The sequence below is a fragment of the Nonomuraea sp. NPDC004354 genome, assembly GCF_053602555.1.
In genome coordinates this window covers 56,870-167,705 of the sequence record NZ_JBSGDV010000010.1, presented here as the reverse complement: position 1 = coordinate 167,705, position 110,836 = coordinate 56,870, and the positions used below count along the sequence as shown (strand labels likewise).

General features: G+C 72.0%; 108 protein-coding genes and 3 tRNA genes (2 of these 111 cut by a window edge). 64 read left to right on the top strand and 47 right to left on the bottom strand.

All coding sequences use genetic code 11. The features are described 5' to 3' along the window. Both ACWENQ_RS26490 and ACWENQ_RS26485 read right to left on the bottom strand, forming a co-directional pair. On the bottom strand, positions 1 to 2,270 hold the 5' portion of the coding sequence (locus tag ACWENQ_RS26490) for a DEAD/DEAH box helicase (protein ID WP_354912421.1). It extends 235 nt beyond the left edge of the window; only the first 2,270 of its 2,505 coding nucleotides appear in the window; the start codon lies at positions 2,268 to 2,270; its stop codon lies beyond the left edge, outside the window. Positions 2,271 to 2,338: 68 nt separating this feature from the next. Continuing rightward, positions 2,339 to 3,580: an acyltransferase family protein gene (locus ACWENQ_RS26485; RefSeq protein WP_449926091.1), complete on the bottom strand. Its 1,242-nt coding sequence runs from the start codon at positions 3,578 to 3,580 to the stop codon at positions 2,339 to 2,341. A 181-nt stretch (positions 3,581 to 3,761) separates the two neighbouring features. Here ACWENQ_RS26485 and ACWENQ_RS26480 point away from each other — a divergent pair, with 181 nt between their 5' ends. Further along, positions 3,762 to 5,009 carry a sensor histidine kinase gene (locus ACWENQ_RS26480; RefSeq protein WP_449926094.1) on the top strand — a complete coding sequence of 416 codons (1,248 nt, stop codon included), beginning with the start codon at positions 3,762 to 3,764 and terminating at the stop codon, positions 5,007 to 5,009. Further along, the gene (locus ACWENQ_RS26475; RefSeq protein WP_449926097.1) at positions 5,000 to 5,647 is read left to right on the top strand and encodes a response regulator; all 648 of its coding nucleotides are present in this window, start codon (positions 5,000 to 5,002) and stop codon (positions 5,645 to 5,647) included. The genes ACWENQ_RS26480 and ACWENQ_RS26475 overlap by 10 nt, the downstream gene beginning before the upstream one ends. A gap of 40 nt (positions 5,648 to 5,687) precedes the next feature. On the opposite strand, the gene mihF is transcribed toward ACWENQ_RS26475, so the two are convergent. The 3 genes from mihF to ACWENQ_RS26460 all read right to left on the bottom strand — a co-directional run bounded on the left by mihF (position 5,688) and on the right by ACWENQ_RS26460 (position 7,748). After that, entirely contained in the window at positions 5,688 to 5,996 is a 309-nt protein-coding gene (gene mihF / locus ACWENQ_RS26470) for an integration host factor, actinobacterial type (RefSeq protein WP_354912413.1), read from the bottom strand. Positions 5,997 to 6,098: 102 nt separating this feature from the next. Next, positions 6,099 to 6,521: a GlcG/HbpS family heme-binding protein gene (locus ACWENQ_RS26465; protein WP_452416669.1), complete on the bottom strand. Its 423-nt coding sequence runs from the start codon at positions 6,519 to 6,521 to the stop codon at positions 6,099 to 6,101. A gap of 54 nt (positions 6,522 to 6,575) precedes the next feature. Then, positions 6,576 to 7,748 (bottom strand): ROK family protein, encoded by a 1,173-nt coding sequence (locus ACWENQ_RS26460; RefSeq protein WP_452416667.1) that lies wholly within the window; start codon positions 7,746 to 7,748, stop codon positions 6,576 to 6,578. Between the two features lie 23 nt (positions 7,749 to 7,771). Here ACWENQ_RS26460 and ACWENQ_RS26455 point away from each other — a divergent pair, with 23 nt between their 5' ends. Further along, positions 7,772 to 8,941, top strand: coding sequence for an MFS transporter (locus ACWENQ_RS26455; protein WP_452416666.1), 1,170 nt, complete (start codon positions 7,772 to 7,774; stop codon positions 8,939 to 8,941). A gap of 34 nt (positions 8,942 to 8,975) precedes the next feature. Next, positions 8,976 to 9,965 (top strand): phosphotransferase enzyme family protein, encoded by a 990-nt coding sequence (locus ACWENQ_RS26450; protein ID WP_354912405.1) that lies wholly within the window; start codon positions 8,976 to 8,978, stop codon positions 9,963 to 9,965. A gap of 49 nt (positions 9,966 to 10,014) precedes the next feature. On the opposite strand, the gene ACWENQ_RS26445 is transcribed toward ACWENQ_RS26450, so the two are convergent. Together ACWENQ_RS26445 and ACWENQ_RS26440 are read right to left on the bottom strand one after the other, a co-directional pair. Further along, on the bottom strand, positions 10,015 to 15,273 hold the full coding sequence (locus tag ACWENQ_RS26445; RefSeq protein WP_452416664.1) for a DNRLRE domain-containing protein: 5,259 nt from the start codon (positions 15,271 to 15,273) through the stop codon (positions 10,015 to 10,017). Between the two features lie 78 nt (positions 15,274 to 15,351). Continuing rightward, positions 15,352 to 16,311 carry a hypothetical protein gene (locus ACWENQ_RS26440; RefSeq protein ID WP_452416662.1) on the bottom strand — a complete coding sequence of 320 codons (960 nt, stop codon included), beginning with the start codon at positions 16,309 to 16,311 and terminating at the stop codon, positions 15,352 to 15,354. A gap of 284 nt (positions 16,312 to 16,595) precedes the next feature. Here ACWENQ_RS26440 and ACWENQ_RS26435 point away from each other — a divergent pair, with 284 nt between their 5' ends. From ACWENQ_RS26435 to rbsK, 9 genes are read left to right on the top strand one after another with little or no spacing between them, the layout of a single operon-like run. After that, positions 16,596 to 17,690 (top strand): LacI family DNA-binding transcriptional regulator, encoded by a 1,095-nt coding sequence (locus tag ACWENQ_RS26435; protein WP_449926113.1) that lies wholly within the window; start codon positions 16,596 to 16,598, stop codon positions 17,688 to 17,690. After that, complete coding sequence (locus ACWENQ_RS26430) at positions 17,687 to 18,598, top strand: carbohydrate ABC transporter permease (RefSeq protein WP_354912401.1); 912 nt, start codon at positions 17,687 to 17,689, stop codon at positions 18,596 to 18,598. The genes ACWENQ_RS26435 and ACWENQ_RS26430 overlap by 4 nt, the downstream gene beginning before the upstream one ends. Then, positions 18,595 to 19,413, top strand: a complete 819-nt coding sequence (locus ACWENQ_RS26425; RefSeq protein WP_354912399.1) for a carbohydrate ABC transporter permease — start codon at positions 18,595 to 18,597, stop codon at positions 19,411 to 19,413. Before ACWENQ_RS26430 ends, ACWENQ_RS26425 begins: the two co-directional genes overlap by 4 nt. 9 nt (positions 19,414 to 19,422) lie before the next feature. Continuing rightward, entirely contained in the window at positions 19,423 to 20,745 is a 1,323-nt protein-coding gene (locus ACWENQ_RS26420) for an ABC transporter substrate-binding protein (RefSeq protein ID WP_354912397.1), read from the top strand. Next, positions 20,742 to 21,713, top strand: a complete 972-nt coding sequence (locus ACWENQ_RS26415; protein WP_452416661.1) for an ADP-ribosylglycohydrolase family protein — start codon at positions 20,742 to 20,744, stop codon at positions 21,711 to 21,713. The genes ACWENQ_RS26420 and ACWENQ_RS26415 overlap by 4 nt, the downstream gene beginning before the upstream one ends. Before the next feature lie 7 nt (positions 21,714 to 21,720). Then, positions 21,721 to 22,689 carry an ADP-ribosylglycohydrolase family protein gene (locus ACWENQ_RS26410; RefSeq protein ID WP_449926121.1) on the top strand — a complete coding sequence of 323 codons (969 nt, stop codon included), beginning with the start codon at positions 21,721 to 21,723 and terminating at the stop codon, positions 22,687 to 22,689. Then, positions 22,686 to 23,825, top strand: a complete 1,140-nt coding sequence (locus ACWENQ_RS26405) for an ADP-ribosylglycohydrolase family protein (RefSeq protein ID WP_354912391.1) — start codon at positions 22,686 to 22,688, stop codon at positions 23,823 to 23,825. The genes ACWENQ_RS26410 and ACWENQ_RS26405 overlap by 4 nt, the downstream gene beginning before the upstream one ends. Further along, positions 23,822 to 25,153 carry an ADP-ribosylglycohydrolase family protein gene (locus tag ACWENQ_RS26400; protein ID WP_452416660.1) on the top strand — a complete coding sequence of 444 codons (1,332 nt, stop codon included), beginning with the start codon at positions 23,822 to 23,824 and terminating at the stop codon, positions 25,151 to 25,153. Before ACWENQ_RS26405 ends, ACWENQ_RS26400 begins: the two co-directional genes overlap by 4 nt. After that, a complete protein-coding gene (rbsK, locus tag ACWENQ_RS26395; protein ID WP_452416659.1) occupies positions 25,150 to 26,034 on the top strand; it encodes a ribokinase in 885 nt (294 codons plus the stop codon). The genes ACWENQ_RS26400 and rbsK overlap by 4 nt, the downstream gene beginning before the upstream one ends. Positions 26,035 to 26,138: 104 nt before the next feature. Here the strand turns inward: rbsK and pcp are convergent, their stop codons facing one another. Next, complete coding sequence (gene pcp / locus ACWENQ_RS26390; protein ID WP_452416658.1) at positions 26,139 to 26,756, bottom strand: pyroglutamyl-peptidase I; 618 nt, start codon at positions 26,754 to 26,756, stop codon at positions 26,139 to 26,141. Between the two features lie 138 nt (positions 26,757 to 26,894). On the opposite strand from pcp, the gene ACWENQ_RS26385 reads away from it, so the two are divergent. Continuing rightward, on the top strand, positions 26,895 to 27,164 hold the full coding sequence (locus tag ACWENQ_RS26385) for a DUF6968 family protein (protein ID WP_449926132.1): 270 nt from the start codon (positions 26,895 to 26,897) through the stop codon (positions 27,162 to 27,164). Here the strand turns inward: ACWENQ_RS26385 and ACWENQ_RS26380 are convergent. Then, complete coding sequence (locus ACWENQ_RS26380) at positions 27,157 to 27,501, bottom strand: hypothetical protein (protein WP_452416657.1); 345 nt, start codon at positions 27,499 to 27,501, stop codon at positions 27,157 to 27,159. The two genes, ACWENQ_RS26385 and ACWENQ_RS26380, sit on opposite strands and share 8 nt — an antisense overlap. A 24-nt stretch (positions 27,502 to 27,525) precedes the next feature. On the opposite strand from ACWENQ_RS26380, the gene ACWENQ_RS26375 reads away from it, so the two are divergent. From ACWENQ_RS26375 to ACWENQ_RS26355, 5 genes are all read left to right on the top strand, one after another. Beyond that, positions 27,526 to 28,326, top strand: a complete 801-nt coding sequence (locus ACWENQ_RS26375) for an alpha/beta hydrolase (RefSeq protein WP_354912378.1) — start codon at positions 27,526 to 27,528, stop codon at positions 28,324 to 28,326. 25 nt (positions 28,327 to 28,351) lie between these two features. Further along, complete coding sequence (locus tag ACWENQ_RS26370; RefSeq protein WP_452416655.1) at positions 28,352 to 29,149, top strand: HAD family hydrolase; 798 nt, start codon at positions 28,352 to 28,354, stop codon at positions 29,147 to 29,149. Between the two features lie 301 nt (positions 29,150 to 29,450). Continuing rightward, positions 29,451 to 29,828 (top strand): hypothetical protein, encoded by a 378-nt coding sequence (locus ACWENQ_RS26365; RefSeq protein WP_452416653.1) that lies wholly within the window; start codon positions 29,451 to 29,453, stop codon positions 29,826 to 29,828. A gap of 167 nt (positions 29,829 to 29,995) precedes the next feature. Continuing rightward, positions 29,996 to 31,117, top strand: coding sequence for an alpha/beta hydrolase (locus ACWENQ_RS26360; protein WP_452416652.1), 1,122 nt, complete (start codon positions 29,996 to 29,998; stop codon positions 31,115 to 31,117). 296 nt (positions 31,118 to 31,413) lie between these two features. Then, positions 31,414 to 32,703 (top strand): FAD-dependent oxidoreductase, encoded by a 1,290-nt coding sequence (locus ACWENQ_RS26355; protein ID WP_449926145.1) that lies wholly within the window; start codon positions 31,414 to 31,416, stop codon positions 32,701 to 32,703. A gap of 11 nt (positions 32,704 to 32,714) precedes the next feature. On the opposite strand, the gene ACWENQ_RS26350 is transcribed toward ACWENQ_RS26355, so the two are convergent. The 4 genes from ACWENQ_RS26350 to ACWENQ_RS26335 form a co-directional block, all read right to left on the bottom strand. Next, a complete protein-coding gene (locus ACWENQ_RS26350) occupies positions 32,715 to 33,296 on the bottom strand; it encodes a hemerythrin domain-containing protein (RefSeq protein ID WP_354912363.1) in 582 nt (193 codons plus the stop codon). Between the two features lie 80 nt (positions 33,297 to 33,376). Then, positions 33,377 to 33,712: a hypothetical protein gene (locus ACWENQ_RS26345; RefSeq protein ID WP_452416651.1), complete on the bottom strand. Its 336-nt coding sequence runs from the start codon at positions 33,710 to 33,712 to the stop codon at positions 33,377 to 33,379. Positions 33,713 to 33,830: 118 nt separating this feature from the next. Next, positions 33,831 to 35,264, bottom strand: coding sequence for a serine/threonine protein kinase (locus ACWENQ_RS26340; protein WP_452416650.1), 1,434 nt, complete (start codon positions 35,262 to 35,264; stop codon positions 33,831 to 33,833). A gap of 53 nt (positions 35,265 to 35,317) precedes the next feature. Further along, positions 35,318 to 35,863 (bottom strand): hypothetical protein, encoded by a 546-nt coding sequence (locus ACWENQ_RS26335; RefSeq protein WP_452416649.1) that lies wholly within the window; start codon positions 35,861 to 35,863, stop codon positions 35,318 to 35,320. Positions 35,864 to 36,035: 172 nt separating this feature from the next. On the opposite strand from ACWENQ_RS26335, the gene ACWENQ_RS26330 reads away from it, so the two are divergent. After that, positions 36,036 to 36,971 carry a helix-turn-helix domain-containing protein gene (locus tag ACWENQ_RS26330; protein ID WP_452416648.1) on the top strand — a complete coding sequence of 312 codons (936 nt, stop codon included), beginning with the start codon at positions 36,036 to 36,038 and terminating at the stop codon, positions 36,969 to 36,971. 58 nt (positions 36,972 to 37,029) lie between these two features. On the opposite strand, the gene ACWENQ_RS26325 is transcribed toward ACWENQ_RS26330, so the two are convergent. Next, positions 37,030 to 37,857 (bottom strand): response regulator transcription factor, encoded by an 828-nt coding sequence (locus ACWENQ_RS26325; RefSeq protein WP_452416646.1) that lies wholly within the window; start codon positions 37,855 to 37,857, stop codon positions 37,030 to 37,032. A gap of 84 nt (positions 37,858 to 37,941) precedes the next feature. On the opposite strand from ACWENQ_RS26325, the gene ACWENQ_RS26320 reads away from it, so the two are divergent. The 3 genes from ACWENQ_RS26320 (at position 37,942) to ACWENQ_RS26310 (ending at position 41,673) form a co-directional block, all read left to right on the top strand. Next, positions 37,942 to 39,525, top strand: a complete 1,584-nt coding sequence (locus tag ACWENQ_RS26320; RefSeq protein WP_449926164.1) for an AMP-binding protein — start codon at positions 37,942 to 37,944, stop codon at positions 39,523 to 39,525. Positions 39,526 to 39,601: 76 nt separating this feature from the next. After that, positions 39,602 to 40,909 carry an ABC1 kinase family protein gene (locus tag ACWENQ_RS26315; protein WP_452416644.1) on the top strand — a complete coding sequence of 436 codons (1,308 nt, stop codon included), beginning with the start codon at positions 39,602 to 39,604 and terminating at the stop codon, positions 40,907 to 40,909. Between the two features lie 32 nt (positions 40,910 to 40,941). Further along, the gene (locus tag ACWENQ_RS26310) at positions 40,942 to 41,673 is read left to right on the top strand and encodes a sulfite exporter TauE/SafE family protein (protein WP_354912340.1); all 732 of its coding nucleotides are present in this window, start codon (positions 40,942 to 40,944) and stop codon (positions 41,671 to 41,673) included. Here ACWENQ_RS26310 and ACWENQ_RS26305 read toward each other — a convergent pair. The 6 genes from ACWENQ_RS26305 to ACWENQ_RS26280 form a co-directional block, all read right to left on the bottom strand. Continuing rightward, complete coding sequence (locus ACWENQ_RS26305; protein WP_354912338.1) at positions 41,670 to 42,545, bottom strand: SGNH/GDSL hydrolase family protein; 876 nt, start codon at positions 42,543 to 42,545, stop codon at positions 41,670 to 41,672. The two genes, ACWENQ_RS26310 and ACWENQ_RS26305, sit on opposite strands and share 4 nt — an antisense overlap. Positions 42,546 to 42,642: 97 nt before the next feature. Further along, entirely contained in the window at positions 42,643 to 44,130 is a 1,488-nt protein-coding gene (locus tag ACWENQ_RS26300; protein WP_452416642.1) for a M1 family metallopeptidase, read from the bottom strand. 65 nt (positions 44,131 to 44,195) lie between these two features. Beyond that, positions 44,196 to 44,882 carry a type 1 glutamine amidotransferase gene (locus ACWENQ_RS26295; RefSeq protein WP_452416640.1) on the bottom strand — a complete coding sequence of 229 codons (687 nt, stop codon included), beginning with the start codon at positions 44,880 to 44,882 and terminating at the stop codon, positions 44,196 to 44,198. Between the two features lie 137 nt (positions 44,883 to 45,019). After that, positions 45,020 to 45,553 carry a hypothetical protein gene (locus ACWENQ_RS26290; protein ID WP_452416638.1) on the bottom strand — a complete coding sequence of 178 codons (534 nt, stop codon included), beginning with the start codon at positions 45,551 to 45,553 and terminating at the stop codon, positions 45,020 to 45,022. A 17-nt stretch (positions 45,554 to 45,570) separates the two neighbouring features. After that, positions 45,571 to 46,572, bottom strand: coding sequence for a LacI family DNA-binding transcriptional regulator (locus ACWENQ_RS26285; RefSeq protein ID WP_449926184.1), 1,002 nt, complete (start codon positions 46,570 to 46,572; stop codon positions 45,571 to 45,573). Continuing rightward, a complete protein-coding gene (locus ACWENQ_RS26280) occupies positions 46,565 to 47,905 on the bottom strand; it encodes a rhamnulokinase (RefSeq protein WP_452416636.1) in 1,341 nt (446 codons plus the stop codon). The genes ACWENQ_RS26285 and ACWENQ_RS26280 overlap by 8 nt, the downstream gene beginning before the upstream one ends. A 98-nt stretch (positions 47,906 to 48,003) precedes the next feature. Here ACWENQ_RS26280 and rhaI point away from each other — a divergent pair, with 98 nt between their 5' ends. The 4 genes from rhaI to ACWENQ_RS26260 all read left to right on the top strand — a co-directional run bounded on the left by rhaI (position 48,004) and on the right by ACWENQ_RS26260 (position 52,431). After that, on the top strand, positions 48,004 to 49,149 hold the full coding sequence (gene rhaI, locus ACWENQ_RS26275; RefSeq protein ID WP_452416634.1) for an L-rhamnose isomerase: 1,146 nt from the start codon (positions 48,004 to 48,006) through the stop codon (positions 49,147 to 49,149). 85 nt (positions 49,150 to 49,234) lie between these two features. Further along, a complete protein-coding gene (locus tag ACWENQ_RS26270) occupies positions 49,235 to 51,334 on the top strand; it encodes a bifunctional aldolase/short-chain dehydrogenase (protein WP_452416632.1) in 2,100 nt (699 codons plus the stop codon). A 98-nt stretch (positions 51,335 to 51,432) separates the two neighbouring features. Further along, positions 51,433 to 51,909, top strand: coding sequence for a nucleoside deaminase (locus ACWENQ_RS26265; protein WP_452416630.1), 477 nt, complete (start codon positions 51,433 to 51,435; stop codon positions 51,907 to 51,909). Between the two features lie 12 nt (positions 51,910 to 51,921). After that, a complete protein-coding gene (locus tag ACWENQ_RS26260) occupies positions 51,922 to 52,431 on the top strand; it encodes a pyridoxamine 5'-phosphate oxidase family protein (protein ID WP_452416629.1) in 510 nt (169 codons plus the stop codon). 94 nt (positions 52,432 to 52,525) lie between these two features. Here ACWENQ_RS26260 and ACWENQ_RS26255 read toward each other — a convergent pair whose 3' ends face one another. Continuing rightward, complete coding sequence (locus tag ACWENQ_RS26255; protein ID WP_452416628.1) at positions 52,526 to 53,419, bottom strand: NAD-dependent epimerase/dehydratase family protein; 894 nt, start codon at positions 53,417 to 53,419, stop codon at positions 52,526 to 52,528. A gap of 204 nt (positions 53,420 to 53,623) precedes the next feature. Between ACWENQ_RS26255 and ACWENQ_RS26250 the strand changes: the two genes are divergently transcribed. Next, positions 53,624 to 53,782 (top strand): hypothetical protein, encoded by a 159-nt coding sequence (locus ACWENQ_RS26250; protein WP_449926202.1) that lies wholly within the window; start codon positions 53,624 to 53,626, stop codon positions 53,780 to 53,782. A gap of 104 nt (positions 53,783 to 53,886) precedes the next feature. Here ACWENQ_RS26250 and ACWENQ_RS26245 read toward each other — a convergent pair. The 3 genes from ACWENQ_RS26245 to ACWENQ_RS26235 form a co-directional block, all read right to left on the bottom strand. Then, positions 53,887 to 53,961, bottom strand: a tRNA-Val gene (locus ACWENQ_RS26245). A 12-nt stretch (positions 53,962 to 53,973) separates the two neighbouring features. Further along, positions 53,974 to 54,045: transfer RNA gene (locus ACWENQ_RS26240), tRNA-Gly, on the bottom strand. A gap of 150 nt (positions 54,046 to 54,195) precedes the next feature. Continuing rightward, positions 54,196 to 54,732, bottom strand: a complete 537-nt coding sequence (locus ACWENQ_RS26235) for a CGNR zinc finger domain-containing protein (RefSeq protein ID WP_452416626.1) — start codon at positions 54,730 to 54,732, stop codon at positions 54,196 to 54,198. A gap of 102 nt (positions 54,733 to 54,834) precedes the next feature. Here ACWENQ_RS26235 and ACWENQ_RS26230 point away from each other — a divergent pair, with 102 nt between their 5' ends. Next, on the top strand, positions 54,835 to 55,593 hold the full coding sequence (locus ACWENQ_RS26230; protein ID WP_449926208.1) for a class I SAM-dependent methyltransferase: 759 nt from the start codon (positions 54,835 to 54,837) through the stop codon (positions 55,591 to 55,593). Between the two features lie 215 nt (positions 55,594 to 55,808). Beyond that, complete coding sequence (gene hutH, locus ACWENQ_RS26225; RefSeq protein ID WP_452416624.1) at positions 55,809 to 57,359, top strand: histidine ammonia-lyase; 1,551 nt, start codon at positions 55,809 to 55,811, stop codon at positions 57,357 to 57,359. Between the two features lie 94 nt (positions 57,360 to 57,453). Here hutH and ACWENQ_RS26220 read toward each other — a convergent pair whose 3' ends face one another. Then, complete coding sequence (locus ACWENQ_RS26220) at positions 57,454 to 58,611, bottom strand: Rid family hydrolase (RefSeq protein WP_452416623.1); 1,158 nt, start codon at positions 58,609 to 58,611, stop codon at positions 57,454 to 57,456. 57 nt (positions 58,612 to 58,668) lie between these two features. On the opposite strand from ACWENQ_RS26220, the gene ACWENQ_RS26215 reads away from it, so the two are divergent. Genes ACWENQ_RS26215 through ACWENQ_RS26205 form a run of 3 tightly spaced genes read left to right on the top strand, consistent with a single transcriptional unit; the run spans position 58,669 to position 61,374 of the window. Then, on the top strand, positions 58,669 to 59,538 hold the full coding sequence (locus tag ACWENQ_RS26215) for a LysR family transcriptional regulator (protein WP_449926216.1): 870 nt from the start codon (positions 58,669 to 58,671) through the stop codon (positions 59,536 to 59,538). Positions 59,539 to 59,542: 4 nt separating this feature from the next. Beyond that, a complete protein-coding gene (locus tag ACWENQ_RS26210) occupies positions 59,543 to 60,544 on the top strand; it encodes a chorismate-binding protein (protein ID WP_449926219.1) in 1,002 nt (333 codons plus the stop codon). Further along, a complete protein-coding gene (locus ACWENQ_RS26205) occupies positions 60,541 to 61,374 on the top strand; it encodes an aminotransferase class IV (protein WP_452416621.1) in 834 nt (277 codons plus the stop codon). Before ACWENQ_RS26210 ends, ACWENQ_RS26205 begins: the two co-directional genes overlap by 4 nt. Positions 61,375 to 61,464: 90 nt before the next feature. On the opposite strand, the gene ACWENQ_RS26200 is transcribed toward ACWENQ_RS26205, so the two are convergent. After that, positions 61,465 to 62,880 (bottom strand): LVIVD repeat-containing protein, encoded by a 1,416-nt coding sequence (locus ACWENQ_RS26200; RefSeq protein WP_452416620.1) that lies wholly within the window; start codon positions 62,878 to 62,880, stop codon positions 61,465 to 61,467. A 155-nt stretch (positions 62,881 to 63,035) separates the two neighbouring features. On the opposite strand from ACWENQ_RS26200, the gene ACWENQ_RS26195 reads away from it, so the two are divergent. Then, on the top strand, positions 63,036 to 63,566 hold the full coding sequence (locus tag ACWENQ_RS26195; RefSeq protein ID WP_449926228.1) for a DUF305 domain-containing protein: 531 nt from the start codon (positions 63,036 to 63,038) through the stop codon (positions 63,564 to 63,566). 104 nt (positions 63,567 to 63,670) lie between these two features. Here ACWENQ_RS26195 and ACWENQ_RS26190 read toward each other — a convergent pair whose 3' ends face one another. Beyond that, positions 63,671 to 64,087 carry an SsgA family sporulation/cell division regulator gene (locus tag ACWENQ_RS26190; RefSeq protein WP_354912278.1) on the bottom strand — a complete coding sequence of 139 codons (417 nt, stop codon included), beginning with the start codon at positions 64,085 to 64,087 and terminating at the stop codon, positions 63,671 to 63,673. A gap of 416 nt (positions 64,088 to 64,503) precedes the next feature. On the opposite strand from ACWENQ_RS26190, the gene ACWENQ_RS26185 reads away from it, so the two are divergent. Further along, positions 64,504 to 64,578: transfer RNA gene (locus tag ACWENQ_RS26185), tRNA-Val, on the top strand. Between the two features lie 65 nt (positions 64,579 to 64,643). Here the strand turns inward: ACWENQ_RS26185 and ACWENQ_RS26180 are convergent. From ACWENQ_RS26180 to ACWENQ_RS26170, 3 genes are all read right to left on the bottom strand, one after another. Further along, a complete protein-coding gene (locus ACWENQ_RS26180; protein ID WP_452416619.1) occupies positions 64,644 to 64,943 on the bottom strand; it encodes a hypothetical protein in 300 nt (99 codons plus the stop codon). Positions 64,944 to 65,111: 168 nt separating this feature from the next. Continuing rightward, positions 65,112 to 66,122: an FkbO/Hyg5 family chorismatase gene (locus tag ACWENQ_RS26175; RefSeq protein ID WP_452416617.1), complete on the bottom strand. Its 1,011-nt coding sequence runs from the start codon at positions 66,120 to 66,122 to the stop codon at positions 65,112 to 65,114. 19 nt (positions 66,123 to 66,141) lie between these two features. Further along, positions 66,142 to 67,623: a class I adenylate-forming enzyme family protein gene (locus ACWENQ_RS26170; RefSeq protein WP_452416616.1), complete on the bottom strand. Its 1,482-nt coding sequence runs from the start codon at positions 67,621 to 67,623 to the stop codon at positions 66,142 to 66,144. A gap of 319 nt (positions 67,624 to 67,942) precedes the next feature. Here ACWENQ_RS26170 and ACWENQ_RS26165 point away from each other — a divergent pair, with 319 nt between their 5' ends. Continuing rightward, the gene (locus ACWENQ_RS26165) at positions 67,943 to 68,329 is read left to right on the top strand and encodes a RidA family protein (protein ID WP_449926240.1); all 387 of its coding nucleotides are present in this window, start codon (positions 67,943 to 67,945) and stop codon (positions 68,327 to 68,329) included. Positions 68,330 to 68,543: 214 nt separating this feature from the next. Here the strand turns inward: ACWENQ_RS26165 and ACWENQ_RS26160 are convergent, their stop codons facing one another. From ACWENQ_RS26160 to ACWENQ_RS26145, 4 genes are all read right to left on the bottom strand, one after another. Next, positions 68,544 to 68,939, bottom strand: coding sequence for a hypothetical protein (locus ACWENQ_RS26160; protein WP_452416614.1), 396 nt, complete (start codon positions 68,937 to 68,939; stop codon positions 68,544 to 68,546). Positions 68,940 to 69,203: 264 nt separating this feature from the next. Continuing rightward, positions 69,204 to 69,359, bottom strand: a complete 156-nt coding sequence (locus ACWENQ_RS26155) for a hypothetical protein (RefSeq protein WP_354912260.1) — start codon at positions 69,357 to 69,359, stop codon at positions 69,204 to 69,206. A 117-nt stretch (positions 69,360 to 69,476) separates the two neighbouring features. Further along, complete coding sequence (locus ACWENQ_RS26150; RefSeq protein WP_449926246.1) at positions 69,477 to 69,707, bottom strand: hypothetical protein; 231 nt, start codon at positions 69,705 to 69,707, stop codon at positions 69,477 to 69,479. A gap of 9 nt (positions 69,708 to 69,716) precedes the next feature. Then, entirely contained in the window at positions 69,717 to 70,403 is a 687-nt protein-coding gene (locus ACWENQ_RS26145; protein WP_452416612.1) for an HAD family hydrolase, read from the bottom strand. Positions 70,404 to 70,455: 52 nt separating this feature from the next. Here ACWENQ_RS26145 and ACWENQ_RS26140 point away from each other — a divergent pair, with 52 nt between their 5' ends. Beyond that, positions 70,456 to 70,623 carry a hypothetical protein gene (locus tag ACWENQ_RS26140; protein ID WP_452416610.1) on the top strand — a complete coding sequence of 56 codons (168 nt, stop codon included), beginning with the start codon at positions 70,456 to 70,458 and terminating at the stop codon, positions 70,621 to 70,623. A 151-nt stretch (positions 70,624 to 70,774) separates the two neighbouring features. On the opposite strand, the gene ACWENQ_RS26135 is transcribed toward ACWENQ_RS26140, so the two are convergent. Both ACWENQ_RS26135 and ACWENQ_RS26130 read right to left on the bottom strand, forming a co-directional pair. Next, positions 70,775 to 71,950 (bottom strand): cytochrome P450, encoded by a 1,176-nt coding sequence (locus ACWENQ_RS26135; RefSeq protein ID WP_449926255.1) that lies wholly within the window; start codon positions 71,948 to 71,950, stop codon positions 70,775 to 70,777. Positions 71,951 to 72,009: 59 nt separating this feature from the next. Continuing rightward, on the bottom strand, positions 72,010 to 72,168 hold the full coding sequence (locus tag ACWENQ_RS26130) for a hypothetical protein (RefSeq protein ID WP_449926258.1): 159 nt from the start codon (positions 72,166 to 72,168) through the stop codon (positions 72,010 to 72,012). Positions 72,169 to 72,327: 159 nt separating this feature from the next. On the opposite strand from ACWENQ_RS26130, the gene ACWENQ_RS26125 reads away from it, so the two are divergent. Together ACWENQ_RS26125 and ACWENQ_RS26120 are read left to right on the top strand one after the other, a co-directional pair. Beyond that, positions 72,328 to 73,563 carry a hypothetical protein gene (locus ACWENQ_RS26125; RefSeq protein ID WP_354912244.1) on the top strand — a complete coding sequence of 412 codons (1,236 nt, stop codon included), beginning with the start codon at positions 72,328 to 72,330 and terminating at the stop codon, positions 73,561 to 73,563. Continuing rightward, complete coding sequence (locus ACWENQ_RS26120) at positions 73,560 to 74,264, top strand: DUF2786 domain-containing protein (protein ID WP_452416608.1); 705 nt, start codon at positions 73,560 to 73,562, stop codon at positions 74,262 to 74,264. Before ACWENQ_RS26125 ends, ACWENQ_RS26120 begins: the two co-directional genes overlap by 4 nt. A 112-nt stretch (positions 74,265 to 74,376) precedes the next feature. Here the strand turns inward: ACWENQ_RS26120 and pgm are convergent, their stop codons facing one another. Beyond that, positions 74,377 to 75,984: a phosphoglucomutase (alpha-D-glucose-1,6-bisphosphate-dependent) gene (pgm, locus tag ACWENQ_RS26115; protein WP_449926265.1), complete on the bottom strand. Its 1,608-nt coding sequence runs from the start codon at positions 75,982 to 75,984 to the stop codon at positions 74,377 to 74,379. 59 nt (positions 75,985 to 76,043) lie between these two features. Between pgm and ACWENQ_RS26110 the strand changes: the two genes are divergently transcribed. Genes ACWENQ_RS26110 through ACWENQ_RS26075 form a run of 8 tightly spaced genes read left to right on the top strand, consistent with a single transcriptional unit; the run spans position 76,044 to position 83,254 of the window. After that, complete coding sequence (locus tag ACWENQ_RS26110; RefSeq protein WP_452416605.1) at positions 76,044 to 77,033, top strand: ABC transporter substrate-binding protein; 990 nt, start codon at positions 76,044 to 76,046, stop codon at positions 77,031 to 77,033. Continuing rightward, a complete protein-coding gene (locus tag ACWENQ_RS26105) occupies positions 77,030 to 77,854 on the top strand; it encodes an ABC transporter permease (protein WP_449926271.1) in 825 nt (274 codons plus the stop codon). Before ACWENQ_RS26110 ends, ACWENQ_RS26105 begins: the two co-directional genes overlap by 4 nt. After that, on the top strand, positions 77,842 to 78,531 hold the full coding sequence (locus ACWENQ_RS26100) for an ABC transporter ATP-binding protein (protein WP_452416604.1): 690 nt from the start codon (positions 77,842 to 77,844) through the stop codon (positions 78,529 to 78,531). Before ACWENQ_RS26105 ends, ACWENQ_RS26100 begins: the two co-directional genes overlap by 13 nt. Further along, a complete protein-coding gene (locus ACWENQ_RS26095; protein WP_452416602.1) occupies positions 78,528 to 79,517 on the top strand; it encodes an ABC transporter substrate-binding protein in 990 nt (329 codons plus the stop codon). Before ACWENQ_RS26100 ends, ACWENQ_RS26095 begins: the two co-directional genes overlap by 4 nt. Next, positions 79,517 to 80,347, top strand: a complete 831-nt coding sequence (locus ACWENQ_RS26090) for an LLM class flavin-dependent oxidoreductase (RefSeq protein WP_449926278.1) — start codon at positions 79,517 to 79,519, stop codon at positions 80,345 to 80,347. The genes ACWENQ_RS26095 and ACWENQ_RS26090 overlap by 1 nt, the downstream gene beginning before the upstream one ends. Continuing rightward, complete coding sequence (locus ACWENQ_RS26085; protein ID WP_452416601.1) at positions 80,337 to 81,437, top strand: LLM class flavin-dependent oxidoreductase; 1,101 nt, start codon at positions 80,337 to 80,339, stop codon at positions 81,435 to 81,437. The genes ACWENQ_RS26090 and ACWENQ_RS26085 overlap by 11 nt, the downstream gene beginning before the upstream one ends. Beyond that, positions 81,437 to 82,315: an ABC transporter substrate-binding protein gene (locus ACWENQ_RS26080; protein WP_452416599.1), complete on the top strand. Its 879-nt coding sequence runs from the start codon at positions 81,437 to 81,439 to the stop codon at positions 82,313 to 82,315. Before ACWENQ_RS26085 ends, ACWENQ_RS26080 begins: the two co-directional genes overlap by 1 nt. Before the next feature lie 45 nt (positions 82,316 to 82,360). Further along, on the top strand, positions 82,361 to 83,254 hold the full coding sequence (locus tag ACWENQ_RS26075; protein ID WP_452416598.1) for a TIGR03564 family F420-dependent LLM class oxidoreductase: 894 nt from the start codon (positions 82,361 to 82,363) through the stop codon (positions 83,252 to 83,254). 105 nt (positions 83,255 to 83,359) lie between these two features. On the opposite strand, the gene ACWENQ_RS26070 is transcribed toward ACWENQ_RS26075, so the two are convergent. The 6 genes from ACWENQ_RS26070 to ACWENQ_RS26045 form a co-directional block, all read right to left on the bottom strand. Continuing rightward, positions 83,360 to 83,767 carry a VOC family protein gene (locus ACWENQ_RS26070; RefSeq protein WP_354912213.1) on the bottom strand — a complete coding sequence of 136 codons (408 nt, stop codon included), beginning with the start codon at positions 83,765 to 83,767 and terminating at the stop codon, positions 83,360 to 83,362. Then, positions 83,764 to 84,237, bottom strand: a complete 474-nt coding sequence (locus ACWENQ_RS26065) for a helix-turn-helix transcriptional regulator (protein ID WP_452416596.1) — start codon at positions 84,235 to 84,237, stop codon at positions 83,764 to 83,766. The genes ACWENQ_RS26070 and ACWENQ_RS26065 overlap by 4 nt, the downstream gene beginning before the upstream one ends. Further along, complete coding sequence (locus ACWENQ_RS26060) at positions 84,224 to 85,384, bottom strand: 4-hydroxybenzoate 3-monooxygenase (protein WP_452416594.1); 1,161 nt, start codon at positions 85,382 to 85,384, stop codon at positions 84,224 to 84,226. Before ACWENQ_RS26060 ends, ACWENQ_RS26065 begins: the two co-directional genes overlap by 14 nt. 79 nt (positions 85,385 to 85,463) lie before the next feature. After that, complete coding sequence (locus ACWENQ_RS26055; RefSeq protein WP_354912204.1) at positions 85,464 to 86,204, bottom strand: IclR family transcriptional regulator; 741 nt, start codon at positions 86,202 to 86,204, stop codon at positions 85,464 to 85,466. 9 nt (positions 86,205 to 86,213) lie between these two features. Next, on the bottom strand, positions 86,214 to 86,849 hold the full coding sequence (locus ACWENQ_RS26050) for a 3-oxoacid CoA-transferase subunit B (RefSeq protein ID WP_452416593.1): 636 nt from the start codon (positions 86,847 to 86,849) through the stop codon (positions 86,214 to 86,216). Continuing rightward, on the bottom strand, positions 86,849 to 87,601 hold the full coding sequence (locus tag ACWENQ_RS26045; protein ID WP_449926298.1) for a CoA transferase subunit A: 753 nt from the start codon (positions 87,599 to 87,601) through the stop codon (positions 86,849 to 86,851). The genes ACWENQ_RS26050 and ACWENQ_RS26045 overlap by 1 nt, the downstream gene beginning before the upstream one ends. A 267-nt stretch (positions 87,602 to 87,868) precedes the next feature. On the opposite strand from ACWENQ_RS26045, the gene ACWENQ_RS26040 reads away from it, so the two are divergent. The 3 genes from ACWENQ_RS26040 to ACWENQ_RS26030 all read left to right on the top strand — a co-directional run bounded on the left by ACWENQ_RS26040 (position 87,869) and on the right by ACWENQ_RS26030 (position 90,960). Further along, on the top strand, positions 87,869 to 88,465 hold the full coding sequence (locus tag ACWENQ_RS26040; protein ID WP_449926300.1) for a glycoside hydrolase family 25 protein: 597 nt from the start codon (positions 87,869 to 87,871) through the stop codon (positions 88,463 to 88,465). A 43-nt stretch (positions 88,466 to 88,508) separates the two neighbouring features. Further along, positions 88,509 to 90,479 carry a threonine--tRNA ligase gene (thrS, locus tag ACWENQ_RS26035; protein WP_449926302.1) on the top strand — a complete coding sequence of 657 codons (1,971 nt, stop codon included), beginning with the start codon at positions 88,509 to 88,511 and terminating at the stop codon, positions 90,477 to 90,479. A 91-nt stretch (positions 90,480 to 90,570) separates the two neighbouring features. After that, positions 90,571 to 90,960, top strand: a complete 390-nt coding sequence (locus ACWENQ_RS26030; protein ID WP_354912189.1) for a peptidase inhibitor family I36 protein — start codon at positions 90,571 to 90,573, stop codon at positions 90,958 to 90,960. Positions 90,961 to 91,020: 60 nt separating this feature from the next. Here the strand turns inward: ACWENQ_RS26030 and ACWENQ_RS26025 are convergent, their stop codons facing one another. Next, the gene (locus tag ACWENQ_RS26025; protein WP_452416591.1) at positions 91,021 to 91,743 is read right to left on the bottom strand and encodes a PIG-L deacetylase family protein; all 723 of its coding nucleotides are present in this window, start codon (positions 91,741 to 91,743) and stop codon (positions 91,021 to 91,023) included. 121 nt (positions 91,744 to 91,864) lie between these two features. On the opposite strand from ACWENQ_RS26025, the gene ACWENQ_RS26020 reads away from it, so the two are divergent. Continuing rightward, on the top strand, positions 91,865 to 92,419 hold the full coding sequence (locus tag ACWENQ_RS26020; RefSeq protein WP_449926306.1) for an HIT family protein: 555 nt from the start codon (positions 91,865 to 91,867) through the stop codon (positions 92,417 to 92,419). A 51-nt stretch (positions 92,420 to 92,470) separates the two neighbouring features. Here ACWENQ_RS26020 and ACWENQ_RS26015 read toward each other — a convergent pair whose 3' ends face one another. The 3 genes from ACWENQ_RS26015 to ACWENQ_RS26005 all read right to left on the bottom strand — a co-directional run bounded on the left by ACWENQ_RS26015 (position 92,471) and on the right by ACWENQ_RS26005 (position 98,593). After that, positions 92,471 to 94,537: a hypothetical protein gene (locus ACWENQ_RS26015; RefSeq protein ID WP_354912181.1), complete on the bottom strand. Its 2,067-nt coding sequence runs from the start codon at positions 94,535 to 94,537 to the stop codon at positions 92,471 to 92,473. 252 nt (positions 94,538 to 94,789) lie between these two features. Then, entirely contained in the window at positions 94,790 to 96,343 is a 1,554-nt protein-coding gene (locus ACWENQ_RS26010) for a glycoside hydrolase family 10 protein (RefSeq protein WP_449926309.1), read from the bottom strand. Between the two features lie 111 nt (positions 96,344 to 96,454). Then, on the bottom strand, positions 96,455 to 98,593 hold the full coding sequence (locus ACWENQ_RS26005; protein WP_449926311.1) for an elongation factor G-like protein EF-G2: 2,139 nt from the start codon (positions 98,591 to 98,593) through the stop codon (positions 96,455 to 96,457). Between the two features lie 176 nt (positions 98,594 to 98,769). On the opposite strand from ACWENQ_RS26005, the gene pgsA reads away from it, so the two are divergent. The 13 genes from pgsA to ruvB all read left to right on the top strand — a co-directional run. After that, positions 98,770 to 99,393, top strand: coding sequence for a phosphatidylinositol phosphate synthase (pgsA, locus tag ACWENQ_RS26000; protein ID WP_449926314.1), 624 nt, complete (start codon positions 98,770 to 98,772; stop codon positions 99,391 to 99,393). Next, complete coding sequence (locus tag ACWENQ_RS25995) at positions 99,390 to 100,286, top strand: phosphatidylinositol mannoside acyltransferase (protein ID WP_449926317.1); 897 nt, start codon at positions 99,390 to 99,392, stop codon at positions 100,284 to 100,286. The genes pgsA and ACWENQ_RS25995 overlap by 4 nt, the downstream gene beginning before the upstream one ends. Beyond that, positions 100,283 to 101,389, top strand: a complete 1,107-nt coding sequence (locus tag ACWENQ_RS25990) for a glycosyltransferase family 4 protein (protein ID WP_452416589.1) — start codon at positions 100,283 to 100,285, stop codon at positions 101,387 to 101,389. The genes ACWENQ_RS25995 and ACWENQ_RS25990 overlap by 4 nt, the downstream gene beginning before the upstream one ends. Next, entirely contained in the window at positions 101,386 to 101,928 is a 543-nt protein-coding gene (locus ACWENQ_RS25985; protein ID WP_354912168.1) for a hypothetical protein, read from the top strand. The genes ACWENQ_RS25990 and ACWENQ_RS25985 overlap by 4 nt, the downstream gene beginning before the upstream one ends. Before the next feature lie 64 nt (positions 101,929 to 101,992). After that, positions 101,993 to 103,000 carry a DUF3048 domain-containing protein gene (locus ACWENQ_RS25980; RefSeq protein ID WP_449926324.1) on the top strand — a complete coding sequence of 336 codons (1,008 nt, stop codon included), beginning with the start codon at positions 101,993 to 101,995 and terminating at the stop codon, positions 102,998 to 103,000. A 66-nt stretch (positions 103,001 to 103,066) separates the two neighbouring features. Then, positions 103,067 to 104,002 carry a pyridoxal 5'-phosphate synthase lyase subunit PdxS gene (gene pdxS, locus ACWENQ_RS25975; RefSeq protein ID WP_449926327.1) on the top strand — a complete coding sequence of 312 codons (936 nt, stop codon included), beginning with the start codon at positions 103,067 to 103,069 and terminating at the stop codon, positions 104,000 to 104,002. Between the two features lie 1,015 nt (positions 104,003 to 105,017). Further along, a complete protein-coding gene (locus tag ACWENQ_RS25970) occupies positions 105,018 to 106,724 on the top strand; it encodes an alkaline phosphatase D family protein (RefSeq protein WP_452416587.1) in 1,707 nt (568 codons plus the stop codon). 258 nt (positions 106,725 to 106,982) lie between these two features. Beyond that, positions 106,983 to 107,507: a pyridoxal 5'-phosphate synthase glutaminase subunit PdxT gene (gene pdxT / locus ACWENQ_RS25965; protein WP_452416774.1), complete on the top strand. Its 525-nt coding sequence runs from the start codon at positions 106,983 to 106,985 to the stop codon at positions 107,505 to 107,507. Positions 107,508 to 107,510: 3 nt separating this feature from the next. After that, entirely contained in the window at positions 107,511 to 108,263 is a 753-nt protein-coding gene (locus ACWENQ_RS25960) for a YebC/PmpR family DNA-binding transcriptional regulator (protein ID WP_354912154.1), read from the top strand. 45 nt (positions 108,264 to 108,308) lie between these two features. After that, complete coding sequence (locus tag ACWENQ_RS25955; RefSeq protein WP_452416585.1) at positions 108,309 to 109,457, top strand: GNAT family N-acetyltransferase; 1,149 nt, start codon at positions 108,309 to 108,311, stop codon at positions 109,455 to 109,457. A 128-nt stretch (positions 109,458 to 109,585) separates the two neighbouring features. Beyond that, positions 109,586 to 110,113 (top strand): crossover junction endodeoxyribonuclease RuvC, encoded by a 528-nt coding sequence (gene ruvC, locus ACWENQ_RS25950; RefSeq protein WP_449926336.1) that lies wholly within the window; start codon positions 109,586 to 109,588, stop codon positions 110,111 to 110,113. Then, a complete protein-coding gene (gene ruvA / locus ACWENQ_RS25945) occupies positions 110,110 to 110,730 on the top strand; it encodes a Holliday junction branch migration protein RuvA (protein ID WP_354912145.1) in 621 nt (206 codons plus the stop codon). Before ruvC ends, ruvA begins: the two co-directional genes overlap by 4 nt. A 46-nt stretch (positions 110,731 to 110,776) precedes the next feature. Beyond that, positions 110,777 to 110,836 carry the 5' end (the start) of a Holliday junction branch migration DNA helicase RuvB gene (ruvB, locus tag ACWENQ_RS25940; protein WP_354912142.1) on the top strand. It continues 957 nt past the right edge of the window, so only the first 60 of its 1,017 coding nucleotides appear in the window; it begins with the start codon at positions 110,777 to 110,779; the stop codon falls past the right edge of the window.

The window sequence follows — 110,836 nt, the reverse complement described above, 5'->3', positions numbered from 1 at the left end:
CAGTCGACGTCGGGAGCCAGCTCCTCGAGCTCGTGCTCCTTCTCCAGCGAGCACAGCTCGACCAGCCGGAACATCGCGTTCCTGACCAGGACCCGGAACGCGCGCGGGTTGCCGGTGACGGGCCTGACCGTGCGCTCCAGCTCCTGTTCCTGCTCCAGCGCCGCCTCGGGGTTGCTGAGCTTCTCCCACTCGTCGATCAGCGAGGAGTCGACCTGGCGAACCAGCTCGCCGAGCCATTCGATGAGGTCGACGAGGTCGTCGGTCTTGAGATGCTCGGGGATCGTACGGCTCAGCGTCCGGTAGGCGTCGGCGAGGTAGCGCAGCACCGCGCCTTCCGACCGGGACAGCTCGTAGAACTGGATGTACTCGGTGAAGGTCATCGCGCGCTCGTACATGTCGCGCACGACGGCCTTGGGGCTGACGGTGTAGTCGGCGACCCAGGGGTGGCCGCGCCGGTAGGTCTCGTAGGCGCCGAGCAGCAGCGTCTCCAGCGGCATCGGATACATGATCTCCTGCAGCTGTTCCATGCGCTCTTCGTACTCGACGCCGTCGGCCTTCATCTGCGCCACGGCCTCGCCGCGGGCCTTCTTCAGCTGCGCCGACAGCACCTGGCGCGGGTCGTCGAGGATGGACTCGACGATCGAGACCATGTCGAGCGCGTAGCTGGGCGACTCGAGGTCGAGCAGGTCGAAGGCGGCCAGCGCGAAGGTGGACAGCGCCTGGTTGAGCGCGAAGTCCTCCTGCAGGTCGATGGTGAGGCGCGCCATCCTGCCCTGCTCGTCGGGCTCGCGCAGCTTCTCCACCACGCCGCCGGCCAGCAGCGAGCGGTAGATCGCGATGGCCTGGCTGATGTGCCGCCGCTGCCACTTGCGGTCCTCGTGGTTGTCGGTCAGCAGGTGCTTCATGGCCGCGAAGCAGTCGCCTGGCCGGTTGATGACGGCGAGCAGCATGGCGTTGCTGACCTTGAAGCGGGAGGCCAGCGGCTCGGGCTCGGCCGTCTGCAGCTTCTCGAACGTCTCCTCGCTCCAGCCGACGAACCCCTCCGGCGGCTTCTTGCGGGCGTAGCCGCGGCGCCGCTTGGGGTCGTCGCCGATCTTGGCCAGTGCCTTGGCGTTCTCGATGTCGTGCTCGGGGGCCTGGCAGGCGACGTAGCCGATCGTGTCGAAGCCGGCGCGGCCCGCGCGCCCGGCGATCTGGTGGAACTCGCGGGCGCGCAGCCGGCGCACCTTGTTGCCGTCGTACTTCGACAGGGCGGTGAACAGCACGGTCCTGATGGGGACGTTGACGCCGACGCCGAGCGTGTCGGTGCCGCAGATGACCTTCAGCAGGCCGGCCTGGGCCAGCCGCTCCACCAGGCGCCGGTACTTGGGGAGCATGCCGGCGTGGTGGACGCCGATGCCGTGCCGTACCAGGCGGGACAGGGCCCGCCCGAACCGGGTGGTGAACCGGAAGTTGCCGATCAGGGCGGCGATGGCCTCCTTCTCGGCCTTCGTCGCCATGTTGATGGACATCAGGGACTGGGCGCGCTCCATCGCGGCGGCCTGGGTGAAGTGGACCACGTAGACGGGCGCCTGGCCCGTGCTGAGCATCTCCTCGAGAGTCTCGTGCAGCGGGGTCATCCGGTAGGAGTAGACCAGCGGGACGGGCCGCTCGGCGTGCTTGACGACCGAGGTCTCCCTGCCGGTGCGCCGGGTGAGGTCCTCCATGAACATGCTGACGTCGCCGAGCGTGGCCGACATCAGTACGAACTGCACGTGCGGCAGCTCCAGCAACGGCACCTGCCACGCCCAGCCGCGGTCGGGCTCGGCGTAGAAGTGGAACTCGTCCATGACGACCTGGCCGATGTCGGCGGCGGCGCCGTCGCGCAGGGCCACGTTGGCCAGGATCTCGGCGGTGCAGCAGATGATCGGCGCGCCGGGGTTGACGCTGGCGTCGCCGGTCATCATGCCGACGTTCTCGGTGCCGAACAACGCCACCAGGTCGAAGAACTTCTCCGAGACCAGCGCCTTGATCGGCGCGGTGTAGAACGTGCGCTGGTCGCGGGTCAGGGCGGCGAAGTGGGCTCCCGCCGCGACCAGGCTCTTGCCGGACCCGGTCGGGGTGGCGAGGATCAGGTTGTTTCCCGAGACGACCTCGATCAGCGCCTCTTCCTGCGCCGGATAGAGGGTGAGCCCCCGTTCGGAGTTCCACGTGACGAACGCGTCGAAGATGGCATCGGGATCGGCGTCGATCTCTTCGGGGAGGCGGTCAATGAGGCTCACCCTCTCCATCTTGCCAAGGACAGGGCCGAACTGGTTAACGAGCGGCCGTCAGGACCGCGTACGGAGGCGGTGAGGAGTCACAGGCGAGCGCGGGGAGCGGTCAGGAGCAGGCCGCCCGCGATGGCGAGCGTCGAGACCACGGGGACCGCGCCCGGCGCGAACCCGAAGGCGGTCAGCCCCAGCAGCCCGCCGCCGACCAGCGCCGCGGCGGCCAGCGAGCTGCGCCACGTGGCGATCCCGTACGGCAGCGCCGGCGGCTCCTCGAACCTGGCGAACATCCGCAGCAGCGGCCAGATGACCAGGCAGAGCGCGCCGAACCACACCGGCCACCCCGCCAGCCAGCCGAGTCCGCCGGGCGCGGGGGTGCCGACGCCGAGCCCGACCACCACCACGCCGCTCACCGCGAACAGCGCGGGCATGTGCCACAGGTAGACGGTCATCATCCTGGGCCCCGCCCAGGCCACCAGCCGCTCGGTGCGCAGCCGCGTGATCCACGGCCGCAGCAGCGTGGCCAGGCCGATCTGCCCGACGCCGACGGCCAGGACGGCCAGCGTGGGCGGCGCCATGTTCGACATCCCGGCGCCGGGCAGCCCGATCATGCTGCCGGGGTAGGGGCCGAAGCCCACCAGCAGCGCCGCGGCGCCGTACCCCGCCACGGCCAGCACGCCGGGACGGCCCAGCCTGCCGTCGGTGTAGCAGAAGCCGAGCTGGTGGACGGCCAGCCACACGAAGCCGATGTTGAGGTAGCCGACCAGGTCGACACCGGAGGTGAACCTGACCAGGTCGGTGGCCACCGCGCCGGCGACCAGGACGGCCGGCACCCGCCAGCCGTACCGGTCGTGCAGCCTGAGCATCAGCGGCGTCGCGGCGACCGCGATCAGGTAGACGACCAGGAACCACAGCAGCTGCCCGGTCAGCCGCGAGCCCACCTCCAGCGGCTGCGCGGGCACCCCGAACGTGGCCAGCACGTGCGGGAGCGGGATCCAGACCGCCGCCAGCGGCAGCACCGGCCAGGCCAGCCGGCGCAGCCGTACGGCCAGCCACGCGGGCGCGGTGCCGGGTGCGCGGCGGAAGCTGATGGCGTTGGCCGCGCCGCCCGCGAAGAACACCAGCGGCATGACCTGGCTGATCCAGGTGACCACCCACACGCCGGGGGCCGACAGCGCGTTCCCCGTGGTCAGGCGGACACCGTCGTAGCCCAGGACGGGGATCGTCCAGTGCTGGAGCACCACCAGGGCCATGCCCGCCAGCCGCAGCACGTCGATGAAGGAGTCCCTGGCAGGGGCGCGTACGGCGGGGCGTTCGAGCAGGACGGTCATGGGGAGGCCTCGATTCGGAAGGTGGTGGTTCAAGGCTTCCGTCCGGGGCCGCCGAGCACAGTCCCGCAGCCCGCCGTCTTGTGGTCAAGATCTCACCACCGCGGGTGGTAGGGCTGGCCCTACCTCCGGACGCCTGCCCGCAGGGGCGAGAACGGGTCCGCCGGGCTCGTAGCGTGGTGTCATGCGCTCCCTGATGAGACGTGTCCTGCTGGACACGCGCTACCTGCTGGTCGGCTTCCCCACGGCGATCATCGCCTTCCTCCTGCTCGTCTCCGGATTCGCGCTGGGCCTCGGTACCGTGGTGGTGTGGGTCGGGGTGCCCGTCCTGTGCGGCACCCTGATGGTGGCCAGGGGGTTCGCCGACGTGGAGCGCGGCTGGCTGTCCGACGTGCTCCACCGTCCCGCCATCAGGCCCCGCTACCGGCAGCCGCCGGAGGGCGCGGGCCGTTTCCGCCGCCTGGTGAACCCGCTGACCGCGGGCCAGTCATGGCTGGACCTGCTGCACGGCATCGTCAACTTCCCGATCGCGATCGCCACGTTCGTGGTGACGGTGGTGTTCTGGGCGGTCCCGATCCTGGGGCTGTCCTATCCGGTCTACGGCTGGATCACCTCCCGCATCCCCGGGAACATGGAGCTTCCCGAACTGCTCGGCCTGGGCGACGGCTACCTGGTCAACACGGCCTTCTACGTCGCGATCGGCCTGGCGGGCGCCCTGGTCCTGCCGTTCGTGGTCAGGGGCGCGGCGCTGCTGCGCGCGGGGCTCGGCAGGGCGCTGCTGACGAGTGTCGCCGAGCTGCAGGAGCGCATCGACGACCTGGCGGAGGGCCGGGCCGCGGCGGTCTCGGCCGAGGCCGACGCGCTGCGCCGGCTGGAGCGCGACATCCACGACGGCCCGCAGCAGCGCCTGGTGTCGCTGGCGATGGACCTGTCCAGGGCGCAGCGCCAGCTGAAGAAAGACCCGCAGGCCGCCCACGCGACGCTCGACGGGGCCATCACCGCCACCCGCGAGACGCTGGACGAGCTGCGCGCCCTCTCGCGCGGCATCGCGCCGCCGATCCTGGCCGACCGGGGCCTGGCGCCCGCGCTGGCCGCCCTGGCGGGCAGGTGCACGGTGCCCGTCGACCTGGACGTGCAGGTCGCCGAGCGCTACGTCGCGGCGGTGGAGAACACGGTCTACTACGTCGTCGCCGAGTCGCTGACGAACATCGCCAAGCACAGCCGCGCCACCACCTGTTCGGTGCAGCTCAGCAGGGTGGGGAACACGCTGATGCTGACGATCGGCGATGATGGGGTGGGCGGCGCACACGTCGCCAAGGGACACGGTCTGGCCGGGCTGGCCGACCGGCTGCGCGCGGTCGACGGCGAGCTGGTCGTGAGCTCGCCCGTGGGCGGGCCGACAGTGATCATCGCGGAGGTGCCGTGCGGGTAGTCGTGGCCGATGACGCGGTCCTGATCAGGGAGGGCCTGATCAGGCTGCTGGAGGAGTTCGGCTGCGAGGTGGTGGCGGCGGTCGGCGACGGAGACGCGCTGGTCGAGGCCGTGGCCACCCACAAGCCGGACGTGTCGGTGGTCGACGTGCGGATGCCGCCGTCGTTCACCGACGAGGGGCTGCGCGCGGCGGTGCGGGCCCGCGGACGGGTGCCGGGGGCGCCCGTGCTGATCCTGTCGCAGTACGTCGAGGTCTCCTATGCCGACGACCTGCTGGCCGACGCCCGCGGCGCGGTCGGCTACCTGCTGAAGGACAGGGTCGTCGACGTCGACGAGTTCATGGAGGGGCTGCGGCGCGTGGCCTCGGGCGGCACGGTCTTCGACCCCCAGGTGGTGGCCCAGCTGATGGTGCGCAGGCGCAGGGACGATCCGCTGGCCCAGCTGACACCGCGGGAGCGGGAGGTGCTGGCCCTGATGGCGGAGGGCAGGTCCAACCCGGCCATCGGCAGGCACCTGGTGATCAGTGACGGGGCGGTGGAGAAGCACATCAGGAGCATCTTCGCCAAGCTCGGGCTCTACGCCGACGACGGCGACCAGCATCGCAGGGTGCTGGCCGTGCTGGCGTACCTGCGCGGCTGAGGCGCGCGGCCGGTCCCGTCAGGACCGGCCGCGAGGGGACTCAGGCCCCGAGCGCGTCCACCAGCTTCTTGCGCTGCTGGGCGCCCAGGCCACCGAGACGGCGCTTCTCGTCGACGCCGGCCTCCTCCATGAGCGCGTTGGCCTTGGCCGGCCCGACGCCCTTGACGGCGCGCAGCGCCTGCGAGACCTTGATCTTCTTGGCGATGTCGTCGTCACGCTCCAGCAGGTCGGCGAAGGTCAGCTCACCGGCCTTGACCTTCGCGAGCAGAGCGGTGCGAGCGGCACGGGCCTCAGCGGCCTTCTCCAGCGCCGCCTTGCGCTGCTCGGGGGTAAGAGTGGGAAGTGCCATCTCGATCTCTCCTCGGGGAGTAATGCTTCGGGATTGTGTTACCCGTGGTGTCGCGGCTAATCATGGCGGATGCCAGCGGTTCGTGTTGCGGAAAGCCGCCGCTCAGCCGGTGCGCCAGACCGAAGCGGCCGCCTCGGCGCACGCCACGTCCTGCGCGACGGTGCCCCCGCTGACCCCCACGCCGCCGACCACGCGCTCTCCTTCACCGTAGTCCGCCCACAAGGGGATGCCACCTCCGAAACAGACGAAACGGTCGCCCGCGAGGCCGTACAGCTCGCCTCCCGGGACGGTGAGCGGGGCCAGGTCGGCGGTCGCCATCCGGTTGGCCACCGAGGTGTAGGCCTTACCGGGAGCCAGGACGGGACCGGCGATCTCGGCGCCTTCCATGCGCTGGAAGCTCACCAGATGTGCGCCCGCGTCGACCACCGCGACGGAGACGAGCGCGCCCTCGCGGCGGGCTTGCCTGATCGCCGCCTCGCACATCCGTAACGCGATCTCCAACCCCACTGTGTCCCGAAATTTCATGGACTCATGGGTATCGTCCGCCGTGTCACGATTGCAAGATCATCGTGGTTTCTGTCACATTTCCCGTTTCGGGCGTGTCGCGTGCCAGATTTCGAGGCCATCGGGGGTCAGGAAGGCGTCGAAAACCGACTCCATCGCCCCGACGAGCGGGCCCGTGTCGGCCAGAGCGGAGGGCAGGATCGCCGGCGGCCGGCGGCGGCGCAGTTCCATGAGCGCCTCGTCACAGGAGCGCCGCAACCGCTCGCCGACCAGCGCGACGCCGATGCCCGACACCGTGACCGTCCCGGGGTCGAGGGCGTTGACGAGCGCGCCGATGCCCCTGCCGAGCGCCGCGGCGTTCGCCTCGATCGCCGCCACCGCCGCGGGATCGCCGGCCGCGGCGGCTGCGACGATGCCTTCGGCCTGGTCCCTGCCCCTGCCGCGACCCGCCTCCAGGCCGAGGTGCCGGAGCAGCGCGTTGCGGCCCACCGCGAGGCTGAGGCAGCCCCGGGCGCCGCACGGGCACGGCTCGTCGCCGCCGGCCAGCGGCATGTGGCCGAACTCGCCGGCCGTACCGCCCGCTCCGGTCAGGGGGCGGCCCTCGACGAGCAGGGCGCCGCCGGGGTCGAAGTCGACGTGGATGTGCAGGCCCACGTCCACGCCCCGCAGGTGGCCGCGGCGGGCCTCGGCCAGGCCCGCCAGCCTGGCGTCGTTGCCCACCAGCAGGGGCACGTCGCCGAGCGCGAGCGCCTGGGCCACGTCGACGTCGACCCAGCCGAGGTGGGAGATGTCCAGCATCCCGTCCGCGCGCACGGGGCCCGCCGCCGACAGGCCGACGCCCACCACCCGGGGCCCTAGCCGCCCGAGCCGTTCGCGCAATGCCGCCCCGAGGGACGGCAGGGCGTCGCAGGGCGTGCCGTCGTGGCCGCGCGTGGCCAGCACGCGCGAGCCGCCGCCGAGCTCGCCCGCCGCGATCGTCCAGGTGTCCTCCCGCAGGTCGGCGGCCAGGGCGAGCGGCCCGTCGGGGTGCGGGCCCGGCACCTGGGTCGGCCGCCCCCTCGCGTGCTCGCGCGGCGGCGCCTCCTGGAGCAGCTCGTCCTCGACCAGCCCGGCCACCAGCACCGACGCGGTGCCGCGCGCCAGGGCCAGGTCGCGGGTGAGCTGGGACCTCGTACGGCCGGCCGCGCAGTCGTGCACCGCGCGCAGCAGCCGCAGGCGATTGTGCACGCGCAGGTCTCCCACATCCATGGAAGTCAGTTTATGCTCTAGCCGTGAACAAAAGAGCGCGGATCGGTGTTTTCGGCTTCTTCTTCCTCTGCGGGCTCGTCATGGGCATGTGGGCGGCCGGCCTGCCGGCCCTGAACCAGCGGCTGGCCCTCGGGCCCGAGCGGATCGGCTACACGCTGCTGCTCGTGTCGCTCGGCGCCCTGGTGTCGATGCTGCTGGCCGGCCGGATCGTGGACCGGTGGACCAGCAGGACGGTGTGCTGGATCGCCGGTCCGGTGTCGGCCGCGGTGCTGCTCGGCCCCGCGCTGGCGCCCTCTTACGCGGTGCTGACCGTCACGGCCGTCATCTTCGGCCTGGGCCTCGGCGCGATCGAGGTGGCGATGAACGTCCACTCCGTCGAGGTCGAGCAGGCCTACGGCCGGCCGATCATCTCGGCCTTCCACGGCACGTGGAGCCTGGGTGGTGCGACCGGCGGCGCGCTCACCGCGCTCGGGCTCAAGCTGGGCGTGGACGGCCAGGCGCTGCTGGTCGGCGCCGCCGTCGTCGTGCCGTTCCTGTACCTGCCCGCCGCCCGCCTCCTGCTGCCAGGACGGCCGGCGGCCTCGTCGGCGCAGCCGGGCGGCGGCATGGGAGCCATGCGGTGGGGCCTGGTCGCCCTGCTCGGCCTGGTCGCCTTCGCCGGGCACCTCAGCGAGGGTGCGGCCATCGACTGGGCGGCCCTGCACGCGGTGTGGGTGCTGGGCACCGACCCCGCCGCCGCGCCGCTGGCGTACACGGTGTTCTCCGTGGCGATGACGTCGGTGCGGCTGCTCGGCGACCCGATCAGGGCCAGGCTGGGACCGGTCCGCACGATCCAGCTCGCGGGCGCCTTCGCCACGGCCGGATACCTGCTGGTCCTGTTCGTGCCCACCGTCGCCGGCGCGTGGGCCGGGTGGGCGCTGGCGGGCATCGGCCTGGCCACCGTGGTGCCCGTCGTCTTCAGCGCCGTGGGCGCGGCCGGCGGGGCGGTCGGCCGGGCGCTGTCGCTGGTGACGGCGTTCGGGTACTCGGGGCTGCTGGTCGGGCCCGCCGTCCTCGGATTCGTGACGGAACACTCGTCGCTGCCCGTCGCGCTGGTCATCCCGGCCGTGCTGGCCGCGGTGGTCGGCCTGGCCGGCACCCCCGCGATCCGGGCGATCACCACGGTTCCCGAGCCGGTCCCCGCGGGCCGCTGATCGCCCGCTCCCGCCCTGCCGGGACAATGCTCGGGTGGAGCTACATGATCTGTCCGCCGGAGACGGCGTCCTCGACCGCGTCGGCGAGGTGGCGCGGGCGGCGCTGACCCGCTACCGGGTCTCGCCCGCCAGCACGGTGACGCTGATCAACGTCTCGGAGAACGCCACGTTCCGCGTGGACGACCCCGACACAGGAGCGCGGTCGATCCTGCGGGTGCACCGGCTCGGCTACCACTCGGCGCAGGCGATCGGCTCCGAGCTGGCCTGGCTGGAGGCGCTCAGGCGGGAGGAGGGCGTGCGCACGCCGGGCGTGATCGAGTCGGCCGACGGCGCGCGGGTGGTCCAGGTGGGCGGCAGGAACGCCGTGATGTTCGCATTCCTGCCGGGCACCGAGCCGCGGCAGGAACGCCTGGTCGACGGGTTCAAGCAGCTCGGCGCGGTGACCGCGCGCATGCATCGGCACGCCGTACGGTGGCGGCGGCCCGACGGCTTCACCAGGTTCGCGTGGGACTGGGAGGCCGCCTTCGGCGCCCACGCCAGGTGGGGACGATGGCAGGACGGCGTCGGCGTCGACGGCGAGGCCCGCGCCCTGCTGCGGCGGCTGGAGCATCGGCTGCGCGAGCGTGTCGGCCGCTACGGGCAGCCGCCCGAGCGGTTCGGGCTGATCCACGCCGACATGCGCCTGGCCAACCTGCTCGACGACGGCGGCCCCGAACCCAGCGTGATCGACTTCGACGACTGCGGGTTCGGCTGGCACGTCTACGACCTGGCCGCCGCCCTCAGCTTCATCGAGCACGAGCCGGTGGTGCCCGAGCTGATCGACTCGTGGCTGGACGGCTACCGCGGCGAGGAGCCGTTCGACGCGGCGGACGAGCGGGAGATCTGGACGTTCATCCTGTTCAGAAGGCTCCTGCTGGTGGCGTGGATCGGGTCGCACCAGGGCGTGGACCTCGCCCGAGAGCTCGGCGCCGGCTACACGCGCGGGACCTGCGAGCTGGCCGAGCGCTACCTGACCTCGTCCTGAGCGCCCGCGGGCCCCGCGCGCCGCTGCCGGCGCGCGGGGCCCAGGCGGCTCACCCCACGTAGGGCGACTGCAGGAAGCGGCCGAGCGCCGGGTCGTACAGGCGGGTGCCGACCAGCAGCAGGCCGCCAGGAACGCCGGAGACGAACCGGCCGCCGAGCCAGCCGTACCTGCGCGGCCGGGTGGCCACGCCGAACTCGTCGAAGCCCAGCACCGTCGCCGCCCCCGAATCGAGGTCGAGCTCGGTGCCGACGTCACCGTGCAGCGTGGTCAGCTGCACGCGGACCGCGCCGGTCGCCGAGGTCAGCGCCGCCAGTTCGCCGCCGATCCCGGCGACGGTCCGCACCATCGCCCCGCCCTCGGTCAGCCAGCGCGGCGACTCGCCGTCGGAGCCGTAGTGGTGCACGGTCACCGCGCCCGTCTCCGCCGTCTCCGACCTGACCCTGCCCATGGGGTCGCGCGCCCAGGCGAGGGCCTGGTCGCCGGCCGTCACCTTCGACGGGGCGCCGTCGTCGGCGTAGTCCACGGTCCTGCCGCCGGGCAGCGCCGTCGTCCGGCCGAGCCCGTCGTAGCCGTAACCGTCGCCGGTCAGCCGGCCGTCGGCGTAGGTGTAGCCGGTGATCGTGGCGGCCGCGTCGTCGGCCTGCGGGCACTCCTCCTCGGAACTCTGCACCGCCATCCGGGTGCGGTTGCCCTGCCCGTCGTAGGCGTAGCGGCGCAGCGAGCACACCGGGAAGGCGATCTCCTGCACCGAGGTCGACCGGCCCGCCCTGTCGTAGCCGAGCGTGCGGTCGGTCATCGTGTCGGTGCGCAGCTGGAGCACCGGCTGCCCGTGCACGGACAGGCCGGCCTGGTCGATCAGCACGGGGCCGTCCACACCGTCACGGGTGTAGACCCGGGCGAACGGCTGGCCGATCTCGTCGTACACCGCCGCCAGCCGCAGGCCACCGGGCAGCTCGCCGGCCACCACGCGGCCGTCGTCGTCGTAGCGGGCGGTGAAGACGCCGGCCACCGAGTCGGTGACCGAGGTGAGCAGACCGCGCGGCTCGACGGCGTGGTCGTAGGCGTAGACGGTGGTCGACGGCGCCGAGTCGCTGACCTTGGCCGGGCGGCCGAGATCGTCGTACTCGGTGCGGGTGACGGCCCCGTCGGCGTCGGTGTGCGAGATGAGGCGCCCGAGCCGGTCGTAGGCGGAGACGACCTTCGCGCCCGCCTGCCTGCGCTCGACCACCCTGCCGGTGGCCGGGTCGTAGCCGAGCTCTCGCGATCCGATCGTGACGGGCCGTCCGGCGTCGTCGCGCCCGATGACGGTGACGGCGCCGCCCTCGGTGATCGTGTCGACCTCGCCCATCGCGGTGTAGGTGACGATCTTGTCGCCGTCCTTGCAGGCCAGCCCCGCCCATTCGGGACGGCCGCCGCACACGCCGGTGCCGCCCGCGGTGTAGGGCACGGGCCGGTCGACGGTCCTGGTGACGGCCAGGCCGCCGGGGTCGAGGACGGTCCGCACCGGCAGCGCGGTGGTCCAGTCGTAGCCGGTGGCGGTGGTGCGCACGTCGGCGTCCGGCATGGACTCCCTGCCGACGATCCTGGCTCCCTTCCTGACCGTGGTGGGCAGATCCCTGGCGGCTGCGTCGGCGGGCCGCTGCTCGTCGTAGGTGAACACGGCGTGCGTCCTGGCCCCGATGGCGAAGCCGGCGGGCAGGTCCTCGCTGATCTCGGCCTCGAGGTTGACGATGTGGACCGGGTCGAGCTCCTCCAGCTTCCTGCGCCCGGTCTGGTCGTAGCCGACGCGGGTGGACAGCAGCTCGGCGCGCTCGGCGGGGGTGTAGCCGGAGATGCCCAGCTCGCCGAGGCGATAGTCGGTGTCGGGCCGCTGCGACAGCTCCCTGTTGCCAGGGGTGAGGGCGCGGACCAGATGCCCGAGGCGGTCGTACTCGGCCGCGCCGAGGCGCCCGCCCGGCGCCAGGGTGTTGACGGCGCGGCCCGCCTCATCCAGGTAGGTGACCGTGGCCCTGGTCCACGAGCCGGGCGGCTGGTCGGGCGGGAGCAGCGCGGTGGCGGTGGTGGGCGCCTTCTTCTGGCCCCAGGCGGTGACCTGCTTGGCCGTCACGTCGGCGGGGCCGCCCGCGGCCCGATCGAGCGGCACGCCGTACACGACGGTGGTGGTGGCCTGCCCGGCCACCTGGTCGGCGGTGCCGGGCCTGAGCGTGGCGCGGGTGACAGACAGCAGGCGGCCGTCGGCGTCGTACCGCGGCGTCCAGGGCAGCTCACCGGGCGGGGTGATCGAGGTCAGGCGGCCGGCGGCGTCGTAGCCGTACAGGGTCTTGAGGGGAGGGCTGATGCGCGGGTCCCACACCTCGGCCAGCCGGCCCGCGGCGTCGTAGGCGTACCGGGCGATGACCACGCCGTTGAAGCTGAGCGTGGCGGCCCGACCGTCGGTGCCGTAGGCCAGGTCGAGCCGGCGTCCCGCCTGGGCGATCGAGGTCGGCCTGACCTGGTCGCCCACCGTCTCGTAGCCGTGCTCGGCCGGCAGGAACAGCGTGCCGTGCCTGGCGAAGACGGTCGTGCGGCCCCGGGAGTCGGTGAGGGTGTAGGAGCCGGTGAGCGTGAGGTCCTCGGCGCCGAGCTCGGGCCGCCAGACGTCGCCCGCCCTGGTGAACTGGACCGGCCGGCCCTCCTCTGTGATCACTTCGACCGAGGTGGGTGAGGTCTCCCGCAGGGAGGCGATGGCCAGCGGCCATTCCTTGCCGAAGGGGGCGAGCGGGCCGCCCCCGCCTCGCGAGCCGTACGACCTGGCGACGGTCAGACCGAACGGGCCGCCCTCGGCGGCGCGCAGCCGGTAGGCGCCGGTCAGCAGGTTGACCTCGCCGGGACCGACCTGCGCGCGGGCGGCCGTCGAGGCGGACCGGTCGGAGACGACGGTGACCGGCTCGCTGGCCGCGGCGTTGCCGAAGACCACCGCGCGGACCTGGACGGCGGCGTCGCCGAGCTGCGTTCCCACGTCCCAGACCAGGCCGGACAGGCGGCCGGGGGCGGCCACCGGCCAGGCGGTCAGCGGCTTGCCGTCGGCGCCGACGACGTGGGCGACGGGGATGTCGGACCAGGTGTCCGCCTCGGCTCTGCGGTACTGGAAGGTGGCCTGGGTGAAGCCGGTGCCCGAGACCGCCAGCGCCAGCCTGCCCGTCGTCCGGCCGCCGTCCTCCGGAGAGGTGAGCACCGCCACGGCGGTGCCGGCGCCCACGTTGAAGGTGTAGGCGGTCGTGGGGGAGGCGTTGCCCGCCTTGTCCACGGTGTAGACGCTGAGCGTGTGCGCCCCGGTGGACGGCGGCGTCACCTTCACGCTGACGGCCGCGCCCGTGGTCGGCACCGAGGTCACGGCGCCGCCGTCGAGCCGGTAGGCGAGCTGGGCGGAGTCGGCGTCGGCGGGCGTCAGGGTGAAGGTGCCCGGCTTGCCGGCGTCGCCGTGCCACCCGCCGTCGGCGGGGTAGTCCGCCGAGGTCACCCGGGGAGCGGGCGGCTTGACGGTGTCGACGGTGAACGTGGCGCTCTGGTACGCCTTGGACGACAGGGCGCCGTCGTTGGCCCAGGAGCGGATCGTGTAGGACCTGCCGTGGACCAGCTTTCCGGCGGGCACGCCGGCGGCGGAGAAGCCGTTGCTGGCCACGTAGCCGCCCCAGAGGTTGTCGACGACCAGGGTGGCGCCGTCATAGACGTCGAACAGGCCGCGCACGTTGCCCTGGTCGGGGTCGCGCACGTGGTTGCGCAGCTGCGGCGTCAGGGTGTTGGTCCATCGCGTGCCCGCGTTGTCGGTGTAGGGCGAGACCCACGTCGACAGGGGCGTGTCGGGGTAGGAGTTGTAGGTCACCGAGATGTACGGCACGCCCGAGGAGGCGTTGCCCGAGTTGAAGCGCTTCCAGGCGTACTCGTCGGCCTCGTCGGCGGCCCGCAGGCCCATCCCCGACTCCGTCCACGCCTTGTCCGCCCACATCTGCACCAGGGAGGTGACGTTGGCGCTCACCCAGCCGTCGGCGCAGCCGCTGCCCCAGCCCTTGGTCTCGGTCGAGGTGGCGTAGCGGGCGACCATGGTGGGCCCCGGCCAGCGGGAGGAGGTGGCGGCGCGGTTGGCCGACCAGACCTCCCACGTCCTGGCGTTACAGGACCAGGAGTGGTGGTTCCACAGCTTCAGCGACGCCGAGAGGATCTTCTTGCCCGCGATGCCGGGCGTCTTCCAGGTGATGAACGACCTGGCCACCTGGCCGCCGCCGTTGTCGCCGATCTTGAGTTCGGTCGCGCCGGACTGGTCGGTGCCGTAGCCCTCCTGGACGAAGGTGTCGAAGACCTGGCCCAGGTTGAGCGAGGGGTCGACGGTGACCGGGTACCGCGTGGCCGGGTCGTCGAGGAAGGCGGGGTCGGGGGTCAGGACGAGGTCCTGGCCCGACAGGGTCATGGCCACCGGCGCCCGGTTCAGGTGGTCGCCGGAGACCGGGTGCACCCGCGCGTCCCACATGACCGGGGCGGGGACGGTGACGGCGACCTCGCCCTTGCGGTCCACCAGCTCGACGCCGCCGTCGCCCGCCCGGCGGGCCGTCATGCCGGGCGCCCCGAGCCGCAGCGTGTACCGCAGCGGGGTGGTGGGCCGCCGCTTGAGCAGCAGGAACTGCTCGGCGCCCGTCCTGGTGGCGCTGACGACCAGGTCGGCGCCGGGCAGCACCTCCGGATACGTGGCGCTCTCGCCGTGCAGCCGGGGCGTGGGCAGCGCGCCCTTCCACCGCATGGAGACTCTGGACTCTCCCTCGCCCACGGTGATGAGGTCGCCGCCGCCGACGCCCAGCGTGAGCCCGCGCCGGTGGCCGCGGGCCGCGATGCGGCCGGTGGCGTCGGCGGCGAGCCTGATGTCGACGGGCGCCCAGGCTCCGTCGCGGCGGAACCTGATCGGTCCGGCGAAGCTGTCGACGGTCATCGAGCCGTCGGGGTTGGCGTAGGTGGTGGTGGTCTCCGTGCGGGCGGACTCGATCTCCACCCGCCGGCCGGTCAGGCGCGCGGTGAGCCGGGCGGAGGCCTCGTCGGGCGCCGTCCCGGCCGCTGTCCCGGTCGCTGTCCCGGTCGTTGTCCCGGTCGTGGTGGCGGCCGGGGCGGGGGATGCGGGGGACGACGCGGGGGATGCGGGGGACGACGCCGGGGACGCGTGGGGCGGGGTGGTCACGGGCGCGGGCGGTTCGGCCGCCGCGGCGGCGGAGGGAGCGGAAGGGACCAGGGGGAGGACGATCATCGCGAGACCGCAGGCGACCGCCCGCGGCGTGATGGCAGGCATGGATGCTCCGGAAGCGGACGTAGGGCGACGCCCCCGTCGCGGTGACGGGGGCGTCGGTGGAGAGCGGAGGAGAGAGGGCTACCTGGTCGAGCAGCTCTGCTTGCGTACCTCACCCCAGAGGATCGGCCCCGGCCATTGCGCCCGGATGGCGAAGCACTGGTTCTTCTGGGCCGCTTCGCGGATCTTGTAGATGAACGAGGCGATGCCGGTCACGACCGCCACCTTGCAGATCAGCTTGGCCCGCGCCTCCTTGATCTTGTCGCAGGCGTACTTGAGGACCTCGGCGGCGGCGGCCGCGCCGCCGTACAGCCAGGCGTTGTGGATCTTCTTGGTGAGCGTGCGCGAGAAGATGACCCGGCACATCGCCTTCCACCAGGTGCACTGCAGCTTCAGGGCGGGGTCGGCGACCACGGGGTAGGCGGCGCCCGCGTGGTGGACGGTCTGGACCAGCGTCATGCCCTCGACCCGGTAGGTCGTCGGGACCGGGTTGCCGTTGGCGTCCTTGGCCCAGGGGGCGTCGATCTCACCGAGGTAGACCTCCTCGTTGTAGATCAGTACCGTCTGGCCGTCCTCGTCGAGTTCCAGCGTGCTGTTCTCCGGCGCGCTGATCGGGAAGCGGTACTCGGTCGGCGCCGAGGAGTCCTTGATCACGGTCAGCACGCGGGCCACCTGGCCGGTGCGGTTGTGGGCGAAGGCGACGCCGGGCTGCTTGGCGGCGTAGGTGACCAGGCCGGGCAGCGGCTGGTTGCCGGTGCCCTGCGCGTCGGGGGTGCCGATGCCGATGTCGGAGTCGCTCACGGTCGCCGTCAGCGCGGTGTCGGTGGCGGTGGAGGCCGCGAAGGGCCGCTGGGTGTTGCCCTCGGGGATCTCCGTGGGCGGCGTGGTCCTGGCCTCCTCGACGATCTCTGGGACGACCTGGGTGAGGGCGGCGAGGGCGGGGTCGTCCGCCGCGAACGCCGGGACTCCGGACAGCCCGGCCGAGGTGATGGCCAGACATGCCGTCACGATGACGGCGAGTGCACGAGTGCCGATCCGCATGAATGTCCTTCCGCATGCGATGAGGGGGGATGTGCACAAACGCCGCAAACGTAAGGATCATGGTTGTCCAGACGAGTGATCGCGGATGGCTGGTTGGTAAACGTTTCCCGACCAGAACGATCTTTCGCCCATTGGACCGGTCCGCCCCGCGAGACCGCGCTGACCTGGCGTTATGTGATCGTGACTTGACCCTCGACGTTACCGGCATGTTTCATGAGCCCAGCTCCGTAAACGTTTACAGTAAACGTACTGTAAACGTTTTCAGTTCCCAGGGAGGTCAAGCGTTGGGCGAAGGACCCACGATCACCACGATCGCCGAGCGCGCCGGGGTGTCGATCGCCTCCGTCTCCCGTGTGCTCAACGGCCTGCCCACCCGTGAGGAGACCGTCCGCAGGGTGCTGACCGCCGCCGAAGAGCTCGGCTACGTGCGCAACGCCGTGGCCCGGAGCCTCAAGTCGCGCCGCACCCACCAGATCGCCTTCGCCATGGCCGACATCGGCAACCCCGTCTACCTGGCGATGGTGCGCCAGATCCAGCCGGTGCTGAAGGCGGCGGGCTACCGGCTGGTCCTGCACTCCACCGACGCCATCGTGGCCGACGAGATCGACGTGCTGCACAGCCTCGGCGAGCGCTACGTCGACGGGCTGATCATGAGCCCGCTGCGCGTCACCGACGAGCACCTGAAGATGATCGCGGCCGCCCGGGCACCCGTCGTCATCATCGGCTCGGTGCCGGACGGCACGCGCGTCGACAACGTCAGGGCCGACTCGCGCACCGGCGTCAGGCTCGCCATCGACCATCTTCACGCGCTCGGCCGGCGCCGGATCGGCTTCCTCAACGGCCCGCTCGACACCGTGCCGGGCGCGGCGCGCGCCGCGGCCTACCGGGAGGCGCTGAAGGAGCGCGGCCTGCCGTACGACGAGGGGATCGTCGAGGTGGGCGACTTCTACCGGGCGGCGGGAGCGCGCGCGGCACGCGCGCTGCTCGAGCGCGCGGCCGGCGTGGACGCGCTGATGTGCGCCAACGACCTGATCGCGCTGGGCGCGCTCGACGTGCTGCGGGCGGGGGGCCTGCGGGTGCCGGAGGACGTGGCGGTGGTCGGCATGGACGACACCGACCTGGCCGCGGCCTCGTGGCCGTCGCTCACGAGCGTCTCGCTCGGATCGGCCGAGCGCGGCAAGGCGGCCGCCGAGCTGATGCTCGACCGCCTCAAGGACACCGGCAGGGAGCCGCGGCTGGTCACGGTGCCGCCCGTGCTCGCCGTCCGGGCCTCCACCGTCGGACAGGGCGCGGCGGGAGGACCGGTCCCGCCGGTCCGGGCGCTCCCCGCCACGCGGCCCGCCGACGCCGCATCGGACCCGCAGGGAGGCACACCATGACGGCGGTCGCGACCAGACCCCCGCACACCTCGCCGCGCCCGCGCCGCAAGGTCCGCTCGCGGCAGGGCCGCGAGACGCTGCTGCTGATGCTCCCCGCGCTGGTGCCGGTGCTGCTGTTCAGCCTCGGGCCCCTGCTCTACGGCATCAGCCTCGCCTTCACCGACGCGCGGGCCGGCAGGAACAGGGACATCGAGTTCACCGGCCTGGAGAACCTCGGCCAGCTGCTGACCGACGAGAAGTTCTGGTCCTCGTTCCGGATCGGCATGATCTGGGCCGTCTCGGTGACCGTGCTGCAGTTCCTGGCCGCGCTGGGCCTGGCGCTGCTGCTCAACCAGAACCTGCGCTTCAGGGGCGTGGCCAGGGTGCTGGCCGTGGTGCCGTGGGCGATGCCGCCCGTGGTCATCGGCCTGATGTGGAAGCTGGTCTACCACCCCGACGCCGGCATCCTGAACGCGATGCTCGGCACGCACATCGACTGGCTGGCCGACTTCTCGCTCGCGCTGCCGGCCATCATCGTGGTCGGCGTCTGGACGGGCATGCCGCAGACCACCGTCGTGCTGCTGGCCGGCCTGCAGAGCATCCCCAAGGAGCTGTACGAGGCGGTCGAGGTGGACGGCGCGGGCCGCTGGCGGCGGTTCTGGAACATCACGCTGCCGCAGCTCAGGCCGGTCATCGTGGCCATCACCTCGCTCGACTTCGTGTGGAACATCAACCAGTTCGGCCTGGTCTACGTGCTCACCGCCGGCGGGCCGGGCGGCCAGACGCGGCTGCCGATGCTCTTCGCCTACGAGGAGGCCTTCCGGTACCGCTTCTTCGGCTACGCCTCCATGCTCGGCGTCGCGATGGTGATCGTCGTGCTGGCGGTGCTGGGGCTGTACCTGTGGCGCCAGATGAGGGAGACGAAGTGAAGCAGGCCCCGAAATATCTGGCGCTCCTGGCCTACATCCTCTTCCTGGCCTTCCCCCTGGTCTGGCTGCTGTCCACGGCGCTCAAGACGCCGCAGGAGATGGCCGGCCTCGACCCCACCTGGATCCCCCGCGACCCGACCCTGGCCAATTTCTCCGACGCCTTCGGCGAGCAGGACCTGCTCGGCGCCGCCGGCAGGAGCCTGGTCGTGGCGGTCTTCACCAGCGTGATCACCGTGCTGATCTCGCTGCCGGCCGCCTACGCGATGGCCCGCCACCGGAGCCTGGTCAACCGGATCGCGCTCGGCTGGGTGCTGGTCAGCCAGGTCTTCCCGTTCATCCTGATCATCATCCCGCTCTTCATGGTGCTGCGGGAGCTGCAGCTGGTGAACACGCTGCCCGGCCTGGTGATCGTGCACGTCACGTTCACGCTGCCGTTCGCGCTGTGGATGCTGCAGGGCTACGTGCGTGCCGTACCGCCCGAGCTGGAGGAGGCCGCCTCCGTCGACGGCGCGGGACGCATGCGCACCATCGCCACCGTGGTGGCGCCGCTGCTGGCCCCCGGGGTCGTGGCGACGCTGCTGTTCTCGTTCATCTCCTCATGGAACGAGTTCCTCTTCGCGCTCGTGATCCTCCAGGACCCCGACGTGATGACCCTGCCGCTCACCCTGGTCCGGTTCACCGGACCCGAGGGAGTGGCCAGGCTCGGCCCGCTCGCCGCGGCGTCGCTCATGGCGACGATCCCGAGCCTGATCTTCTTCGCAATCATCCAGCGACGGCTGAGGTCCGGCCTCATGGCCGGAGCGGTCAAGGGCTAGGAGGCTCTTATGCGTATCAAGTCCGCTTTGGCGGCTGCGGCCATCGTGACCATGGCGGCCGCGTGCGGTGGCGGCGGCGGGGGTGGCGGCGGCGCCGCCGAGTCCGCCAAGCCCGGCGGCGAGCCCGTGAAGATCAACTTCCTCAGCCTGGCCTGGCAGAAGGAGTCGCTCGCGGCGAACAAGGAGCTCGTCGAGGAGTGGAACAAGGCCAACCCCGACATCCAGGTCACCTACGTGCAGGGCAGCTGGGACAACGTCAACGACCAGCTGGTCACGCAGTTCTCCGGCGGCACCGCCCCTGACGTGATCCACGACGACTCTCCCGCGCTGTCCGGCTTCGCCGCCGACGGCTACCTGCTGGACCTGAAGGACAAGCTGCCCGCCGAGCTGAAGAGCGACATCCCGCAGAAGGCGTGGGACACCGTGACCTTCAAGGACGGCAAGGGCACCGAAGGTGTGTACGGCGTGCCGTTCCTGCAGGAGTCACAGGTCATCATCGCCAACAAGAAGCTGCTCGACGCGGCCAAGGTCCGCATCCCCACGCCCGACAACCCCTGGACGTGGGACGAGTTCGCCGAGGTCAGCAAGAAGCTGACCAAGGACGGCGGCTTCGGTGTGGCCTGGCCGATGAAGTCCCCGGTCAACAAGACGCTGAACCTGGCGCTCAACTACGGCGGCACCTTCTTCCAGACCGGCGCCGACGGCAAGACCACCGTCAAGGTCGGCCCGGAGGAGAAGGAGGTGCTGCAGCGCATCCACGACCAGCTCTGGAAGGACAAGTCGGCCGACCCCGCCGCGCTCGGCCAGGGCAGCGCCGACCCGCTGCCCGCCTTCTACGCCGGCAAGTTCGCGCTGCTGCCCGCCGGCGTCTACCTGCGCCAGCAGGTCGCCGAGCAGGCTCCCAAGGACTTCGAGTGGGTCACGCTGCCCCCGCTGAAGGGCACCACCTCCGAGCAGGGCGCGGTCTCCCAGACCTTGTCCGTCTCGGCCGACAGCAAGCACTCCGACCAGGCGCTGAAGTTCATCTCCTTCTTCCTGAACGGCACCAACCAGGCCAAGCTCGCCAAGGGCGACTGGCTGCTGCCCACCTCGCAGCAGGCCGCCGCCGACCCGTCGATGACCACCCAGGAGAACGGCTGGGACGTGGCCACCGCCTCGGCCAAGAACCTGGTCGTCGCGCCGTTCCTGAAGGTCAACGGCTTCGACGAGTGGAAGAGCAAGGTGGCCACCCCCACCCTGCAGCAGTACTACGCCAACAAGATCTCCCTCGACGAGGCGGCGGCCAAGCTGGTCGAGGAGGGCAACGAGGTGCTGGAGCGGTACTCCTCGTGACCTTGACGCAGGATCGCGCCCGGGGGTGCCTGCTCGGCCTGGCGGCCGGCGACGCCCTCGGCGCGCCCGCCGAGAACATGGAACCGGCCGAGATCGCCGCCAGGTGGGGCAGACTCACCGAGATCGAGGGCGGCGGCACCGACGACACCGAGTACGCCATCTTCGCCGCGTCGCTGCTCGTACGGCACGGCCACGAGCTGACCAGCGCCGATGTCGCCGCCGCCTACCGCAGGGAGATCATTCCCTCGGTGCTCGGCCCGATGAGGGGCGCGGGCTTCTCCGAGCTCGGCACCGTCCAGGCGCTGCGGCGCGGTCTCGAACCGCCGCTGACCGGCAAGGTCCACGCGCACGGCTGGTCGGACGGCCTGGCGATGCGGGCGGCGCCGTACGGTGTCTTCTGCCCGGGTGATCCGGCGGAGGCGGCCCGGCTGGTCGAGCAGGACGGCCTGGTCAGCGCCGACGGGGAGGGCATCAACGGCGGCATGGCGGTCGCCGCGGCCGTGGCCGTCGCGATGACGGGGGCCACGGCGGAGGAGGCGGTCGAGGCCGGGCTGGCCGCGATCCCCGCCGACTCGTGGACCGCCCGTGCCGTCACCAGGGCCCGCCCGCTCAGGGACTCGCCCGAGCGGCTGCACGAGGCCGTGGTCATGAGGCACTACCCGTGGACCGACCTGGCGCCCGAGGCCGTGGCGCTGGCGTTCGCCGCCTACCTGCACGGTGACGGCGAGGTGGAGGAGTCGGTGACCTACGCGGTCAGCCTGGGCCGCGACGCCGACACCATCGGCGCCATCGCCGGCGCGCTGGCGGGCGCTGGGCGCGGCGAGGGCGGGGTGCCGGGCAGATGGGCCGAGCGCGTCGGCCCCGCCACCGGCAAGTGCCTGCCGGTCGTGGCGGGCAGGCACGTGCTCGACGTCGCGGACGAGCTGGCGAGAGGACCGGCCGAGGACGAGTGGGCGAGAGGACAGTAGAGACCACATGTCGGGGGACAGGATCACAGGCGCGTTCGTCGGCCTGGCCGTGGGCGACGCGGCGGGCTGGCCGGCGGCCCGGCATCGCGCCGCGCTGCACGCGCCGTGGAGCAGGCGGCTGCATCGCGAGCTCGACGCCTTCGCCGAGGAGCGCGGGGTCACCACGCTGCCGGTGCCGTTCGCGCTCAACCAGCCGACCGCGCCGCTGGCCGTCGGGCCGTCCGACGACGCCGAGTGGCTGGCGTGGACCGCGCTGACCATCGCGCAGGACCGGGCCGGGGCCTTCCTCGACCTGGCCGGGCGCGACGACCTGCGGGCCCGCGTCTCGGTGGCGAGCGCGCTGGACAACCTGCGGCGCGGCCTCGAGCCGCCCGCCAGCGGGCACGACAACCCGCACTTCTTCGATGACGCGGCCGCCGTGCGGGCCGTCGCGTTCGGGGTCACGGGGCGTGATCCCACGGCCGACGCGCACGTCACCAACGCCGGCGACGGCGTGCTCGGGGCCAGGGCGATGGCCGCGGCGGTGGCGGCCGCCGTCACCGGCGCACCGGCCGCCACGGCGGTCGAGGCGGCGCTGGCCGAACTGCCCGAAGACACCGCGATCGGCCACAACGCCAGGACGGCGCTGCGGGTGGCCCGCGAGGCGGGAGGCGCCTTCGCCGCGGTGCCCGCGCTCGACGCCGCGCTCGTCGACCACGTCTACAGCTACGCCGTCGCGGCCGCGGTGACCGTGCCGATAGCGCTGGCGTTGGCCGAGGTGGCGGGCGGGTCGCTCGCCGAGGCCGTGCCGGCCGCGGCGTGCCTGGCCGCGGTGGCCGACTCGGCGCCCGCGCTGACCGGGGCGCTCACCGGCGCCTGCGGCGGTCTTTCGGCGGTGCCGCAGGCATGGGCCGCCTCGGCGCGCAGGCTGGCCGGATGCTGCCTGCCCGAACTGGCGGGCAGGGATCTCGTTGATATCTCGGAGGGAATCGCATGACGCCGCTGGAGGACAAGGCCACTGGGTGCGTGGCGGGAGCGGCGGTCGGTGACGCCCTCGGCGGCGCCACCGAAGGCTGGACGCCCGAGCAGATCACCCAGCGTTACGGGGGAACGGTCGAGGGTGTCGTCCCGCCGTTCAACACCGACTGGCGCAACGCCCGGCCGATCGCGCCCTACCACAAGGGCGACGGCCACATCACCGACGACACCCTGATGACCCACGCGCTGATCCGCGTCTACGAGAAGACCGCCGGGCACCTCGACGCCTACGCGATGGCCGAGCACATGGTGCCGGAGATGATGGCCGAGAAGCGGTGGATCCCCGAGCTGGAGGCCGAGGCGCTGCCGCTGCAGCGGGTCTTCCTGGCCGAGAAGTGGATCGTGGCGCGGCTGCACTACGGTCACGTCGACCCGCGCGAGGCCGGCACCGGCAACATCGTCAACTGCGGCGCCGCGATGTACGTCGCGCCGGTCGGCGTGGTCAACGCCGGCGACCCCGACGCGGCCTACGCCGAGGCGATCGACCTGACCGGGGCGCACCAGTCCTCCTACGGGCGCGAGGCCGCCGGGGTCATGGCGGCGGCGGTCGCCGAGGCCATGCGGCCGGGCGCGACGGCCGACTCGGTGGTGGCCGTGGCGTCCCGGCTGGCCAAGGACGGCACCAGGGCCGCCATCGAGGCCGTGTGCTCGCGGGCGCGCGACTTCGGGCACTGGGAGGGCTCCTTCGAGGGGCTGCGCGCGGCCATGCGTCCCTACGACACGGTCGCCGACACCTACCGCGACCAGGGGCTCGGCGCCCGGCGGCCGTCCCGGGTGCACAGCATCGAGGAACTGCCCCTGGCGCTGGCGTTCCTGCTGATCGCCAAGGGTGACTACCGCGACACCGTGCTCGGCGGCGTCAACTACGGGCGCGACGCCGACTCCATCGCCTCCATGGGCGGGGCGCTGGCGGGGGCGCTCGGCGGGCTGTCCTGCGTGCCGTCCGCGTGGGTCGACCAGGTCGGTACGGCCAGCCGTACCGACCTGGTGGCACCCGGACTGGCGCTGGCCGGGGTGACGCGGCGGATCCACCGCGACGACCTGGAGCGGCGCCGCGCCCACGAGGCCGCCTTCGCCGAGCTGGCCGGCCAGTGATCAGGCTCACCTGGGTGCAGCCCGAGGACCTGGTGGGGCACGAGCTCCGCCAGGCCGCCGAGGACGGCCGCGACGTGGCCGACGTCGCGGCGCGCTGGCACGCGGCGGGCGGCCACGACGCGCCGCCCCGCGCGGGCGCCTCCTCGCCCGACGCGCTGGCGCTGCGCGGGCTGGCCGAGGAGCTGCTGGACGAGCTGGCCGCGCGGGAGTCGCCGCTGGACGAGCCCACCGACCTGGCCGAGATCGTCGCCCGGTGCCCCGGCTGGCCCGCCGCCCGCGCGGCGGCGGCGTCGCCCGTGCCCGGCAGGATGCTCGGGGCGTGGCTCGGCAGGGCCGCCGGGTGCGTGCTCGGCAAACCGGTGGAGAAGATCCCGCGCGAGGGTGTCAGGGCCATCGCCGAGGCGACGGGCAACTGGCCGATCCGCGGCTGGTTCACCGCCGCCGGGCTGCCCGCCGAGATCAACCGGCGCTGGCCGTGGAACCGGCGCAGCGCGGTCAACTCGCTGGCCGAGAACGTCGACGGCGTCCCCGAGGACGACGACCTCAACTATCCGCTGCTGGCCCTGGCGGTGCTGGAACGGCACGGCCGCGGCTTCACCACCGACGACGTGGCCACGCTGTGGCTGGACGAGCTGCCCGCCGGGCGGACGTTCACCGCCGAGCGCGTCGCCTACCGCAACCTGCTGGCGGGCATGGAACCGCCGACCACCGCGACCTACCGCAACCCGTTCCGGGAATGGATCGGCGCGCTGATCAGGACCGACCTGTACGGCTGGGTCAACCCGGGCGACCCCGCCATGGCGGCCGAGTACGCCTGGCGCGACGCCAGGCTCACCCACACCGCCAACGGCGTCTACGGCGCGATGTTCGTGGCCGCCATGTGCGCCCAGTCGATGGTGGCCGGCTCGGTCGAGGAGGTCGTCGAGGCGGGCCTGTCCGTGGTCCCGCCCCGCTCCAGGCTGGCCGAGGCCGTACGGCAGGCCGTCGCGGACGCCACCCGCCTGGACGACTTCGAGCAGGTCGTCGACCGCCTGTACGAGCGGCACGGGCACCTGCACTGGGTGCACACGATCAACAACGCCGCCCTGGTCGCGGCCACGCTCGTGCACGCCGACGGCGACTTCACCGCCACGATCGCGGGGGCCGTGGCGGGCGGCTGGGACACCGACTCGGCCGGCGCCACGGCCGGCTCGATCGCCGGCGCGCTCAACGGGGGCGTGCCGGACCGGTGGCGGCTGCGCGACAGCCTGGCCAGCAGCCTGACCGGCTTCGACGGCATCGCCCTGAGCGAGCTGGCGCGGCGCACGGAGAGGATGATGGTGTCATGATCTCGGTTTTCGGCAGCGTGAACATGGACCTGGTCGCCTACGTGCCCACGGCGCCCAGACTCGGAGAAACGGTCACCGGGCGCTCCTTCCGCACCATCCCCGGCGGGAAGGGCGCCAACCAGGCGATCGCCGCCTCCCGCGCGGGCGCGGACGTCGCCTTCCTCGGTGCGGTCGGCGACGACCCCTTCGGCGTGGTGCTGCGCTCGACGCTCGTCGAGTCGGGCGTCGACGTCAGCGTGCTCCGGCACGTGTCGGGGCCGAGCGGCATCGCGCACATCGTGGTGGAGGACTCCGGCGGCAACTCGATCATCGTGGTGCCCGGCGCCAACGGCACCGTGACCGGGCCGTCCGACGACGACCTGGAGCTCATCGCGGGCTCGACCGCGGTGCTGCTGCAGCTCGAGCTGCCGATGGCGGCCGTCGTCGCCGCGGCGAAGGCGGCGCGGGCCGCCGACGCGCCGGTGATCCTCACCCCCGCGCCCGCCCAGCCGCTGCCTGACGAGCTGCTGGCGGCGGTGACGCTGATCGTGCCGAACGAGCACGAGGCGGCGGCGATCACCGGGGTCGAGGACCCAGGCAAGGCGCTGGACGCGCTGCTCGACCGCGTGCCGGAGGCGGTGATCACCCTGGGCGCCGAGGGCGCGCTGTACGGCTCGCGCGACGGCGCGCGGCTGCGGGTCCCCGCCGAGCCGGTGAAGGCGGTCGACACCACGGCGGCCGGCGACACCTTCGTCGGCGCGCTGGCGGTGGCCAGGTCCGAGGGACGGACGCCGGAGGAGGCGCTCCGCTTCGCCTCGGTGGCGGCCTCGCTCTCGGTCCAGCGCGAGGGTGCCAGCACCTCGATGCCGACCCGCGCGGAGATCGACGCCGCCCTGGGCTGACCTGGATGGACTTGGGCCGGCCTGGGCCGGTGGGTCCCGCGCGAACGCCGGGGCGCCGCGACGCGGTCGCCGAGGGCCTCGGCGACCGCGCGGCGCCCCCGGCGCTACTGGACGGCGCCTTCGGGCAGGTCGTCCTCGACGCCGTCGGACGCCTTGACCAGCACGCCCAGCGCCCGCGCCACCGTGGAGGTGTCCATGCTGGGCCCGTCGGCGCCGGTGACCTGGTGCGGCGCGTACGGCACGTGCACGAACCCGCCGCGCAGGCCGGGCCGCTCGGTCGCGATCAGGTGCGCGAGCTCGTAGGCCACCTGGTTGCACACGAACGTGCCCGCCGTGTAGGAGACGGCGGCCGGGATCCCCTCCGCCCTGACCGCCCGCACCATGGCCTTGACCGGCAGCCTGGACAGGTAGGCGTCGGGGCCGCCCGGCACCACCGGCACGCCGCTCGGCCGGGCGCCCGCGTTGTCGGGGATGCGTGCCTCGATGAGGTTGATCGCCACCTTCTCCATCGTGATCCCGGCCCGGCCGCCGGCCTGTCCCGTGCACAGGACCACGTCGGGGTCGTACCGTTCGATCGCCTCCCGCAGCGCCGCCGGCGCGTCGGCGAACACGCACGGCAGCTCGACCGCGGTCGCCCCTGGAACCAGCACGGCGGCGTCGTAGGAGGGGTTGGTCGTCTCCCCGCCGAACGGCTCGAACCCTGTCACCAGCACACGCGACATCTCATTCAGTCCTTCGATACGGCCCGTAGCGTCAAGGCAAGAGTCTCGACCATGAGGGCCGGCGCGTGGACAGGAGCATGGTCGTGAAGACCCGTGTGATCACTTTCGCGGTACGCGCGACTGGGTAGATCGCTTGGTATGTACGAGATCGCCCAGCGTGTCCTCACGCTGCTGACCGAGCCGCCCGGCGAGGTCACGGTGACGATCGGCCTGCCGTACGAGGAGCCGACGGGGGAGTGGTCCTGCCCCTACCGGATCGACGGCCTCGGCGGCTGGGAGCGGGAGCGGAAGGTCACGGGCGCCGACTCGATGCAGGCGCTGGAGATCGTGCTGACCGTGGTGCGCAGCGCCCTCGAGGAGTCGGCGGAGGCGCGGGAGGGCCTGCTGGTGTGGGACGAGTTCAGCTGAGCAGGCGGCGCCAGCGCGGCAGCTCGGTCACCACGGTCGCGGCGGCCAGCACCGTCACGACCACCGCCACCGGGCGCGCCCATGTCGCCCACGCCGCGGTCACGGCGGCGACCAGCTGCAGGATCACCAGCAGGATCGTCACGATCCCCGGAACCGCGACGATCACCTGGCGCTTGTCGCCGGGGGTGGCGAAGACCGTCGGCAGCCCGATGAGCGCGATGACCGACAGTACGGCCAGCGTCACGGAGTGCGATGCCAGTGCCCATGGCGTCGCGATCCAGGCGACCAACTCGGTGGTGAATCGCAGCACGGAGCTGATTCCGGCTTTTTCAGGCATCCGGAAACCCTACTATGTGCCGTTATGTCTGACATAAGACTGGTGGAGCTCAGGACGCGCGCCCCGCAGCGCCCTCCCGGGCCCGATATTGCCCGGGTCGTCGACCTGACCAGTCCGTCGGGGCTGCGCCTGCGCCGCTACCATCCGGCCGACCGGCCGCGGCCGCTGATGGTGTACCTGCACGGCGGCGGCTGGGTCTTCGGCGACCTGGAAACCCACGACAGGACCTGCCGGAGGATCGCCCGCGAGTGCGACGTCGAGGTGCTGGCCGTCGACTACCGGCTCGCCCCCGAGCACCCCTGCCCCGCCGCGCTCGACGACGCGGTCGAGGTGCTGCGCTGGACCAGGCCGGTGGCGGTCGCCGGCGACAGCTCGGGCGGCTACCTGGCCACGATGGCGTGCATGCGGCTGCGCGACGAGGGCTGCGCGATGCCGGCGCTGCAGGTGCTGCTGTGCCCGAACACCGACCTCACGCTCTCCTCGCCGAGCATCGTCTCCAAGGGCTCCGGCTACGGGCTGGACGCCGACACTCTGGCCTGGTTCGTCGCCCAGTGGGTGCCCGACCCCGCGCAGCGCCCCGGCGCCAGCCCCCTGCTGTCCCCCAACCTGTACGGCCTGCCGACCACGCTGCTGGTGACCGCGGAGAACGACGCCCTGCGCGACGAGGGCGACGCCTACGCCGCCAAGCTCGCCGAGGCCGGCGTGAAGGTCGTGCACCGGCAGGAGCCCGGCCTGGCGCACGGGTTCATCCAGGACTCGGGCGACGCGGTCGGGCCCGCCTGCGAGCGGGTCTTCTCCGACATCAAGGCCCTGATCCCGCGCTGAGGCGGGGTGCCGGATAATCCCCGGCATGAGCCTCCCCCGCCTGATCGCCACCGACCTCGACGGCACGCTCCTCGACCCCGCCGGTGCCGTCACCCCCCGCACCCGCCGCGCCCTCGAGGCGGCCAGGACGGCGGGCGCGGAGGTGGTCTTCGTCACCGCGAGACCGCCGCGCTCCATCGCCCGCATCGCCGCGGAGACCGGCGTCGACGGCACGGCGATCTGCAGCAACGGCGCGATCGTCTACGACGTCGCCGCGGGCCGCGCCCTCACCACCCGGACGCTCGACCGGGACGAGGCCCGCGCGGTCACGCGGTCCCTCGCCGAAGCGTTGCCGGGCCTCACCTTCGCGATCGAGACGGGCACCGGTGTGCTGTTCGAGCCCGGGTACGGCAAGCACGTCCCCCATGACGCCGCCTACCGCCGGGAGGTGGCGTCGGTGTGGGCCGACCCCGCGCCGGTCGTCAAGCTGCTGGCCTGGTCGCCGGCCCACCACGCGGACGAGATGTTCACCGCGGCGACCGCCGCCGTGGACGGCCGGGCCGAGGTCACCTATTCGGGCAGCGGCGGGCTGCTGGAGATCAGCGCGGCCGGGGTGACCAAGGCGGGCGCGCTGGCCGAGCTCTGCCGGGAGCGCGGCATCGACCCCGCCGGCGTGGTGGCCTTCGGCGACATGCCCAACGACCTGGCCGTACTCGCCTACGCGGGCACCGGCTACGCGATGGCCAACTCGCACCACACCGTGCTGGCCGCCGTCGAGCGCCACACGCTGTCGAACGCCGAGGACGGCGTGGCCGTGGTGCTGGAGCGCTACTTCAGCCCGTGAGCGCAGGGGCCTTCCGGCGGTGAGCGGCGTGGGCCTTCAGGCCGTGAACGGAGGGGCCTTCTGGCGGTGAACGGCGTGGCCCTTCTGGCCGTGAGCGCAGGGGCCTTCTGGCGGTGAACGGCGCGGGCCCGCAGGTCGCGGGACGAGGGCCGCGTGCCGTTGGGCGAGGGCCGCGTGCCGTTCGGCGAGGGCCGCGTGCCGTACGACGAGGGCGGGCCGGGCCGAGTACACCCGTCGGCGTAGTCGCGATGACGACGCGTGGCGGATGCCGTCGCCGGCCGTGGGCGTGACCCTTGCTCACATGGTCAGATTCCTCACCCCCTTCAAGATCCTCGCCCTGCTCAACGTCGCCGCCGTGCTCGCCCAGGCCGTCACGGCGGGGCAACTGCTCAGCGGCGGCGGCAGCGCGCTCCACGGCATGGGCGCCGGTGCCGTGCATACCGTGGGGCTGCTCCTGCTGATCGTCGGCGTCCTGGTGTGGCGTCCAGGACGCGGCCCGGGCCGGCCGGCGCTGGCCGGCCTGGCGATCCTGCTGCTGGGCTTCGTCCAGTCGGCCACGGGAGGCTCGGGCGTGACGTCGCTGCACGTGCCGCTCGGCATGACGATCATGGGTCTCAGCGTGTGGCTGGCCGTCTGGGCGTTCACACCCGCGCGTTCGGCACGCAGTGCTTCGTCCTGAGACCGGTGACGTCGCGCGGGCCGTTCTCGCCGAGTTGTGACAGCCGCCCGGTGTCCTCCTCCGCCCCTCCCTCGTGGTGGCCGGTCTTTGGCTCCTTATCCCGAAGAAAGGTCGATAAAAGTCCATATGGGCTTTGACTCCTGCGGGACGATCAGCATGCTTGCCTCATGACGGACGTACGGGTGATCGTCGGGCCGGGGCTGGCTGCCGACTGGGCGTTGCTGGGGGAGGTGGCCGAGCGGGAGTTCTCGGCGCTCGGAGTGAGCGGGGCGCTGCGGCACGCCCGTGACGCCGGTGAGGCGCGTGCCCTCCTTGCGGGTACGGCGGGCGGCCCCGTCGTGGCGATCCCCGGGCCCTCGCCGGAACTGCGCGAACTCATGGGGACGGCGGACGGCGTCGTCTGGTGCGACTTCAGCCGGGTGCGCCAGCTCGAGGGAACCGCGCACATCCAGGGCAGGGGGATCGACGGGCTGGTGTGGGCCATCAGGCACGCCGTCCACCGGCACCGGCACCGGCCGCGGCGCTTCACCTACGGCACGCACCCCGAGCAGTGGGGCGACCTGTACCTGCCCGCCAGGGCCACCGCCGACCTGCCCCTACCGGTCGTGGCCCTCGTGCACGGCGGCTACTGGCGCTCGGTGTGGGCGGCCGACCTGATGGACGCGCTCTGCGCCGACCTGGCGGCGCGCGGGCTCGCGGCGTGGAACCTGGAATACCGCCGCCCCGACCTGCACGGCTGGGAGGCCACGACCGCCGACGTCGCCGCCGGGCTCGACGCCCTGCCCACCGTGGCGGCCGCGCTGACCGGCACGCGGCTCGACCTGGACAGGGTCGCGGTCGTCGGCCACTCTGCGGGCGCCCAGCTCGCCCTGCGGGCGGCGGCCGACAACGCCAAGGTGGCGCTGGCGGTGTCGCTCGCGGGCGTGCTCGACCTGGTGGAAGGCGACCGGCGGCACCTCAGCTCCGGCGCGGTGGCGGCGGCGCTGGGCGGGCACGCGCGTTTCGACAGCGGCTCGCCGCAGGCGACGTACGCGGCGTCGAGCCCGCTGCTGCGGCTGCCGCTCGGGGTGCCGCAGCTCATCGTCCAGGGGTCGGGCGACGACCTCGACCTGATCGACTTCAGCCGCAGGTACGCCAGGGCGGCCGAGGCGGTCGGGGACGAGGTGACCTACATGGAGATGTCGGGCGACCACTTCGCGGTGATCTCGCCGCGCGCCCCCATCTGGCGCACCACCGCCCTCGCCATCGCCGAACGCCTGGCCAAGGCCACGCCGCCGAAGCCCGCCTGACCGGCCCGCCCGCTTCCCGCCCTCTCCCGGAGGTGCTCGCCTCTCCAGGAGAGGCGCTCGCCTTACCCGGAGGGGTGCCCGCCCTCTGGGAGGGGTGCCCGCCCTCCGGGAGGGGTGCCCCTCCTCCGGGAGGGGTGCCCGCCCTCCCGGAGGAGCGCACGCGGGGCCGGGCCCGGCTTCGGGGTTCCGCCGAGGGAAAGGCGTGCCGGCCGGAGTGCGTGGTGCCGTGTCGTGGAACCGGTCCTGGTGTTTCGCGCCGCCGCGCCGTACCAAGGAGGGGAGGGAAGGGAGCGACCGTGGAGGTCTCGATCGTCGGAGCCGGCCTGGTGGGCTGCTTGCTGGCTTGTTTTCTCGCCAGGAGAGGCCACGAGGTGACGCTGTACGAGCGTCGCCCCGACCCCAGGCTGACGGGCGCAGAGCGCGGCAGGTCGATCAACCTGGCGATCTCCGAGCGCGGCATCGACGCGCTGCGCAGGCTCGGCCTGGCGGAGGAGGCGCTGGCGGAGGCCATCCCGATGCCGGGCCGGATGATGCACGCCGTCGACGGCTCCCTCACCTTCCAGCCCTACAGCTCCGACCAGCGGCACGCGATCAACTCCATCAGCCGGGGCGCGCTCAACGGCAAGCTGCTCGACGCGGCGGAGGCGCACAAGGGCGTGCGGGTCAGGTTCGGGCACCGGCTGACCGGCATCGGGGACGGCACGCTGGAGTTCGAGGGCGGCATCGTCGAGAAGGGCCAGCAGGTCGTCATCGGCGCCGACGGCGCCTACAGCGCGGTCAGGGCCAGGCTTCAGCAGCTGCCGGGCACCGACTTCAGCCAGCAGTACCTCGACTACGGCTACAAGGAGCTGACGATTCCCCCCAAACTGGGGGAGTTCGCCTTCGACCCGGGGGCGTTGCACATCTGGCCGCGCGGCCGGTCGATGATGATCGCCCTGCCGAACCCCGACAAGTCCTTCACATGCACGCTGTTCTGGCCGCACGAGGCGCTGGCGGCGCTCGACACGCCGGAGAAGGTACGCGCCTTCTTCGGCAAGGAGTATCCCGACGCCGCCGAGGTGATGCCGCACCTGGCCTCCGACTACGCCCGCAACCCGGTCGGGCACCTGGTCACGATGCGCTGCGACCCCTGGCACGGGACTGTCAACGGCACCCTGGTCGGGCTGATCGGCGACGCGGCCCACGCCATCGTCCCCTTCTACGGCCAGGGCGCCAACTGCGGCTTCCAGGACTGCGTCGAGCTCGACCGGTGCCTCGACGAGACGGGCGACGACTTCGCCAGGGCGCTGGAGCTGTTCCAGCGCCGCAAGGCCGACACCGACGTCATCGCCCGCCTCGCGCTGGACAACTTCGTCGAGATGCGCGACAAGGTCGGCTCCCGGGTCTTCCTCGCCCAGAAGCGTGTCGAGCACGCCCTGGAGCGGGCGCTGCCGGGCCGCTACGTGTCCCGCTACGAGCTGGTCTCCTTCTCGACCACCCCGTACGCCGAGGTGGAGCGGCGCGTGGCCCGCCAGCGCCGGTGGGCCGCGGCCGGGGCGGCCGGGCTGCTGATCGCCGGGGCCGTCGCGTGGAGAAGGTCCCGCTAGGCCGGGACCGGTCAGGCCTGCTTGCCCATCGCCTTCCTGATGGCGTCGACCGTCCTGTCCTTGACCGCCGCCAGCGGACCCATCAGCAGGTTCTCGGTGGCCGTCTCGACGCCGGGGTGCGGGTGCGTGGGCGCCAGCGCCTCGGCCGCCTTCACTCCCACGGCCATCGTCCTGCGCTCGGCCTCGCTGGTCTCGGCGCGCAGCTGGGGGAACTCCTCGCGTTCCTCGGCCGCGGCGTGTTCCAGCACCGACGCGCGCAGCGTGGCGAGGTTGGCCGTGAACTGCGGGTCGTCGACGCCCGCCTTCTCCATCTCGGCGAGCATGTCCTTGGCCGCGTTCTCCTCGGCCAGCCGCTCGTCCACGACCGCCTCCCCGCCCGGGAGCTTGCGCCGGGCGTAGGGGTGGACGATCTGCTCCTCGGCCGTCTCGTGGACGGCGAGCAGCCGTACCAGTCGCTGGAACGGCTCGCCGCGGGCGTCGGGCGGCGCGCCCTCCACCTCCGCGAACAGCTCCTTGATCAGGTCGTGCTGGTGGAGCAACAGGTCGACGACGTCGTTCTCGTTCATCCGCTCGGGTACCGTCTGATCCGCCATGGGAGCCTCCTTCCTGGTCACCCCTGCGCCTACCCTCAGGGGAGCGGGAACACCTCCGTCGGCTGGTGGGCGTGGATGTCCTAGTCGACGCGGGAGAGGACGAGCGGATCCTCCTCACCGGAGACGGCGGTGAGCGTCTCCTCGTCATCGGACAGGGTGAGGGTCCCGCTGCTCTTGCTGAAGCCGCAGTCCAGGAAGAACTTGTAGCCGTCGTCGGCGGGTTTGACGGTGCCCTCGCAGGCGCCACCGTCCGCGCTGGTGGTGATCGCGCCGTCCTCGGTGATCTCGACCGTCACCTGAGAGTCGTCGGTTTCCCCCTCCCATGCGCCCTCCAGCGCGCCCAGCCCGCTTCCGCAGGCGGTGAGCAGGAGTGCGGCGCAGAGCAGGCCGGCCATCGCGCTCAGTTTGGAGAACATGTATCTGACTCCTTCGTTCGAAGATTGCTGATGTCTTGCGCCCGGTGACGAGATCGGGGCTGGTGACCGGAATCCGCGCGGGTAGTGGTGGCGGCCGGCCGTATCGGCGACCGGCCCGTCAGGGGCCGGCCGGCGGGGTGGTCTTGGGGTGCACCACGATGGGCGCGCTGGACTTGACGACGCCCGAGCCCTTGATGGCATGGCCGTCGTGCGCCTTCCAGATGTCGAGCTGGTAGGTGCCCGGCGGGACGTCGGTCCACTTGTGGTACTGCCAGGCGTTGCAGGCGAACTGCACGGCCTCGCGGCTGGGCCGGACGGCCACCCAGTAGACGGTCGTCCCCTGGGGACAGCTCTCGTACGACCAGAACTCGACATCCCCGTCGGCCGTCTGCGTCCACCACGGAGAGAAGATCCGGAACGCCATCCGGTCGATCCGGACCGGGAACCCATACCCCTTGACCACCTGCGGCGCCCCGGACACCGGCACGGCCGCCGGGCCCGTCCCACGGGGTGAAGAGGTGCCGGCCGGAGCCGCGGGCCCGTTCCCGCCGGCGTCCCCCGGGGAGAACGCCGGCGGGTACACCAGGAGCAGCGCGGAGATCACGACGGCGACGGGGATCACGGAGAGGGGTGTCTTCCACCACGGACGGGCGGTGCCGGGCGGGCGGGTGACCGAGGCCCGGACGGCCGGGTCCGGGGGAGCGGCAGTGCCTTGTGGCGCTCCGAGGCCGTCCAGGACAGGACCGCGCGAGAGGCGGACGTCGGCGGTCGACAGGCCGGGGTTGTCGTGGAGGAGCCGGGACAGCAGGGCGGCGGCCGTGGGACGGGCGGCGGGGTCCTTGGCGAGGCAGTCGCGAAGCAGGGGGAGCAGCCCGGAGGGGACGCCGGTCAGGTCGGGTTCGGTGGTCAGGACGGCGTGCATGAGCGCCGGCACGGTGTCACCGGAGAACGCCTGCCGTCCCGTGCTCGCGAAGATCATGGTGAGGGCCCAGCTGAACAGGTCGGTGGCCGGGGTCGGCTCGCGCTGCTCGAACTGCTCGGGGGACATATACGCCGGAGTGCCCATGGCGTTGCGGGTGAGCAGGTGGCCGGTGGCGCTGGCGATCCCGAAGTCGATCACGACGGGGCCCTCGGGGCCCATGATGACGTTGGACGGCTTGAGGTCGCGATGGACGACCCCGGCGCGGTGGATGGCCACGAGAGCCGCCAGGGTCGCGACGGCCAGGCGGTCGAGGCCGCTGCCGGTGCGCGGGCCGTCCGTCCTGACCAGCGAGTGCAGGGAGGGGCCGGGGACGTACTCGCTGACGAGGTAGGGCCGGCCGCCGTCCACCCCGGTGTGCAGCACCCTGGCCGTGCAGAACGGCGCCACCCGGCGCGCGGCGGCGGCTTCGCGTTCGAAGCGCCGCAGCGCGTCGGGGTCCCCGGCCATCGAGTCGAGCAGCACCTTGATGGCCACCCGCCCGCCGTCCGCTCCCACGCCCAGGTGGACGACGGCCTGGCCGCCCGAGCCGAGCGTGCCGGCCACCACGTACTCGCCGTACTTCTCCGTCACTGTCCTTGTCCTTACGTGGCCGCGCGGCGGGGGGTGGGGGGCTGGGCTCGGCCTCAGCAGTAGATCGCGCTGTTCGCGTTCCCGGCGAACTGCCTGCGGCTCGAGTCGGTGAACACCACGCGCCCCCAGGCCCGGATGCACTGGCTGCCGGCGATGAGGGTGGCGCCGTCGGTCCGGACGAAGCCCCGCTTCACGTGGCTCTCGGCGTTGGCCCGGTAGTGGTAGCCGCCGGTGTCGAGGTGGTCCTGGTAGTCACGGCACTCGGCGACGGAGCGCCCGCACACCCAGATCGAGACCGACATGAACTTGGCGTAGTCCTCGGCCGCGAGGCTGGTGTTGGTGAAGGCGCACACGCGGCTGCCGTTGCGGTGGACGTGCAGGAACGCGCCCTTCATCCGCGCGCTCCCGTTCGTGGCGGTGATCTCGGTGCGGCCGATGCGCTCACCGGCGCAGGGCAGACCCTGCGTGGCGGCCTGGGTCGTGCCCTGGGTCGTGGCCTGGGTCGTGGCCTGGGCGGTGGGGGCGTGGACGACAGACCCGGTCAGAGCGAGCCCGGAGGTCAGAGCCACCGTCGCGGCAAGGCGTGCAGAAGCAGACATCGTGGACATGAGGGTCCTTCCTGAGGGGGAGCGGATGAGATGATGGCGATCATGGATGGTGATCGTCCCGGACCGATGCTGCCCTAGGCGGTAGGCCTTCGACACCCCCTGCAAGCTGCGGAAACAAAGCAGCAACAACCGCAACAACTGCACAGCGACAGCGGAGGAGAGCATGGCGCGAGGTGGACGCAAGGATCACCCGATCGATCGGGAAGAGGGTCCGGTCGCGGAGTTCGTCGACGATCTGCGGCGGTTACGTGGCACGCTGACTCTGGAGGAGTTGGGGCGCCGGATGCGGTACCACCCCAGCACGCTCTCGCGGCGGCTCACGCCGAAGGAGTTGCCCCCGCAGGAGTTCGTGGACGCCTACGTGCGGGCCTGCGGGCACGACCCGCAGCCGTGGCTCGAACGCCGGCGGGAACTCGGCGAACAGCCCGCCGAGACCCAGCCGGACAACCCCGCCGATATCCAGCCGGACAATCCCGCCGATATCCAGCCGGACAATCCCGCCGCGACTCAGCCGGACGACTCCGCCGTGGCGCCGCCGGACGCGCCCGCCGTGGCGCCGCCGGACGCGCCCGCCGTGGCGTCGCCGCCGCCGGTCGCCCCCTGGTGGAGGCGGCCCCGTTACCTGGCTCCCGCCGCTGCCGTGATCGCCGCTCTGTTGCTCGGCTACTCGCTGTTGACGCCGTCGGAGAGCGGGACCGGCCCGGCGGCCGCGCTGCTGGCCGTGCCGGTGTCCGGGGCGCCGCAGGTGGTCAAGGGGTACGGGTTCCCGACCCGGATCGACCGGATGGCGTTCCGGATCTTCTCTCCGTGGTGGACGCAGACCGCCAAGGGGGATGTCGAGTTCTGGTCGTACGAGAGCTGCCCCCAGGGGACCACCGTCTACTGGGTGGCCGTACGGCCCAGCCGCGAGGCCGTGCAGTTCGCCTGCAACACCTGGCAGTACCACAAGTGGACCGACGTCCCGCCGGGCACCTACCAACTCGAGACCTGGAAGCTGCACGACGGCCAGGCGATCAAGGGCTCGGGCGTCGTCAGGTCCAGCGTGCCCATCGTGGTGCACCCCAAGGAGACGCCGAGCCCCACCCCCAGCACGACGTGACGGGACCGGCCGCCGCCGTCCGGCGATGGCCGCCGACCCCCCTCGGATGTGACCGGGCCTACGGCATCAGCCCCAGCCGCCGGGCGGCCACCACCGTCTCGTGCCGGTTGTGCGTGCCGAGCTTGCGCATCGCCCCGCGCAGGTAGCTCTTGACGGTCTCCGGCAGCAACCCCAGGCGCCTGGCGATCTCGGCGTTGCCGCAGCCGAGCCCGACCCAGGCCAGCACGTCGAGCTCGCGCGGCGACAGCCGTACCGGGGGCGCGGGGTCGCGCCGGACCTCACCGGACAGCCGCGCGCAGACCGTCAGCAGCCGCTCGCGCAGCTCGGGCGCGTCGACCTCCTGCGCGATGGCACGCAGTTCGGCGTTGGCCTCGCGCAGATCCTCCTGTCCGGGTGCGCGGCCCGGCGTCGCGCCCGCGCGTTCGGCCAGCGCGAGCCGCCGGGACACCTCGTCGCGGACGGCCAGCTCGGTGGCCAGCTCGCCGCTCACCCGCATGGCGGCCAGCAGCACCCGGTCGCCGAAGGCCAGCGGCTCCCTGATCGCGCCGTAGATCACCGCCCGCACCACGGAGTCGACGACGACCGGCACGGCCAGCACCGAGCGCAGCGACTCGGCGAGCACGGGGCGGTCGTACTCGTGGGTGATGTCGGTGGCCGTGGCGTAGTCGCCCACCGCCGCGGGCCGCGCCAGCGCGAGCACCTTGCCGCCGAGGCCTGCCCCCGCGGTCACGGCGATCCCGTGCAGCGCGTTCGTGCGGGTGCCGCGCAGCTGCGACATCCTGATGTGGCGCCGCTCGCCGACCATCCCGCCGAAGGCCACGTGCACGCCCGCCGTGCGCTGCAGCCTGCTGAGCGCCTGCTGGAGCGCGTCCACCTGCTCGAGCATGCCCTGATCCAACCACTGGCGGCCGGGCGGCACCACCCCTGTTCGGGGGTGGTACGGCGCGCGGCCCGGTCGCAGACTGTGAGCATGCAGTCCTACTCCAGCATCGCCGCGCACGCGCCGCTGCTCGGCGAGACGATCGGGCAGAACCTCGAGCGCACGGTCAGCCGCTTCGGCGGCAGGGAGGCCCTCGTGGAGGTGCCCACGGGCCGGCGGTGGACCTACGCCGAACTCAACGCCGAGGTGGACGGCCTGGCCAGGTCCCTGCTCGCCCGGGGGATCGGCAAGGGCGACCGGGTCGGCATCTGGGCGCCCAACTGCGCCGAATGGGTCTTCGTCCAGTACGCCACGGCGAAGATCGGCGCCATCCTCGTCAACGTCAACCCCGCCTACCGCGGCCACGAGCTGGAGTACGTGGTCCGGCAGTCGGGCATGCGGCTGCTGATCAGCGCCGTGTCGCACAAGGGCAGCGACTACCGGAAGATGATCGAGGAGATCGGTTTCGCCGACGTCGTCTATCTCGGCGAGGACAGCTGGGAGCGGCTGCTGGCCGCGCGGGTGCCCGCCGAGCGGCTGGCGGCGATCGAGCTGTCGCCCGACGAGCCCATCAACATCCAGTACACCTCCGGCACGACGGGCTTCCCCAAGGGCGCGACGCTGTCGCACCACAACATCCTCAACAACGGCTACTTCGTCGGCGAGCTGATCCACTACACCGAGCGCGACAGGGTCTGCCTTCCGGTGCCCTTCTACCACTGCTTCGGCATGGTGATGGGCAACCTCGGCGCCGTCTCCCACGGCGCGTGCGTGGTCATCCCAGCCGCCGGCTTCGACCCCGAGGCCACGCTGCGCGCGGTCGAGCAGGAGCGCTGCACCAGCCTGTACGGCGTGCCGACGATGTTCATCGCCGAGCTGGCCCTGGCCGGCGGGTTCGACCTGTCCAGCCTGCGTACCGGGATCATGGCGGGCTCGCCCTGCCCGGTCGAGGTGATGAAGCGGGTCGTCATCGAGATGCACATGACCGAGGTCGCCATCTGCTACGGCATGACCGAGACCTCCCCGGTCTCCACCATGACCAGGACCGACGACACCCTGGAGCGCCGCACCGAGACGGTCGGCCGGGTGATGCCGCACGTCGAGGTCAAGATCGTGCACCCGGAGACCGGGCTGACGGTGCCGAGGGGCGAGCCGGGCGAGCTGTGCACCCGCGGCTACTCGGTGATGCTCGGCTACTGGGACGAGCCCGGCAAGACGGCCGAGGCCATCGACGCCGCCCGGTGGATGCACACCGGCGACCTGGCGGTCATGGACGCCGACGGCTACGTCAGCGTGGTCGGCCGCATCAAGGACATGGTGATCAGGGGCGGGGAGAACGTCTACCCGCGCGAGATCGAGGAGTACCTCCACCGCCACCCCGACATCGCCGACGTCCAGGTCATCGGCGTCCCCGACGAGAAGTACGGCGAGGAGCTGATGGCCTGGGTCGTCATGCGCGAGGGCGCGCCGCCGCTGACGGCCGAGGCGGTCAGGGAGTTCTGCGCGGGGGAGATCGCCCACTACAAGATCCCGCGCTACGTCCACGTGGTCGAGGGCTTCCCGATGACGGTCACCGGCAAGATCAGGAAGGTGGAGATGCGCGAGCGCGCGATCGACGTGCTCGGTCTGCGGTGAACGGAACCCGGCGCCCTGGGGAGGGTGTGGTCACCATCACGTTGCCTTATTAGAAAACTGTCCAAAAAATGAGGGCATGGCCCACCTTCCCCGTCTGGCGGTGACGCGCACCGCCAAGCTCGCCACGCTTCCCCTCGGCTACGCCGGCCGTACCGCGCTGGGGCTCGGCAAGCGCGCGTTCGGCAGACCCGCCGAGCTGATCGCGGCCGAGGTGCAGGCGCGCACCGCCGAGCAGATCTTCACGGTGCTGGGCGAGCTCAAGGGCGGCGCCATGAAGCTGGGCCAGCTGCTGTCGGTGCTGGAGTCGGCGCTGCCGCCCGCGATCGTCGAGCCGTACCGGGGGGCGCTGACCCGGCTGCAGGACTCGGCGCCGGCCATGCCCTCCGCCACGGTGCACCGGGTGCTGGCGCAGGACTTCGGGGACGGCTGGCGCGAGCACTTCGCCGCCTTCGACGACACCCCCGCCGCCTCGGCCTCCATCGGACAGGTGCACCGGGCGGTGTGGGCCGACGGCAGGCCGGTCGCGGTCAAGGTGCAGTACCCGGGCGCGGCCAGGGCGCTGCGCACCGATCTGCGCCAGGTCGGCAGGGTCGCCAAGCTGTTCGGCGTGCTGCTGCCCGGCCTCGATGTGAAGGCGTTCGTCCAGGAGCTGCAGGAGCGGGTCGAGGAGGAGCTCGACTACGGCCTCGAGGCCGAGGCGTGGCACGCCTTCGCCGAGGCGTACGAGGGCGATCCCGACTTCGCGATCCCGCCTGTCGTGGCCGCCTCCGAGCATGTGATCGTCACCGAGTGGCTGGACGGCGTGCCGCTGTCCAGGGTGATCGAGGAGGGCACCCAGGAGGAGCGTGACAGGGCCGCGCTGCAGCTGGTGCGCTTCTCCTTCTCCGCGCCCACCCGCTGCGGCCTGCTGCACGGCGACCCGCATCCGGGCAACTTCAAGATCACCCAGGACGGGCGGCTGGGCGTGCTCGACTTCGGCGCCGTCAAGCGGCTGCCCGGCGGGCACCCGGCCGCGATCGGGCCGCTGCTGCGCCACGGAGCCGCCGGCGACATCGAGGGCGTGGCCGAGGTGTTCCGGCGGGAAGGCGTGATCCGTGAGGGCGTGGAGGTCGATCTTGCCGCCCTTGCCTCGTTCGTCGGGCCGTACGCCGAGCCGATCGCCGTGCCGGAGTTCGCCTTCACCCGCGACTGGATGCGCGAGCGCGGCCTGTACATGTTCAGCGACGGGTCGAGCATCTTCCGCATGCTCAACGTGCCGCCCGACTACGTCGTGAGCTTCCGCGTGCTCACGGCGGGCTACGGCATCCTGTCGCAGCTGGCGGCGAAGGCGCCCTTCCGGGCCGAGGCCGAGCGCTGGATTCCCGGGTTCGCCGACCAGGATTAACTGACATTTCGGGCAGGCCGTAGCATGTCGTGGTGCTCGAAGTGCTCGGCCTGCTCGCGGTCGGTGTCGTGGCCGGAGTGGTCAGCACCGTGGTCAGCCTGGCCTCGATCGTCTCCTACCCGGCGCTGCTGGCCTTCGGACTGCAACCGCTGGCCGCCAACGTCACCAACACCGTCGCCCTGGTCTTCACCGCCGTCGGGGCGGCGGCGGGTTCCCGGCCCGAGCTCCACGGGCAGGGCTCCCTCGTGCTGCGGCTGGGCTGGATCACCGCGCTGGGCGGCGCCACCGGCGCGGCGCTGTTGCTGCTCACGCCCTCGCGGACGTTCGAGATGATCGCGCCCTTCCTCATCGCGCTCGCCTCCGTGCTGCTGGTCCGCCCGCCGGGGACGCGGCCGGACGGCGACCACGGCCTGCTCACCCGGGTCGCGCTGTTCGCGGTCGCCGGATACATCGGCTACTTCGGGGCCGCGGGCGGGATCCTCATGTTCGCCGTGCTCACCGCCATCATGGATCAGGCGCCCGCCAGGGTGAACGCGGTCAAGAACGTCGTCTCGGGGCTGGCCAACTGCGTGGCCGCCGTCGGGTTCGCGCTGTTCGGCCCGGTGGAGTGGTGGGCGGTGGCGCCGCTGGCCGCCGGGTTCCTCGTCGGCGGCTGGCTCGGCCCCGCCATCGCCCGCCGCCTGCCCGGCAGGTCGCTGCGCTACCTGGCGGCGGCCTGCGGGCTGGCGGTGGCCGTCAAGCTGGGGATCGACGCGTTCGCCTAGCGTGCGGGCTGCAGCGTGTCGAGCACCCTGAGGGCCTGGTGGTCGGCGCCGCGCCGGTTCGGGTGCAGGGGGATGGCCGGTCCGAGCGGGTCGGTCGACAGCGGCAGGTAGCCCTCGACCCACTTGACGCCGGGACGCCGGCACACGTCGTGCCCGACGCTGGTGCTGTAGGTGTCGACGAACTCGATCCCCTTGGCGGCCGCCACCCGCGCCAGCATGGCGTTCAGCTCCTCCAACTTGTCGCCCAGCCATTCGAGGTCGTCGTCGGCGGCCTGGACGTAGGGGTAGCAGCCGCCCTCCTGCGGCAGCCCCGCCAGGTAGTCGACGAGCAGGATCCGGGCGCGTGGCGAACGCTGCCTGATCCCGTCGACGACCGCCGCCACCTTGGGCTCGGCCGCGACGATGGCCCGCGACATACGGTCGACGCCGCCCCGCACCCACGCCGGCTTGCACGGCCGGCCGAACGGGGCGGGCAGCAGGTTGAGGCACCCGGCCGCCGCCGTGGCCAGCTTGGCGTCGTTGCCGCCGATGCCCAGCGTCACCAGGTCAGTCGTCGGAGTCAGCCGGTCGAACTGCGGCGGGTTCACCCCGTCGAACAGGTGCCTGACGTGGTTGACGTCCTGCTCGGCCGTCATGTGGCGGGTCGTCGCGCCGCCGCAGGTCGCGTCGCGGAAGACCGGGACCCCCAGCGCCGCGGCGACCTGCTTGGGATAGTTGTAGGTGCTCTGCGCGCAGCCGCGGGGCGCGTGCGCACCCGTGACGTGCAGGACGGAGACGTCGGCGCTCCACGAGTCGCCGAGCGCGACGTACTCCTGGTAGGCCTGGACGGGCGCGGTCAGCAGCCCGGCGAAGAGGATCAAGGAAGCCAGCACGCCGACATTGTGGAGAGCGTCACGCGGCGTGCGCAGCCGATTTCACCAAGTCATGGGAGCCGGTACGGCATGCGCATGCCGTACCGGCTCCGCGGGGTCACGGCTTGCGGTGCTTCAGCAGCTCGTGCACCTTCTCGATCTTGGCGATGGACGCCGGCGCGACCGCGGCCGACTTGGCGGCGGCCGTGGGCGTGGCGCCGGTCGGCGAGGTGGCCGGCTTGCCGGGCGTGAACAGCCAGGTGTCGAACAGCGCGTCCAGCTGCTTGCCCGAGATCCGCTCGGCCAGCGCGATGAACTCGGCGGTCTCGGCATTGCCGTGCGCCTTGGCGCGCGCCCACGTCCTGATGATCGACCAGAAGGCCGCGTCGCCGACCTCGGTGCGCAGCGCCTGCAACGTCATGCCGCCGCGGTAGTAGGTGGCGTTGTGGAACAGGTCGGCCGCGCCCGGGTCGCCCGGCTTGACCTGCCAGAACGGGTCACCGGCCGGGTACTGGTCGTAGAAGAAGTCGGCGACCTCGGCGGCCGTGCCCTCACCCAGCTTCTCCGACCAGATCCACTCGGCGTAGGTGGCGAAGCCCTCGTTGAGCCAGATGTGCTTCCAGTCCTTCACCGCGACGCTGTCGCCGAACCACTGGTGGGCGTTCTCGTGCACGACCACGTAGGTGTCGGGGCCGCCGGAGAAGAAGCGCGGGTCGTAGACCGGCTGCGTCTGCGTCTCCAGCGCGAAGCCCGGCAGCGCGCTGGTGACCGAGCCGCCCATCGAGTGGAACGGGTAGCGGCCGAACCGGTCCGCCAGCCAGTCGACGATCTCCGGCGTCCGCTCCACCGACTCCTTGGCCGCCGCCTCGTAGCGGCCCAGGTTCTTGCTGTAGGCGGTGGTGACGGGCAGCCCGCCCGACGAGCGTCCCTGCCGCACGTCGAGCTGCCCGACGAACAGCGTGGCCAGGTAGGTGGCCATCGGCTTGTCCATCCGCCAGGTGGAGGTCGTCCGATCGCCTCGCGTGCGTTCCCCGACCTTGACACCGTTGCTGATGGCCTGCGTGCCCTTGGGCACGGTGATCGTGATGTCGTAGGTGGCCTTGTCGAGCGGGTGGTCGTTGCTCGGGAACCACCACCAGGCCACCTGCGGCTGGCCCAGCGCGAGCGCGCCGTCGGCGGTGGCGATCCACGGCGTGAAGCCGCCCGTCTCGTCGGGCACCGGCACCTTCGACGGGGTGTCGGCGTAGGTCACCTCGACGATGAACGGCGTGCCCCTGACCAGCGTGCGCGGCGGCGTGATCTCCAGCTCGTGCAGGCCGGACCTGGCGAACGTGGCGGTCCTGCCGTTGACCTTGACGCTGTCGACCTTGAGCAGGAAGTCGAGGTTGAAGCGGGTCAGGTGCTGGGTCGCCGTGGCCACGATCGTGGTCTTCCCGCGCAGCAGGTCGGTGCCGGGCTGGTAGTCCAGGGTCAGGCTGTAGTGCCTGGCGTCGTAGCCGCCGTTGCCGTGTTCGGGAAAGTAGGAGTCTCCGATGCCCGGTGCGCCCGGGCCCTTGTCGGTGGCGGCCGCCGGTGTGGCGAGGAAGAGCCCCGCGGCCGCGCTCATGGCGATAAGGGTGCGTGATCGGATTGATCGCATCACCGCAACGTAACCGAGGGCCGTCGCCTCGTCTACGACATCCGCGCCACCCCGGCGAAGCGCCTGGTCACCTCCCGCCAGACGGCGACGGCGGCGGGCTCGTCGAGCAGCGCCCTGCGATGCAGGTCGGCCAGGTCGAAGCCGCGGTCGTCCCACTCCAGGATCCGTTCGGGCGCCACCTCGGGGTGGAACTGCACGCCCCACGCCGCCGAGCCGACCCTGAACGCCTGGTAGGGACAGGCCTCCGTGCGCGCCAGCCACACGGCTCCCTCCGGCAGCTCGACGACCGCGTCCTTGTGGTGCTCGATCGCGGTGACGACCCCGGGCAGGTCGTGGAAGAGCGGGTCGGCGGCGGCCTCCGGGCGCAGCGTGATCGGCGTGCTGCCGTTCTCCGGCTCGCCCGCGTCGGCCTTCACCAGCCCGCCGGCCACCTCGGCGAGCATCTGCCCGCCCAGGCAGATCCCCAGGTACGGCCTGCCGTCGTCGATCGCCTCCCGGACCAGCTCCCTGGTGGCCGGCAGCCACGGCGCCCTGGCGTCGTCGGAGGGCAGGTAGCCGCCGCCCAGCACCACCAGCGCCCGCCCGCCCAGCCGCGCCGGCAGCTCGTCGCCGTCGAAGGGCCGCACGACCTCCAGGTCGAGACCGTCCTCGGCCAGCCAGTCGCCGACCCTTCTCGGGCCGCCGCTGGCGGCGTTCTGCACGATCAGGACTTCACGCATCGTGGGCCTTTCTGAGCCGGGTGGAGGATCGGCTCGGCGGGGTGGTCGAGCTCGGAGCGGGCATCGTCGAACGCCGCCCGGCAGGGACGGCGCGCCGGGAGGTCAGTGGACGGTCTCGGCGATCGGGGGTCTCCCGGTCAGCGCGGCAGCGGCCTGGTCTGGTCGTCGTCGCCGCGGTCGGGCCGCTGGAAGGGGGTGAAGGCGGAGGGGTAGGCCGGCTGCTGGGGCGGCGGGCCGTACGGGGCGGGCGGCGGGGGAAGCTCGGGCCTGGCCGAGCGCCAGCGCGAGGGGAAGGCGGAGACGGTCACCAGCATCACGCCGAGGGCGAGCAGCATGCCGGTCGGGCCGAGCACGTCGAAGCCGTACTTGAGCGTGTCAGGCAGCAGGAGCAGCAGGTCCGACGGATACAGCCAGGGCATGACCAGCACCACGCCCATCAGGGTGTAGGTGAGGCCGGCCAGCAGCGAGGCCACGGGGGACAGCCGCGAGCCGGCGACGAATCCGAGCACGATCGCGGTTCCGGCGAGCGCGAGTGCTCCCCACCACGGCCCGGTGTAGGTCCTGAACGCGAACAGGATCTGGCCCGCGCCGAAGGCGAGGCCGACGGCCAGCAGGGGAGTCAGGAGCAGCCCAGCGACCACTCCGAGGACATGGCGGACAGCGTTGGACATGCTGGGAAGTCTAGACGTCACCGCGTCGATTCCCTGATCACCAGTTCGGGTTGGAACATGATCTGCTGGTGGGCGTGTGTGTTGGGATTGTCACACTCGTCCAGCAGCAACTCGGTGGCCACCCTGCCGAGCTGGTAGGTCGGCTGCCTGACCGAGCTGAGCGAGACCGCCGACGCGGCGGCGAAGTCGATGTCGTCGTAGCCGATCAGCGACACCTGCTCGGGCACCCGCACGCCCGCCTGCAGCAGGCCGCGCAGCAGGCCGAGCGCCAGCAGGTCGTTGGCGCAGAAGACGGCGTCCGGCAGGTCGGCCACGAGCATCTCCGCGGCCTGCTGGCCCGCCTTGGCGGTCATCGACGGCATCTCCAGCACGCGCAGCTCGGCGGGGTCGCGGCCGGCCGCGGCCAGCGCCCGCTCGGCCCCCTCGCGCCGCTCGCCGCACTGCCGCATCGAGGCGGGTCCGGCGACGTAGACGAGCCGCTCGGCCCCGCCCGCCAGCAGGTGGGAGACCGCCATCGTGCCGCCCATCACGTCGTTGACCGACACCGCGCACTGGTCGGGCCGCTCGGCGGGATGGTCGACGAGCACCACGCTGATGCCGCGCGAGCGCAGCCGCTCCAGGCGACGCGAGTCGTCGTCGGACGGGGTGATCAGCACGCCGCGCACCCGCTGCTCGGCGAAGACCAGCAGGTTGCGCTCCTCCTTGGCCCTGCTGCCTGAGCTGTTGCCGAGGATCACCGCGTAGCCGCGGTCGCTGGCCAGATCCTCCACGCCGGCGGCGACGTCGGTGAAGAACGGGTTGCCGATGTCGATCACCGACAGGCCGATCGTCCGGCTGTGGCCCGCCCGCAGCGTCGAGGCCGACCCGTGGCGGACGAAGCCCAGCTCGCGGATCGCCTGCTCGACCCGGCTGCGCGTGGAGCCGGCGACCTTCTCGGGGCGGTTGAGGACGTTCGACACCGTGCCGGGCGACACGCCCGCCCTGGCCGCGACCTCCTTGATGCTGACCGGTTCAGCCACGCCCGCCCCCCGGATGGTAGGTGCGCAGCGGCTGGCTGCGCCGTACCAGCTCGCGCGGGTCGGCCACCAGCCCCAGGGCACGCGCCTGCACCAGCACGTTGCCCAGCGCCGCCGCCTCCACCGGCCCCGCGACCACGGGCAGGCCCGTGGCGTCGGCCGTCAGCTGGCACAGCAGCGCGTTGCGAGCGCCGCCTCCGACGATGTGCACGACCTCGACCTCCCGTCCGCTCAGCCGCGCGGCGTCGCTGACGGCTCTCCGATAGGCGAGGGCGAGGCTTTCCAGGATGCATCGTACGGCCTGCGGCCTGCTCGACGGTGCGGGCTGCCCGGTGCGCGCGCAGTAGGCCGCGATGCGGGCCGGCATGTCGCCCGGCGGCAGGAAGCTCGGATCGTCAGGATCGATCACCGCCGTGGACCGTTCGTCCGCGGCCGCCCGCAGCAGGCCCTCCAGGTCGCTCTCGCCCCATGCCCGCATGCACTCCTGCAAAATCCACAGGCCCATGACGTTGCGCAGGTAGCGGATGGTGCCGTCGGCGCCCGCCTCGTTGGTGAAGTTGGCGGCCACGCTGCCGTCGGTCAGCACCGGTTCGTCGAGCTCGACGCCGACCAGCGACCAGGTGCCGCAGGAGACGTAGGCGAAGCGCGGTGTCCGCGCGGGCACGGCGACCACGGCGGAGGCGGTGTCGTGGGAGGCGACCCGCGTGACGACCGCGCGGTGCCCGACGTCGGCCGTCAGCGGGCCCACCACGCTCCCCGGAGGGGAGATCCGCGGGAAGATGCGCGCCGGCAGGCCGAGGTCGGCGATCATCGGCCGTGCCCAGTCCCTTCCCCTGACGTCGAACAGGCCGGTGGTGGAGGCGTTGGTGAGCTCGGCCCCCTTGACGCCGGTCAGCCAGTAGGTGAGCAGGTCGGGGATGAGGAGCAGCGTCTCGGCGTGGTCGAGCCGGCTCTCCAGCAGCTGGTAGAGCGTGTTGAACGGCAGGAACTGCAGGCCGTTGACCTGGTAGCGGTCGAGGTCGAGCCGCTCGGTGTAGCGGGCGGTGCGCGCGTCCCGGTAGTGGACCGGGTTGCCGATGAGCGCGCCCTCGCCGTCCAGCAGGCCGTAGTCGACCGCCCACGAGTCGACGCCGATCGAGTCGGTCTCGCCGGCCCTCCGCAGGCCGTCGAGGGTGTCCTGGTAGAGGGCCAGGATGTCCCAGTGGAGGGTGCCCGCGACGGTGACGGGACGGTTGGGGAAGCGGTGCACCTCGACGAGGTCGACCCGGTCGGCCGTGACCTCGGCGCGCATGACCCGGCCGCTGGACGCGCCGAGGTCGACAGCTGTGATTCGCATGCGCTGATTAAAACGTATTTCCCAGCTTGGCATTGACCTTCAGCGGAGGTGAGTCTAGTTTTCGTTAAAACGTTTCAGGCACCCAGGCGGGGAGTCGCATGATCAAGGACCTGCTCAGGCGGCAGCACATCGAGACGCCCTCCTGGGCGTACGGCAACTCGGGCACGAGGTTCAAGGTGTTCGCCCAGCCGGGCGTGCCCCGCGACCCCTACGAGAAGCTGGCCGACGCCGCCCAGGTGCACGCCTTCACCGGCATCGCGCCCACTGTGGCGCTGCACATCCCGTGGGACCGGGTCGACTCCTACGAGGACCTCGCCGGCCACGCCGCCTCGCTCGGCCTCGGCATCGGCGCGATCAACTCCAACGTCTTCCAGGACGACGACTACAAGCTCGGCAGCGTCACCCACCCCGACCCAGCGATCCGCCGCAAGGCCCTCGACCACCTGCTCGCCTGCGTCGACATCATGGACGCCACCGGCTCGGCCACCCTCAAGCTGTGGTTCTCCGACGGCACCAACTACCCCGGCCAGGACGACATCAGGGCGCGCCAGGACCGGCTGGCCTCCGCGCTGGAGCAGGTCCACGAGCGGCTGGGGGAGGGGCAGCGGCTCCTGCTGGAGTACAAGCTGTTCGAGCCCGCCTTCTACGTCACCGACGTGCCCGACTGGGGGACCGCCTACGCCCACTGCCGCGCCCTCGGCGACAAGGCGCAGGTCGTCGTCGACACCGGCCACCACGCGCCCGGCACCAACATCGAGTTCATCGTGGCGTTCCTGCTGCGCGAGGGGAAGCTGGGCGGGTTCGACTTCAACTCCCGCTTCTACGCCGACGACGACCTCATGGTCGGCGCGGCCGACCCGTTCCAGCTGTTCCGGATCATGTTCGAGGTGATCGGCGGGGGCGGGTACGGCCCGCACGTGTCCTTCATGCTCGACCAGTGCCACAACATCGAGCCGAAGATCCCCGGGCAGATCAGGTCGGTCATGAACGTCCAGGAAGCCACGGCCAAGGCGCTGCTCGTCGACCGTGAGGCGCTGGCCGCGGCGCAGGCCGAGGGTGACGTGCTGGGGGCCAACGCCGTGCTGATGGACGCCTACAACACCGACGTGCGGGCCATGCTGGGGGAGTTGCGGGCCGAGATGGGCCTGGACCCCGACCCGATGGCGGCGTACGCGAGGTCCGGGTACTTCGAGAAGATCGCGGCCGAGCGGGTGGGCGGCTCCCAGGCGGGATGGGGCGCATGAACCGGCAGGTCCTGCCCCGCGACCCACCGGCGCGGTCTGACGATCCAGCTCCATCACCGACACCACACGCAAAGGGAGACACCTGATGACGGTTACCGAGCTGCTCGACCGGGCCCATGCCCTCGGCTCGGACCCGCGCAACACCAACTTCGCGGGCGGCAACGCCTCGGCCAAGGGCGTCCGGCGCGACCCCGTGACCGGCGGCGACGTCGAGCTCATGTGGGTCAAGGGCTCCGGCGGCGACCTCGGAACCCTCACCGAGGACGGCCTGGCCGTCCTGCGCCTGGACCGGCTGCGCGCCCTCGCCGGCGTCTACCCGGGGGTCGAGCGCGAGGACGAGATGGTCGCCGCCTTCGACTTCTGCCTGCACGGCAAGGGCGGCGCCGCGCCGTCCATCGACACCGCCATGCACGGCCTGCTCGACGCGCCCCACGTCGACCATCTCCACCCCGACTCCGGCATCGCCCTGGCCACCGCCGCCGACGGGCCCGAGCTGACCGCCCGCATCTTCGGCGACCGGGTGCTGTGGGTGCCGTGGCGGCGGCCCGGCTTCCAGCTCGGTCTCGACATCGCCGCGCTGCAGGCCGCCAACCCGCAGGCCATCGGCTGCGTCCTCGGCGGCCACGGCATCACCGCGTGGGGCGCGACGAGCCAGGAGTGCCAGGCGAACTCCCTCGAGATCATCCGCACCGCCCAGCGCTACATCGACGAGCACGGCAAGCCGGAACCCTTCGGCCCGGTGATCCACCCCTCGCCACCGGCCGCCGAGCGGAGGGCGCGCGCCGCCGCGCTCTTCCCGCTGGTCCGCGGCCTGTGCTCCACCGACGCTCGCCAGGTCGGCCACTACACCGACAGCCCGGAGGTCCTCGACTTCCTCGCCCGTGCCGAGCACCCGCGCCTGGCCGCCCTGGGCACCTCCTGCCCCGACCACTTCCTGCGGACGAAGGTGGCTCCCCTCGTCCTCGACCTTCCCCCCACCGCCTCGCTGGACGAGGCGATGGCGCGGCTGCGCGTCCTGCATGCCGAATACCGTGACCGGTACGCGGCGTACTACCGGCGGCATGCCGTACCGGACTCGCCCGCGATGCGCGGCGCCGACCCGGCGATCGTGCTGGTTCCCGGCGTCGGCATGTTCTCCTTCGGCAAGGACAAGCAGACCGCGCGGGTCGCCGGCGAGTTCTACGTCAACGCCGTCAACGTGATGCGCGGCGCCGAGGCCGTCTCCACCTACGCGCCGATCCCCGAGTCGGAGAAGTTCCGCATCGAGTACTGGGAGCTCGAGGAGGCCAAGCTGCGCCGCCTCCCCAAGGCCAAGCCGCTGGCCGGACGGGTGGCGCTGGTCACCGGCGGCGGCTCGGGAATCGGCGCCGCCACCGCCCGCCGCCTGGCCGCCGAGGGCGCCTGCGTCGTCGTGGCCGACCGCGACCTCGCCGCCGCCGAGAAGGTCGCCGCCGAACTCAACGGCCACCCCCACCTGCCGCCCGCCGCCGGCGTTCCCGGCGCGGCCGGACCGAGCGCCGTGGAACCCGCCGGCAGGCGGGGGGCGGACACGGCCGTCGCCGTCGCGGTGGACGTCACGTCCGAGGAGCAGGTCGTCGCGTGCGTACGGCAGGCCGTCCTCGCCTTCGGCGGCGTCGACCTGATCGTGAACAACGCCGGCCTGTCCCTGTCGCGGTCGCTCCTCGACACCACCCTCGACGACTGGAACCTCCAGCACGACGTCATGGCCAGGGGCTCCTTCCTCGTCTCGCGGGAGACCGCCCGAGTGCTCCTCCTCCAGGACATCGGCGGCGACATCGTCTACATCTCCTCCAAGAACGCCGTCTTCGCCGGGCCGAACAACCTCGCCTACGGAGCCGCCAAGGCGGACCAGGCCCACCAGGTACGCCTGCTGGCCGCCGAGCTGGGCGCCCACGGCATCCGGGTCAACGGCGTCAACCCCGACGGCGTGGTGAGAGGGTCGGGCATCTTCGCGTCAGGGTGGGGGGCGAACCGGGCAGCCGTCTACGGAGTGGAGGAGGAGAAGCTGGGCGAGTTCTACGCCCAGCGGACGCTGCTGAAGCGCGAGGTCCTGCCCGAGCACATCGCGGCGGCGGTGTTCGCGCTGACCGGCGGCGACCTGTCGCTCACCACGGGGCTGCACATCCCCGTCGACGCGGGGGTCGCCGCGGCCTTCCTCCGCTGAGCCGGAACGGTCGCCGGCGAGCCGTCCTTGTCGACACGCCGGTGCTCGGCGGCGGTCGTGCGCGGCCGGGGTTCACCGGCCGCGCCTAGCATGGGCCGGTGAACGAGATCGATCTGCGGCATCTGCGCCGCTGCCTGGAACTGGCCGCCGAGGCGCTGGAGTCGGGCGACGACCCGTTCGGCTCGGTGCTGATGGCCGCCGACGGCACCGTCCTGGCCGAGGACCGCAACCGCGAGACCTCCGAGTCGGACCCCACCCGCCACCCCGAGATCGACCTGGCCAGGTGGGCGGCCGCGAACCTGCCGGTGGAGGAGCGGGCCGGCACGACCCTCTACACCTCCGGCGAGCACTGCCCGATGTGTTCGGCCGCGCACGGCTGGGTGGGGCTCGGCCGGATCGTCTACGCCGCCTCCGCCGCCCAGTTCGTCGCCTGGCGGGCCGAGCTCGGCCTGCCCGCCTCGCCCGTCAACGCGCTGCCGATCCAGCAGGTGGTGCCCGGCGTCACGGTGGAGGGCCCCGTCGCGGACCTGGCCGAGGAGGTGCGCGCCCTCGTGCGTCGCTCGGCCGGGGGATGATATGCCGGAGGTATGGCGGACAAGGATCCCGAGACGACGCTCGACCGCCGCTTCAGCAGCGACAACGCCACCCCCACCAGCTGGGCGGAGGCGCGCGACATCCTGTCGGTGGCGGAGATCTACTGGCTGTCCACCGTACGGCCGGACGGCGGCCCGCACGTCACCCCGCTGATCGCCGTCTGGCACGACGGCGCGCTGTACTTCTGCACGGGGGCGACCGAGCGCAAGGCCAAGAACCTGGAGAGCAACACGCGCTGCGTGCTCACCACCGGCTCCAGCTCCATGAGCGGCGGCCCGGACGTGGTGGTCGAGGGACGCGCGGAGCCGGTGACCGACGAGGCCGAGCTGCGCCGGCTGGCCGAGGCGTACACGACCAAGTACGGCCCCGACTGGCGCTTCGACGTCGCCGACGGGGCGTTCGTCGGACGGGGTGGCCGGGTGCCGGTGTTCAGGGTCACGCCCGAGCGGGCCTTCGGCTTCGCGAGGGACGGCGAGTACGGCCAGACCCGCTGGCTGTTCTGACCGCCCCGCGACAGGCCACGCACCGCGCCACACGAGGCGGGACGCGCCCCGCGACGGCCCGGCGCCGCGCGTGGCGACCCGGGATCTGACGCGGTCAGGCTGTGGCGGTGAGGGCGGGGAAGCCGGTTCGCCAGGAGGGCCAGGCGGGGGTCCAGCCGAGGGCACGGGCCTTCGCGTTGGAGGCGCCGCGCTCCCAGCCCTCCCGTCCCGCCGTGCTCTGCCCTGTGCTGTCGGGCGTGCTCTCCGGCACTGGCTCCTGCACTGGCTCCGGAGCGGGCTCGCCGAGGGCGGCCGCCAGCACCGGCACCCACTCCCGGGCCGGAGCCGGCTCGTCGTCGACGACGTTGACGACGCCGTCGGGCCAGTCGAGTGCCAGGAGCGCCGCCAGCGCGGCGTCCGCCACGTGCACGAACGAGCTGACCGCGGCGCCCGCCGCCAGCTGTCCTTCGCGGAGCTGGTCCGCGACCCACTCGCCTGGGGAGTACCAGGTGCCGGGGCCGTACAGCAGGCCGTACCTGAGCACGACATGCCGTTCCACCTCGGCCGCGGCCGACTCCAGCGCGATCACCGGGCCGACCATGCCCTCGCGCGCCGGATCCAGCGGCTCCTCCTCCGTGGCGGGGGCGTCACCGGCGGCGTAGACCCACGAGATCGACTGGGCGACGATGCGGCCCGCGCCCGCCTTCAGTGCCCCGTCCACCAGGTTGCGGGTGCCCTCGCGGCGGATCCGGGCGTTCTGGTCGAAGCGCCGCTCGCCCAGCGCGGTCAACTGGTGGATCACCGCGTCGGGCCGGGCGGCGGCGAGCGTGGCGAGCGTGGATTCGCGGTCGAGGACGTCCAGCCGTACGGCGTCGGCGCCGGCGGCCCTGATCGCGGCGACCCCCGCGTCGGACCGCGAGGTGCCGACCACCTCGTGTCCCGCCTCGAGCAGCAGCGGCACCAGCTGACGGCCGACGGCCCCGTTGGCCCCCGCCAGGACGATCTTCATTCGGGTCGGACCTCCTTCGCCGGAACACCGTGGCGGTGACGGCGTCAGAGATCGTAGCCAGGGGCGCGCGGTCGGGTCCGGGGCGGGGCCGGCCTGACCGCGACCGGGTCCCCGGGAAGTACGGAGATCATCTTTTCGCAGGTCGCGGCCACGATCATTACCTTCAGTAACATCTGGACCGCGCTGGCGACAGTGGATACGTTTTTGACCCTCTTCCGACTGAAGGCGATGATGAACGACGAATCCCCTGGCCGGCTGCCGATGCGTGAGGACGCCGAACGCTGTCCCAGCACCGACCGCGGCCGCCGCTGCGTCCTGCCGCCCGGCCACCGTGGCGACCACGTCTACCCGCCGCTCACCTGACCCGCTCTCACCTGGCGCAGCCGCGAGGAGTGCCCGCCCCCACGGGCGGGCGCGGGTCTGCGTAAACACGAAACCCCAGGCCGGGACGGCCTGGGGTGTCGATGTGGTGGACGATACTGGGATTGAACCAGTGACCTCTTCCGTGTCAGGGAAGCGCTCTCCCGCTGAGCTAATCGTCCTCGGTACTTCCGAGCGGAAGACGGGATTCGAACCCGCGACCCTCACCTTGGCAAGGTGATGCTCTACCACTGAGCCACTTCCGCGTTGCCGCTCGTTCGCGACGACGAAGAGAACTGTACCGAATCCTTGCCGAGTCCCCAAACCGAAAGCGGCGCGCACGGAGTGATCCCGGCCGCCGCGGCGGAGCCCGGCGGGCCGGACAGCGTCGCGGGCCCCGTCCGACGCGGTGGCGGTCAGGTCTTGGCGCGGGCGCGGAACGCGGCGGTCTTCACCCGGTTCTGGCAGGCCGTGGAGCAGAAGCGGCGGGTGCCGTTGCGGGAGACGTCCACGTAGACCCGGTCGCAGTGCGGCGCCGTGCAGACGCCGAGCCGGTCGTGGAACTCGCTGCCCAGCACGATCGCCAGCGACGTCGCGCAGCTGGCCGCCCAGTCGCCCGCCATCGTGCCGCCGGGGCCGTGGAAGTGCAGGTGCCAGGGTTCCCCGTCGTGCCGGTCGAGGCGAGGCCGCGCGTTGGTCTCCTCGAGCAACCGGTTGATCTGCCCGGCCGCCGCGTCGATGTCGCCCGAGGAGACGGCCTCGAAGACGGCGCGCAGCCGCCGCGCGACGGCGGCCAGCTCCGTCGCCTCCGTCGGGCTCGCCTCCTGGTGGCGCGGGTAGCCGGCGCGCAGCCCGTCGGTTGCCGCCGGCGCCAGGTCGGCGGGGAGGGCGTAGGGACGGCCCCGCCGCTCGCCCGGGGTCAGGGAGTTGATCAGTCCTACGGCGACCCGCACGACGCCATCATTGTGACTGTTGAATTCCACTTGACCAGTTACTCCCTCGCGCTCTACGTTGTGACTGCCGAAATTGTAAACGACGGTCACAAGGAGATCTTCGTGCTCACCAACGCTGCCGCCAAGGAGTGGATCGCACGCTGGGACCGCCAGCAGGAGGGCTACCTGCCCGACCGTGAGGAGCGTTTCACCGCGTTGATCGACGCTGTGGAGGCTCTGGGTCGCCCCGACCCGCTCGTGATCGACCTCGGATGTGGCCCCGGCTCGCTGTCGGCCAGGCTGGTCGAGCGCCTGCCCGAGGCCACCGTGATCTCCGTCGACGCCGACCCGCTGCTGCTCGGGCTCGGTCGCGCCGCCTATCCGCACCTCCGTTTCCTCTCGCTCGACCTGCGCACTCCCGGATGGACCCGGCAGCTCGGCCTTGACCGGCAGGCGGACGCGGCGGTGAGCACCACCGCGCTGCACTGGATCGCCGGTCCCGACCTGGCCACCCTGTACGGCGAGCTGGCGGCGGTCCTGCGGCCCGGCGGGCTGCTGCTCAACGGCGACCACCTCGACTCCGACGACGCCACGCCGTCCCTCGCCAGGCTGGAGCGTGCCGTACACGAGAGGGAGACCGAGCGCTACTTCGGCGGCGACCTGCCCGAGGGCTGGAAGCAGTGGTGGGAGGCGGTGGCGGCCGACCCCGACCTGGCGGCGCTCAACACCGCCCGCACCACGGCGGGCAGCAGCCACAGCGGCGCGGAGTCCAACCTGCTCTCCACGCACGTCGACGCCCTTCGCGGCGCCGGCTTCGCCGAGATCGGCACGCTGTGGCAGCGCGGCAACAACCGCTTGCTGTGCGCGGTGGCGGGTGCCTAGGCCGGCCCCGTGGGTGTCGGTCGAGGCGTGGCCGCGCAAGCCGTCGCTTGTGCGGCCCGTCCCGCACCGCTCTCCGCGCTCCACGCCGACCAGGCCGAGCCCGACGGCCCCCCGTGGTGATTCCTCCCATGCCGGGGCAGGAGAGACGGTGCGGTCGGTTGCCCTGTAAGGAGCTAACATCACATACGCCGGTTACCTGAGCGAGAGAGTGCAACATGCGCGACAACGAAGTCGTGAACGTCGGTCCTGAGCCGCTGACCTTCGACGACGTCATCCGAGTGGCCCGCCACGGCGCCCCCGTCCACCTCACGGACGACGCGATCGCCGCCATCTCCGCCGCCCGCCAGCGGGTGGACGAACTGGCCGAGAGCCCGACCCCCGCCTACGGCGTCTCCACCGGGTTCGGCGCGCTGGCCACCAGGCACATCGACCCCTCGCTGCGCGCCCAGCTGCAGCGTTCGCTGGTGCGCTCCCATGCGGCCGGCAGCGGGCCCGAGGTCGAGACCGAGGTGGTGCGCGCGCTGATGCTGCTGCGCCTGCACACCCTCGCCACGGGTCACACCGGCATCCGCCCGACGACCGCCAAGACCATGGCGGCTCTCCTCAACGCGCACATCACCCCGGTCGTCCACGAGTACGGCAGCCTGGGTTGCTCGGGAGACCTCGCCCCCCTCGCCCATGTCGCCCTCACCTTGATGGGCGAAGGCGTCGTGAGGGACAAGTCCGGAAAGGTCGGGCCGAGTGCCGAGGCGCTCAAGCAGGCAGGCATCGAGCCCGTCGAGCTGGCCGCCAAGGAGGGCCTGGCTCTCATCAACGGCACCGACGGCATGCTCGGCATGCTCATCCTCGCCATCCACGACCTCACCAGGCTGCTCAAGACCGCCGACATCAGCGCCGCCATGAGCGTGGAGGCGCTGCTCGGCACCGACCGCGTGTTCGCGCCCGAGCTGCAGGCGCTGCGCCCGCAGCCGGGCCAGGCGCTGGCGGCGGCGAACATGGTCCGCGTCCTGAAGGACTCCGGGATCATGGAGAGCCACCGCGACCCCAACGCCTGCACCCGCGTCCAGGACGCCTACTCCCTGCGCTGCGCCCCGCAGGTGGCCGGCGCCGCCCGTGACACCGTCGCCCACGCCGCCAACGTCGCCACCTGGGAGCTGGCCTCGGCCGTCGACAACCCCGCCGTCCTGGCCGACGGCCGGGTGGAGTCCAACGGCAACTTCCACGGCGCGCCCGTCGCCTACGTCCTCGACTTCCTGGCCATCGTCGCCGCCGACGTCGCCTCCATGTCCGAGCGCAGGACCGACCGGTTCCTCGACGTGGCCCGCAACCACGGCCTGCCCGCTTTCCTGGCCGACGACCCGGGCGTCGACTCCGGCCACATGATCGCTCAGTACACCCAGGCGGCCATCGTGTCGGAGATGAAGCGCCTGGCCGCTCCCGCGAGCGTCGACTCGATCCCGAGCTCGGCCATGCAGGAGGACCACGTCTCCATGGGCTGGTCGGCGGCGCGCAAGCTGCGCCGTTCGGTCGACGGGCTGACGCGGGTGCTGGCCGTGGAGGTGCTCACCGCCGCGCGGGCCATCGACCTGCGCGCTCCGCTCCAGCCCGCCCCCGCCACCGGGGTCGTGGTCGGGGCGCTGCGCGACAGCGTGCCGGGGCCCGGCACCGACAGGTTCCTGGCGCCCGAGATCGAGTCCGTCGTCCGCCTGGTCGCCGACGGCACGGTCGTGTCCGCCGTCGAGTCCGTCACCGGCCCGCTGGCCTAGCCGCTCGCCCCGAGATGGGCCGCCGCCCACCGGCGGCCCATCTCGCACGGCCCGCCTCGCGCGGCGCGGACGGCGGCCCGCCGCCTTCGTGCCTCTACGGCAGGGCGACGATCAGGTCGATCTCCAGCAGCAGCCCCGGCATGAACAGCTTGGACACCTCCACGGTCGTGCTCGCCGGCGGCGTTCCCGTGATGTACTTCCGGCGCACCTGCCCGTAGGCGAACCTCTGCTCCATGTCCGTCAGGTAGGTCCTGATGAACGCGATGTCCTCGAACCCGGCCCCCTGGTCGGCGAGGATCTTGCCGATGTTCTGGAAGACGGCCTCGGCCTGCGCCGCCATGTCGCCCTCGCCGACCACCTGGCCGCGCTCGTCGAAGGCGGCCTGGCCGGAGACGTAGAGCATGCCGCCCACGCGGACCGCGTGCGAGTAGAACCCGTTGGTGGCCGGCACGCTGCCCGGGGTGACGGGCACCGCGCGCGACGGCGCAGCGACTCCGGCCGCGACGTGCGTGGCGATCGCGGTCACGTCCCGCTCGCCGTGGCCGGCGGCCTCCGCCGCCTCCAGCCGGGCCTGCGCCGCGCGTGCCATCGTCGTTCCCTCCCACGCCCCCAGCCGCACGTCCTTGGCCGCCAGCCCCAGCGCGTACCTGGTCTCCTGCGCCGGAGCCGCGACCCGCGCCGCCAGCGCGCCCAGCGGCGTGCCCGACAGCACCTGGGCCAGCGCCTCACGGGAGACCCCGTGCGCCTCGCCGTACGCGAAGGTCTCCGCCAGCAGGACCTGCGCCGGCACCAGCGCGCCCATCACGGCCACCTTCATCGCCGCGCCCGCGCCGAGCGGGCCGAGTTCGAGCACGGTCCCGAACTCCGCCAGCACCGTCCTGCAGGCCGACACGTCACCGCCGGCCAGCACCGTCAGCGTGCCGTCCGCGGCGGGGCCGACGCTGCCCAGGACGGGCGCGTCCACGAGCGCCACCGACGGGGGCAGCAGGTCGCGCAGCCGCCGCACCGCATCGGGGCCGATCGTGGACATCTCCACCACCGTCGTCCCCGGCCGCAGCCCTTCGAGGGCGCCGGTCAGCACCTCCTCGACGGCGGGGCCGTCGCGCAGCATGGTGATGACCAGGTCGGCGCCCTCCACTGCCGCCGTCACCGGGCCGAGCCCGCGCTTCCACACCGTCACCTGGTGCCCGGCCGCCTGCAGCCGCCGGGCCATGGGGACGCCCATGCGTCCCTGTCCGAGAAAGGCAATCACGTCCGCATTCAATAGTGATACGAGCCATTCCACCACCGACTAGGCTGCATGCCAGCCATGCTTGAAACGAATGACTTGCGGCTGTTCACCGAGGTCGCCCGCGAGGGCTCCTTCACCGGCGCGGCCGAGTTGCTCGGCTACACCCAGTCGGCGGTCTCGCGCCGCATCGCCGCGCTGGAGCGCGCGGCGGGCGGCCCGCTGTTCGTCCGCCTGGCCAGGGGCGTCCGGCTCACCCCGGCGGGCGTCGCGCTGCAGCGGCACGCCGTGGCCGTCCTCGACCGTCTGGAACGGGCCGGGGAGGAACTGGCCGCGATCCACCGGGGCGAGGGCGGCACGCTGCGCGTCGGCGCCTTCGCCACCGCGAACGTGTGGCTGGTCCCGCAGGCGCTCAAGACCTTCGGCGAGCGCTTCCCCGGCGTCGAGGTGCGCCTGACCGAGGGGCTGACCGGGCTGCTGCTCGACCAGCTCAACGGCGGCGCCCTCGACGTGGCCGTGGTCAGCGACTACCCGGCCGGCCTGCCCGCGGCCGCCGAGACCGTGCTGCTGCTGGAGGAGCGGCTGCTCGTGGCGCTGCCCGCGCATCACCGGCTGGCCGATCGTGAGGTGGTCGACCTGCGCGACCTGGCCGAGGAGACCTGGATCGAGGCGGCGCCGCCGGGCCGGCCGACGATCCTGACCGCGGCCTGCGCCCGGGCGGGTTTCACGCCGCGGGGCGGGCTGCGGGTGGCCGAATGGACGGGCAAGTTCGGCTACGTCGCGGCGGGCCTCGGCGTCACGCTGGTGCCGGAGCTGGCGGCGCGGGCCGTACCCGACGATCTGGTGGTGCGGCCGATCTCCGAGGAGGGGCCGCGCAGGAAGGTTTACGCGGCGCTGCCGGACGTGCCGCTGCCGTCCGCGCTGGCGCTCGTCGGAATACTGGGACAATAGGGGCGTGCAAGACAGTTTCGCCCATGTCGGCGGCCTCCTGGCGACCAGGCTCAGGGACCTCACCACCGACCTGGCCGCGCTCGACAGCGCGGGCTGGTGGGCGGTCGTGGTCGACTACGAGGGCAAGGTCACCTGCGCTGGCTTCGACGACGTACGGCCGGCCCCGCTGCCCGCCGCCGGAGCATGGCGCGGCCCCGCGCCCGAGGAATGGCGCAGCTCGCTCGACCAGGCCGCCTACGAACGCGGTGTGCAGCGCATCCGCGACTACATCGAGCAGGGCGAGGTCTACCAGGCCAACCTGTGCCGCGTCCTGTCCGCGCCGCTCGACCCCGCGGCCGACCCCCTCGCGCTCGCCGCCCGCCTCCAGGAGGGCAACCCCGCGCCCTACGCCGCCGTGGTCAGCGTGCCGGGGCTGAGCGTGGTGTCGGCCTCGCCCGAGCTGTACCTCTCCCGCGCCGGCTCCACCATCGAGTCCAGGCCCATCAAGGGCACCGGCGTCACCGCCGCCGACCTGCTCGACAAGGACTACGCCGAGAACGTCATGATCGTCGACCTGGTCCGCAACGACCTCGGCAGGGTGGCCGAGGTCGGCTCGGTGAGCGTGCCGGCGCTGTGCGCGGTCGAGGAGCACCCCGGACTGGTCCACCTGGTGTCGACCGTGCGCGCCACGCTGGCCGAGGGCGCCGGATGGGCCGAGCTGTTCGCCGCCACCTTCCCGCCCGGCTCGGTCACCGGAGCGCCGAAATCTTCGGCCCTGCGCATCATCAATGAGCTCGAAACCGAGCCTCGCGGGCCGTACTGTGGGGCGGTGGGCTGGGTCGACGCCGACCGGCGCACGGCCGCGCTGGCCGTCGGCATCCGCACGTTCTGGATCACCGAAGGGGAGATCCGCTTCGGCACGGGGGCAGGCATCACCTGGGGGAGCGACCCCCGCGGGGAATGGCGCGAGACCGAGCTCAAGGCGTCGAGGCTCATCCAACTGGCGTCCTCAGGAGGAAATCGATGAACGTTCCCGTCTGGGTCAACGGGGAACTACTGGATCCGGCGCAGGCCACCGTCTCGGTGTTCGACCACGGGCTGATGGTGGGCGACGGCGTGTTCGAGACCGTCAAGTGCGTCAACGGGGAGTCGTTCGCGCTCACCAGGCACCTCGACCGGCTGAAGCTGTCGGCCCAGCGCATGGACCTGCCCGAGCCGGACCTCGAGGCGATCGCCGACGGCGTACGGCGCTGCCTGGCCGAGGCGCCCGCCTGGCCGCTCGGCCGCATCCGCATCACCTACACCAGCGGGCCTGGCCCCCTCGGCTCCGACCGCGGCGACCAGGGCACGACCGCGATCGTCATCGTGGGCGAGCAGGCCGCCTTCCCGCTCACCGCCGACGTGACCGTGGTCCCGTGGCCGCGCAACGAGCGCGGCGCCCTGGCCGGGGTGAAGTCGACCTCCTACGGCGACAACGCCAAGGCGCTGGCCTACGCCAAGGCCCGCGGCGGCGGCGAGGCCATCTTCGGCAACCTGGTCGGCAACCTGTGCGAGGGCACCGGATCCAACATCTTCCTCGTCCAGGACGGCCGCCTCATCACTCCCACGCTCGCCTCCGGCTGCCTGGCGGGTGTCACCCGCGCGCTGACCCTGGAGTGGTGCGGCGGGGAGGAGGCCGACGTGCCGCTCTCGGCGCTCTACGAGGCGGAGGAGGCGTTCCTGACCTCGACGACGCGCGACATCCAGCCGATCAGGCTGGTCGACGGCACCGTCCTGCCGTCCGCGCCGGGCCCGGTCACGGCCAAGGCCCAGGAGGTCTTCGCGGTCCGCTCGGCGGCCGACACCGACCCGCGCTGACCTCTCGGGCTCCGGTCCCCGCCATGTCACCCGGCGGTCGCGTGACTGTACGCGGCGGGGGCCCGGCTCGCCCCCGCCGCCGGCCAGGACTCAGTAGGTCTTCTGGGTCTGCACGTTGAAGTCGGCCATCTTCACCGACTTGGCGGGATCGGTCAGCGGGTCGTCGATCGCGATGACGTCCAGGCCGCGCAGTATGTCGCTGGAGTAGATGTAGCCGTTGTAGTAGTACGCCGACCACGATCCCGCGATCATCTGCGAGTGCTCGGCCGGCCGGTCGAAGAAACCGATCTCCTTCGGCGCGTTCGAGTCGGTGAAGTCCCAGATGGACACCCCGCCCTGGTACCAGCCCTGGACCATGATGTCCTTGCCCTTGACCGGGATCAGCGACCCGTTGTGCGCGACGCAGTTCTCCTTGGGGGCCTGCTCGCGCGGCATCTTGAAGTAGCCGCGCCGCTCCAGCTTGCCGTTCACGATGTCGTAGATCGCGTTCGCGCCCTTGGTCCTGGGCGTCCTGGAGTCGCAGGTCGCCATCCCGCCGCCGCCGAGCTCGTCGCCGAAGACCACCTTCGTGGCGTCGTTGTTGAAGGTCGCCGAGTGCCAGATCTGGAAGTTCTCCTTGTCCTTGATCTGCTGCAGCACCTTCGGCTTCACCCGGTCGGTGATGTCGAGGAGCACCCCGTCGCCGAAGCAGGCGGCGGCGGCCAGGTTCTTCTCAGGATAGGCGGTGATGTCGTGGCAGCCCGCCATGAACGAGTCGCTGCCCTGCCCCTCGGGGAAGATGTTGGGCGAGGCGACCACCTTGGCCTGCTTCGGGTCCTTCACCGGCACCTCGACGATCTGGATCAGCTCGTGCGGCGCGGGGCAGGTCTTGGAGCTGGGCTCGGGCCCCGGCGAGGAGACGTAGATGTAGAGGGTGTCGGGGTCCTTGCCGGGCACCATGGTGTGCGTGTGCGAGCCGCAGTCGGTCGCCACCGAGCTCACGTACTTGGGCGCCGTCTTGTCGGTGATGTCGAAGATCCGGATGCCCTCCCACGGCGTGCCGCCGTCCGAGGAGCCCAGGCCGGCCGGCTTCGAGGCGCACGTCGGGTCGGAGCGGACCTCGTCCACCGACAGGAACAGCAGGTTCCCGTGGACGGACACGTCGTTCTGCTGCGACTCGCAGGCGACCTTGCTGACCGTCTTCGGCTTGGTGGGGTCGCTGATGTCGTAGATCGTGAAGCCGCCGAAGTTGCCGACGAAGGCGTAGTCGCCCTGGAAGGCCAGGTCGGAGTTCCAGTTCGTGCTGCCGTTGAGCGGGGCCTCGCGCGGCACGTTGGCGACCAGCCTGACGTTGGCGCTCGTCGTCACCTCGTCGCCGCCGGAGCCCTGGGTGGAGGCCGCCGGGGCGGAGGCCGGAGCCGACGACGAGGAGGCGGCGCGTGGGGGTTGCACGGGCGGTGGCGCCGACGCGCACGCCGACACCACCAGCATCATCGTCACCACAGCACCCAGCCTGGTCACCTTCACACGCGCCCCCTTCGGAATCGTGGCCCAGTATGGAAGCTATGCCAGCCAGGTTCCGAACGTGCGGACTTATCGTCACGGTATTGGTGACATCGGCGCTGACGGGTTGCGCCGCGGCGGAGCACGACGGGCCCTCGGCGGTCGGTTCAGGCGCTCCGGTGATCGTGCCTGACACGCCGGGCGGGGCCGGCCGTACGGCCGCGCCGGGAGAGTTGCTCCCCTCCCGCGACTGGTCGGCCGTGGCGGCGGACGTGCGGTTCGCCGAAGGCATGATCCCGCACCACCGGCAGGCGCTCGAGATGGCCGACCTGGCCGGGTCGCGCACGACGACCACGGGTGTGCTCGGCATGGCGCGGCAGATCGCGCTCACCCAGCAGCCGGAGATCGACGTCATGCGCGACTGGCTGCGCGCGCTCGGCAGGGCCGTACCCGATCACGGCTCGCACGCCGCCGGCGCCTACGGGATGGCGTCGCTGGAGGAGATGAACAGGCTGCGAGCCGCGCGCGGCCCGGCCTTCGACCGGCTGTTCCTCGAGCTGATGATCAGGCATCACGAGGGCGCGATGCGGATGGCAGGCGAGGAGCTGTCCGGCGGCCAGGACCAGCGCATGCGGCTGATGGCCAAGGACGTCTACTCGGGCCAGGGCATCGAGGTGGCACGGATGAAGGAGGCCCTCGCCAGGCTCTGAGACGCGAAACGGCCCGCACCAGGAACGGTGCGGGCCGAGCGCCGCGGGAGGCGCGCCGACGGGTCGTCCGACGACGAGGTGGCCGGCGGGGGAGGAGGGACAGGTCAGGACGGCCAGAGCATGTTGGTCAGCTCGGAGTCCAGGTCCATGAAATCGGTCTCCCTGCCCGCGGGTACGAGCTCGTACGTGCGGTGCAGGAACTCGGTCAGGGGTGCCAGGGGGACTTCGAAGAGCGCCTGTCCGAACGGCGACGTCAGGCTGATGTGAAGCGTGCGCTCGCCGTCGGCGCGTGCGGGCCACACCTGCACGTCGCCGTCGCCGACACGTCTCACGATGCCTACAGTCAGCAGTTCACGGGCGAAGATCCACTCGACCGGTTCGTCGTTCCCTACGTGGAAGGCCATGCGGATGGCGTACGGGTCGTCGGCTGTATAGCTCAGCCCGGCGAGCAGGGGGACGGTGGTACGGTCGGGGACCACAAGCCGAAGGCCAAGCTCGGCGGAGACGGTGGTGCTGTTCATCGTCAGCCAAACCTTTTCGTCGTACGGTCCCCTCTTCGGGGCTTTCACTGCTCTGACGGACTTCGTCCTGAGCTATGACGCCGAACGAAGAAACCTGTAGGAAAGATTCCGCCTCCAGGCCCTTCTGTAACGCAACTCACAGCTGGACATTTGGGCATCTACCTGGCTAAACATCATTAACTTGGATGATGTTTGCGAGGGTTTTGCGGTTGCCGGCGTCGATCCGGCGCGCCCCGCGCGACCTTTCGGGCGATCGGGGCCTTCCGGAACAGCTCGATGGTATGCCACAGAGCCACCATGCTGATGGGCAACCGCCGCGTTTGGCCCGAATCCCCTGCCGATCGGCGCCGCTTCGCGCGTGGTCGGGAAGTGCGGTATGGTTTTCCACGTCGGCGCCGCGAGGGGCCGGACAGGGCGGGCGATTAGCTCAGCGGGAGAGCGCTTCGTTCACACCGAAGAGGTCACTGGTTCGATCCCAGTATCGCCCACCAGCTCAAAGGCCGCTTCCCAGACAGGGAGGCGGCCTTTTTGATCTTCTGAGTGACCAGCTGAGTGACTATGCCTCAGAGGGGAAGATCCGGTCCATCGCCTGCGCTCCCTCCAGCATCACCGGTCTGAGCTGCTTGCGGTAGACGGTCTCCGTGACGGTCGTGTTGAAGTGGCCGACCAGGCGGGAGATGCTCTCCAGCGGCACCCCCTCGTCGGAGAGCAGCCGCTGAGCCGATGGGCTCCGGCGCCCGGCGTCCGGTGGCTTCCCCTGACCGGCGCCGAGCCCTACGAGCTGGCCGTCGTGTGGACGCCGCGGGCACCGGAACCCCCCCGTGGCCAGACTGGTCGCCGAGATCAGAAAGATCATCGCCTGAGCGACGGCGACGCCGCGCTGTCGTGCGCGGTGCGGTGGCGCAGATCCACCAGGTCGAGCAGACCCGGGCCGAGACCGGCGCCCTGACCGGACGACCGCGCGACCCCGGACAAGCGGGCCGAGCACTGGCGGGTCACCCGTAGCCCGGGCGCCGGAGGCGTGTCAGGGGCGCGGGGCGATGCCTTCGATCTCCACCAGCAGGTCCGACCGGCAGATGTCGACGGTGAAGTAGGCGATCTCCGCCCTGTCGGAGAAGGCCTGCTCGCACTTGGCGGCGACGAGCGGGACGTCCTCCTCGTGACGGACGTAGACCTTGACGAAGCGGAGGTCCTTCAGGGTCCGGCCGTCATCGATCCCGTGGGCCAGCAGGTTCTCCCGGCCGATGACCGTCGCGATGTTGCCGAGGGTCACGTCGCACTGCTTCTCGACGTCGCCCGCGTGAACCGTCCGGTGGCCGAGGATGCCGGCCGTACCGGCGACGAAGAGGTCACCGGCGCCCCCGAGGCCGCTCGGAGTGAAGCAGGTGGCGCGGGCGAACTTCGGCGGGCGAGGACCGTACCGGTGCGGATAGGACGGGGCGGGCACCTGCAGCGGGTTTTCGATGTTGCGCGCCCGCCCGCTCCGCGACGCCAACAGGTACCAGCTGATGCCGCCGCCCAGCGCGCCGACCCCGGTCGCGGCCGGCATGTCGTCGGCTCGCCCGAGAAGGCGATCCACCGCCTCTGCCCGGCCGAGGCAGAAGTCCCGGTAGACCTCCAGGCCGTCCGGGTTGGCGCGGTTGATGTCGGTGATGAACTGCCAGATCCGCATGACGGCGGGGTAGTCGAGTTTGGCGAGCAGATCGAAGGCCGTCCGGTAGGCGTCGCGGACCGGCTCCCGGTACGACCTGGTGGCCGGGACCTGGCCGGCGCAGAAGAGGTACTCGCCGTCGTGGGCGTAGACCAGGTCCTGGTACATGCCTGACGTGACGGGAGCATCCGTCTCCCACACCTCGGTGACGCGGCTGTTCCCGTCCTTGGCCAGGTGGACACCCATGTCGGCCACGCCTGCGCGGATCGCGGGAGCACGGTGGTGGTCCATGAACGCGATCCGGCCGAGGACGTGACGTCCGGAGGGCGCCGGTTCGCCGGAAGGGAGTAATCGGCAGTGGAGTCCGTTCGGGTGTGTCGTCATGTGTGCCGCCTCCCGCCGGTCAGCGTGCCGCCTGAGCCCGTAGTCGCCGCCGGCTGAGCTTGCCCGTGGAGGTTCGCGGCAGCTCGGTCACGAAGACGATCTCCGATGGGACCTTGTACCAGGACAGCCGCTCCTTGGCCGAGTCGGACAAGTCGCTGCGTATCGCGGCGTGATCGCTCTCGTCGCCCTTGGCGATGACGTAGGCCAGCAGCCTCGACGTGCCGTCCTCGGCCCGTGTCGAGCAGACCGCCGCCTCGATCACCAGCGGATGCTGCGCCAGGACGTCCTCGATCTCCGCGGGGTGCACGTTCTGCCCGCCGACGATCTCGATGTCGTCGGCTCTGCCGTGGATCCGGATGTAGCCGTCGTCGTCCATGGTCGCCGTGTCACCCGTGGGCCACCACGTGCCCTCGCCGTGCCGGGGCACGTCCGACGGGGAGCCGATGCCGGGAGCGATGGTGGGCCCGGCGACCTCCAGGTTGCCTTCCGCCCCGGCGGGCACGGGTTCGCCCGCGTCGTCGACCAGCCGTACCCGGAACGGGGGCAGGCAGCGGCCGACCGTGCCTTCCCTGGCCTCCGCGAGGCTGTTCGCGGCGAACACCTGCCCCACCTCCGTGGTGCCGAGGACATTGAGCAGCCGTCCCCCCAGCACCTCCCGCAGGCCGGCCGCCAGGCCCGGGGCGAGCACCTCGCCGGCGGTGACGGCCAGCCGGAGGCCGGCCAGTGGCGACAGGTCCGGCTCGGCGAGCAGCCTGGCGTAGAAGCTCGGCTGGGCGTAGAACACGGTGACGCCGAGGTCGCGCATCGCGGCGAGCGCGGCGGCGGGCGCAGGCCGTTCCGCCGCGAGTACGGCGGCGCTCCCGCTGAGCAGCGGGTAGAGGAGCGTGTTTCCGAGCCCGTACGAGAAGTACATGCGGGACACGGACAGGCTCACGTCGTCGGGCCGCAGGTCCAGGACCCGGCCGAACGCGGAGGCGAAGACGTGGGGGTCGCCGTGCGTGTGGAAGCACAGACGGGGGCGTCCGGTGGTCGTTCCCGAGGTGAGGAGGGCGATGCCGGGGGTGTCCGGGCCGCATGCGGCCGCGGCGGGCGCCGGAACCTGTCCGGGCTCGGCCGGGATCAGGGCCGGTGTGACCGTGGCGCCGTCGAAGACGTCGGCGATGCGCGGGTCGGCGATGGTGAGCTTCGGCCGCGCGAGCTCGGCCGTCTGCCGCAGCTCGTCGGGGTGGAGGTCGGCGTTGACCAGCGCGACGATCGCGCCGATACGGAGCGTGCCGAGAATGGTCCAGATCAGGTCGATGCCGTCGGGCAGCGACGCCAGCACCCGGTCTCCCCTGCGGACGCCGGAGGCGGACAGGAACCCGGCCACCCGCTCGGCCCCGGCGAAGACGTCGGCGTACCGGTGGACGGTGCTTGCGGTGAGATATGCCGGGCGGTCGAGCCATCCCTGATCATGAGCGGTTCGCGCGAGATGTTCGGTGAGATTGCGGTCGTCCGTCATCAGACATCTCCTGTGATCGTCAGAACACGTTCGCTGTCCCACCCCTGTTTGTGATCTTCGCGAGCTTTCTACATCGCCTGACTCGGCAGCGTCAAGGGTGTGGAGTCGACGGTAACGGGACGGCGACGGCACGTGCCGGCCGGGGACGCCCCGGGTGGGACGATCGGTGCCGGGCAGGACGAATATGGCGAGCCCCCGTCAGGGTGGGACGAGTGCCGGGCAGGGCGAAAATGGCGAGCCCCCGTCAGGGTGGGACGAGTGCCGGGCAGGGCGAAAACGGCGAGCCCCCGCCAGGACGCGTCGGATACATTGCGGCGCTATGGACATCACCCCGCGCAACCCGACCGAAGGCGTCTACCCCGCCACCGCCGACTACGTGCACGCCATCGAGGTCAGCGGGGCCCAACGGCTGCTGTTCGTCGCGGGCACGATGGGCCTTGACCCTCAGGGCGTCCCCGGCGCCACCCTGGAGGACCAGCTGGAGCTCATCTGGTCCAACATCCGCGCCATCCTCGCCTCCGCCGGGATGACCGTCGACAACATCGTGCGGCTCACCAGCTACCTGCGCGACCCCTCCTATGCCGAGGCCAACGCCAAGGCGAGGGTAGCGGCGCTCGGCGGCCGTCCCGTGCCGACGACCGCGATCGTGGCGCAGACCCTCGTCACCGAGTGGCTGGTCGAGATCGAGATCATCGCCGCCGCCTGAGCGGGGGGAGCGGGTACCGCGGCCTGAGCGGAGGAGCGGGAAGCAGCCGGTACGGCAGGCCGGGGTAAGGGGAAGCGACGGGTACGGCAGGCCCGGGTACGGCAGGCCAGCCCCGGATACGGCAGGCTCGGGTACGGCAGGCCCGGGAAGGGCAGGGCCCGGGAAGGGCCAGCCCCGGGTACGGCAGGCCGGAAGTGGGGGAGTCGGTGGGCCCTCAGCGGTCGAACCAGGCCCTTCCCGACGGCGGGCCCAGCAGGAGGCCGACCACCACGACGGGCACGACCAGCTGCGGGTTGACAAGCGTGAACACCTCGACGCCGGACTCCGCGAGCGTCTTGGCCAGCCCCGCGGCGAAGACCGCGGCCTCCAGCGCCACGACCGCGAGAAGGACACGCCGCCTGCGGGAGGAGACCCGGTCGGCCAGGATCCAGCCGCAGACCCCGGCCGCGAGCGCCGCGGACACCAGCGTCCAGGCGATCCACGGCGCGTCGGACGTCCCCACGAGCAGCCCACCCATGAACACCGCGCCTACGGCGGCCAGCGCCGACTGGATCGTCAGAAGCAGGCAGGCGATGTCCACGGGTCTCGGCATCCGCTGTTTCCGGTCCACGGGCAGATCATCCGCGCCGCGGCCGCGTGAGGGCAACATCCCCGCGACCGTCCTGTGACGGCGGAGAGCAAGAGGCCCTCGCGGATGGGGCCGGCAGGATCCATCGGCGCCCTCGGTCGCGAGCCCACCCATCCGAGCCGCAGGCGCGCGCCCACCCCCAGCGCGCCCCACCCCAGCCGTAAGCGCACGCGAGGGGGCGCTGATCGAGGGGGCGGTGCGACTCTGCCGGCGGGCGTCGAACCGCAGGAGAAGGCCGCCTGACCCCTACTGCCCGCCCGCGGCGGCCCGCCTCTCGGCCATCGCCTCGCGGCGCTCCTGCGCCCTGGCCGCCTTTTCGTGCTTGAGCAGGGCGCGGACGCCGAGCAGGAAGGCGGTGGCCACGATCGCGGGCGGCGCGAGGGCCGAGAAGACCTCGAACATACAGATCACCGTTTGGGGTCGGCGGACAAGGGTTCATCCAGGATATGACGCCTGCCCGTCGGTGCCTCCCCCCGCCCGGTCCGTAACGCGGCTTCCGGACGGCCGGAGCCGCCGCCGCTAGCGCGCGGCGTCCGGCTCGCCCGCCGTGAGCTCGCCGAAGAGCTCCAGGGCGGCCCGCCGGACGTCGACGGGATCGAGGCCGTCGAGCACGTTCCTGGCGTGCTCGGCGTCCCTGGTGGTCGCCAGCGTGATGGCGACGGAGTGGGCGGCGGTACGGCTGAGCGACCCGGCGGGCGCGCGGTCGGCGAGCTCCTGGGCGCGCGCGGCGAGGTCGAGGTTGTCCGTCATAACCGCACGTTATAGAGGAACACGGCCGGTGACGTCCAGCTCCGCGAGATCCGTGATGACCACGTGGGCGCCAAGTTCCTTGAAGGCCAGCCCGGCCCGGTCGATCGCCACGACCTGCCCGAAACCGGCGCGGGCCGCCGCCTCGATCCCCGGCAGCGTGTCGCCGACCACGGCGGCCCGCTCCGGCGGGACGTCCAGCAGCCTGGCGGCCTCCTCGAAGGAGGCGGGGCCCGGCTGGTCGTGCCGGCCGTCGATGACGACGTCGAATAGGTGCATGAGCCCCGCCGCGGTGATCACCTTGCGGCAGTGCGCGCTCGCCGAGACGCCGGCCGTACGGCAGCCGCGGTGGCGCAGCTCGTGCAGCAGGCCGACGGCCGACGGGAAGGCCGCCACGCCGTACCGCTCGATCTGTTCGACGAAGATCCGGTCCTTGGCGCTCCCGAGCGCGGCCACCTCCTCCTCGCCGGGCCTGATCCCGCGCGAGGCGAGGAAGGTGCGGACCCCGTCGAGACGGGTGCGCCCGTCGACGTGACAGAGGTAGTCCTCGCGCACGTCGAACGGCGTAGACGAGAGGGCGCGCAGGTAGGGGTCGAAGACGCTCTTCCACGCCGCGGCGTGCACCCGGGCCGTGTCGGTGACCACCCCGTCGGTGTCGAACACCACGGCCCTGATACCGCTCAGATCGATCGCTGCCACATCTGTGACGCTACGCCTTGACACGCTCCCAGGGGAGAGCCATCTCTGGTAGGTGCGCGTGCTGCTGATCACGGTCGTGGTGATGACGCTCGGCGTGCTCGCCGCTGCCGTCTCGCTCCTGATCCTCTTCCGGCCACCCGACTTCCGGCCACCCGACTTCCGGCCACCCGACTTCCGGCCACCCGACTTCCGGCCTCCCGGAGGAGGAGCCGGCCGGTGAGCCGCCCGGAGGAGGAACCGACCCATGAGTCGCCGGGACGAGGAGCGGGCTCGTGAGCCGCCAGGACGAGGAGCCCGCGGAGGAGCCCCTGACGAGGAACCGGCCGGTGCGGTCGGGCGCGGCGACCACACCGGCCGGAGACCGGCCGCGCTCAGAAGGCGACGGGCAGCCGCTTCAGCCCGTAGACGATGGCCATCTCCCTGAAGGGCACCTCGTCGTACGGCACCGCGAGCCGCAGCTCAGGGAAGCGACGCAGCAGTGCCGGGTAGGCGATGCGCATCTCCATCTGCGCCAGCGGGGCGCCGATGCAGCGGTGGATGCCGTGCCCGAAGGCCAGGTGGGAGGGCGCCTCCCGCATCGGCTTGACGGTGTCGATGTCGGCGCCGAGCGCCGGGTCGCGGTTGGCCGCGGCCAGCGAGCACAGCACCATCTCGCCCTTGGCGATCGGCTGCCCGGCCAGCTCCAGGTCCTCGCGGGCGAAGCGGGGGAAGGCGACCTGGACCACGCTCATGTACCGCAGCAGTTCCTCCACCACCCTGGTGACGTGCTCGCCGCCCTCGCGCACCCTGGCCAGCTCGTCGGGGTTCTGCAGCAGCCACAGCGTGCCCAGCGCGAGCATGCTGGTGCTGGTGTCGTGCCCGCCGGTCAGCAGGCCGTCGGCGAACCCCGCCAGCTCCTTGTCGGAGATCTCGTCGCCGTGGTCGCGCACCAGCTGCCCGAGCAGCCCGTCGCCGGGGTTCTTGCGCTCCCTCTTGGCCAGCTCGGTGAGGAAGGCCATCGACTCGTTGACCGCCGCGAGCGAGGCCTCCGGGCCCGCGGAGAAGTCGAACCGGTCCGTGCTCAGGCGCAGGAAGTCGGACCGCTCCTCGTACGGCACGCCGAGCAGCTCGCACACCACCAGCGACGGGATCGGCAGCGCGAACTCCTCCACCAGGTCCACGGGCGAGCCCTTGCGCTCCATGGTGTCGAGGCAGCCGGTCACGATCTCCTCGATCCGCGGCTCCAGGCGGCGCAGGCGGCGCATCGTGAACTCGGGGGTCAGGTAGCGGCGCAGCCTGGTGTGCTCGGGCGGGTCGCGGAAGCCGAGACCGCCGGGATCCTCCTGGGTGGCCCCCATGCCGATCACGTTGCCGAAGTCGTTGCTGAACTTTCCCGCGTCGCCCAGGACGGCTTTCACGTCCTCGTAGCGGGTGACCAGCCACACGGTCTGCCCGCCGGGGATCCGCATGGGGTAGGCGGCTTGCTCCGTGCGGATGCGGGCCAGCTCGGCGACCGGATCGAAACCTTCGCGCATGAACTGCACGAGCGGGAACTCATTATCAGACACGTGTGACAGCGTAGGGGGGCAGGTCGTCGGTTATGTGATCCCCTGGTAGGAATTGCGGCTCATCCCGGGGGCGGAAGATCGGTCGGCCGCTCGTAACCCTCGTCCCCGCCGTACACCTCCTGGTCCGGGTCCTGCTCCGGCTGGTTGGCCGGGTCGCTGGGCGAGGGGCTGTGCTCGTCGGCGAAGTCCGGCTCGTCTTCTGGTGCGAGGTTCGACATGCCCGCTTCCTACCCCCGGGCGAGGGCGGAAGTCCCGATGTGGTGGCGAAACCGCCGGCCGCACACCCCCAACACCTCGGTTTCGCATACAAGAAGCCGACATTCTGCGATGATCTCGTCGATATACAGTCGGACATCGAGACTGACGGAAAGTGACTGATGCCTCTCATCGAGCAAGCCGCCACTTTCGCGTCGGAGCACCCGGTCAGCGCGGCGCTGGTCTGCCTGCTGGCCCTGATCGCCCTGGCGCTCGCCTTCCTGGCCCTTCGCGTCGTCCTCCGGGTGGGGGCGCGCTTCTACCTTCAGGTGATAGCTCCCCGCCCGATCGAGGACATCCTCACCGTCGTCGCCGCCTCCATCGCCACGGGCGTGTCCGCCCAGGGCATGTGGCGCTTCTCCGGCGACGTGCTCGGCCTCGACGGGCCGCTCAGGCTGCTGCTGTTCGCCTTCATCGAGGTGGCGATCGTCACCTCGGCCGTGCGCGCCCGGCGCAACATGAGGGAGAACTTCTCGGCGGGCATCGACGGCATCGCCGTGTGGGCGCTGACCTGCCTGACCGCGGTGCTGTCCAGCATGGACGCGCGCAGCCTGGCCGAGGCGGTCTTCCGCCTGGCCGCGCCGCTGGTGGCCGCGTGGCTGTGGGAGCGCGGCATGGCCATCGAACGGCACCGCATCCGCGGCACCGGCCGCATCAACTGGCGCTTCACGCCGGAGCGGGTGCTGGTGCGCATGGGGCTGGCCGAGGTGTCCGACCGTACGGCCAGCGAGGTCGACGCCCACCGCAGGCTCACCCGCGTCGCGCTGGCCGCCAAGAAGGCCCGCAGCCTGCGCGAGCAGGGCGCCTCCGAGCGCAAGCTGCGCGTGGCGATGGCCCGCCTCGACCGGGCGATGGACCAGGCGGTCGAGCACACCGGGCTGGCTGTCGACCCGGCCCGCCAGGAGGCGCTGCTGCAGCAGATCGCCGCCCTCTACAACACCGCCAAGCTCATCGACGCCGACCCCCGCGTGCCGTGGGCCGCCGAGACCGACCACCAGCCGGTGCCCGCCAGGCCCGCGCTGCCCCCGGCGCTGGCCCGCCTGGTCGAGGACGAGGACGAGGACGTCGCGGTCCTCGACACCACCCCGCAGGTCATGGACACCGCCCAGCGCGCCGCCCTGATGCGGGCCGCCCGCGAGTACTGGGACCGGCAGATCGCCAAGCGGATCGTGCCGCGCACGGTCGACATCGCCCAGGAGATCGGCATCTCGCTGGCGACCGCCAGGGAGTACCGGGCGCTGTGGAAGCTCGAACCGCAGGCGCACGCGCTGATCGAGGCCCTCTACCACGAGCACGGCATCGTGGACACCGGCACCTTCCCCGTCATCGCGCAGGAGGACCGTATCCTCGCCGGGTGAGCGATCCCGCGATGAGCCGCACCCTCGACCGGGTGCGGAAGCTGCTGGCCAAGGCCGAGGGCACCGACAACGAGCACGAGCGCGAGACGTTCATGGCCGCGGCGACGGCGTTGATGGCCAAGTACGGCATCGAGCGGGCGGCGCCGTCGGCGCCCTCGTCGGCCCGCGGCGTGCCCGCCGGCCGGGTCGTCACGCTCGGCGATCCGTGGGCGCGGGAGAAGGCCAGGCTGGTGTACCTGGTGTCGGAGGCGGTGCGCTGCCGTCCGGTGCTGATCGGCAAGGGGGACGGCGGGCAGCGGGTGCACGTGTTCGGGTTCGCGTCGGACCTGGAGCGGGCCGACCTGCTGGCCACCTCGTTGCTGCTGCAGATGGCCTCGGGGCTGGCCAGGGTGCCGGTGCCGGCCGACCGGGTGCGGGCCTACCGGCGCTCGTGGATGCTGGGGTTCACCGACGAGGTGTACCGGCTGCTGGTGGCGGCCGAGTCGCGGGCGGCCGCGTCCGGCGCGCCGGGCACCGAGCTGGTGCTGGCCGATCGAAGGGCCGAGGTGGAGCGGGCGGTGGCGGAGGTGTACCCGCGCATCAGGCGCAGCGTGCCGCGGATGAGCGGCACCGGCTACCGCGACGGGGTGGCCGCGGGGCGCCGCGCCGACCTGGCCCGCACTGCCGTACGGCCGGAGCCGGCGGTCCCGCTGGACCGGTGACCGGTGACCGGTGATGGGAGTCGGCGCGACGCGGTGGACCGGTGACCGGTGACCGGAGCCGGCGTGAGGCGCCGGGCGGGTGGGCCGTCCGGCGCGCCGACGCGGCCGGCGGTCAGCCGAGCGCGGCCGAGACGACCGCGCGGGCCTCCTCCTGCACCCGGGCCAGGTGCTCGGGCCCCTTGAACGACTCCGCGTAGATCTTGTAGACGTCCTCGGTGCCCGAGGGCCTGGCCGCGAACCAGGCGTTCTCGGTGGTCACCTTCACCCCGCCCAGCGGTGCCCCGTTGCCCGGCGCGTTGGTCAGCACCCCGGTGATCGGCTCGCCGGCCAGCGTGCCGGCGGTGATCTGCGACGCCGACAGCTTGGCCAGCACCGCCTTCTCCTCGCGGGTCGCCGGGGCGTCCACCCGCGCGTAGGCGGGCGAGCCGAACCGCGACGTCAGCGAGGAGTAGTGCTCGCTCGGCGACGACCCGGTCACCGCGAGGATCTCCGAGGCCAGCAGCGCCAGGATGATCCCGTCCTTGTCGGTGCTCCACGGCGACCCGTCGCGTCGCAGGAACGAGGCCCCGGCGCTCTCCTCGCCGCCGAACCCGAGCGAGCCGTCCAGCAGCCCGGCGACGAACCACTTGAACCCGACGGGCACCTCGTACAGCTTGCGCCCGACGGACGCCGCCACCCTGTCGATCATGCTGCTGCTGACGAGGGTCTTGCCGACGCCCGCGTCGCCCGGCCACGAGGGACGGTGACCGTACAGGTAGGAGATGGCCACGGCCAGGTAGTGGTTGGGGTTGAGCAGGCCGGCGTCGGGGGTGACGACGCCGTGCCGGTCGGCGTCGGCGTCGTTGCCCGTGGCGATGTCGTAGGTGGAGCGGTTGGCGATCAGCGACGCCATGGCGTGAGGGGAGGAGCAGTCCATGCGGATCTTGCCGTCCCAGTCGAGCGTCATGAACCGCCACGTCGGGTCGGTGAGCGGGTTGACGACCGTGAGGTCGAGGCCGTGCCTGGCGGCGATCTCGCCCCAGTAGGCCACGCTCGCCCCGCCGAGCGGGTCGGCACCGATGCGCACGCCGGCCGACCTGATCGCGTCGATGTCGATCACGCTGGGCAGGTCGTCGACGTAGGCGCCGAGGAAGTCGTAGCGCTCGCCGAGCGCGGGGGAGTACGGCACCCGCCGTACCTCCTTCAGGCCGCCCGCGATGAGCGCGTTGGCGCGGTCCTGGATCCAGGAGGTGGCGTCGGTGTCGGCCGGCCCGCCGTTCGGCGGGTTGTACTTGAACCCGCCGTCGCGCGGCGGGTTGTGCGACGGGGTGACCACGACGCCGTCGGAGCCTGGATGGGTCAGGATCGCGTGGGAGACGGCGGGGGTGGGCGTGTAGCCGTCGCGGCTGTCGACGAGCACGGTCACGTCGTTGGCGGCGAACACCTCCAGCGCCGAGACCTTGGCCGGCTCCGACAGCGCGTGGGTGTCGGCGCCGAGGAACAGCGGCCCGGTGATGCCCTGCGCGGCACGGTACTCCACGATCGCCTGGCTGGTCGCCAGGATGTGGTCCTCGTTGAAGGCGGTGTCCAGGGACGAGCCCCGGTGACCCGAGGTGCCGAACGCCACGCGCTGCGACACCTCGGCGGGGTCGGGGTGCAGCGTGTAGTACGCGGTCACCAGGCGGGCCACGTCGACCAGGTCGGATGGCCGGGCGGGCTGTCCGGCGCGCTCATGCGTCATGAGATCCACCCTACAGACCAGGCTTGACGCAGACTAAACCTACCTGAATTATAGGGAATATGAGTCCTCGTCTGGCGAGCCTCGCGGTCGCGACGCTCCTCGCCGTGTCCGCCTGTGCCTCCCCCGCCGCGAAAGCGCAGGAGGGAGCCGTGCTCAAGCTGAAGGACCCGGGCAACGCCGGCCCGCTGGCCTACGCCAAGAAGCACGGGATCCTGGAGAAGCGCCTGGCCGCCGTCGGCGCCAGGGTCGAGTGGGGCGGCACCTACGCCTCCTTCACCGCCACCGTCGACGCCGTCCGCTCCGGCTCGGTCAACGTCCTGGAAGGCGCGATCTCACCCGCCCTCGGCTACCTCGCCAACGGCAAGGACATCAAGATCTTCTCGATCACCGACCGGGTCACCGACCCCGCCGCGCCGAAGACGGACGGCCTCGTGGTGCCCGCCGGCAGCCCGGTCAAGGACGTCAAGGAGCTCGCCGGCAGGAAGGTCGCGGTCAACAAGGGCGGGCGGGGGGAGTACCTGCTGCTGCTCGCGCTGGAGCGGGCGGGCCTGCGCCCCGAGCAGGTGACCCGCGTCTACCTCAACCCCGACCAGGCCGCCTCCGCCTTCGCCACCGGCAAGGTCGACGCCTGGTGGGCGATCGTGCGCGCCTACCCGGAGGTCGTGGCCAAGGGCGCCAAGGTGCTGGTGCACAGCGATGACCTGCCCGACCGGGACCTGTCCATCCAGGCCGCGCGGGTGGAGCTGCTCCAGCGGCACCCCGAGGCGGTGCGGGTCTATCTCGACGTGCTGCGCGAGCTGACCACACAGGCCCAGACGGAGCCGGAGAGGTTCCAGAACGTCTTCCTCACCCAGGGCCCCACCGCCCTGTCCGGCGCGCGCCTCCAGGAGGAGCTGGCCAAGGCCAGGTACGCACTCCCTCCGCGCCCGGCCACCGCCGCCGACGGCGCCTACGTCAAGGACGTGGCGGCCGTCTTCCACAAGTACGGCGTGCTGCCCGCCGCGCCGAACCCGGCCGACGTCATCTTCGAGCGGAAGGCGAGCCGATGACGACGACGCTGACCGGCGCCGAACCGGTCACGGCGCTGGAGGAGCCGCGCTTCCTCGGCACGAGGCGGCGCCCGCCTGCCCTCAGCGCGGCCGTCAGGGGGTCGGTGCCGCTGCTCCTGCTGGCCGCCTGGTGGTACGGCTCGGCCGGCGGCGCCATCCCCTCCGACGTGCTGGCGGCTCCCGAGCAGGTCGCCGGCGCGCTCGGCGAGCTGGCGGGAACCGGCCAGCTGGGCGACTACCTGCTCGCCTCGGCCCACCGAGCAGGTCTCGGGGTCCTGCTCGGCGGCGGGCTCGGCCTGCTCCTCGGCGTGGTCGCGGGACTGTCCGCGCTCGGCGAGGAGCTGGTCGACCCCACCATGCAGATGAAGCGCGCCGTGCCCTTCCTCGCGCTGGTGCCGCTGTTCATCTCCTGGTTCGGGGTGGAGGAGACGTTCAAGGTCGTCCTCATCGCCGTGGCGGCGGCCGGCCCCATGTACGCCTACACCTACCTCGGCGTGCGCGGCGTCGACCGCAAGCTGGTCGAGGCGGCCAGGGGCTTCGGCCTGAAGGGGCCGGCGCTGGCCCTCGGCGTGGTCGTCCCGACCGCCCTGCCGAACATCCTCATGGCCCTGCGCGTGTCGCTGTCGGTCGCGCTCACCGGCCTCATCGCGGCCGAGCAGATCGGCGCCACCGAGGGCATCGGCTACCTCGTCACGCTCTCCCAGCAGTACTACCGCAACGACTACATGATCCTCTGCGTGGTGATTTACGCGGTGCTCGGGCTGGCCATCGACCTGGCCGTCCGCGGCGTCGAGAGGGTGAGCATGCCGTGGCGGCGGTGATCGTCAAGGAGCTAGGCAAGTCCTTCGGCGGCAGGACCGTCCTGAAGGACGTCAGCCTGGAGCTCGCGCGCGGGGAGTTCTTCGCCCTGCTCGGCCCGAGCGGCACGGGCAAGACGACGCTCCTGCGCGTCCTGGCGGGGCTGGAGCGGCCCGACGCGGGCACGGTGCTGGCGCCGCGCCGCCGTACGACGGTCTACCAGGAGCCCAGGCTGGTGCAGGCGCGCAGGGCGCTGGCCAACGTCACGCTGGGGCTGCCGCGCTCGGCCCGCGAGGCGGGACTGGCGGCGCTGGCGGAGGTGGGCCTGTCCGGGCACGCCGACGCGTGGCCCGCCACCCTGTCCGGTGGGGAGGCCCAGCGGGTCGCCCTGGCCAGAGCCCTGGTCAGGGAGCCGGAGCTGCTCCTGCTCGACGAGCCGTTCGCCGCCCTCGACGCGCTCACCCGGCTGCAGATGCAGGACCTCGTCGCCGAGCTGTGCGCCCGCCACCGGCCCGCCGTCGTGCTGGTCACCCACGACGTGGACGAGGCGGTACGGCTGGCCGACCGCGTCGCCGTCCTGCGCGACGGCGAGCTGGCCGTCGACCGCCGCATCGACCTGCCCCACCCGCGAGAGCGCGACGACCCCCGCTTCCTCGCCCATCGCGGCCTGTTCCTCTCCCACCTTGGAGTGCACGCATGAACATCTGGTACACCCGCTGCCCGGTGCCGACGGCCTCCGGCCTGGCGCACAACCTGGGCTGGCTGGAGCAGGAGCTCGGCGAGATCGGCATCCTGCAGGACGCCCCGCCCGAGATCGCCAGGCACCACTTCGACCACGACCTGCTCGGCCTGTTCCGCGAGGGCGGGAACGTTCCCGCGCTGGCCGCCCGCGCGGAGGGCGCCCGCACCCGGCTGATCGGCCTGACCTGGATCGAGGAGTGGCAGTCGATCCTGGTCCGGCCCGGGTCGGGGATCGAGGACGCGGCCGGCCTGCGCGGCGCCCGCTTCGCGCTGCCCGCGTGGGCCGCCACCAGGGCCGAGAGCTTTCCCCGCGCGATGGCGCTGCACGGCGCCAAGGGCGCACTGTCGCAGGCGGGTCTGACGCTCGACGACGTGACGTTCGTGGACGTGGAGATCGCCGGGCCCGGCGTCGGGCGCGGGGCGGGGGCCGGCCCGTGGTCATGGCCGGGCATCGAGGAGCTGGCCAGGGGCGAGGTGGACGCGGTGTACGTCAAGGGCGCCCGCGCCGCCGAGCAGGCCGCCGGGATCGGCGCGGTCGTGGCCGTGGACCTGGACGCCCACCCCGATCCGCGCACCCGCGTCAACAACGGCACGCCCAGGCCCATCACCGTGCACGAGGACCTGCTGGCCGAGCGCCCCGAGGTCGTCACCGGGTTCCTGGTGCAGACGCTGCGCGCCGCCGAGTGGGCGGCCACCAGCCTGGAGGAGGTGCGCGCCATCCTCGGCAGGGAGACCCGGTCGGGCCCGCGCGGCGTGACCACCGCCTACCGCGACGACTTCCACACCACGCTGCACCCCGACCTGTCGCCGGAGCGCCTGGACCTGCTGGGCGTGCAGAAGGACTTCCTGCGCCTGCACGGGTTCCTGGCCGCCGACGTCGACATCGACGCCTGGGCCGCCCACGAGCCGCTGGCCGCGGCGCGCGAGATCCTGGGGGGTGCGTGATGGCCGAGTTCTTCATCACGCTGCCCAGCAAGGGCCAGCGGCGCGGCGGCGACCACCTGCTGCAGGTGGGCAGGGCGGCCGAGCTGGCCGGCTACACCGGCGCCTACGCGCCCTTCGACCCCGAGGGGGAGGAGTCGCTGGTCATCGCCGCGGGGCTGCTCAGGCAGACCAGGTACCTGCGGCTGCTGGCCGGCTTCCATCCCGGCATCGCCACCCCCGTCTACGCCGCCAAGGTCGCCGCCTCCCTGCAGCGATTCTCCGGTGACAGGCTCGACTGGCGCATCGACGTCGACCTCGACCCGGCCGTGGCCAGGGCGCACGGCGACTTCACCGAGGGCGCCGACCGCTACGCCCGCGCCGAGGAGTTCCTGACCATCGCCAAGGGCGTCTGGCACCAGCGCGACTACACCCACGAGGGCCGCTACTACCAGGTGCTGTCCGGCGGCTTCGCGGCGCCGCTGTCGGGGCGGGCCTTCCCGCGCGTCCACCTGTCGGGCACCTCGCCCGACGCACTGGCCCTGTCGCTGCGGCACGCCGACGTCCACGTCTTCGACCACGGCGACGACCTGTCCCTCACCGCCGAGCTGCCGGGCCTCGCCTACGGCCTGCGCCTGGCCGTCCACGCGAGGGAGACCGAGAGGGAGGCCGCGCTGGACGGCTTCGACGGCCTCGCCGGCTCCTATGAGAGCATCGCCCGCCGGCTGCGGGACTACATCGACCAGGGCGTCGAGGTCTTCTACCTGGAGGCCACGCCGTACCTGGAGGAGACCTACCGTCTGGGCGAGCACCTGCTGCCGCTGCTGGCCAGGGAGGACGTCCATGCCGGTTGACATCTACTGGCGCATCGGCACCCACGGCGACCAGCCCTCGCTGCGCCGCCGCACGCCCTCCAGGGGAGACTGGGCGCCGCTCGCGCCCGGCAACCTCGCGCCCGGGGTGCGTGACGACTACAGCTACCTCGAGCACATGGCCGACGTGGCGCGGGCCGGCGAGGGGGCGGGCTTCGCAGGCGGGCTGCTGCCGTCCTTCCCCAACACCGACGATCCGTGGGCGACGGCCGCGAGCCTGGGCCGCGAGACCTCCACCTACCGGTTCATGATCGCTTTTCAGCCGGGGTTCCTGCACCCGGTGCAGGCGGCGCGGATGACCGCGACGCTGCAGCGGGCCACCGGCGGCCGGGTCGTCTACAACGTGATCTCCGGTGGCGGCGGGCCCGACCAGCTGTGGTGGGGCGACAAGGTCGGTCACGACGACCGCTACGCGCGCACCTCGGAGTTCCTCGACGTCCTGCGCGGCGTGTGGGGCGGCGCCCCGTACTCCTTCGACGGGCGGTTCTACCGCGTCGAAGGTGCGCGGCTGCCCGAACCGCTGCGGGGCCAGCCGTTCCCCGAGATCTACTTCTCCGGCTCCTCGCCGGCGGCCATCGAGGCCGCGGGACGGCACGCCGACTACTGCCTGTCGTGGCTGGAGCCGTTCCACGCCCTGGAGGAGAAGTTCGCCCGGGTGCGCGAGCGCAGCCCCACCCCGCCGAAGTTCGCCGTGCGGATCGACGTGCTGGCCCGCGAGAGCGAGCGGGAGGCGTGGGCGGAGATCGAGCAGGGCTGGGACAACATCGACCCCTCGGTGCTGCGCGGCGCCACCGGCGACTCGATCGGCTGGCAGCGCAGCCAGTCGTTCGTCACCGGCCCGGTCACCGGCCACCGGGACCTGGAGGTCACGCCCAACGTGTGGGGCGGCTTCCACCTGCTGCGCGGCGGGCCCGCCTTCGGCCTGGTCGGCAGCTACGCGCAGGTCGCCGCGCGGCTCGACGAGCTGATCGCGCTCGGCGTCGGCGCCTTCATCCTGGCCAGCGTGCCTCACCTGGAAGAGGCCTACCGCGTCGGCGAGAACGTGCTCCCCCTCGTGAAAGGAATCTCCTGATGACCGTCCGTGTCGGCTACTTCCCTTCCAACAACTCCCTCTGGGTGCTGCGTCACCGCGGCGTCCTGGAGCGGACCCTGCCCGAGGTCGAGTGGGTGGACCTGCGCGACCAGCCCGCCGGGGAGCGCCCCTCGCCGGCCGAGGGGCTGCCCTCCCTGCACGGCGACCACCTCTTCGACGGCGGCTACGACTTCATCGGCACCGGCTCGACGCCGCCGGTCACCGCCCAGGCCAAGGGGCACGACATCGTCTACGTGGGCATCTCGGGCTCGCGGCACGAGAACGGCCGCCTGGTGACCAGGGCCGACTCCGGCATCGCCTCAGTCGCCGACCTCAAGGGCAGGAAGGTGGCGCTCGGGCACGGCTCGTGGCAGACGACGCTGCTGCTGTTCGCCCTGGACGAGGCCGGCCTGGCCTGGAGCGACATCGTCCCCGTCGACGCGGGCGTCGACGCCGCCCGGCTGCTGCTCGACGGCGAGGTGGACGCCTGGGTCGGCTCCTACCCGGCGCTCAGCCGGGTCGAGGACCGGACCAGGACGCTCGTGCGGACCGACGGCCTGTTCAGCCACCGCTCGCTCTGGTTCACCCGCCGTGACTTCGCCACCGAGCGCCCGGACGCGGTGAAGGCCATCGTCGCCGCGCTCCAGGAGTCCGACGACTGGATCACCCGCAACCACCGCGCCGCCGCCGAACTGTTCGCGGCCGACGACGGCGGCAGCGTCGACGACTGGGAGAACGCGCTGCGCAGGCGGCCGTTCGGGGTGGAGAAGGTCACGCCCGAGTTCGTCGCCGAGCAGCAGCGTGCCGCCGACCTGTTCCACGCCGCGGGCCTCATCGACAGGCGGATCCGCGTGGCCGACGCGGTGATCGACATCTAGCGGGTTAGACTCGCCGCATCCAGAACAGAATGGAGTTCGGTTGCGATGCGAGTCGGACTGTTCCTCAACGAGCCCCAGGGCCAGGACCCCATCGCCGAGCTGCGGGAGTCGATGGCCCGAGCCGCGGACGACGGGTTCGCCTCCGCCTGGATGTCCAACATCTTCGGGCTCGACGCGATCACCGCGCTGGCCGTGGCGGGCAGCCAGGTGCCCGGCATCGAGCTCGGCACCGCGGTCGTGCCGACCTACCCGCGCCACCCGGCGGCGCTGGCCCAGCAGGCGCTGACGGCCAACGCCGCCCTCGGCGGCAGGCTCGCGCTCGGCATCGGCCTGTCGCACAGGATCGTCATCGAGGACATGTTCGGCTACAGCTACGAGCGGCCCGCCCGGCACATGAAGGAGTACCTGGACATCCTGCTGCCGCTGACGCGCGGCGAGAAGGCCCAGGTCAACGGCGAGACGCTGCGGGCGAACATCCGGCTCGGCGCCGCCGGCACCGGCCTGCCGGTGCTGATCGCCGCGCTCGCGCCCCGCATGCTGGAGCTGGCCGGCTCCATGACCGACGGCACCGCGCTCTGGATGACCGGCCCCAGGACGGTCGAGGAGCACGTCGTGCCCGCCATCACGCGGGCCGCCGAGCGCGCCGGCAGGCCCGCGCCCCGCGTGGTGTGCGCGCTGCCGGTCTGCGTCACCGACGACCCCGCCACGGCCAGGACCCGTGCCGCCGAGGTCTTCTCGGTGTACGGCCGGCTGCCCTCCTACCGGGCGACGCTCGACAGGGAGGGCGCGGCGGGACCCGGCGACGTGGCGATCGTCGGGGACGAGGCCGAGGTGCGCGCCCAGATCGAGGCGCTCGGCCGGATCGGGGTCACCGACTTCGTGGCCGCCGAGTTCTCCGCGCGCGAGCGCACCAGGGAACTCCTCAAGAGCCTCCGCTGACCGGCCGGTCTGGCGGGCACGGCCCGGCGACCAGGGCCCGCTTCGGCCGCCACGACACGGCCGGGACCCCGGCTCGGCGCCCTCGCCGGGGAGGCGGGCCTGGGGTCAGCGCCTGCGCTGGGTCAGGCTGAACCAGTTGCCCGAGTTGTCGCGGAAGAGAGCCTCGATCCCGTAGGGCCGGTCGGCCGGCTCCTGAACGAACTCGACCCCCTTGGCCGACAACTCCTCGAAGGTCTTGTGGCAGTCGTCGGTGGTCAAGACGCCCGGCCCCATCGCCCCCTTGGCGATCACGGACCGCAGCTGGGCCGCTGTCTCCTCGTCGAAGTGCGGCGCGCCGATCGCCGACAGGACGATCGTGATGTCCTGCCGGTCCTTCGGCCCCACCGTCAGCCAGCGGTAGTCGCCGAGCGTGATGTCCTCGCGGACCACCAGCCCCAGCTTCTCGGTGTAGAAGGCCTTCGCCTCGTCCTGGTCGAGCACGTAGACACAGGTGTGGGAGAGCCCGTTGATCATGATGTTCCTCCTCCTAGGCGGTCTCGTCCGACGCTAGGGGAGGTCCCGCCGGGGCCGCTTCTCCCAGATTGCTCGAACGGCGGGCGGGTGCACATCAGCACGAAGCAGCCGGGGATCGGGGGAGGGCCGCCCTGCCGTACGGACTCCTCCCTGAAGGCGCTCGGCGAGCGGCCGACCATGGCGGTGAACCGGGAGCTGAACGAGCCGAGGCTGGAGAAGCCGACCAGGACGCAGATCTCGGTGACGTCGAGGTTGGTGGCGCGCAGCAGGTCCTTGGCCCGTTCGATGCGCCGCGAGGTCAGGTAGCGTGCCGGCGTCTCGCCGTAGGCCTGCTTGAAGGAGCGGGCGAAGTGGAAGCGGGAGCAGCCCGCGGCGCCGGCCAGCGCGTCGAGGTCGAGCGGCTCGGCGTAGCGTCGGTCGGCCAGATCACGCGCGCGCCGCAGATGCGGCAGCAGGTCAGGGGCCGTCATGGGGGAAGCCTACGTAGTTCTCCGCCAGCGTGGTGGCCGCCGCCCTGGAGGAGACCACGTACTCCAGGTGCGACAGCTGCAGCCGCCGGGCGAAGGCGTCGGCCGAGTGGTCGGTGTGCAGGAGCGTGGTCATCCAGTACGAGAAGTGCTCGGCCCGCCACACGCCCCTGAGCCTGGAGGCGGAGTAGCCGTCGAGCAGCGCGGTGGAGCCCTCCTCGTAGCGGGCGGCGATCGCCGCGGCCAGCGCCGTCACGTCGGACACCGCCAGGTTGAGCCCCTTGGCGCCGGTCGGCGGCACGATGTGCGCGGCGTCACCGGCCAGGAAGAGCTTGTCGTGCCGCATCGGCTCGGTGACGAAGCTGCGCATCGGCGTGATCGCCTTCTCCCTGATCGGGCCGTCCTTGAGCGTCCAGCCGTCACGGGTGGCGAACCTGGTGCGCAGCTCGCTCCAGACGCGCTCGTCCGGCCAGGCGGCAACCTGCTCGTCGGGGGGGACCTGGAGGTAGAGGCGGCTGACCTGGGGCGAGCGCAGGCTGTGCAGGGCGAAGCCGCGCTCGTGGTGGCAGTAGATGAGCTCCTCGGTCGAGGGCGCGACGTCGGCCAGCACGCCCAGCCAGGCGAACGGGTAGTCACGCTCGAACACCCGCGCGTCAGGCACGGCGGCGCGCGAGACCCCGTGGAAGCCGTCGCACCCGGCGATCAGGTCGCAATCGAGGGTCCTGAGCACGCCGTTCTCGCGGTAGGTGACGCGCGGCGCGGCCGGATCGACCGCCACGACCTCCGCCTCGAACCTGATCCGGCCCTCGGGCGACAGCGCGATGAGATCCTTCACGATCTCGGTCTGCGCGTAGATCGTGACCGCCTTGCCCCCGGTCAGCTCGCTCAGCGGGATCCGGTGGCCGGCCCCGTCGAAGCGCAGCTCCAGCCCGTGGTGGGTGAGCCCCTCGCGATCCAGCCGGGCACCCGCCCCCGAGGCCTGCAGCACGTCGACCGTGCCCTGCTCCAGCATCCCGGCCCGCTGCCGGTGCTCGCAGTAGGCGCGGTCGCGGCTCTCGAGCACCACCGCGTCGATGCCGCGCCGTTCGAGCAGGCGGGACAGCACCAGTCCCGCCGGCCCCGCTCCGATGATCGCTACCTGGGTACGCATGCCCTGATCCTCATGGTCGGCCCCCTGTGCTCGTCCGCCGCTCTTCCGGTCAGCGGAACCTCCCTCGCCGGCGCCCGTGTCAGTAGTGGCCGCTGACGTCGCGCGACAGCGCCTTGGCGCTGGTGACCAGCGTGGGCACGACCGCGCGCAGGTCGGCGCGCGGCCGGGTGACGATCGACAGGGCCGCGACCACCTCACCGTCCGCCCCGCGCACCGGAGCAGCCACCGAGCAGGTGCCCAGGGTCATCTCCTCGCGCGTCACCGCCACGCCGATCCTGCGCACCTCGGCCAGGGCGGCGCGCAGCCGGTCGGGATCGGTCACCGTGTGCCTGGTCAGCGCGGGCAGGCCGGCGGCGACGACCGCCTCGGTCACCTGGTCGGGCGCGAACGCCAGCAGCACCCTGCCCACCCCCGTGGCGTGCAGCGGCAGCTCGCCGCCGACCCTGCTGACGGTCGGGACCGAGGCGGGGCCGCGCAGCCGTTCGAGATACAGCGCCTTCAGCCCGCGCCGCACGGCCAGCTGCACGTTGGCGTGCGTGATCTCGTACAGGTCCTCCATGTACGGCAGCGCCAGCTCCCGCAGGTCGGCCGCGGCCGCCGCCTGGGCGCCGATCCGCCACAGCCTGATGCCCACCCGGTAGGCGCCGTCGGGCAGCCGCTCGACGAAGCCGCCCCTGGCCAGCTCGCCCACCAGCCGGTGCCCGGTGGTCAGCGGCAGGCCCGCCCTCCGGCAGATCTCGGTCAGCGTCAGCCGTACGTCGCCGTGGGCGAAGGCGTCGAGGATCGCCATCACTTTTCCGGCGACGCTAACGGGCGGCATGACCGGATATTAACGCTCCGTCACAACCTCGGGCTCGGTGGCCGCCCGCACCTGCTCGACGCTCACCCCCGGCGCGGTCTCGACCAGCCTGAGCCCCTCGGGCGTCACGTCGAGCACGGCCAGGTCGGTGATGATCCGGTCGACGCACCCCGCCCCCGTGAGCGGCAGCGAGCACTCCTTGACGATCTTCGGGACGCCGTCGCGGGTCAGGTGCTCCATGACCACGATCACCCTGCGCGCGCCGTGGACCAGGTCCATCGCGCCGCCCATCCCCTTGATCATCTTGCCCGGCACCGACCAGTTGGCCAGGTCGCCCCGGGCCGACACCTGCATGGCGCCGAGCACCGCCACGTCGATGTGACCGCCGCGGATCATCCCGAACGACAGGGCGGAGTCGAAGAACGCCGCCCCCGGCAGCACGGTGACCGTCTCCTTGCCGGCGTTGATCAGGTCGGGGTCCACCTCGTCCTCGAGCGGGTAGGGCCCCACGCCCAGCACGCCGTTCTCCGAGTGGACCACGACGTCCACGCCGGGCGGGATGAAGGCGGGGATCATCGTCGGCAGCCCGATGCCGAGGTTGACGTAGGTGCCGTCGGCGAGCTCGGCCGCCGCTCTGGCCGCGATCTGCTCCCTTGACCAGGCCATCAGCCGCGCACCGTCCTCTTCTCCACGTGCTTGACCGCCGCCTGCTCGGGCGTCAGCACGACCACCTTCTGCACGAACACCCCCGGCAGGTGCACCTCGTCGGGGTCGAGCTCGCACAGCTCCTCCACCTCCGCGATCGTCACCCGGCCCGCCATCGCCGCCAGCGGGTTGAAGTTGCGCGCGCTCTTGTCGAAGACCAGATTGCCGTGGGCGTCCCCCTTCGCCGCCCTGACCAGCGCGAAATCCGTCCTGATCGACTCCTCCAGCACGTACGGCACGCCGCCGAACTCCCGCACCTCCTTGGCCGGCGAGGCCACGGCCACGCTCCCGTCGGCGGCGTAGCGCCACGGCAGCCCGCCCTCGGCCACCAGCGTGCCGACCCCCGCGGGCGTGTAGAAGGCGGGTATCCCGCTGCCGCCCGCCCTGAGCCGCTCGGCCAGCGTGCCCTGCGGCACCAGCTCCACCTCGATCTCGCCGCCCAGATAGCGCCTGGCCAGCTCCCTGTTCTCGCCGATGTAGGAGCCCGTCGCCCGCGCGATCCGGCCCGCCGCCAGCAGCACCCCGAGCCCGCGCCCGTCGAGGCCGCAGTTGTTCGACACCACGTGCAGCCCGCTCGCGCCCTGCTCGTGCAGCGCCGCGATCAGCACCGCCGGCACGCCGCACAGCCCGAACCCGCCCACGGCCAGCGACGCGCCGTCACCGATGCCGGCGACCGCCTCGGCCGCCGACCCGACCACCTTCCCGACACTCATAGCGCTCACCGTTCCAGCCGGCACCGACAACACCACAGTGTCCTTCCGCAGAGCGGAAGCGGAACTCCCCGGCTTCGCCGGTTGACGTCCGTTCACATGGAACGGTCACGCGCAGTGAGCGAAACCCGGAGGGGCGTGACGGACCGTGCGGGCCCGTTCGACCGAAGCGGTTGCCCCCATGGGGCTGGAACTGTTCAATGACCTGCAGGCGGCGCGGTGGGAAGCCGGCCCCGGCCCGCCTTCGTAGACTCCGGCAGGGTGAAGCGCGTGCTGCACGGCATAGACGTGTCCGACTGGCAGGAAACGGTCGACTGGGCCGCTCACGCCGGCAGCGGCGTCGCCTTCGCCTTCGCCAGGGCGAGCGAGGGCGCCACCGGGCTCGACACGTCGTTCGACCGCAACTGGCGGCTCATGCGCGAGCACCGGCTGGTGTGCGGCGCCTACCACGTGGCCAGGCCCCAGGACGACCCGGTCGAGCAGGCCGGCCACTTCCTGCGCACCGTCGAGCGGGCAGGCGGGCTGCACGAGGGCGACCTGCTGGCGCTCGACCTGGAGTCGGCCGACGGGCTGCCGCCCGAGCGGGTGGCCAGGTTCGCCCGGCGCTGGTGCCGGCAGATCGACAAGCAGGTGGGCCTGCGGCCCCTCATCCACACCTTCCAGTGGTTCGCCGACGAGGGCAACTGCGCCGGCCTGGGCGACCATCCCCTCTGGATCGCCGCGCCGGGGAAGGCGATGGGGGAGCCCGTCGTGCCCCGGCCGTGGCGTGAGTGGGCCATCCACCAGTACGCCAACGTCCCCGTGGACCGCGACGTCTTCCACGGCAGCCGCCAGGACCTGACCAGGCTGGGGTATCACCCGCGATAGCATCGGTGTTCACCGTCGAAACCGTGCTATTCAAGGAGTCACCGTGTCAGCCGAGCTGCATATCACCCTCGCCGGAGCCGAGCGTGTGGTCGCGGCCGGCACGACGTACGGCGAGGCGCTCGAGGCCGACGGCCGCACCGTCATCGCCGCCCGCGTCGGCGGCGAGCTTCGCGACCTGGCCGCACCCGTCCGTGACGGCGACGTGATCGAGCCGGTCCAGATCGGCAGCGACGACGGCCGCGCCATCCTGCGCCACTCCACCGCCCACGTCATGGCGCAGGCGGTGCAGGAGCTGTTCCCCGAGGCCAGGCTGGGCATCGGCCCGCCGGTCGAGAACGGCTTCTACTACGACTTCGACGTCGAGCAGGCCTTCCACCCCGACGACCTCAAGCGCATCGAGAAGCGGATGCGCGAGATCGTCAAGCAGGGGCAGCTGTTCGCGCGGCGCGAGGTGTCCGACGACGCCGCGCGCGCCGAGCTGGCGGCCGAGCCGTACAAGCTGGAGCTGATCGGGCTCAAGGGCGGCGCCGCGGCCGCCGAGGACGGCGCCGGCGTCGAGGTCGGCGAGGGCCAGCTGAGCATCTACGACAACCTCGACCCGAAGACCGGCGAGCTGTGCTGGAAGGACCTGTGCAGGGGTCCCCACCTGCCCTCGACCAGGGTCATCCCGGCCTTCAAGCTGATGCGCTCGGGCGGCGCCTACTGGCGGGGCAGCGAGAAGAACCCGCAGCTGCAGCGCATCTACGGCACCGCGTGGGAGAGCCGCGAGAAGCAGGAGGAGTACCTCCACCTGCTGGAGGAGGCCGAGAAGCGCGACCACCGCAAGCTGGGCGCCGAGCTCGACCTGTTCTCCTTCCCCGAAGAGCTCGGCTCGGGCCTGCCGGTCTTCCACCCCAAGGGCGGCATCATCCGCAGGGAGATGGAGACCTACTCCAGGCGCAGGCACGAGGAGGCTGGCTACTCCTTCGTCAACTCCCCGCACATCACCAAGGGCCACCTGTACGAGGTCTCCGGTCACCTCGACTGGTACCGCGACGGCATGTTCCCGCCCATGGAGGTCGAGGGCGCCGACTACTACCTCAAGCCGATGAACTGCCCCATGCACAACCTGATCTTCGGGGCGCGCGGCAGGTCCTACCGCGAGCTGCCGCTGCGGCTGTTCGAGTTCGGCACCGTCTACCGCTACGAGAAGTCGGGCGTGGTCCACGGCCTGACCAGGGTGCGCGGCCTCACCCAGGACGACGCCCACATCTACTGCACCCGCGAGCAGATGAAGGACGAGCTGGCCTCGGCGCTGCGCTTCACGCTGAGCCTGCTGCGCGACTACGGCCTCGAGGACTTCTACCTCGAGCTGTCGACCAAGGACCCGGACAAGTTCGTCGGCTCCGACGAGGTCTGGGAGGAGGCGACCCGCACGCTGCGCGAGGTCGCCGAGGGCGAGAAGCTCGAGCTGGTGCTCGACCCCGGCGGCGCCGCCTTCTACGGCCCGAAGATCTCCGTGCAGGCCCGCGACGCGATCGGCCGCTCGTGGCAGATGTCGACCATCCAGCTCGACTTCAACCTGCCCGAGCGCTTCCAGCTGGAGTACCAGGCGGCCGACGGCAGCCGCCAGCGGCCCGTCATGATCCACCGGGCGCTGTTCGGCTCCATCGAGCGCTTCTTCGGCGTGCTGGTCGAGCACTACGCCGGCGCCTTCCCGCCCTGGCTGGCCCCGGTGCAGGTGGTCGGCATCCCGATCGCCGACGCCCACGCCCCCTACCTGCTCGACGTCGCCAAGAGGCTGCGCGAGCGGGGGATCAGGGTGGAGGTCGACACCGCCGACGACCGCATGCAGAAGAAGATCCGCAACGCGCAGAAGGCGAAGGTGCCCTTCATGCTGCTGGCCGGCGACGACGACATCGCCAACGGCGCGGTGTCCTTCCGCTACCGCAACGGCGAGCAGAAGAACGGCGTCCCGATCGACGAGGCCGTCGCCGAGATCGTCAACGCCGTGGAGCGCCGCGTCCAGGTCTGAGCGGTCCAGGTCTGAGTAGGGGTCTACTCATGCACGGCCGCCCGCGCCGGGAGACCCTCCTCGGGAAGCGATTCCTGGGGAGGGAACATCCATGCGACTCACGCGCATCCTGGTGGCGGGCGGGCTCGGCCTCGCCGTCCTCACGGCGGTGACCGGCGCCGCGCAGGCGTCGAGCACGGCGGCACCCAAGTGGAAGTGCTCGAACGGCAACGTCTGCCTGTACGACAAGGCCAACGGGGCGACGCTGTTCTGGCAGGAGAGCGAGTGCGGCGTCCACGGCCTGGGCACCGGCTATCTCGGCAGGGCCAGCTCGGTCAGGAACAGGACCGGCTCGACCGTGACGCTCTTCTCGGTCTTCCAGCCCAACGGCGCACCGAACACACTCGCCGAGGAGATCGTCTCCGTCGACGACAGTGACCGGGTCAACCTCGAGGACGACGAGGACAACGCGACCGCGCTCGTCTACATCCCGTGCGACTGACGCGTCCAAGACCGCCCCTGCCGCCACCCGCGGCAGGGGCGGTCCCGTGCCGGCGACCGCTCAGCGGGCGAACAGCTGGAAGGTGACGGCGGGCCGGCCGCCGAACCGCTCGGCGGCCTGGCGGGCGACGCCTTCCAGGAAGGCCCTGCAGTACTCCTCGGGGTTCTCGTCGGTCAGGGCCTCGATGTAGGCGCGGTGCTCCAGCAGCGAGCGCACGCCCACCTCCAGCGTGTCGGTGACGTCCACCGCGTGGGTGGGCTCGTCGGCACCCGCCACGGCCACCCAGCGCACGCCGTCCCACGGCTCGGGGCCGGCGTCAGGGAAGATCCACCGGTTGCCGGCGTCGCCCGCGGCGTCGAGCACCGCCCTGCCCACCGCCCGGTGGTCGGGGGTGTTCCAGTACCTCCCGCCCCACGTGTCGCCGAAGTTCAGGGTGATCAGCAGCTCGGGCCGGTGCCTGCGGATGGCGGCGGCCAGGTCGCGGCGCAGCGGCAGGCCGTACTCGATGACACCGTCCGGGTGGTCGAGGAACTCCACCTGGTCCACCCCGACGACGGCCGCCGACGCGCGCTGCTCCCGCTCGCGCAGCGGACCCGCCTTGGCCGGGTCGACGGTGTCGATGCCCGCCTCGCCGCGCGTCACGAGCAGGTAGGCCACCTCCCGCCCCTCGGCGGTCCACGAGGCGACGGCCGAGGCGCAGCCGTACTCCAGGTCGTCGGGATGCGCGACGATCGCCAGCGCGCGTCGCCAGTCCTGGGGCATGGGTGCCAGCTGCTCGGCCATCGGCTCCTCCATGATTGTTCTCGGGGTACGGCAAGCGTAACGATCCCGACCAGGTTCTCCGCACCGCAGGAGGACGGTGCTCCCCGCCGACCCTGCCCGCCATGGTCATATGCTGCAGAACATGCAGGAGAGCGAACCGATGGAGCAGGCTGGGGCGGGGTCGCCGGACAACTTCCAGCGGCTGTGGACCCCGCACCGGATGGCCTACATCAAGGGGGAGAACAAGCCGAGCGGCGAGGGGGCGGGCGACGGCTGCCCGTTCTGCGAGATCCCCAAGATGAGCGACGAGGACGGCCTGGTCGTCGCCAGGGGCGAGACGGTGTTCGCGGTGCTCAACCTCTACCCCTACAACTCCGGCCACCTGATGGTCTGCCCCTACCGGCACGTCTCCGACTACGACGAGCTGAAGGACGAGGAGATGACCGAGCTGGGCGACTTCACCAGGCGGGCGCTGCGCGCGTTGCGCCGGGCCGGCGGCGCCCAGGGTTTCAACGTCGGCATGAACCTCGGCCACGTCGCGGGCGCGGGCATCGCCGCCCACCTGCACCAGCACGTCGTGCCCCGGTGGGGCGGCGACACCAACTTCATGCCCGTGGTCGCCAGGACCAAGGTGCTGCCGCAACTGCTGCGCGACACCCGCACGATGCTCGCCGACGCCTGGCACGCCCCCGCCTGAGCCGGGATGGCCGCGCGCTCCCCTGGCGGTGCCCGGGGAGCGCGTGGCCGCCTACACCTTGGCGAGCGGGCGCTCCTCGGCGGCCGCCGCCCCCGGCAGCGCCGCGATGCCCGCGGACAGCACCAGCGGGATCGCCAGCGCCAGCGCCATGGACAGCACCGCCGCGCCCGAGTCGTTGACCAGGGTGCCGACCACGCCGCTGATGAGCGTGCCGATCAGCCCGGCCTTGAGCGCGGGGGAGTAGTCGAAGGCCGCCGGGAGCACGCCCGCGGTGGCCTGGTCCGGCCGCATGATCGCGTAGACGAGGAAGGCGACCGCGGCGATCACCACCGGCATCAGGGTGGGGCTGAGCAGCGTGCCGAGCATCGCCATCAGCTTGCGGACGATCACGTCGAGCGCCTCGCCGCTGATCACCTGCCCGACGAACCTGCCCAGATGCGACTGCTCGGCCGCCGGGCGCAGGTAGTTGGCCACCGCGAAACCCATCACGGTCACGCCGCCCGCCACGCAGAACGCGCCCAGCTTCCACAGCGAGATCCGCTTGCCGAGGATCAGCAGCGCGGTCACCGCGATGCCGGGCACGAACGCGATCACCCCGCCGAAGTCGCTGCCCATGCCCGAGCCGCCCAGCACCATCGCGAACGTGCCGAGGACAGCCACCACCGCCGCCCCCCACGGCCGTGACAGCCGGTGCGCGATCACCGTGGAGGTCAGCAACGTGCCGGTGGCCAGCAGCGCGAACGGGATGTTGCCCAGGCCGTAGTAGCGGGCGCCCTGCTCGGCGCTGAAGCCCATGAAGCTGTTGAGCTGCAGGGTGGTGCCGGTCAGCAGGTCCCCGGCCAGGGTGACCGCCGTGACGCCCGCGACCACCGCCAGCGGGCCGAGCGGGCTGCGCCGCCACGGCCCGGCGAAGGCCGCGACCGTGATCACCACCAGCCAGGCCAGCATGCCGCCGAACAGCTCCAGATGGGTCGACCACGGCAGCAGGTTGACCAGGATCGAGGTGATGGGGATCGCCGCCAGCGTCACCGCCGCCAGCCGTACCCAGGACAGGCCCTTACGGCGGCGCAGCAGCACGAACGCCACCGCGTAGAACAGCACCTGCAGCACCGCGAGGGCGATGAAGTAGTAGCCCTTCACCGAGCGCATCGTCTGGGCCGTCTGGTCGGACTCGGCCATCCGCTCGAACGTGGCGCCCGGCCCGTTGACCCGCATGACCTGGCCGACGACGCTGTCGGGCACGGGGACGCCCAGCCTGGTCAGCACGGTGGTGGTCAGGTCGGGCAGGATCGAGATGTCCTCGCGCCGGGTCGAGGCCGCGCCGAGCGCGTGCCCCTGCGCGCCCGGCTGCCGGAGGGCGGCGACCCGCAGGTGCGGCACGGAGCCGTGGTCGGACATCCCCACCAGCAGGATCGTGGTGTCCTGGGGCAGGACGGCCAGCAGCGCGCCCGCCTTGGCGTCGGCCAGGCGCAGCGCCGCGCGCCGCTCCTGGGCCGACAGCTTGTCCGGGACGGTCGGCAGCTTGCCGTCGTCGGAGATGTAGGGCCTGATGAGGTCGTCGACGTCCATGGCGACCAGGCGGCAGCGCTCCAGATCGGCCGCCTTCACCGCGAGGGGCGAGGCGTAGTAGGTGGCCACGGCGCCCTTGCCGTCGGCCAGCCCCAGGGCCGCGCCGGGACCGACGGCGATCGCGCACCGGCCCGCCTTGGCCAGCGTGTCGCCCAGCAGTCCCGCGTAGCGCTGCCCGGCCACCTCGTGCAGGTAGTCGTAGTCGGGGATGACCGCGCCGCTGCCCTGCTGCTCGGGCATGGGCGGCGGTCCGCACCGGTAGCCGGAGGCCGAGCGGATGCCCGCCGACACCGTCAGCCAGCCGTCGTAGGGGCAGGTGATGTTGCCGACCGTGCGCACCGACATCGAGCCGATGGCGCTGCCGCGGGCCAGCTCCCACAGGTTGGGCGTGTCGGCCTGGGACAGGTCGTTCCAGTGCAGGCCGGACACGCCGATGAGGGCGACCCGCTCGCCGTCCGGAGCCTGCGCGCGGTCCGACGCGTGCGCGGGGGCCCACCCCAGCAGCATCTGGCTGACCAGCACGGCCAGCATCAGCAGGGTCCGCCTCACGCACGACCTCCCGAGACTCGACTTCGTCGGAGGGCACGCTACACCGGCTCGTCGCTGTCAGGTGACGAGCTCGGCACACCGCCACCCTATGCGGGCGCGCACGCGCACCGGGGTGTCGCCCCCGCGCACGGCTCGGGCGCCGGGCCGCGCGGGGCCAGCCCGCGCGTCCGGGGAGCCTCTCGTGGCGGGGTTCCCGCGCCACGCGGGCGCGTGGCGCGGCCTGCCGGCCGTACCGGCGGATCCGGGGACGGATCAGGCCGGGGAGACCGCCGCCTCGGCGGGCTTGCTCTCACGGGTCAGCGGGTCCAGGGCCGTGACCTGGTAGGTGCCGGGCTTCTGGGCCGTGTAGGAGGTGCCGGTGACGATGGCGACCAGGTTGCGCGAGTCGGTCGACTGGCAGCTCTGCCCCGAGGCGGGCACCCGGTAGACGGCGTAGGAACGGGCGCCCTCCACCGGGCTCCAGGTCAGCGCCGCACCCGACGCCTTCAGCCCCGACGGCTTGGCCGGCGCGTCACCGCCCTTGGGCGCTGGCAGCAGGGCCGGACGGGCGTAGTGCTCCTTGGACAGGCGGTCCATGGCCTTCAGCGGGTTGGCCAGGACGTTCTTGGCGCTGAAGTAGACGTCGCCGTCGATCTCGGGGTACTTGCGGTTGAACGCCAGGTGCGCGGGCATCTCACCCGGCTTGGTCCAGGTCGCGACGTCTCGCGCGCCGACCCGGTAGAGGCCCTGGCCGATGTACAGGCGCACGTCGGTGCCCTTGACCTCGTTGGCCCACCAGGCGGCCAGCACGTTGTAGTCGGCCGCCTTGAACCCGCGCGGCCAGTAGAGCTGCGGCATGACGTAGTCGACGGTGCCGGACTTGATCCACGCCCTGGCGTCGGCGTAGATCGAGTCGTAGGCGGACATGCCGGAGGTGGCCGAGCCCGTCGGGTCCTGCGCCTTGTTGCGCCAGATGCCGAACGGGCTGATGCCGAACTTCACGTCCTTCTTGGTGTCGTGGACGGCCTTGTGCACCTGGGCGACGAGCGTGTTGACGTTGTCGCGGCGCCAGTCGGCGAGCTTGGCGCCCTTGCCGTACTTCCGGAACGCGGCGGTGTCGTTGAACATGGGGGCCGCGCCCGGGTAGGGGTAGAAGTAGTCGTCGAAGTGGACTCCGTCGACGTCGTAGCGCTTGACCACGTCGGTGACGACCTTGACGACGTGCTCGCGGACCTGGGGCAGGCCCGGGTTGTAGTAGTACTGCTCGCCGTACTTCACCAGCCAGTCGGGGTGCTGCCGGGCGGGGTGGGCGGCGGGCAGCCGGCCCAGGTTGGCGTCGTAGGCGGCGCGGTACGGGTTGAACCACGCGTGGAACTCCAGGCCGCGCTTGTGCGCCTCGGCGGTCAGGAACGGCAGCGGGTCCCAGCCGGGGTTCTTGCCCGGCGTGCCGGTGAGGTACTGCGACCACGGCTCGTGCGGCGACTGGTACAGCGCGTCGGAGGCGGGCCGCACCTGCACGAACACCGCGTTGAGGTTGCGCTTGACCGCGTTGTCGAGGATCTTGACGTACTCGGCCTGCTGCCGGGCGGGGCTGAGGCCGGTCGCGGAGGGCCAGTCGATGTTCTTGACCGTGGCGATCCAGACGCCGCGCAGCTGGCGCTTGGGGTATCTGACGTCGGCGACGCACTTCTTGACCGCCTTGGTGGCGGGCTTGGCCTTCGTCTGGGGAGCAGCGGCCTCGGCTCCTGGTCCGCCGAAGGAGTAGGCGGCGGCGGTGGCGGCGATCGCGACAGCGGCGGCGGCGAGAAGAGGTCGTCCGGTACGCATAGTCCCCCAGTGTGACATCGCCACCGGGGTGCTTCGACCAAAAATCGCAATGGATTTGTGATCCTAGTGTGACTCAGGGGGAGGGCGTTACCCTCCCCCCGTCGAGGGGCGTCAGTCCTGAGCCGTCACCTTCTCGGTCAGATGCGAGGGCAGGGGCTCGTAGCGCAGGAACGTGCGCTGGAAGGTGCCCGTCCCGTGCGACATGGACCGCAGGTCGATCGCGTAGCGGGTGATCTCCAGTTGCGGCACCTCGGCCTTCACCAGCGTCCGCCCCGTGCCGACGGGCTCGGTGCCCAGCACCCGGCCACGCCGCGAGGACAGGTCGGACATCACCGAGCCGACGTGCTCGTCGGCCACCAGCACCGCGATCTCGTCGACCGGTTCGAGCAGCAGCGTCGGCACCTTGGCGGCGGCCTCCTTCAGCGCCAGCGAGCCGGCGATCTGGAAGGCCATGTCGGAGGAGTCGACCGAGTGCGCCTTGCCGTCGTAGAGCGTGACCCGCAGATCCACCATTGGATACCCGGCCAGCACCCCCCGCTCCATCTGCGTGCGCACGCCCTTCTCCACCGACGGGATGAACTGGCGGGGGACCACGCCGCCGACGATCTTGTCCACGAACTCGAAACCCCCGCCGGAGGGCAGGGGCTCGACCTCGAGGTGGCAGATCGCGTACTGGCCGTGGCCGCCGGTCTGCTTGACGTTGCGGCCCATGGCCTGGCACCTGCCGCCGAACGTCTCGCGCAGCGGCACCCGCAGGTCGACCCGTTCGACCTCGACGCCGTGGCGCTTGGCGAGCCGGTCGAGCAGGACGTCGGCGTGCGCCTCGCCCATGCACCACAGCACCAGCTGCCGGGTCTCGGCGTTGTTCTCCAGCCGCAACGTCGGGTCCTCGGCCACCAGCCGGGCCAGGCCCTGCGACAGCTTGTCCTCGTCGGCCTTCGACCTGGCCCTGATCGCCACCGGCAGCAGCGGGTCGGGCATGCTCCACGCCGTCATGAGCAGCGGCCGCTCCGGTTCCGACAGCGTGTCGCCGGTCTCGGCCCGCGACAGCTTGGCCACCGCGACGATGTCGCCCGCCATGCCCTTGGCGATGGTGCGCTGCTGCTTGCCCAGGGGGCCCGTCAGCGTGCCGATGCGCTCGTCGACGTCGTGGTCCTCATGCCCCCTGTCGGCCAGGCCGTGCCCGGAGACGTGCACGGTCATGTCGGGGCGCAGCGTCCCCGAGAAGACGCGCACCAGGCTGATGCGTCCCACGTAGGGGTCGCTGGTCGTCTTGACCACCTCGGCCACCAGCGGCCCGTCCGGGTCGCACGCCCTGACCTGGACGGGCTTGCCGTCCGGGGTGGTGATCTCGGGAAGCGGGTGCTCGAGCGGCGAGGGGAAGCCCTGGGTGATCACCTCGAGCAGTTCCTGCGCGCCGATGCCGGCGCCGCTGGCGAGCACGGGATAGAACGTGCCGCGGGCGACCGCCTTCTCCAGGTCGTCGATGAGCACCTTGGAGTCGATGGCCTCGCCCGACAGGTACCTCTCCATGAGCGACTCGTCCTCGCTCTCCTGGATGATCCCCTCGATCAGGCTGCCGCGGTACTCCTCGATCCGTGCCTCGTACTCCGCGCCCGGCTCCTTCTCGGCCCGCTCGCCGGTGGCGTAGTTGTAGAACTTCTGCGACAGCAGCCCGATCAGCCCCGCCACCTTCCCGTTGGTCACCACGGGCAGGTAAAGCGGCGCGACCCCGTCACCGAAGATCTCCTGACACTCGCCCAGGACCTGGTCGAAGTCGGCGCGGTGGTGGTCGATCTTGGTGATCACCACGGCCCTGGGCATGCCGACCTGCGCGCACTCCTCCCACAGCATCTGCGTCAGCCCGTCGATGCCGTCGGTCGCCGCGACCACGAACAGCGCGGCGTCCGCGGCGCGCAGCCCGGCCCGCAGGTCGCCCACGAAGTCGGCGTAGCCCGGCGTGTCCAGAAGATTGATCTTGATCCCGTTGTGGACGATCGGCGCGACGGACAGGTTCACCGAGCGCTGCTGGCGCACCTCCACCTCGTCGAAGTCGCTGACCGTGCTGCCGTCCTCCACACGGCCCATCCGCGGGATGGTGCCCGTGGCCGCGAGCAACTGCTCGACCAGCGTGGTCTTGCCCGCTCCCGAATGGCCGACCAGGACGACGTTGCGTATCGCGTCCGCCCTCTCGGCCGCTGGTGCCCTGCCCGCGGCTCCCATGGCCGCGCCGTGGTGCTTGTCAGCCACATCGCCTCCGCTTCCGTGGGACGGAGCCCGCAGGGTACGGCGCGCGCCGCCCAAATCGTCGTTCGATTCAGTGCCGCCGCCCAGCGGAATTACCGCAAAGGACGCGGTTAGTTCACCAAATACCCGTGTGGCGAATATCACAAGGGGGGCGAGGCAAAGAAGTGGTGGCGGCCTGCATGGCCTACGATCGGAGCGCGATGCTCAAACTCCTGCGCCCGGCCATGACCCGGATACTCACCCCGCTGGGCAGGGCACTCGTCCGCCGCGGGATAGGCCCGAACGCCGTCACCGCGATCGGCACCACCGGCACCGTGGTGTGCGCCCTGGTCCTCTACCCCATGGGCCAGCTGTGGTGGGGCTCGCTGGCGATCACCGTGTTCGTGCTGTTCGACCTGCTCGACGGCGTCGTGGCGCGGATGGGCGGGGGCGGCGGCAGCACGTGGGGCGCCTTCCTCGACTCCACGCTCGACCGGGTGGCCGACGCGGCCGTCTTCTCCGGCCTGATCATCCACTTCTTCCTCCAGCGCGACCTGCTCATGGCGGGGGTCACGCTGTTCTGCCTGGTCGCCGGCGCGCTGGTGTCCTACGTCAAGGCCAGGGCAGAGGGGCTGGGAGTCGGCTGCGACGTGGGCCTGGCCGAGCGGCCCGAGCGGCTGGTCGTGGGGCTCGTGTCCGCGGGCCTGTCCGGCCTCGGCGTGCCGTACATCCTGGCCTTCGGCATGTGGCTGCTGGCGGCCGCCAGCGCCGTCACCGTCGTCCAGCGGATCGTCCACGTCCGTCGCCAGATTGGAGCCCGATGACCTCCCTCCAGGACCGTGCGGTCGCCGCGGGCTTCGCGGCGGGCTGGACGCTGCTGCCGTACCTGCCGGAGCGGCTGACCGCGGCCGCCTTCACCCTCGTGGCCGACCGGGCCTGGCGCCGGCGGGGCAAGAGCGTGCGCCGCCTCGAGCACAACCTGGCCAGGGTGACCGGGCTGGCCGAGGACAGCCCCGAACTGCGGGCGCTCAGCCGCGCGGGCATGCGTTCCTACCTGCGCTACTTCCACGAGGTCTTCAGGCTGCCGAAGATGCCCGTCGACGAGGTCGTGCGGCGCACCCACGTCACCGGCGACGAGCACATCTGGAACACCGTGGCCGAGGGGCGCGGCGTGGTGCTCGCGCTGCCGCACATGGGCAACTGGGACCAGTCGGGCGCATGGCTGGTCGGCTGCGGGCACCCCTTCACCACGGTGGCCGAGCGGCTCAAGCCCGAGTCGCTGTTCCGCCGCTACGTCGCCTTCCGCGAGGGCCTCGGGATGGAGGTGCTGCCGCTGACCGGCGGCGACGGGCACACCTTCGGCGTCCTCGCGCAGCGGGTGCGCAAGGGCGGCATCGTCTGCCTGCCCGCCGAGCGCGACCTGACCAAGGGCGGCGTCGAGGTGGAGTTCTTCGGCGCCACCACCAAGGTGCCGGTGGGCCCCGCGCTGCTGGCCGTCAAGACGGGCGCCGCGCTGCTGCCGGCGACCATGTGGTTCGAGGGCCCCGACTGGGGTCTGCGCATCCACGAGGAGGTCGAGGTGCCCGACTCCGGCACCCTCCAGGAGCGCACGGCCGCCGTGGCGCAGAGCCTGGTGACGGTGTTCGAGAAGGGCATCGCCGAACACCCCGAAGACTGGCACATGCTGCAGCGCCTGTGGCTGGAGGACCTGAAGTGAACGTCGGCATCGTCTGCCCTTACTCCTGGGACGTGCCGGGCGGTGTCAAACAGCACATCGACGACCTGGCGCAGGCGCTGACGGCCCAGGGGCACCAGGTCTCGGTGATCGCCCCGGCCGAGGAGGACGCCGAGCTGCCGCCGTACGTGACCGGTACCGGCAGGGCGGTGCCGGTGCCGTACAACGGCTCGGTGGCGCGGATGTCGTTCGGCTTCCTGTCGGCGGCCAGGGTGCGGCGCTGGATCCGCGAGAACGACTTCGACGTGCTCCACATCCACGAGCCGCTGGTGCCCAGCCTGGGCGTGCTGGCCTGCTGGGCGGCCAAGGGGCCGATCGTGGCCACCTTCCACGCCTCCTTCAACCGCTCGCGGGCCATCGCGATCGCCGAGCCGATGCTGCGCAGCGCGCTGGAGAAGCTCAGCGGCCGCATCGCCGTCTCCGACGCCGCCCGCAAGAGCCTGGTCGAGCAGTTCGGCGGCGACAGCGTGCTGATCCCCAACGGCGTGACCGTCAGCCGCTACACCCAGGCCGAGCCGCTGCCCGGCTGGGGCCCCGACGGGCGCACGCTCGGCTTCCTCGGCAGGATGGACGAGCCGCGCAAGGGCCTGCCCGTCCTGCTCGAGGCGCTGGAGCAGGTGCCCGACGCGAGGCTGCTCGTCGCGGGCCCCGGCGAGGTGAAGATCCCCAAGTCGATCCGCGACCGCGTCACGCTGCTCGGCATGGTCAGCGAGCAGGACAAGATCCGCGCCTACCACTCCGTCGACGTCTTCGTCGCGCCCAACACCGGCGGCGAGAGCTTCGGCATCGTGCTGGCCGAGGCCATGTCGGCCGGAGCCACCGTGCTGGCCAGCGACATCCCGGCCTTCCGCCGGGTGCTGGGCGACGGGCAGGCCGGCGCGCTGTTCCCCAACGGCGACGCGGCCGCCCTGGCCCGCGAGGCGCGCGCCCTCCTCGACGACCCCGAGCGCAGGGCCAAGCTGGCCGACGAGGCGCTGCTCGCCGTGCGCAAGTACGACTGGTCCACGGTCGCCCGCGACGTCGTGCGCGTCTACGAGACCGTCACGGCCGCGGCGGGACGAGTGGAGGAAGACACCGTCGCATGAGCACCACGATCATCGTCCTGCTCGTGGGCATCCTCATGGTGCTCACCGCCGTCTACGTCTCCTGGCGGGCCGGGCGTCTCGACCGGCTGCACATCAGGCTGGAACTGGCCCGCGAGGCGCTCGACGTCGCGCTGGTCCGGCGCGCCGCCGTCGTGCTCGAACTGGCCGGATCCCGCCTGCTCGACCCCGCCACCTCCCTGGTCCTGGCCGCGGCCGCCCACGAGGCCCGTACGGCCGGCCCCGAGGAGCGCGAGCACGCCGAGAGCGACCTGTCCAGGGCGCTGCGCGCGGCCGTCGACCAGGACAGGTTCAGGGAACGCATCAGCGAGTCGCCGGGCGGCCTGTCGCTGCTGGAGGAGCTCGACGCCGCCGTCGCCAAGGTCGTCTACGCCCGCCGCTTCTACAACAACGCGGTCGCCGTCACCCGCACCGCCCAGCGCCGCTGGCTCGCCCGCAGCCTGCGCCTGGCCGGACGCACCGAGTATCCCGAATTCTTTGAGATCGATGACAATCCGCCCGAGACCATGGCAACCGAATGACCCGTTTTAGGGGAGCCCGGTAAGCTTCCTTCCGTTTTCGTGGCCGAGCGGAGGAGTTGAGCAGGTGCGGGTAGCCCGAACGATCGCGGTGACGCTGGCGGTGCTCGCTCCTGTCGCGGCCTGCTCGAGCGGGGGCGGAGCGGCCTCGCCGTCGAAGGCTCCGCAGGCGGCCCCCGTCTCCGCCACGCCGACGCCCGAGGTGAGCAAGCACCCCTTCACGGGCCTGCCGTACGAGGAGCTCGAACCGGTCCTGGCGGTGAAGATCGAGAACACCGCGGCGGGCAAGCCCCAGATGGGGCTGAAGAGCGCGGACATCGTCTACGTCGAGCAGGTCGAGGCCGGCCTCACCCGGCTGATGGCGGTCTTCTCCTCCAAGCTGCCGCCCAAGGTCGGCCCGGTCCGCAGCGCCCGCATCTCCGACCTGCACATCACGCCGCAGTTCGGCAAGCCGGCCTTCGCCTACTCCGGCGTCCAGTCCAAGATGCTGCCGTTCATGGCGGAGGCGTCGCTGTTCGACGTCGGCGACACCCGCAACCCCGGCGCGTTCTTCCGCCAGCCGGGCCGCTTCGCCCCCTACAACCTGTTCGCCAACACCAAGCAGCTGCTGGCCAAGGCGCCCAAGGCGAGCCAGGCCAAGGACATCGGCTTCACCTTCGGCGAGGCCCCCGCCGAGGGCGGCGTGCCGAAGAAGTCGTGGACGGTCAGATGGCCCGCCGCCCGCTTCACCTTCGCCTGGTCGGAGGCCAAGAAGCAGTGGCTCGTCTGGCAGGACGGCAAGAAGGACATGGCGGCCGAGGGCGGCCAGCTCGGCGCCCCCACGATCGTCGTGCAGTACACCAAGACCGAGCGCTCGCAGTTCCACGACAAGAACCAGAGCTACACCCCGCTGGTCCACTCCGTCGGCAAGGGATCGGCCATCGTGCTCCGCGACGGCAAGGCCTACAAGGCCAAGTGGTCGCGGGAATCGGAGGAAGAGGGGACGACGTTCACCACTGAGAGCGGTGAGCCGATGAACTTCGCGCCTGGCCAGGTGTGGATCGCTCTCGCCAGCCGCAAGCCCGTCATTCCTTAACGTACAAAATCCCGCCTCGACCCTGACATGGTGGTGTGTCCGGTCGTGGGGTGTTAAGGACCTACGATGGGCTTGAGAACTTACCGACCTGCCGTTGTGAGGAAGACCGTGTCTACCAGCCCCGTCACCGGAACCGCGCGCGTCAAGCGCGGCATGGCCGAGATGCTCAAGGGCGGCGTCATCATGGACGTCGTCACCCCCGAGCAGGCGAAGATCGCCGAGGACGCCGGGGCGGTCGCCGTCATGGCTCTGGAGCGCGTGCCCGCCGACATCCGCGCGCAGGGCGGCGTCTCCAGGATGAGCGACCCCGACATGATCGACGGCATCATCAACGCCGTCTCCATCCCCGTCATGGCCAAGGCCCGCATCGGCCACTTCGTCGAGGCGCAGATCCTGCAGTCGCTGGGCGTCGACTACATCGACGAGTCGGAGGTGCTGACCCCCGCCGACTACGCCAACCACATCGACAAGTACCAGTTCACCGTGCCGTTCGTGTGCGGCGCGACGAACCTGGGCGAGGCGCTGCGCCGCATCACCGAGGGCGCCGCCATGATCCGCTCCAAGGGCGAGGCGGGCACGGGCGACGTCTCCAACGCCGTCACCCACATGCGCACCATCAGGGGCGAGATCAAGCGCCTCACCTCGCTGCCCGAGGACGAGCTGTACGTGGCGGCCAAGGAGCTGCAGGCGCCGTACGACCTGGTCGTCGAGGTGGCCAAGACCGGCAAGCTGCCCGTGGTGCTGTTCACCGCCGGCGGCATCGCCACGCCCGCCGACGCCGCGATGATGATGCAGCTGGGCGCCGAGGGCGTGTTCGTCGGCTCCGGCATCTTCAAGTCGGGCGACCCCGCCAAGCGGGCGGCGGCGATCGTCAAGGCCACCACCTTCCACGACGACCCCGACGTCGTCGCCAAGGTGTCGCGCGGCCTCGGCGAGGCGATGGTCGGCATCAACGTCGACGAGATCCCGCAGCCGCACCGCCTGGCCGAGCGCGGCTGGTAGGCCCGCCCTCCCGCGACTGAGCGGCATCCCCTCGGGGGTGCCGCTTTTTCGTGCCGCCTCCTCGCCGCGACCTTTTCGCGTCGCGCCTACTTCGTGCCGCCCTCTCCTTGCCCCGCCCCCTCTTCCCGTCGCGCCTACTTCGTGCCGCTCCCTCTTCGCTCCGCCCCTCTGCTGGGTTCGCGCCGCGCCCTCTGCGCGCCGCGCCCTCTTCCTGTTCGTGGTGCGGCCTCTTCGTGCCGCTTCTCGCGCGACCCGGCCGCCCGGCACCCCGGATCCTCGGTGCCCGTCGAGGGCCCTCCACGCCCCGCTCAAGGCCCGGTGACGGCTGGCCCTTTCCGCGTACTGGCTGGTGGCTGGTCATGCGCCTCGCTGAAAGGACCAGCAAGGGCCCGGCCCACCCCAGACCCCCGCTCCAAGCTCCCGGCCCCCGGCTCTCTGCCTCCGCCCTCTGCCTCCGCCCTCTGCCTCCGCCCTCTGCCTCCGCCCCCGGCCCTCGGCCTCGGCCCGGCGCCGCCCCACGTCCCCCGTCCCTTGGCCTCTTGCCACCGGCCCCCCTTGCCCTTGAGCCCAGGGGCCCGGGCTCCCTGCTCCCCGACTCCCGGCCCTTGCCCCCGGCCCGGCCCCAGACCACACCGGCCCGAGCCGGGCACCAGCCCGGGCCGACCCCGGCATCGGCCCCCGACTCCCGCCCTGCCGCCCTTACCCCCGTCCCGCGGCTCGTGTCCCTTGCTCCCGGCCCGGTCCCGGTCCTGGAACCGGCCCGGACCCCGCCTGGCCTTGGGCGCGGGGCGTGGGCCAGGAGTCCGCTTGGCGGGCGTCAGGGGCGCCGCCGTGCGGGAGCCGCTCCATCGGTCGCGCGTGCCACCGGTGCGACAGGGGTGGACGGAGGAAATTTCCGTGAATCGCGGCACCCTTGGTAAAAATCGCCTTTTGTGTGACAGATGGCGTTAACCAGGGGGTCATGATCTTGGGCCAGGCTACGGGCGTCCCACCCTAGATCGCCTCGGGAGCACCCGTGTCCAAGCTCAACCGCCGCTCCTTCCTCGTCACCGGGTTAGCTGCGGGCGCCACCGCCGCGCTCCCCGCCGCCGCCTCCGCCACTCCGGCCGACCCGGCCCCCGCCCCAGCCGCCGACCCCGCCACCGAGAGCGCCGCCACCCTGGCCTCGCGCGGTCTCAGGTCGGACCCCTTCACGCTGGGCGTCGCCTCCGGTGACCCCGACCACAGCGGCTTCGTCATCTGGACCCGCCTGGCCCAGCAGCCGCTCGCCGAGGACGGCATGGGCGGCATGCCCCAGCGTCCCTTCCTCGTCCTGTGGCAGGTATACGCCGACGAGCGCTGCCGCCGCGTCGTCCGCGCCGGTGTCGCGACGGCCGCCCCCGAGTGGGGCCACAGCGTCCACGTCGAGGTGGACGGCCTGTCGTCAGGGCGGGAGTACTGGTACCGCTTCCGCGTGGGCCCCTACGTCTCGCCCGTCGGCCGCGCCCTCACCGCCCCGCACCCCCTGGCGTACGGCGGAGCGCTGTCCATGGCGTTCGTCTCCTGCGCGCAGTACGAGCACGGCTACTTCACCAGCTACCGCCGCCTGGCCGAGGAGCACCCCGACCTGATCCTGCACCTGGGCGACTACCAGTACGAGTACACCAAGAACACCTACACCATCCCCGGCGGCAACGTCCGCCACCACGAGGGTCCCGAGACCGAGACGCTCGCCAACTACCGGCAGCGCCACGCGCAGTACAAGGCCGACCCCGACCTGCAGGCCGCCCACGCCGCCGCGCCGTGGCTGGTCGTGTGGGACGACCACGAGCTCGACAACAACTGGGCCGACGAGGTGGCGGAGAAGCCCGAGGTGCCGCAGCCGAACTTCCTGCAGCGCCGCGAGGCGGCCTTCCGTGCCTACTACGAGAACATGCCGCTGCGCCGTACCTCCATCCCGCAGGGCATCGACATGCAGCTCTACCGGCGGATCCGGTGGGGACAGATGGCCACCTTCCACATGCTCGACACCCGGCAGTACCGCGACGACCAGGGGTGCGGCGACGGCTACCGGGACTGCCCGGCGGCGGTGGACCCGGCCCGGTCCATCACCGGCGCGGCGCAGGAGGAGTGGCTGATCAACGGCTTCCACCACTCGCGCGCCCAGTGGGACATCATCGGCCAGCAGGTCTTCTTCGCCCAGCGCGACAACAACGCGGGACCGGCGAAGGTCACCAGCCAGGACGCGTGGGACGGCTACGTGGCCTCCCGGCGGCGCATCGCCCAGGGCTGGATCGACGCGAAGGTGCGCAACCCGGTCGTGCTCACCGGTGACGTCCACGCTCACTGGGCCAGCGACCTGAAGCTGGACTACGACGACCCGACGGGGCCGTCCGTGGGCGCGGAGCTGGTGGCCACCTCCATCAGCACCGGCGGTGACGGGAAGGACTCCGACCCGGCCACGCATCCGTTCCTGAAGATCAACCCGCACCTCAAGTTCTACAACAACCAGCGCGGATACGTGCTGACGAAGATCGAGCGGGAGCAGATGTCGGCCGACTTCAAGGTCGTGCCCCAGGTGCGGACGCCCGGGTCGGAGGTCTACACCAGGGCGACGTTCGTGGTGGAGGACCGGGTGCCCGGCGTGCAGCAGACGTACCTGCGCCCGATGGACCCGTCGCTGCGCGCGGCGTCCGAGATGACGATCGAGGAGACGGTCCGCCTCGAGACCGAGCGCCCGTAGACCACGCGGGGACGGCCTCGACGTCCGGAACCCCTGCCGCCTGCCCTCGGGCCCGGTGGCGGGGGTTCTTGCGTGGTTCCCCGCCGCGGCGACCGGGCCGTGCTCCTCCTCCAGGACGACGCCCGCGGAGGCCGCCCGGTAGGAAGAGCACGGCCCGTCGTGGTGTTGAATCAGGGGAACCCGGACCACGAAGGAAGGACGACCGTGCCCAAGATCGGTGTACTCGCACTCCAGGGAGACGTGCGCGAACACGTCCGCATGCTGGAGGAGGCGGGGGCGGAGGCGACGGCCGTGCGCAGGATCGCCGAGCTCGAGGCCGTCGACGGGCTGGTCATCCCCGGCGGGGAGTCCACCACGATGTGGAAGCTCGCCGAGATCTTCGAGCTGCTGGAACCGCTGCGCCTGCGCGTCAAGGAGGGCATGCCCGCCTACGGCTCGTGCGCCGGCATGATCATGCTGGCCGACCGCATCCAGGACGGCATCGAGGGCCAGCAGACGATCGGCGGCATCGACATGGTGGTCAGGCGTAACGCCTTCGGCCGCCAGGTCGACTCCTTCGAGGCCGACCTGTCCTTCGCGGGGGGCACCGTACACGCTGTCTTCATCCGCGCCCCATGGGTGGAATCGGTGGGTTCCGACGTCGAGGTGCTGGCGACCGCGCCCCCTGGGGATAGGATCGTCGCGGTCCGACAGGGACCGCTGCTCGCGACATCGTTCCATCCGGAGCTGACCGGAGACACTCGCGTGCATGAATATTTCGTCAACATGGTGAGGGAGCTCTAGGTCATGTCCGGCCACTCCAAATGGGCTACGACGAAGCACAAGAAGGCCGCGCTCGACGCCAAGCGCGGCAAGCTGTTCGCGAAGCTCATCAAGAACATCGAGGTGGCGGCCAGGACCGGTGGCCCTGACCCGGATGCCAACCCCACCCTCTTCGACGCCATCTTCAAGGCGAAGAAGAACTCGGTGCCCAACGACAACATCGAGCGCGCCCGCAAGCGTGGCGGCGGCCTCGAGGCGGGCGGCGCCGACTGGCAGACCATCATGTACGAGGGCTACGCCCCCGGCGGTGTCGCGGTCCTCATCGAGTGCCTGACCGACAACCGCAACCGCGCCGCCTCCGAGGTCCGTGTCGCGCTCACCCGCAACGGCGGCTCGCTGGCCGACCCCGGTTCGGTGGCCTACATGTTCAACCGCAAGGGTGTCGTGATCGTCCCCAAGGACGGGCTGTCCGAGGACGACGTGCTGACCGCGGTGCTCGAGGCGGGCGCCGAGGAGGTCAACGACCTGGGCGAGTCGTTCGAGGTCGTCTCCGAGGCCGGTGACCTGGTGCCGGTGCGCAAGGCGCTGCAGGAGGCCGGCATCGACTACGACTCGGCCGAGTCGAGCTTCCTGCCGACGCTCAACGTCCCGCTCGACGAGGACGGCGCGCGCAAGGTCTTCCGCCTCATCGACGCGCTCGAGGACAGCGACGACGTCCAGAACGTCTACGCGAACTTCGACGTCAGCGACGACATCATGGAGAAGCTCGACGCCTGAAAACGGCTCGCGGCGGATGTCCCGCAGTGCGTAGGTTGACCTGCTGTGGAAATTCGTGATCTGAGCCCGGACGACCTCGACGCCGTCCTCGACACCCGCAAGCGCTCCTTCGGCCCGTTGCCCGCCGACCTCGCCGACAACTGGCGCGCAATGGCGCTGGCCACCCTGGAGCAGGGACGCTTCCTCGGCGTCTTCGACGGCTCGAGGGTGGCCGCCGCCGCGCGCCTGCCCGGTTTCACCCAGTGGTGGCACGGCAGGCCGCAGCCGATGGCCGGGGTGGCGGGTGTGGTCGTCAACCCCGAGGACCGCGGACGCGGCGTGGGCAGGCGGCTCATGCGGGCCGTCCTCGGCAGGGCGGCCGAGCTGGGCGAGGCCGTCTCGGCCCTCTACCCGGCCACCACGCCGATCTACCGTTCGCTCGGCTGGGAGCACGCGGGCGCCGAGAACGCGGTGACCCTCGCTCCCGAGGCGCTGCGCACCATCGGCCCGGCCGAGCAGGTCAAGCTACGCAGGATGGAGCCCGACGACGTCGCCGAGGTGATCGCCATCCTCGGCCGCGTCCACGCCGCCAACCGCGCCAGCGGGCCCATCTGCTGGGACGAGGCCGCCTGGCGACGCTACCTCGACGAGGATGACGACTTCCGCTACCTGGCCGACGACGGGTTCGTCGCCTACCGATGGGACGGGGGCGACATCGCCGTCGACAACCTCGTCGCCGGCTCGGAGGCGACCGCCCGCGCGCTGTGGGCCATGGTCGGCACCTCCTCCTCGATCGCCAAGAAGGTCACCGCCGTGGTCGCGCCGAACGACCCCGTGCTGTGGCTGGTGCGCGAGCGGGCCAAGGAGCAGGTCAAGCAGACGAGGTGGATGTTCCGGGTCGTGGACGTGGCCGAGGCGATCGCCAGGCGAGGCTTCCCGTCGGTGGTCTCGGCGCACGCCGTGATCACGGTCGACGACCCCGAGCGCCCGGCCAACAGCGGCACGTGGCGGCTGGAGATCTCCGGCGGCTCCGGTACGGCCGGCGCCGCCACGGGGCAGGGGCCGCGCTTCACCGTCAACGGCCTGTCGGCGCTGTACGCCGGGATCCCGACCTCGACGCTGCGCCCGGCCGGCCTGCTGTCCGGCCCGGAGGAGTTCGACGAGGCGCTGGACGCGGCGTTCGCCGGCACGCCGTACATGATCGACTACTTCTGATCGTCCGGCTCGGGCCCGCGCCCGCCGGGCGGCGCCGTGGAGCGAGGCGCGTTCGCCGTGCGCCGCCCGCCCAACCAGGGTAGAGTTCGCTGCCGAACAGATGTTCGGCAGCGAACGGAGGGCGGGCCGTGCGGGTGATGGGCGTCGACCCAGGGCTGACCAGATGCGGCCTCGGGGCCGTCGAGGGCCGCCCGGGCGCGCAGCTCAAGCTCGTCGCCGTCGGCGTGGTGCGCACCTCCGCCGACGACGAGCTCGGCGCCAGGCTCGTCGGCATCGAGCGCGGCATCGAGCGGTGGCTCGACGACGTGCGGCCCGACGCGGTGGCCGTCGAGCGCGTCTTCGCCCAGCACAACGTCCGCACCGTGATGGGCACCGCGCAGGCGGCGGGCATCGCCGTGCTGTGCGCCGCCAGGCGCGGCCTGCCGGTGGCGCTGCACACGCCCTCGGAGGTCAAGGCCGCCATCACCGGCAGCGGCACCGCCGACAAGAAGCAGATCGGCACCATGGTCACCAGGCTGCTGCGGCTGGCGGAGATGCCCAAGCCCGCCGACGCGGCCGACGCCCTCGCCCTGGCCATCTGCCACGTGTGGCGCGGCGGCACCCAGAACAGACTGGCCGAGGCGCTGGCCAAGGCATCGAGAGGACGTGCGCTGTGATCGCGTCGGTTTCCGGGGTCGTGGCGGCCGTCGCGCCCGACTCGGCGGTGATCGAGGTCGGCGGGGTGGGTGTGCTGGTGCACTGCACACCCGGCACGCTGGCCACCCTGCGGGTCGGCGAGCCCGGCCGGCTGGCCACCTCGCTGGTCGTCAGGGAGGAGTCGCTCACCCTGTACGGCTTCGCCACCGACGACGAGCGCACGGTCTTCGAGCTCGTCCAGACGGCCAGTGGCGTGGGCCCGAAGCTGGCCCTGGCCATGCTGGCCGTCCACACGCCCAACTCGCTGCGCGTCGCGGTCGCCTCGGCCGACCTCAAGGCGCTGACCAGGATCCCCGGCATCGGCCAGAAGGGCGCCCAGCGCATCGTGCTGGAGTTGAAGGACAAGCTCGGCACGCCCGAGGAGGCGGTCAACGCCGCGCTCAACGGCGACGCCGCCCTGCCGCTGTGGCGCGAGCAGGTCCACTCGGGTCTGGTCGGCCTCGGCTACTCCACCAGGGACGCCGACGAGGCGATCGCGCTGGTGGGGCCGCAGGCCGACGCCGAGGTGGCCGCGGGCCGGCAGCCGCAGGTGGCGGTGCTGCTCAAGGCGGCGCTCAGGGCGCTGAGCGTCCGATGAGGCCGGCGGTGGCGGGAAGCGGGCGCCCCGGCGGCGGGGAGATGGCATGAGCATCGAACGTGACCTGGTCTCGCCCGACGCCGAGGGCGACGAGCTGCAGATCGAG

What these genes read in the sequence shown, in the direction of transcription:
- ACWENQ_RS26460 (WP_452416667.1), bottom strand. Translation starts at nt 7,748, where the DNA reads ATGGATGTGGGAGACCTGCGCGTGCACAATCGCCTGCGGCTGCTGCGC.
- ACWENQ_RS26105 (WP_449926271.1), top strand. Translation starts at nt 77,030, where the DNA reads ATGACGACGACGCTGACCGGCGCCGAACCGGTCACGGCGCTGGAGGAG.
- hutH (WP_452416624.1), top strand. Translation starts at nt 55,809, where the DNA reads ATGCGCGACAACGAAGTCGTGAACGTCGGTCCTGAGCCGCTGACCTTC.
- ACWENQ_RS26440 (WP_452416662.1), bottom strand. Translation starts at nt 16,311, where the DNA reads ATGCGGATCGGCACTCGTGCACTCGCCGTCATCGTGACGGCATGTCTG.
- ACWENQ_RS26215 (WP_449926216.1), top strand. Translation starts at nt 58,669, where the DNA reads ATGCTTGAAACGAATGACTTGCGGCTGTTCACCGAGGTCGCCCGCGAG.
- ACWENQ_RS26020 (WP_449926306.1), top strand. Translation starts at nt 91,865, where the DNA reads ATGCAGGAGAGCGAACCGATGGAGCAGGCTGGGGCGGGGTCGCCGGAC.
- ACWENQ_RS26480 (WP_449926094.1), top strand. Translation starts at nt 3,762, where the DNA reads ATGCGCTCCCTGATGAGACGTGTCCTGCTGGACACGCGCTACCTGCTG.
- pcp (WP_452416658.1), bottom strand. Translation starts at nt 26,756, where the DNA reads ATGTCGCGTGTGCTGGTGACAGGGTTCGAGCCGTTCGGCGGGGAGACG.
- ACWENQ_RS26365 (WP_452416653.1), top strand. Translation starts at nt 29,451, where the DNA reads ATGGTCAGATTCCTCACCCCCTTCAAGATCCTCGCCCTGCTCAACGTC.
- ACWENQ_RS26330 (WP_452416648.1), top strand. Translation starts at nt 36,036, where the DNA reads ATGGCGCGAGGTGGACGCAAGGATCACCCGATCGATCGGGAAGAGGGT.
- ACWENQ_RS26295 (WP_452416640.1), bottom strand. Translation starts at nt 44,882, where the DNA reads ATGCGTGAAGTCCTGATCGTGCAGAACGCCGCCAGCGGCGGCCCGAGA.
- rhaI (WP_452416634.1), top strand. Translation starts at nt 48,004, where the DNA reads ATGATCAAGGACCTGCTCAGGCGGCAGCACATCGAGACGCCCTCCTGG.
- ACWENQ_RS26010 (WP_449926309.1), bottom strand. Translation starts at nt 96,343, where the DNA reads ATGCGTACCGGACGACCTCTTCTCGCCGCCGCCGCTGTCGCGATCGCC.
- ACWENQ_RS26070 (WP_354912213.1), bottom strand. Translation starts at nt 83,767, where the DNA reads ATGATCAACGGGCTCTCCCACACCTGTGTCTACGTGCTCGACCAGGAC.
- pgm (WP_449926265.1), bottom strand. Translation starts at nt 75,984, where the DNA reads ATGACGCATGAGCGCGCCGGACAGCCCGCCCGGCCATCCGACCTGGTC.
- ACWENQ_RS26130 (WP_449926258.1), bottom strand. Translation starts at nt 72,168, where the DNA reads ATGTCGAACCTCGCACCAGAAGACGAGCCGGACTTCGCCGACGAGCAC.
- ACWENQ_RS26405 (WP_354912391.1), top strand. Translation starts at nt 22,686, where the DNA reads ATGACGCCGCTGGAGGACAAGGCCACTGGGTGCGTGGCGGGAGCGGCG.
- ACWENQ_RS26370 (WP_452416655.1), top strand. Translation starts at nt 28,352, where the DNA reads ATGAGCCTCCCCCGCCTGATCGCCACCGACCTCGACGGCACGCTCCTC.
- ACWENQ_RS26385 (WP_449926132.1), top strand. Translation starts at nt 26,895, where the DNA reads ATGTACGAGATCGCCCAGCGTGTCCTCACGCTGCTGACCGAGCCGCCC.
- mihF (WP_354912413.1), bottom strand. Translation starts at nt 5,996, where the DNA reads ATGGCACTTCCCACTCTTACCCCCGAGCAGCGCAAGGCGGCGCTGGAG.
- ACWENQ_RS26030 (WP_354912189.1), top strand. Translation starts at nt 90,571, where the DNA reads ATGCGACTCACGCGCATCCTGGTGGCGGGCGGGCTCGGCCTCGCCGTC.
- ACWENQ_RS26430 (WP_354912401.1), top strand. Translation starts at nt 17,687, where the DNA reads ATGACGGCGGTCGCGACCAGACCCCCGCACACCTCGCCGCGCCCGCGC.
- ACWENQ_RS26350 (WP_354912363.1), bottom strand. Translation starts at nt 33,296, where the DNA reads ATGGCGGATCAGACGGTACCCGAGCGGATGAACGAGAACGACGTCGTC.
- ACWENQ_RS26085 (WP_452416601.1), top strand. Translation starts at nt 80,337, where the DNA reads ATGCCGGTTGACATCTACTGGCGCATCGGCACCCACGGCGACCAGCCC.
- ACWENQ_RS26205 (WP_452416621.1), top strand. Translation starts at nt 60,541, where the DNA reads ATGAACGTTCCCGTCTGGGTCAACGGGGAACTACTGGATCCGGCGCAG.
- ACWENQ_RS26270 (WP_452416632.1), top strand. Translation starts at nt 49,235, where the DNA reads ATGACGGTTACCGAGCTGCTCGACCGGGCCCATGCCCTCGGCTCGGAC.
- ACWENQ_RS26055 (WP_354912204.1), bottom strand. Translation starts at nt 86,204, where the DNA reads ATGCCGCCCGTTAGCGTCGCCGGAAAAGTGATGGCGATCCTCGACGCC.
- ACWENQ_RS26125 (WP_354912244.1), top strand. Translation starts at nt 72,328, where the DNA reads ATGCCTCTCATCGAGCAAGCCGCCACTTTCGCGTCGGAGCACCCGGTC.
- ACWENQ_RS26060 (WP_452416594.1), bottom strand. Translation starts at nt 85,384, where the DNA reads ATGCGTACCCAGGTAGCGATCATCGGAGCGGGGCCGGCGGGACTGGTG.
- ACWENQ_RS26095 (WP_452416602.1), top strand. Translation starts at nt 78,528, where the DNA reads ATGAACATCTGGTACACCCGCTGCCCGGTGCCGACGGCCTCCGGCCTG.
- ACWENQ_RS26320 (WP_449926164.1), top strand. Translation starts at nt 37,942, where the DNA reads ATGCAGTCCTACTCCAGCATCGCCGCGCACGCGCCGCTGCTCGGCGAG.
- ACWENQ_RS26165 (WP_449926240.1), top strand. Translation starts at nt 67,943, where the DNA reads ATGGACATCACCCCGCGCAACCCGACCGAAGGCGTCTACCCCGCCACC.
- ACWENQ_RS26420 (WP_354912397.1), top strand. Translation starts at nt 19,423, where the DNA reads ATGCGTATCAAGTCCGCTTTGGCGGCTGCGGCCATCGTGACCATGGCG.
- ACWENQ_RS26410 (WP_449926121.1), top strand. Translation starts at nt 21,721, where the DNA reads ATGTCGGGGGACAGGATCACAGGCGCGTTCGTCGGCCTGGCCGTGGGC.
- pdxT (WP_452416774.1), top strand. Translation starts at nt 106,983, where the DNA reads ATGCTGGAGGAGGCGGGGGCGGAGGCGACGGCCGTGCGCAGGATCGCC.
- ACWENQ_RS26260 (WP_452416629.1), top strand. Translation starts at nt 51,922, where the DNA reads ATGGCGGACAAGGATCCCGAGACGACGCTCGACCGCCGCTTCAGCAGC.
- ACWENQ_RS26300 (WP_452416642.1), bottom strand. Translation starts at nt 44,130, where the DNA reads ATGAGCGCGGCCGCGGGGCTCTTCCTCGCCACACCGGCGGCCGCCACC.
- ACWENQ_RS26255 (WP_452416628.1), bottom strand. Translation starts at nt 53,419, where the DNA reads ATGAAGATCGTCCTGGCGGGGGCCAACGGGGCCGTCGGCCGTCAGCTG.
- ACWENQ_RS26025 (WP_452416591.1), bottom strand. Translation starts at nt 91,743, where the DNA reads ATGGCCGAGCAGCTGGCACCCATGCCCCAGGACTGGCGACGCGCGCTG.
- ACWENQ_RS26375 (WP_354912378.1), top strand. Translation starts at nt 27,526, where the DNA reads ATGTCTGACATAAGACTGGTGGAGCTCAGGACGCGCGCCCCGCAGCGC.
- ACWENQ_RS26075 (WP_452416598.1), top strand. Translation starts at nt 82,361, where the DNA reads ATGCGAGTCGGACTGTTCCTCAACGAGCCCCAGGGCCAGGACCCCATC.
- ACWENQ_RS26360 (WP_452416652.1), top strand. Translation starts at nt 29,996, where the DNA reads ATGACGGACGTACGGGTGATCGTCGGGCCGGGGCTGGCTGCCGACTGG.
- ACWENQ_RS26080 (WP_452416599.1), top strand. Translation starts at nt 81,437, where the DNA reads ATGACCGTCCGTGTCGGCTACTTCCCTTCCAACAACTCCCTCTGGGTG.
- ACWENQ_RS26065 (WP_452416596.1), bottom strand. Translation starts at nt 84,237, where the DNA reads ATGACGGCCCCTGACCTGCTGCCGCATCTGCGGCGCGCGCGTGATCTG.
- ACWENQ_RS26110 (WP_452416605.1), top strand. Translation starts at nt 76,044, where the DNA reads ATGAGTCCTCGTCTGGCGAGCCTCGCGGTCGCGACGCTCCTCGCCGTG.
- ACWENQ_RS26170 (WP_452416616.1), bottom strand. Translation starts at nt 67,623, where the DNA reads ATGACGGACGACCGCAATCTCACCGAACATCTCGCGCGAACCGCTCAT.
- ACWENQ_RS26465 (WP_452416669.1), bottom strand. Translation starts at nt 6,521, where the DNA reads ATGAAATTTCGGGACACAGTGGGGTTGGAGATCGCGTTACGGATGTGC.
- ACWENQ_RS25960 (WP_354912154.1), top strand. Translation starts at nt 107,511, where the DNA reads ATGTCCGGCCACTCCAAATGGGCTACGACGAAGCACAAGAAGGCCGCG.
- ACWENQ_RS26315 (WP_452416644.1), top strand. Translation starts at nt 39,602, where the DNA reads ATGGCCCACCTTCCCCGTCTGGCGGTGACGCGCACCGCCAAGCTCGCC.
- ACWENQ_RS25995 (WP_449926317.1), top strand. Translation starts at nt 99,390, where the DNA reads ATGACCTCCCTCCAGGACCGTGCGGTCGCCGCGGGCTTCGCGGCGGGC.
- ACWENQ_RS26050 (WP_452416593.1), bottom strand. Translation starts at nt 86,849, where the DNA reads ATGGCCTGGTCAAGGGAGCAGATCGCGGCCAGAGCGGCGGCCGAGCTC.
- ACWENQ_RS26150 (WP_449926246.1), bottom strand. Translation starts at nt 69,707, where the DNA reads ATGACGGACAACCTCGACCTCGCCGCGCGCGCCCAGGAGCTCGCCGAC.
- ACWENQ_RS26090 (WP_449926278.1), top strand. Translation starts at nt 79,517, where the DNA reads ATGGCCGAGTTCTTCATCACGCTGCCCAGCAAGGGCCAGCGGCGCGGC.
- ACWENQ_RS26175 (WP_452416617.1), bottom strand. Translation starts at nt 66,122, where the DNA reads ATGACGACACACCCGAACGGACTCCACTGCCGATTACTCCCTTCCGGC.
- pdxS (WP_449926327.1), top strand. Translation starts at nt 103,067, where the DNA reads ATGGGCTTGAGAACTTACCGACCTGCCGTTGTGAGGAAGACCGTGTCT.
- ACWENQ_RS26335 (WP_452416649.1), bottom strand. Translation starts at nt 35,863, where the DNA reads ATGTCTGCTTCTGCACGCCTTGCCGCGACGGTGGCTCTGACCTCCGGG.
- ACWENQ_RS26280 (WP_452416636.1), bottom strand. Translation starts at nt 47,905, where the DNA reads ATGCGAATCACAGCTGTCGACCTCGGCGCGTCCAGCGGCCGGGTCATG.
- ACWENQ_RS26180 (WP_452416619.1), bottom strand. Translation starts at nt 64,943, where the DNA reads ATGATCTTTCTGATCTCGGCGACCAGTCTGGCCACGGGGGGGTTCCGG.
- ACWENQ_RS26155 (WP_354912260.1), bottom strand. Translation starts at nt 69,359, where the DNA reads ATGTTCGAGGTCTTCTCGGCCCTCGCGCCGCCCGCGATCGTGGCCACC.
- ACWENQ_RS26485 (WP_449926091.1), bottom strand. Translation starts at nt 3,580, where the DNA reads ATGACCGTCCTGCTCGAACGCCCCGCCGTACGCGCCCCTGCCAGGGAC.
- ACWENQ_RS25985 (WP_354912168.1), top strand. Translation starts at nt 101,386, where the DNA reads ATGAGCACCACGATCATCGTCCTGCTCGTGGGCATCCTCATGGTGCTC.
- ACWENQ_RS26445 (WP_452416664.1), bottom strand. Translation starts at nt 15,273, where the DNA reads ATGCCTGCCATCACGCCGCGGGCGGTCGCCTGCGGTCTCGCGATGATC.
- ACWENQ_RS26290 (WP_452416638.1), bottom strand. Translation starts at nt 45,553, where the DNA reads ATGTCCAACGCTGTCCGCCATGTCCTCGGAGTGGTCGCTGGGCTGCTC.
- ACWENQ_RS26345 (WP_452416651.1), bottom strand. Translation starts at nt 33,712, where the DNA reads ATGTTCTCCAAACTGAGCGCGATGGCCGGCCTGCTCTGCGCCGCACTC.
- pgsA (WP_449926314.1), top strand. Translation starts at nt 98,770, where the DNA reads ATGGCCTACGATCGGAGCGCGATGCTCAAACTCCTGCGCCCGGCCATG.
- rbsK (WP_452416659.1), top strand. Translation starts at nt 25,150, where the DNA reads ATGATCTCGGTTTTCGGCAGCGTGAACATGGACCTGGTCGCCTACGTG.
- ACWENQ_RS26325 (WP_452416646.1), bottom strand. Translation starts at nt 37,857, where the DNA reads ATGCTCGAGCAGGTGGACGCGCTCCAGCAGGCGCTCAGCAGGCTGCAG.
- ACWENQ_RS26380 (WP_452416657.1), bottom strand. Translation starts at nt 27,501, where the DNA reads ATGCCTGAAAAAGCCGGAATCAGCTCCGTGCTGCGATTCACCACCGAG.
- ACWENQ_RS26045 (WP_449926298.1), bottom strand. Translation starts at nt 87,601, where the DNA reads ATGAGTGTCGGGAAGGTGGTCGGGTCGGCGGCCGAGGCGGTCGCCGGC.
- ACWENQ_RS26190 (WP_354912278.1), bottom strand. Translation starts at nt 64,087, where the DNA reads ATGAACAGCACCACCGTCTCCGCCGAGCTTGGCCTTCGGCTTGTGGTC.